Source organism: Ensifer sp. Root1252 (genome assembly GCF_001425885.1).
In the GTDB taxonomy this organism is placed as follows: domain Bacteria; phylum Pseudomonadota; class Alphaproteobacteria; order Rhizobiales; family Rhizobiaceae; genus Ensifer; species Ensifer canadensis.
Genome location: NZ_LMDT01000012.1, coordinates 783,643 through 874,066 on the forward strand (window position 1 = coordinate 783,643; position 90,424 = coordinate 874,066).

Genomic DNA, 90,424 nt, shown 5'->3' on the forward strand with positions numbered 1-90,424 from the left:
ATGGCCGCCTCTGCAGCTGCTGCCACAAGCGCCTTGGTCAGCGCTTCTGCACCGGCCGCGTCGCATGTTTCCGGGATGACGACGATTTCGCTGCCGCGATCGCCGGCCTGGAAAGAGGCGCCATCGATGATCTGTTTGCCGAGAAGGGCAAATGGCCCTTCAACGGGGGCAACGACCGCGACCTTGACGCCGGCAGCGGCGGCAGGTGCGGCTTGCGCCATTCCCGCTACGATGAGGCTCAAAACGATCGATCGAAGCATGCAATTCCCCGCTACTGCATAATTCCCAAGCTCGGATTGGTTTCAAGGAAAGATTATGCAGCGAGTCCAAAAATGCTACCGCAATCCTTGGCATGAACTCAATCACCCGCAGCGCTGTAGTGGCCGCATGTTTTAAGGATGTGGCCACCGGCGTCAAAGGAAAAGATGCGAGTGGAAACAACGGGCATCCGATCCGCGCCATGGCCATGTCGCGGATCTGAAAGAATCTCCAGCCGGCGGGTTTCATAATTTACGCCAGCGTCTATATGTGCCTGACCTCGCCCGGAGAGAGATGTGTTGGAGAGAACCCGACTGGACCCGATAAGTTATCGCGACGCCATGAGCCGCCTGGCCGGCCACGTGCAGCTCATCACCGCTGCCAATGGCGGCGAGCGCCGCGGCGTCACGGTCACTGCTTCCTGCTCGGTTTCCGACAGTCCGCCGACCGTTCTCGTTTGCCTGAACGGCGCCAACCCGCGCAACGACATCTTCGTGCGCGGCGACAGCTTTGCGCTGAACCTGCTCGGTGACGAACACCGTGCGCTCGCCCACGCCTTTTCCGGCCGTGACCAGCTCGACATGGATCGTCGCTTTGCGCTTGGCCAATGGAGGCAGCTGGCAACCGGTTCGCCGATCCTCGTCAATGCGACGGCCGCGTTCGATTGCCGGCTGATCGAGGTCAAGACCATTGCGACGCATCTGGTGCTGTTCGGCGAGGTCGTGGACGTCGCGCTTGGCCCGCCGCGCCCGCCGCTCATTTATGTAGACCGCGGATATCACTCGCTGTAGGTTTTCACGAGGCGTAATTCACTCTCTGCGCTTGATTGAGAAAACGCCTGCAACTTACTGATATAAAGGCATTACTTCAACCGAAATAGCTTACAACTGAAACTGGCCGTGGCGGAGGATGCATGACGGCACCGGCGACAGGCGTATTGCCCCAATCCATCGATGAAACGATGGCGATGCTGGAGGCACAGGATTATCTCGCCGGCACGGCGCTTGCGACCGTGCTGTTTCTCGCGTTGCGGATGAAACGCCCGCTCTTTCTCGAGGGCGAGGCCGGTGTCGGCAAGACCGAGATTGCCAAGGTGCTGGCTCGTGCCCTCGATCGGCCCTTGATCCGCCTGCAGTGCTACGAGGGGCTCGACGTCGCCTCTGCCGTCTATGAGTGGAACTACCCTGCGCAGATGCTGGAGATCCGGTTGTCGGAAGCGGCCGGAGCGGTCGACCGACGCAGGGTCGAAAGCGACATCTTCTCCGAACGATTTCTCATTCGACGCCCGGTACTTCAGGCGATTTCCGCTGAGAACGGGCGGGCGCCGGTGTTCCTGATCGACGAACTCGATCGCACGGATGAAGCCTTCGAAGCGTTCCTGCTCGAAGTCCTCTCGGATTTCCAGGTCACGATTCCTGAACTCGGCACCATCCGTGCCATTGAGCCGCCTATCGTCATCATCACCACCAATCGCACGCGCGAGATCCACGACGCCTTGAAGCGGCGCTGCCTCTATCATTGGGTCGACTATCCGAAGGCAACACAGGAACTCGAAATCATCCGCCGCAAGGTTCCGGGCTGCAACGCCGCCCTGTCGCGCGAAATCATCGCCTATGTGCAGCGGCTTCGCACCATCGATCTCTTCAAGAACCCGGGTGTCGCCGAAACGATCGACTGGGCAACGGCCCTGACCGAGCTCGACCGGCTCGCGCTCGACCCCGAAACGATCGCCGATACGCTCGGCACCTTGCTCAAATACCAGGACGACATCGCCAGGATCGACGGAGCCGAGGGGCGCAGGCTGCTCGCCGAGGTCAAGGCCGAACTGCTGGCGGCTGGTTGACGATGGAGCCGGGAGAACATCCGCCTGATGGTGCCATTCTCCCGCCGATCCTGCCCGGCGATGGAAGGCTGGCTGACAACATCGTGTACTTTGCCCGCGCCCTGCGACGCGCCGGGATAAAGATCGGACCCGGGGCGGTGGCCGACGCCATCGGCGCGGTGGCCCTGATCGGCATCGGCGCCCGCGAGGAGTTCTACGCCGCCCTTCAGTGCATCTTCGTCAAGCGCCACGAGGATCAGCCCGTGTTCGACGAGGCTTTTCGCCTGTTCTGGCGCTCGCGCGGCCTCGTCGAGAAAATGATTGCGATGATGTCTCCGCTCGCGCCGCAACGCGAGAGCGAGCGCCAGCGCCGACGGGCCGGCGAGACGCGCGTTAGCGACGCACTGATGTCCGGCCACGATGACACCCGGCCGCCACGTGACGAACCCGAGATCGAGGTCGATGCGCGCTATACGGTCTCGGGCCAGGAGCTGTTCCGCAAAGCCGATTTCGCCCAGATGACGGCTGCCGAGATCACCGAAGCGAGGCGGGCGCTATCGGCTTTGGTGCTGCCACTCGATCGGGTGCGTACGCGTCGATACCGGCCTTCGGCGCGGCAGATCCGGATCGATCCGCGCGCGACGATGCGCGATGCGATGCGCTTCGGCGGCGAACTGATCTTGCCGCGCTTTCGCGAACGGCGTCTCGTTCATCCGCCGCTGGTCGTGCTTGCCGATATTTCCGGCTCGATGAGCCAATACACCCGCATCTTTCTACACTTTCTCCATGCCTTGAGCGAAAAGCGCCAGCGCGTTCACACCTTCCTCTTCGGCACGCGGCTGACCAATGTTTCTCGACCGATGCGAAACCGCGACCCGGATGTCGCGCTCGACGAATGCCTATCCGCGGTCAAGGACTGGTCGGGTGGCACGCGCATCGGCGAAACTTTGCATGAGTTCAACCGACGCTGGTCGCGGCGCGTCCTGGGGCAGGGCGCCATCGTGCTCTTGATTACTGACGGGCTCGAGCGGGACGATACGACAGAGCTTGAGCAGGAGATCGATCGTCTGCATCGATCCTGCCGTCGGTTGATCTGGCTTAATCCGCTGTTGCGGTTCGACGGCTTCGAGGCGCGGGCGCGCGGCGTCAAGGCGATGCTGCCGCATGTTGACGAATTCCGTGCCGTGCACAATCTTGAGTCCGTGGGCGAGCTAGTCAGATCGCTGTCGGGTCAAAGGTCCGGAGAGGCCGACCCTCGACGGTTCATGAGCGAGCATCGCGCCGTGCTGGGAGGCAAGTAAAATGCAGATATCAGCTGACGTCCTCGATCCGCTCGCAGTCGCCGAGGCCTGGGTCGGCGAGGGCCGCCGGGTGGCGATCGCAACGGTGATCGAAACCTGGGGGTCTGCGCCGCGGCCGGTCGGCAGTCATCTGGTGATTGACGGTGCCGGCAATTTCGAAGGTTCCGTTTCCGGCGGATGCGTCGAAGGTGCTGTCATCAGCGAAGCCGCTGATATTCTTGAGACGGGAAATCCGAGGATCCTGGAATTCGGCGTTGCCGACGAGACGGCATGGCGTGTCGGTCTTTCCTGTGGCGGCCGGATCCGGGTGCTTGTCGAGCGGGTTGACGGCTGAGCCATGGACCTCACAACCCTTCAGGCATTGAATGCAGCCCGGACGGGGCGGCAAGCGGCTGTCGTCTTCAGCGATCTCGAGACCGGCCAAAGCGTGCTCTGCGTCGAAGGCGAGCGCTGTCCGGCCGAATGGACCGAGGCGATGTCGGCAGCACTTCGCTCCGGCAAGCCCGGAATGATCGTCGTAGGTGAGCGGTCCTTTTTCCTCAATGTCTACCTGCCGCCACCGCGCATCCTGGTTGTCGGCGCCGTCCATATCTCCCAGGCGCTCGCGCGCATGGCGCCCATAGCAGGCTTCGACCTTACTATCATCGATCCACGCACGGCCTTTGCGACGGCCGAGCGCTTTGCTGGCGTAGAGCTGATAGCGGAGTGGCCCGAAGATGTTCTCAACGTCCGGCCGCTTGATCAGTTCACGGCCATGGTCGCCCTCACGCATGATCCGAAGATCGATGACGAACCGATCCGGGCGGCCCTTAGTGCCGGCTGTTTCTATGTCGGTGCGCTTGGCAGCAGAAAGACCCATGCAGGCCGCGCCGAACGCCTGCGTCGCCTGGGGCTCACCGACGATGCGATCGCGCGGATCAGGGCGCCAATCGGCCTTGACATCGGCGCGGCGAGCCCAGCGGAGATCGCCGTTGCTATCCTTGCCGAAATCATCGAAGCGCTCAGGCGCCGGGACATCATGTCCGGCAGCGAGGAACATCGATGAGATTTGGGAGCCTCAGTGTTTCAGCGGCCGAAGGCACCGTGCTTGCGCACGCGGTCAAGATTGGCAATCTTCGATTGCCGAAGGGGCACGTCCTGACCTCAGCCGATATTGCTGCATTGGTTCAGGCGGGCACCGACGAAGTTATCGTCGCCCAGCCGGATCGGGGTGATCTGCTGGAGGATGAAGCGGCGGCCCGGATCGCTGCGGCGATCGCGCCCGACCATCTGCGGTTCTCGGCAGCGGCAACCGGCCGCGTAAACATCTATTCCCGCGTACACGGACTGTTCGTCGCCACCCGCGGGACCGTCGACGAGTTGAACCGCATCGACCCGGCCATCACGCTCGCCTGCCTTGCGGACCATGTGCCGGTGCAGCCCGGCGACATGGTGGCGACGATCAAGATCATCCCGCTTGCAGTGGCAGGCTCGCTCGTGGCGAAGGCGGAAACGCTGCTACGCCAACACACAACCTTCGAGGTCAAACCCTTCGCCCCGCGCGACGCGGCACTAATAGCAACCGAGTTGCCATCGCTGAAACGCCAGGTCATGGATAAGACCCATGCCGTGCTGGCTGCGCGGCTGCGGCAATCCGCAAGCCGGCTAACGACCGAGCGGCGCGTCGCCCATACGGAAGACGCCGTGGCTGCAGCCATCGGCGATTTGAAGGCCGACCACGACCTCATCGTTGTCTTCGGCGCGTCGGCGGTTGCCGATTCGGATGATGTCATTCCGGCCGCCATCCGCCGTGCGGGCGGCACTGTCGACCATGTCGGGATGCCTGTTGATCCCGGCAATCTCATCGTGCTCGGCCGCGTCGGCACGGTGCCGGTGGTCGGAGCGCCCGGCTGTGCGCGGAGCCCGCGTGAAAACGGCTTCGATTGGGTGCTTGATCGCATCCTCGCCGGCGAATGGCCAAGCCCGCATGACATTACCGGGCTCGGCGTCGGCGGCCTGCTGAAGGAGATACCCACCCGCCCGCAGCCGCGAGAGCCCGTTGCCTCCAAAGCTCTGGGCCCGGTGGAAACCGTCGTGCTGGCAGCGGGTCGTGCAAGCCGCATGGGGCCGGAGGGCGGCCACAAGCTGCTCGCGACCTTCGATGGCGTCCCGCTCATCCGTCGCACCGTCGTCAGCGCGCTTGCAGCCGATATCGGCCGGGTGATCGTTGTCACCGGCCATCGGGAGGCCGAAATCCGCGCGGCACTCGGCGATTTGCCGGTGACGCTCGTTTCCAATCCCGATTACATGTCCGGTATGGCATCGTCGCTGACATCAGGGCTTTCGGCACTCGATCAAGGAGCGGGCGGCATGCTGGTGATGCTCGCCGACATGCCCGGGATAACGGCAGGCGATCTGCGCCGGCTCGTCGATACATTTACCGCTGAAGGCGGGCGGGCAGTGATTCGAGCAACGGCCGATGGCCAGCGCGGCAACCCGGTTATCCTGCCGCGCCAGACATTTGCTGCCATCAGCCAGCTGGTTGGCGATGTCGGCGCAAGGCATATCGTCGAGAGATGTGGACTGTCGGTGGTCGACGTCGAGCTTGGAGCAGCTGCGCGTCTCGACCTCGACACACCGGAGCAGATCATCGCTGCCGGCGGCATATTGGAGGAGTGACAGCATGGACAATGCGGCAATCGAAGAGATGTTCGAAACGCTTGGGGCCGTGACCATCAAACGCATGTTCGGCGGCAAGGGCGTCTATTTCGAAGGCATCATCTTCGCGCTTGAAGTCGATGGCGAAATATTGCTGAAGGGCGACGACAGGACAGGCCCGACCTTCGAAGCGGCCGGATCCAGACAATGGGCCTATGACGGCAAGGGGAAAACGGTGAAGATGCCCTATTGGAGCATCCCGGAAGAAGCGTACGACGATCCGGACGAAATGGCGCGGTGGGTCAGGCTTGCCTATGAGGCGTCGCTGCGGGCCAAAAAATAGAATCGACGACGGAGTTTAATTGGCGTCAACCAGCGCCTTCGTCTGCACGCGAATGGCACGGACGGCGTCGGCGGCAAACCGCGAAAGCGGCTGGGGCAGGGCATCGAGATCGTACCAGCCGATGTCGGAAAGCTTGTCCGGTTCGGTCAGTTGCGGTTCGCCCGAAAAGTCGTCGGTCACGTAGATCATCGAGATCCAGTGCTGACGATCTGCTTCGATCAGTTGTTCGCTGAGGCAGAGAAAGCGGGTCGAGCGGATAGACAGGCCGCTTTCCTCTTCCGCCTCACGGCGCGCAGCAAGCTCGCTGCGCTCCATGTGATCGACCTTGCCGCCCACGATATTCCAGTGGCCGGCCTCGGGCGCCTTCAAACGCTTGCACAACAACAGCTTGCCATCGCGCATGATCGCTAGTCCGCAACCGAAGCCCGGAAAGTCGATGCCTGGCCGACCCATTGATAGGATCAGGCCTTGCCGGCGATCAGCATGAATGCGGGGATTTCGTCGCCGAAACCGACAGGTGTCGGGCCGTCGTCGTGATCGCGACGGTGGCGGCTGCGGCGATCGCGGTTGTCGTCATTGGCAGGGTTTGCCGCGCGGACCGGACGTTCCGGACGGTGGCCGTTGCTCTGCTTCGTCTCTGCGTTGCGTGCCGGTTTCACCGATTCTACCCTTTCCACGACTGCTTCAATTTCGGCCTCACTATCGGCACGAACCGTATCGGTTTTGTGATCGGAACGGCCACGTGGCGCCCGGTCCCCATCTTTTTTATTACGGTCCCTGCGACCGTCACGACCGCGTTCACGGCGACCGGTGTCGTGGCTTTCCATCGGCTCGGGAAGGTTCGACAGATCACCGTTCAGCCACTCGACCTTCTGGCCGATCAGCTTCTCGATGGCGTCGGAGAACTTCGTGTCGCGCTTGGTCACCAGCGTGAAGGACGCGCCGGAGCGGCCAGCACGGCCGGTACGGCCGATGCGGTGAACATAGTCTTCCGCATGGATCGGCACGTCGAAATTGAAGACATGGCTGACATCGGGGATGTCGAGGCCGCGGGCAGCAACATCGGATGCGACCAGCAATGTGATGTTGTTGTCCTTGAAGCCGGCAAGCATGGCCATGCGCGAGCGCTGGTCCATGTCGCCATGCAGAGCACCAACCGAGAAGCCATGACGCTCGAGCGACCGGAAGAGGTCGGCGACATCCTTCTTGCGATTGCAAAAGATGATGGCGTTCTTCAGCTCGTCCTGGGCGCGGATCAGATCGCGCAGCACGGCGCGCTTCTCGTAATCCTTCGCGTGCGTCGCGACGAAGCGCTGCGTCACCGTCTGTGCCGTCGATGCCGGACGGGCAACTTCGACCCGTTCCGGGTTCTGCAGGAAGCGGTCGGCAAGCTTCTGGATCTCCGGCGGCATGGTTGCCGAGAAGAACAGCGTCTGGCGCGTGAACGGGATCATCTTGGCGATGCGCTCGATATCAGGAATGAAGCCCATGTCGAGCATGCGGTCAGCTTCGTCGATGACCAGGATTTCGACGCCGCTCATCAAAAGCTTGCCACGCTCGAAATGGTCGAGCAGGCGGCCGGGCGTGCAGATCAGCACATCGGCGCCGCGCTCCAGCTTGCGGTCCTGTTCGTCGAACGAGACGCCGCCGATCAGAAGTGCGATGTTGAGCTTGTGGTTCTTGCCGTACTTGTCGAAGTTCTCTGCAACCTGGGCCGCCAGTTCGCGCGTCGGCTCCAGAATCAGCGTGCGCGGCATGCGCGCACGTGCACGACCCTTTTCGAGCAGGGTCAGCATCGGCAACACGAAGGATGCTGTCTTGCCTGTTCCCGTCTGCGCGATGCCGAGGATATCACGGCGCTGCAGTGCCGGGGGAATGGCACCAGCCTGGATCGGGGTCGGGATTGTGTAGCCCGCATCGGTAACTGCGGAGAGAACTTTTTGGCTAAGGCCAAGGTCAGCAAAATTGGTCAAAGGGAAATCTGTTTCCGTTCCGGTTCGGGAAGAACACTGCTCGATCGGTGGAAAACACACCACCGCGTGGCCGGGCTCTTAAGCCGAATGCCGTCGAAAGTCAAGAAATCCAGCACGTTGAAGCTGGAAAAGGTTGATGGCAACGAATCTGTTGCGTTTCTTGTCAAGTAGCACGGGCCGAGCGGGTCGGCATGATGCTCATTTCATGTAGCTCGCGAGCTTGCTACTGGCGTTGAGAAACCGCATGGGGTCGACTGCCTGACCGTTCAGCCTGACCTCATAGTGCAGGTGCGGGCCTGTCGAACGACCGGTGTTGCCGGACTTGGCAACGACATCACCGGCCTTGATCCGGTCGCCGACCTTGACGAGCACCGTCGAGAGATGGGCATAGCGACTGGAAACGCCATTGCCATGATCGATCTCGACCATGTTTCCATAGCCACCCGTCAGCCCGGCAGTCGTCACGGTGCCCGGAGCCGTCGCGCGGATGCGGGTGCCGACGGTGGCGCGAAAGTCTATGCCCGCATGCAGCGCCAACCGCCCGAGAAAGGGATCGAGCCTGTTGCCGAAGTCGCTGGTGATATCACTTGCGGGCGACGGGTTGCCGAATGGCAACTCCCGGACCTGTGCGCGCGTCCGCTCGAGCTCGACAAGCGCCGAGTCAAGCGCGGCAAGCGATCGACCGAAGCCGTCGTCATTGACGGGCTCTACGAAAGGTCCGCCGATCGCGCTATCTATGGAACCGGTGGTTTCATCTGAGGGCGGCAATTCGGCGACGTCATTTTCTGGTAGGGCAACACCTGTGCGACCGACGATCTTGCGGATCGCCTCGGACGTTTTGGCGGCTCCGTCGGTCAGTTGCTCAAGCCGCAACATCTGGTCGCGCTCAACATCCTTCAGCGAGAGCGTCACTTTCGAAAAAAGCCGATCGGCGCGATCGGAGGTGCTTTCAACCGTGGCAGGCCGGGCATAGGCGAGGGCCGCAACTCGGGCGGGCGCGGCACCCTGTGTGCCGCTCAGCCCCATCAGTTTTTCGATTGCCTGCACACCGCCCGTGGCATCGGCACGTTCTTCGTAGGCGAGGGGTTCGACCGGTGCAGGTTGGGTGAAATCGGTCGACAGACCAGAATTTTCAGCCCGTTCGATCAGCGCGCCGAGTTTGCCGTTTCGAGAAGAAAGCGCCTGCTGCTGCTGAAGCAGCTTTTCGACTTTCTCTTCGACCACCTGTTGATCGAGTAACTGCCGGCTCGTAACGCGATCGACCTGCGCTCGCAACGCGGTGATTCGATCTTCGTATTCGTGCTGCATGCGCGCTTGGCGGGCGATCGTGCCACCGATGAGGTCGTCGCGAAGAACAAGGTAGGATGTGGCGGCGAGGTAACCGATGCTGAACACACCGGCTGCAGAAACGGCAAGGGCCGCCATCCAAGGACGCACGGTCATGTGACGAACCTTGTCGCCGCTCGCCAGGATCAGGACGTGATTCTGCGCGCGATTTCCGAAGGTGCGATTTGCCGAACGTTCAGACACTCCACCGCTCCCGCCATGTGCGAATTGTCTCGCATTGCTTGACGGGCATTACACTTCGTTAGGGTTAATATTTGGTTGAGTGCTCGCGCTACGAGAGGTTGGTGGAAGCCGTCATCGAGCGATAGAACGATGGCGTCAACCCGGCTTCGGCGCGGGCGATATCGTTGAATGGCGCCTTGAGGGGACCTCGAAAATTGGCGCGAACGAGCTGCTGGAAAGTCGCTGCCGGATCTTTCCGCTCCCGCGCGCACAGGAAACGAAACCATTTGGCACCGACGGCCACATGGCCTTTCTCGTCTTCGTAGATGACGTCGAGTACCGCGGCAGTCTCGAAGTCTCCGGTCTCGCGCATGCGCGCCTGCAGCGCCGGCGTCACGTCGAGCCCGCGCGCCTCGAGGATAAGCGGGACGACGGCCAGCCTGGCGGTCAGATCGTTGCGGGTGTCGTGCGCCGCCTGCCAGAGCCCGTCATGCGCGGGCAGGTCGCCATAGTCGGCGCCAAGGTCGTTCAGGCGCTGCCGAACCATGCGGAAATGCTTGGCCTCCTCGAATGCAACCTTCATCCAGCCGTCGAAAAACGAATTCGGCACCGATTCGGACGCAAAGCGGGCGACGATATCGAGCGCGAGATCGACGGCGTTGAGTTCGATATGGGCGATCGAATGCAAGAGCGCGATCCGGCCCTTGAGCGAGCCGAGCGAGCGCTTCTTCACCTGCGTGGGTGGCGTCAGAACAGGCCTTTCCGGCCGACCCGGACGCAGAGGAACGGGGCGATCCAGCGGCGAACGCAGCGACAGCGCACGGCGCTGCCAGCGCCGTGCCGTTTCCTGGGCCAGTTCCGTCTTGACGGTCAGGTCGGCAGCACTGATCGCCTCAACGGCAGCGCCGCGTAGACTGTGAAAGTTGGGAAGCGTCTTCATTGCGGCCTCGTCGTTTTGACTTAGAGCGCCTTGGCGGCCTCGAGCACTTCATTGGCGTGGCCATTGACCTTGACCTTCTCCCAAACGCGCGCAATCCGGCCGTCGGCGGCAATCAGGAAGGTGGTGCGTTCGACGCCCATATATTTGCGCCCGTAGAGGCTCTTTTCCACCCATAGACCATAGGCGTTGACGACGGATCTTTCCTCGTCGGCAGCAAGCGTGACTGCCAGATCATATTTCTTCGCAAAGCGATCGTGACGTTTCACCGAATCGGGCGAGAGCCCGATCAACTCAACGCCTGCAGCGGCAAACTCGGAGGCGAGTTCGGTGAAGGAAATCGCTTCCAAGGTGCAACTTTTCGTGTCGTCCTTGGGGTAGAAGAACAAGACGACCGGACGCCCGCGCAAGGCAGAAAGCGAAATCGTGCCGCCGCCGTCACGGGGAAGCGTGAAGTCGGGAGCGAGATCTCCGGGGGTGAGGCTTGCCATGAATAAACCTTCCTTGCGCCAAGTTTTGTGAACAATCGCCGGCTAGGGCATATCGAGAATCGGCGACCGCAGTCCAGCGGATTTGTGCTAGATTTGACAGGTTCCGGACGGGTTGCGTCGATAGGACCCTTTGCCCGGCATTCGCGCACACGAAACCCACGGATGTGTGAATGCTTTCCACAGCATGGTCGGCCAGACGTGATGACACCGTCCGGCCAGATGTGGTCTACGTGACGGCAATGATCCGTCGACCCGCTGCCGCATGATGCGTCGACGGGAGAGGCGGGCTTTCCCGTATGAACTGGAGGGCGTCCGCGCCGATGAGTGAGATCCGCGGCGAAAAAGTCGGCTTTCGCAAGAAAGACATCGTCGCGTTGCATGCGTTGCCCTCGGCGCAGGCACACGAACCCGTCATCGTGCATGCCCCGCACAAACGCGGGCTCTTGCGCTTTCTCAGCAAGATTGCCCTTTGCGGCTTACTGCTCGCCTTCATCACTGCGGCCAGCCTCATCGCCGTCGTCGAGAGCGGGGCGATCGACAGCACACTGAACGCGCGCGCCCGCACGGCGCTGAACGCGGCACTCGGCGGCGCCTATCGCGCTGAGGTCGGTAGCACCGTCGTTCGCATGACCTCGAACGGCGCGCTGGCGCTCAAGGCGCGGGAAGTGGCGCTGAGCGAAGCCACGTCCGGCCAACCTGTCGCAAAGTTGAGTTCGATATCCATTGCCCTCGACCCTCTGGCGCTGTTGACGGGCAGGATTTCGGTTTCACGTCTTGAAGCCGAAGGTGGCGACTTCGACACCGGCCTCCTGCCACGCGGCGAGCCGGTCGATCTGACGAAGATCAAGATCGCCGATGTCGGCGACGCACTGGAGCAGCTTTTTGCCCATGTCGACCGCATGTCGAAGATGGCGGCAGGGCGTGGCGACCAGACGGTGTTGCTTTCCAACTTTTCTTTCACAGTCGCCGGTGCACGTAACCGTGTCGTGCCGGTCGATGCCAAGGAGCTGGAGTTCAATCGTGATGCCGATGGCTCCATGCACGTCAAAGGCAGCGTGACCGTCGATGGAGTCGATGTCGATCTCAGCGCCAACGCTCTTGGTGCAAAGGGTCATATGTCCGGCTTCGAAGCGGCAATCTCGAACATTCCGCTGAAGCCCTTCTTCTATCACGGCCCCTTCGGCAAGGAGGCCGCCTTCGGCATCGATGCGACCGCGGGGCTGACCCTCACGGCGACACGCGCCGCCGAAGGCGCCAAGCCCGACCTTCGCGTGGCCGTCAGGACGTCGGAAGGTGCATTCCACGCCGGTGGGCTGGTTTCGACGATCAATCCCTCCCAGATGGATATCGCATATGACTTTGAGCGGGCTGCCGTCGAGGTGCTGCCGTCGACGGTCAATATCGGTCGCTCGATCTTCCCGTTTACTGGTGCAGTGAAAGATCTCGACAGAACAGCAGGCGCAACCGATCAGGGTTTTGCCATCGATCTTTTGTTCAGGAATGCAAGTTCCGCGCCGGAGGACATTACCGAACGTCCCTTGATCTTCGATGCGAAGGCAAGCGGCCGCTTCACCTCGGATGCGCGCCACCGCCTGATCTTCGATCAGCTCGCCGTTTCCAGCCCGCTCGGCTCGATGTTCGGTTCGCTTTCGGTCGCCTTCGGCAAGACTTCGCCGCAGGTCAGCTTTGCCGCCGTCAGCGACCAGATGCAACCGACGGCCGTCAAGCAGCTTTGGCCCTGGTGGATCGCCAAGGGCGCGCGCCGCTGGGCGATCCGCAATCTCTTCGGCGGCACGGTCACTGATGCGCGCATCGAGGTTTCGGTGGCAGAGGGGCGGATCGCCCAGAACGAAGGCGAGCTGAAGCTCGACGAGAAAGAACTGAACATCACGTTCAACATCGACGAAACGCGGATCAACATTGCTGGTGAGATACCGCCGTTGCGCGACACATCGGGCACGTTCAAGCTGAGCGGCCAGCGCATGGAAGTGGGCGTAAAGCAGGGGGCGGCCTTTTTTCCCTCCGGCCGGTCCGTCGCGCTCAATGGCGGCGATTTCATCATTCCCGATGTCTACACCAAGCCGTTGATCGCGGAAATGAAGATCGAAGTTGGCGGCGAGGCAGACGCGATCGCCGAGCTCGTCACCTACAAGCCGATCCAGGCGCTGCAAAAGACACCGTTTGTCCCAGGCGACTTTACCGGCCCGCTAACCGCACAGGTCGGAGCGCGGTTTGGCCTTGTCACCGACCAGCACCCGCCACCGCCGCTCTGGCAAGTGGAGATGCAGCTTGAGGACGTCACCGTCACGCGCCCGATTGCCGGACGTGGCGTCTCCAATCTTTCCGGGACTTTCCGGGTCGACAACGAGCAAGCGGTTCTCGATGCCGATGCGGTTGTTGAAGGCGCAAAGGTCAAGATCGCGCTCACCGAACCGGTCGACAGCAAATCGAAGGTCAAACGCAAACGCGAAATCAGCGGCACACTCGATGCGGCAGCCCGGGAGAAGCTGACCCCCGGCCTGTCGAAGATCATCTTCGGGCCGATGGACGTCGATCTGGTGATCGACGAGGCTGATGTTCAGCACGTTACCGTCGATCTGACCAAGGCCAGGCTCTCGCTTCCCTGGATCGGCTGGAACAAAGGTGCAGGCATACCAGCCGAGGTGCGCTTCACATCCGACATCAACGACAGCGTTACAACCATCAAGGACTTTGCAATCGCCGGTGACGGTTTCGGCGCACGCGGTAATCTGCAGGTCGATGGCGCCGGCATCGTTAATGCAAAGCTCAGCAATGTCCGTCTGGCGCAGGGCGACGATTTCAACGTTGCCATCGATCGCCGCAAAGGCATCCATGTCGTGACGCTGAGCGGTGCCGCGGCAGACATTCGTCCGATCCTTGCCCAGATGAAGAGCGGCTCGAACGGCGACGGTGGCGCCGGTGACGACATCACCATCCAGGGTCAGCTCGGTCGCGTCGCCGGCTTCAACGGCGAAGTGCTTTCGAATGTGAATCTGGTCTACTCGGAGCGTGGCCAACAGATCGACGACATCAATCTGTCGGCAGTCACCGGAAGCGGCCAGGCAGTAGTGGCGCGGCTCGCCAAATCCGGTGCAGACAACATTCTTGAACTGACCACCGGCGACGCCGGCTCGCTTGCTCGGTTCGCCGATATCTACAGCAACATGCGCGGTGGTCTGTTGAACATGAAGTTGCGTGATCGTGGCGGCCGGTCATGGCGCGGCTCGATCGACATCCGCAAGTTCCAGCTGGTCGGCGAGCAACGCCTGCAGTCGATGGTGTCGACGCCGGCTGGACAGGACGGACGGAGCCTCAACCAGGCGGTTAAGCGCGACATCGATGTCAGCACGGCGCGATTCGAGCGCGGTTTTGCCCAGCTTGCCCTCGACCGCAGCGCCATTCGGGTCGATGGCGGCGTTCTCAGGGGAACCGATGTCGGCGCGACTTTCCAGGGAACAGTGCGTGACGGCAACGGCATCATGGATATGACGGGTACCTTCATGCCCGCCTACGGTTTGAACCGAATTTTTGGCGAACTGCCGTTGATCGGCGTCTTGCTCGGCAATGGCCGCGACCGTGGCCTGCTCGGTATCACCTTCAAACTCAATGGCCCATTCAACCAGCCGAAGCTGACGATCAACCCGCTTTCGATCATCGCGCCCGGCGTCTTCCGCAGCATCTTCGAGTTTCAATAAAAAGGCCGGCACAATGGCCGGCCTTCGAGATTCTCTAGGAGTGCACCGGCTTATGCGGGGCGAACGAGGATATGCTTCTTCTTGCCGAGCGACAGCTTGACGATGCCATCCGAGGTCACATCGCCACTGCCGATCAGGCGGCGCTCATCGCTGACGGCCTCGTCATTGATGCGCACGGCGCCGCCCTGAACGTGACGGCGGGCTTCGCCGTTGGACGAGGCAAGCCCCGCACGCACGACAAGCGTCAGCAGACCGATGCCGGCTTCGAGTTCCGACGCAGGCACGTCGACCGACGGCAGGTTTTCGGAGACTGCCCCTTCCTCGAAGGTCTTGCGGGCAGTTTCGGCCGCCTGCTCGGCAGCGGACCGGCCGTGAAGCATTGCCGTGATTTCGGTCGCGAGGATCTTCTTGACCTCGTTGATCTCCGAACCGCCGAGCTTCGAGAGCCGCTCGATCTCCGCCATCGGCAGCGTCGTGTAGAGCTTCAGGAAGCGCGTTACGTCGGCGTCCTCGGTGTTGCGCCAGTACTGCCAGAAGTCGTAGGCCGACAGCATATCCGGATTGAGCCAGATGGCGCCGTTGACCGACTTGCCCATCTTCGCGCCAGACGACGTCGTCAACAGCGGCGAGGTGAGGGCGTAAAGCTGGGTCGTTCCCATGCGGTGGCCCAGGTCGATGCCGTTGACGATGTTGCCCCACTGATCCGAGCCACCCATCTGCAGCCGGCAGCCGGTGCGCTTGTGCAGTTCGACGAAGTCGAAGGCCTGCAGGATCATGTAGTTGAATTCGAGGAACGACAGCGACTGCTCGCGATCAAGCCGGGTCTTGACGCTGTCGAACGACAGCATGCGGTTGACCGAGAAGTGACGGCCGACATCGCGCAGAAATTCAAGGTAATTGATGCCAAGCAGCCAGTCGGCGTTGTTGATCATCAGCGCGTCCTTGGGGCCGTCGCCGTAGGTCAGGTAGTTCGAAAACACCGTCTTGATGCTGGCGATATTGGCGTCGATCGTCGCCGGCGTCATCAGTTGGCGCGCCTCGTCCTTGAAGGAGGGATCGCCGACCATGCCGGTGCCGCCGCCCATCAGCGAGATCGGCCGGTGGCCGGTCGCCTGCAGCCAGTGCAGCATCATGATCTGAATGAGACCGCCGGCGTGAAGGCTCGGCGCCGTCGGGTCGAAGCCGATATAGGCAGTCACGGTCTCCGTCCGGAACAGCTGGTCGAGGCCGGCATCATCCGAACTCTGATGAATGAAACCGCGCTCGCTGAGGGTGTGGAGGAAATCGGACTTGAACTCGGACATGACCTGTCTCTTTCGGCTGGGTAGAACGTCTGCGCGCGGCGTTTAGCACTGTTTGGGCAAAAGTGCACGTCTTTGCTTGGCCGATGTTTTTGCTATGTAGATGGGCAACGCCTTGGAGGAATGCATGGCCAAGATCATGACCGCGATCGGCTTGATGAGCGGAACGAGCATGGACGGGATCGACGTCGCGCTGCTGCGCACCGACGGCGATGCGATCGTCGAGCGGGGACCTTCGGCGGGATACGCCTATGAGGCACGCTTCCGCGACCGGCTGAAACAGGGTCTCGAAGACGCAAAGTCGATCGCCAGCCGCGAGCAACGGCCAGGGATTTTGGCCGATCTCGAGCGGGAACTGACGCTCAGGCATGTCGAAGCGGTTCAGGCATTTCTCCGGCAGAACAACATCTTGCGCGAAAATGTTGATGTTATCGGGTTTCACGGTCAGACCGTGCTTCACCGGCCAGACGATGCCCTGACCGTCCAGATCGGCGACGGGGCGCTGCTTGCCCGCGAAACGGGCATCGATGTCGTCTATGACATGCGCGCCAACGACATGGAGCATGGAGGCCAAGGCGCACCGCTCATTCCGGCCTATCATGCAGCACTCGCCCGGAACGCCGCAGCGAATGGCGAACTGGTTCAGCCGGTCGTTTTCGTCAACATCGGCGGCATCTCCAATCTGACATTCATCGGCGCCGACGTCGGACTGGTTGCCTACGACAGCGGGCCCGGCAACACGCTGATCGATCAATGGGTGGAGGCACATGCCGGCATTCCCTTCGACCAGGGCGGCATGATTGCCAGCGAAGGCAGCGTGCTGCCGGATCTTGCCGAACGCTATCTGCTCAATCCCTTCTTCTCCTCGGACAGGCGCCGTTCGCTCGATCGCAACGATTTCGCACCGCCAAGGGGAAAGGACGCCAATCTCGAAGACGGAGCGCGCACGCTCGCCTATGTGACGGCGGCCGCGATCATCAAATCGGCCAGTCATCTGCCAGCAGCGCCCCGAACCTACATCGTGTGCGGCGGCGGTCGGCTCAATCCGGTGATCATGCGGGATCTGGCATCGGAGGCGAAAGCCCATGGTGCAAACGTGCTTACGGCCGAAGCGGTCGGCTTCAACGGTGATTCGATGGAGGCAGAGGCCTGGGCCTATCTCGCGGTGCGTGCGCAGCGGGGGTTGCCGCTCAGCTATCCCGGCACAACCGGGGTGCGCCAACCGGTCACCGGCGGCAAATACGCATCCCGCACCGCAGGCTGACCGCAGGTACCGCCTGCCACCGATAGTATCGTCCGGTGCTGCCACATGAGGTGGCACAAAGCGGCCCTGCCGTAGCAACAGACAATTCGGGTTCCGTCGATGGGTGGTGCGATTTCTCTGCTGGCTGTGAACTTCGTTATCGCCCAGATATTCACTGCAGCATTTCTTGTCATTGCCGCCAAGAGCCGGTCCAGAAGGGCCGCGCTCTTTTGCGCCGGCGGCTTTGCCGTTGCCTCGCTCGCGGCGGTATTCGAAACCGTCGTGCCCTTCACATCCTTTCCCCGTTTTTTTTGCCATCGGTGCATTTGCGAGCGTGCTTGCCGGTTTCTGTCTGCTGCGCTTCGGCCTTGGTCTGTTCTATCGCGTGCCAGCCAACTGGCAGGTGCTTGTCGCCTTCTTCCTGGCCTCGGTGACGCTCGACCTCGCGATCTATGATCTTCCTAGGGGAACGCTGCAGCATGCCGCCCCCTACCAGTTGCCATTCTTTGTCATCCAGGCGTGGTCGGCCTCCGTCGTCATCCGCTCCAAACGGCGCTCGGCGGCGGACTGGATCCTGCTCTCGCTGCTGGTACTGACCTCTGGCTACTATCTCCTGAAAATCTACGCGGCCGTCGCGGCCGGTTCCGGGGCAACCGCGCAGGATTATGTATCGAGCCCGTTCGCGCTGATTTCCCAGGCGCTTGGCGCCGTGCTGATCGTCAGCACCGGTCTTGCGATGCTCGGCGTCATGGTCAAGGAGATCGTCGATGATGCCCGCGCACGCTCGGAAATAGACCTCTTGTCCGGGCTCTATAGCAGGCGTGGCTTCACCGAACGCGTCATCCCTATGCTCCAGCTGCGCGAGGGCCGTCAGCCGGGCACCTTGATTCTGGCCGACCTCGACCGTTTCAAACTGGTGAATGACAGCTACGGACACCACACAGGTGACGAGGTGATCCGCCAGTTTGCGCGCGTCCTGAAAGATGTCATGCCCAACCGCGCAGTTGCCGGTCGTCTTGGCGGCGAGGAGTTTGTGGTTTTCCTGCCCTCCACAGATCTGGAGGAGGCGCGGGTGGTGGCGCACGGAATGCGCGCTGCGATGATGTCGCAAAAGATCGACGGTCTTGCGGAGCAGGCGAGAGTGACGTCAAGCTTCGGCGTTGCGGCGATTGCCAAGGGTGAACCGCTCGAACAGGCGATGCAGCGGGCCGACAAGGCTCTCTATGCGGCAAAAGAAAACGGGCGCAATCGTGTGGAATGCGCCGAGGCGCTACAAAATGTGGTCAACCCATTGCCCCCACAATGGATCGGGCGGCCTTAAGAGCCGCCCGCATCGGTATCAGCGGATGCGCTTGGCAGCCGGCTCCGGCGTCAGTTCGCCGTTGAGGCGGCGGTCGAGATAATCCTCGCATTCCGCCATCAGGCCTTCGACCTGGCCGTTGAAGAAGTGGTTGGCTCCCGGCACGGTCTTGTGGGTGATGAGAATACCCTTCTGCGCCTTCAGCTTTTCGACAAGTCCGTTCACGTCCTTCTCGGGTGCCACCTTGTCCGAATCACCATTGATGATGAGGCCGGAGGACGGGCAGGGCGCCAGGAACGAGAAGTCATAGGTGTTCGGCTGCGGGGCGACGGCCATGAAGCCTTCGATTTCCGGACGGCGCATCAGGAGCTGCATGCCGATCCAGGCGCCGAAGGAATAACCGGCAACCCAACAGCTCTTCGAATCGGGATGCAGGCTCTGCACCCAGTCGAGCGCAGATGCGGCATCCGAAAGCTCGCCGGCGCCATGGTCGAACTCGCCCTGGCTACGGCCGATGCCCCGGAAGTTGAAACGCAGCGTCGTAAAGCCGCGCTTCTGGAACATGTAGAAAAGCTGGTAGACGATCTGGTTGTTCATCGTGCCGCCGAACTGTGGGTGCGGGTGCAGGATGATGGCGATCGGGGCGCTCTTCTGCTTCGAAGGCTGATAGCGGCCTTCGAGGCGGCCGGCAGGTCCGTTGAAGATAATTTCGGGCATTGGCTCTCCGGGGGTGTTCCTGGTTCGAATCTTGGTTTCGGATCGCGATGAGTCTTGACGAAAGCACTCAGCTTTTCTAAAACCTAGTTTAGAACCGTTCAAAACTTCTGTGCGGGCATTCCGCCGTGTGCTTCGTCTCATAAGGCAAGCGGTGCGGAAAATTCAAGGAAAATGCATCGTCGGTGGTTGTCGGCGGTGAGCCTATTGTTCTAGCGAAGGAAATTATGTCGACCTCGCGCATCTATATGGACTGGAACGCCACGGCGCCGCTTCTTGCCGAAGCGCGCGACGCGTGCCTGTCTGCGCTCGATCTGGTCGGCAATCCTTCCTCCGTCCATGGCGAGGGCCGGACGATCCGCACGCTGATCGAAAATGCCCGCCGCGACGTGGGCGCGCTTTGCGGCGCCAAGGCGGCAAGCGTGATCTTCACCAGCGGCGCGACCGAAGCGGCCAACATGGTGCTGACGCCCGATTTCCGCATGGGCCGCACGCCGCTGAAGATTGGCCGACTCTATGCCTCGGCGATCGAGCATCCTGCATTGCGCGAAGGCGGGCGGTTTGCGCGCGAGAACGTTTCGGAAATCCCGGTGACGACCGCCGGTGTCGTCGATCTCGAGGCCCTGCGTGCGCTTCTCGACACCCACGACCGCGAAAGCGGCTTGCCGATGGTCGCGGTGATGCTGGTCAACAACGAAACCGGCATCATTCAGCCGATCTCCGAGATTGCCGCGATCGTTCGCACCCATGGCGGTATTCTCCTCGTCGACGCCGTACAGGCGGCCGGTCGGCTGCCGCTATCTATCGAAGAACTGGGTGCGGATTTTCTCATCATCTCCTCGCACAAGATCGGCGGCCCCAAGGGCGCTGGCGCGCTTGTCGCCCGGGGTGAGATCATGATGCCGGCACCGTTGATCCGGGGCGGCGGCCAGGAAAAGGGCCATCGCTCAGGTACCGAGAACGCGGTTGCGATCGCAGGCTTTGCTGCAGCGGCGCGCAAGGCTGCCGACAACCTCGATGATCGCATGGCATCGGTCGCAGCGCTTCGCGATCGGCTGGAACAGGATATGCAGACCTCTGCGCCGGATGTGGTGATCCATGGCCGCGACGTTTCGCGCGTTGGCAACACCATCTTCTTCACGCTTCCTGGCATGAAAGCGGAAACCGGACAGATCGCCTTCGACCTCGAGGGTGTCGCACTTTCGGCGGGTTCCGCCTGCTCATCCGGCAAGGTCGGTCAGAGCCACGTGCTGACTGCAATGGGTTACGACCCCCGTCAGGGGGCACTGCGCATCTCGATCGGCCCGGCCACCACGGAGGCCGAGATCGAGCGTTGCGCGGCGGTGTTCGCCAAGGTCGCCGCAAGGCGCCGAACGACAGGTCAGGCCGCGTGAGAACGCGCGGTTGAACGAAATTGCGGAAAAGCAATTTTCCGCTTGGCAAACGGGGTGAAAAGCGCCTTTTAGCCATTACATAAGCGGTGCGCCAAGTTCGCATCGTGTTGACAAGCTACCGGACCTTGGATCCGGCAAGATTGGAGAACGACATGCCTGCCGTGCAGGAGACCATTGATCAGGTCCGTCAGATCGACGTGGACCAGTACAAATACGGGTTTGAAACCACCATCGAAGTCGAAAAGGCGCCGAAGGGCCTTTCCGAAGATATCATCCGTTTCATCTCTGCCAAGAAGAGCGAGCCGGAATGGATGCTGGAATGGCGTCTTGAGGCCTATCGCCGTTGGCTGACGATGGACGAGCCGACTTGGGCGCGCGTCAACTATCCGAAAATCGACTTCAACGACATCTATTACTACGCCGCGCCGAAGGGCACGACGGGTCCGAAGTCGCTCGACGAAGTCGACCCGGAAATTCTGAAGGTTTACGAAAAGCTCGGCATCCCGCTGAAGGAACAGGAAATCCTCGCCGGCGTGCAGAAGTCCAAGATCGCCGTCGACGCCGTCTTTGACAGCGTTTCGGTGGTGACGACCTTCAAGGAAGAGCTGAAGAAGGCCGGCGTGATCTTCATGTCGATCTCCGAGGCGATCCGCGAGCATCCCGATCTGATCAAGAAGTATCTCGGAACTGTCGTTCCGCCGACCGACAACTACTATGCGACGCTCAACTCCGCCGTCTTCACCGATGGTTCGTTCGTCTACGTGCCGAAGGGCGTTCGCTGCCCGATGGAGCTGTCGACCTACTTCCGCATCAACGAGAAGAACACCGGCCAGTTCGAGCGCACGCTGATCATCGCCGAAGAAAGCGCCTACGTTTCCTACCTCGAAGGCTGCACGGCGCCGCAGCGCGACGAAAACCAGCTGCACGCAGCTGTCGTCGAACTCGTGGCCCTCGATGAAGCCGAGATCAAGTATTCGACGGTCCAGAACTGGTACCCTGGCGACAAGCACGGCAAGGGCGGTATCTACAACTTCGTCACCAAGCGTGGCGATTGCCGCGGCAAGAACTCCAAGATCTCCTGGACCCAGGTGGAAACCGGCTCAGCGATCACCTGGAAGTATCCATCCTGCATCCTGCGCGGCGACGGTTCGCGCGGCGAGTTCTATTCGATCGCCGTATCGAACGGCCATCAGCAGATCGACAGTGGCACCAAGATGATCCACCTCGGCAAGAACACGTCGAGCCGCATCGTCTCCAAGGGCATCGCTGCCGGCGTTTCGGAAAACACCTATCGCGGCCAGGTTTCGGCCCACCGCAAGGCCGAGAACGCCCGCAACTTCACCCAGTGCGATTCGCTTTTGATCGGCGACAAATGCGGCGCGCACACCGTGCCCTACATCGAGGCAAAGAACTCGACGGCACAGTTCGAGCACGAAGCGACGACCTCGAAGATCTCCGAGGACCAGTTGTTCTACTGCCTGCAGCGCGGCATCCCGACTGAAGCGGCGATCGCGCTGATCGTCAACGGCTTCGTCAAGGAAGTGATCCAGGAACTGCCGATGGAGTTTGCCGTCGAAGCGCAGAAGCTGATCGGCATCTCGCTCGAAGGCTCGGTCGGCTGAGGCCTTGAACTGATTATTGAATGGCGCGCATCCGCTTTGCGCGCAAACAGACGTTCGTTTCCCAAGAGGACGATATAATGCTTGAAATCAAGAACCTGCACGCCCGCATCGCCGAAGACGGCACTGAAATCATCCGTGGCCTGAACCTGACGGTGAAGGCCGGCGAAGTCGCCGCCATCATGGGGCCGAACGGCTCCGGCAAGTCGACGCTGTCCTACATCCTGTCGGGCCGCGAAGACTACGAAGTGACCGAAGGCGAGATCCTTTACAACGGCGAGAACATCCTTGAGCTGGAGGCTTCCGAGCGCGCCGCCAAGGGCATCTTCCTTGCCTTCCAGTACCCGGTCGAAATCCCGGGTGTTGCCACCATGCAGTTCCTGAAGGTGGCGATGAACGAGCAGCGCAAGTATCGCGGCGAAGACGAGCTGACGACACCGGAATTCATGCGCCGTGTCAAGGAAGCCGCTGCCGAGCTCAAGATCGCTCCGGAAATGCTGCGTCGCCCGCTCAACGTCGGCTTCTCCGGCGGTGAGAAGAAGCGCGCCGAGATCCTGCAGATGGCGTTGCTCGAGCCGAAGCTGTGCGTGCTTGATGAAACCGACTCCGGCCTCGACATCGATGCGCTGAAGATCGTCGCCGACGGCGTCAACGCACTGCGTTCGCCCGACCGCGCCGTCATCGTCATCACCCACTACCAGCGCCTGCTCGACTACATCGTTCCGGACACGGTGCACGTGCTCTACAAGGGCCAGGTCATCAAGTCGGGCGACAAGGCGCTTGCACACGAACTCGAAGCCAACGGCTACGCTGATATCATCGAGGCTGCAGCCTAGGGCCTGTTGAAGGAGTGTTCGAATGAATATGCAACAGGCAATCAAGATGACGGCAGCCGAAACGGCGCTCGTCGATGCCTATACCGCGCAGATCGGCGATCTACCCGGCGACGGCTCGGTGCTGTCGGTTCGTGACACCTTGGTGCACGAACTGCGGACATCAGGCCTGCCGACGCGCCGCGTCGAGTCCTGGCACTATACCGATCTTCGCACGCTGCTGCGTGCGGTACCTGCCGCCGACCCGACGGCTTTTGCTGATCGCGTCGAGGCGCTTGTCGCCGGCTCGACAGTACTTGCGGTGCGCAACGGCCATGCCGACCTCAAGGGCAATGCGCCCGAGGGCGTGACGATGCGCTCCTACACCGACAGCCTGCTCGACGGGTCGGCTGCTGCCGGCCTTGCGGTGCTCGGCTCGGACGACGCAATCGGCCGCATCAACGGCGGCCTCGTGCGCGGTGGTATCGAGCTTGCGATCGCAGACGGAACCGAGCTGGAAGACCCGCTTGAAATTCAGTTGGTGCAGAGCATCGGCCAGTCGCACACGCGCTTCCCGGTTTCCTTCGGTGCGAACACCAAGGCGACTGTGATCGAACGTCACCTGTCAACCGATGCCGGCGAGAGCCTGGTCTCAACGGTCAGCGACGTTGCGGTTGGCGAGGGTGCCGACATCATCTGGATCATCCTGCAGCAGCAGGGAGCCGCAGACACCCATCTCGGGCAGATGCGCTTCGATCTCGCCAAGGACGCCAAGCTGTATCTTTTCGTCATCAATGCCGGCGGCAAGCTGGTGCGACAGGAGATCCACGGCAAGACGAGCGGCGAAGGCGCTGATTTCAAGCTACGCGGCATCAACCTGCTCGGCGGCGAAAGCCACACGGACGTCACCTTCATGCTTGGCCATAACGTGCCGCACACCACATCGACGGAAATCATCCGCAACGTGGTCTTCGATCGCGCCAAAGGCGTCTTCCAGGGCAAGATCCTGGTTGCCAAGGACGCGCAGAAGACTGACGCGCGGATGGCGTGCAACACGCTGCTTCTTTCGGACGATGCCGACCTTTCGTCCAAGCCCGAGTTGGAGATCTTTGCGGACGACGTGCAGTGCGGTCACGGCGCGACGGTTACTGACATCGACCACACGCAGCTCTTCTATCTGCTTGCGCGCGGTATTCCGGAAAACAAGGCGCGGGCGATGCTCGTCAACGCCTTCGTCGCCGAAATCGTCGAGGAACTCGACGACGAGCCGCTGGTCGAGGCGCTGGAAGGCGTAATCTCGGCCTGGCTCGTGAAGCATGCCTGACAGGCGCGACTGATTGGATTGAAAGACATGGAACACACTGTGCCGGTGCCAGCCTATGACGTCGAAGCGATCCGCAAGGATTTTCCGATCCTGTCCCGGACCGTCTATGGCAAACCGCTTGTCTATCTCGACAACGGCGCATCGGCGCAGAAGCCGCAGTCAGTCATCGACGCGGTGAGCCATGCCTACGCCAACGAATACGCCAACGTGCATCGGGGCCTGCATTTCCTCTCGAATGCCGCCACCGAGGCCTATGAAGCGTCGCGCGAGAAAGTGCGCCGCTTCCTGAACGCGCCATCGGCCGACAACATCATCTTCACAAAATCCTCCACCGAGGCGATCAATACAGTCGCCTATGGCTACGGTATGCCGAAGCTTAGCGAGGGCGACGAGATCGTGCTGTCGATCATGGAGCACCACTCTAACATCGTGCCTTGGCATTTCATCCGCGAACGCCAGGGCGCCAAGCTGGTCTGGGCGCCGATCGACGACGATGGCGTGTTCCACATCGAAGATTTCGTCAAGTGCCTGACGGAGCGCACCAAGCTCATCGCCATTACCCACATGTCGAATGCTCTGGGCACCGTTGTACCGGTCAAGGAGATCTGCCGGATTGCCCGCGAGCGCGGCATTCCGGTGCTGGTCGACGGCAGCCAGGGCGCAGTCCACATGCCTGTCGACGTGCAGGACATCGACTGCGACTGGTACGTGATGACCGGCCACAAGCTCTACGGTCCCTCGGGGATCGGCGTGCTTTACGGCAAGATGGACCACCTGAAGGAAATGCGCCCGTTCATGGGTGGCGGTGAAATGATCGAGGAAGTGACCGAAGACCGCGTCACCTACAACGATCCGCCGCATCGTTTCGAAGCCGGAACGCCGCCGATCGTCCAGGCGATCGGGCTTGGCTACGCGCTCGACTACATGGAAAAGATCGGCCGGGCGGCGATCACCAGGCACGAAGCCGACCTGACCGCCTATGCGCGCGAGCGCCTGTCGAGGATCAACTCGCTGAAAGTGTTCGGCAATGCGCCTGATAAGGGCAGCATCTTTTCCTTCGAGATCGCAGGCGTTCACGCCCATGACATCTCGACGGTGATCGACCGCGCCGGCGTCGCAGTTCGCGCGGGCACCCATTGTGCGCAGCCGCTCTTGAAACGCTTCGGCGTCACCTCCACATGCCGCGCATCCTTCGGCCTCTACAATACGCGGGCTGAAGTGGACGCATTGGCTGACGCGCTTGAGTACGCGCGCAAGTTCTTCGCCTGATCGGGTTTGGAAAATGGTTCAGAGTTTCAACTCAAGCATCTGAACTGAAAGAGAAAGTCTAGGAGGCCGACATGAGCCTGGATGCAACGGAAGACAAGATCGACGTGCGCGAGGGCATCGTGCATTCGGAAATCCCGTCCGAAGAACTGGCACGTCTGAGCGACGATATCATCAGCGCGCTGAAGACCGTCTACGACCCGGAAATCCCCGCCGACATCTTCGAGCTCGGCCTGATCTACAAGATCGACATCGAAGATGACCGCATGGTCAAGATCGACATGACGTTGACCGCGCCGGGCTGCCCCGTCGCCGGCGAGATGCCCGGCTGGGTCGAAAATGCGGTGGGCGCCGTCGAAGGCGTGTCGGGAGTCGAGGTCTCTATGACCTTCGATCCGCCGTGGACGCCTGACCGCATGTCGGAAGAGGCACAGGTGGCCATCGGTTGGTACTGACCGCAAGGCGCCATATTGATCCGTTAAGCTGCGGACACTACATTTGATTCTGGAAGGCGCCGGGCCTTTACCCCGGTGACGACAAGGAGAAAAGGCCGATGGGCTTTGCCGTGATGAGCTTGACCGATGCAGCCGCCGGGCGCGTCAAGTCGATCGTTGAAAATGCAGGTGGCGATGCCCTGGGCATCCGCGTCGGCATCAAGAAGGGCGGCTGTGCCGGCATGGAGTATGCCGTGGATCTCGTCACCGAGCCCAATCCAAAGGACGATCTGATCGAGCACGCTGGTGCCAAGGTCTGGGTTGCGCCGGAGGCGGTGCTTTACCTGCTCGGCACCCAGATGGATTTCGAGGTGACGACGCTTCGCTCCGGCTTCACCTTCCACAACCCCAACCAGACGTCAGCTTGCGGATGCGGCGAATCGGTCGAGCTGAAGCCGGCCGATCTGGCAGCGCTTGCGGAGCGCGGCGACGCCGTGGTGCGCGCGAACTGATACGCTCCTTGTGTTTCGAGAGATGGCAGGCCCGGGTTTTCGCCGGGCCTTTTTTCTGCTGATATGCGGTCGCGTAACTGGGGGAGATGGGCGTGACGGCGTTCGACGAGGAACTTGTCTTCAATGCGCTCTATGAGACCTTTCCGGATCCGGTGATCATCCTCGACGCTGAGCGCATCATTCGCTCCGCCAACCCAGCTGCACTCGCGCAATTCGGCTATGCGGCCGACGCGTTCATCGGCCAACCGGCGCGCCTTATCTATGCTGACGACGACGAATACTTGAGGCGGCTGCGCAATCGCGCGGCAAGGGTCGACGAGACGATCGCGCGCACCTCGACCTACAGCTATATCCGGCGCGACGGCTCGACATTCTCGGGCCATCTGCGCACCACGCCGCTGATCGATGCCGCCGGACGGGAACTGGCCCTGATCGGCATCATCCGCGACGTCTCAGATCTCGCCACGGCCGTGCTTGAGAGACAGCGGGCGTCCGACATGCTCGACGCAGCATTCGACGTTATGCCGGAAGGTTTCGCAATCTTCGATGCCGAGGAAAGGTTGCTGGTCTACAATCGCGCCTATGTGACGATCTGCGGCCCAGCCGGCCCCTTGCTTCACCCTGGCATGACCGCCGAAGAGATCCTTCTGCTTGCGCAGAAGGAGGGGCACTATCCCGAAGCCTTGCCCGGTAACCCGGATTGGCCCGCCTGGGTGGCGCATCGGCTGCAGGACTTTCGTCAACCGGACAACAGGGCGAAGATCTACCGCTACGCCGGCGACCGCTGGCTGAGGGTTGAAAATATCAAGACCAAGGACGGAAACACCGTCGTCCTGCGCGTCGATGTGACCGAACTGAAGCGCGCGGAACTGACGCTCGAGCGCCAGCGACAGGAGCTCGAGCACAAGAACGAGGCCCTCGATCAGTTCACGGCAACGGTCTCCCATGACCTGAAGGCACCCTTGCGGCACATTTCGATGTTCTCCGAGATGATCGAGGATGAATTGGCCGCCGGCAATCAGGATGAGGTTTCGGCCAGCGCCCGCCATCTGCGCGACAGCGCAAGGCGGATGAACCGGGTGATCGACAGCCTGCTCGATTATTCGCAGATTGCCTATCAGATCAGCACATGGTCCGATGTCGACCTCGGCGACATCGTCGCCGATACTCTGGGCGTTCTCGGCGGTCACGCGCGCGAGGCGAATGTGGCCTTCGAGATCGGTCCGCTGCCGAAGGTCCAGGGCGATCCGGAACTGTTGCGCCGGCTGGTGCAAAACCTTGTTGGCAATGCCATCAAGTATCGACATCCGGATCGCGGGCCTATCGTGCGCGTCAACGGCCGCGCCGTCGGCCAGCAGGTGGAGCTTGCGGTCGAGGACAATGGCATCGGCATCGACCCGCGATTCGCCACGCGCATCTTCGAAGTGTTCCAGCGCTTGCACCACGACGAAAGCACCTATGGCGGCACGGGCATCGGCCTTGCGCTTGCCAAGCGGATCGCCGAAAGCCACAACGGATCGATCCATCTTGACACGAGCTTCACCGAAGGCGCACGATTTGTGGTGACGCTTCCCAAGCGCATGCGGAAGACCAAGTAAGGCGACAAGATTGGCCAAGTCACCGAAGCGATTGCTTGTGGTGGAGGACAACGTGCACGACGCGCGTTTCGTCACGCGTGCCCTTTCACAGACCGACGACACGCTCGACATCGTCCATGTCACCCACGCCGACGAGGCCGTGGCGCGCCTCGGGCACGAGCACTTCGACTATGTGCTTCTGGATATCAAGATGCCCGGTGTCGACGGGATGGAACTCTTGGAGCGCATTCGCAGCAATGAGGGCACATCGGTGGTGCCGGTCATCGTGCTGACGTCGTCCACCAATCCGAGCGACGTTTTCCGGTCCTACAAGGCCGGTGCAAACGCCTATGCGGCCAAGCCGTCGTCGCTTTCGGGCTACAGGCAATTCGCCGAGGCCTTCGTCCGCTTCTGGATAGAAAACACCCTGCCGCCGCGCGGCGTCGTGCTTGATCAGTAGGGTAAGATCGGGGCGCACCATCGGGCGCGCCCCGCTTGTCATCGGTTTATTCCGCTGCTTCCGCGTAGCTTTCCAGCGGCGGGCAGGTGCAGACCAGGTTTCGGTCACCGAAGACGTTGTCGACCCGGTTGACCGGCGACCAGTACTTGTCGACCCGGAAAGCGCCTGGCGGGTAGCAGGCCTGTTCGCGCGAGTAGGGACGATCCCAATCGCCGACCAGGTCTTCGACCGTGTGCGGAGCGTTCTTCAGCGGGTTGTTGACCTTGTCCATCCGGCCTTCCTCGATGGCGCGGGCTTCCTCGCGGATTGCCAGCATTGCCTCGCAGAAGCGGTCGATCTCAGCCTTGGTCTCCGATTCCGTCGGCTCGATCATCAGCGTGCCGGCAACCGGCCAGCTCATGGTCGGAGCGTGGAAACCGCAGTCGATCAGGCGCTTGGCCACGTCGTCGACGGTCACGCCGGCGCTTTCGACCAGCGGGCGGGTGTCGATGATGCACTCATGCGCGACACGACCCTTGGACGACTTGTAGAGCACTTCGTAGGCGCCCTTCAGCCGAGCAGCGATGTAGTTGGCGCTGAGGATCGCCACCTTCGTCGCCTGGGTCAGGCCTTCTCCGCCCATCATCAGGCAGTAGCTCCAGGAGATCGGCAGGATCGAGGCCGAGCCGAAAGGAGCAGCCGAAACCGCACCGTCATTGCCATCCGTTTCCGGGTGACCCGGCAGGTAGGGTGCCAGATGCGCCTTGACGCCGATCGGGCCCATGCCAGGACCGCCGCCGCCATGCGGGATGCAGAAGGTCTTGTGCAGGTTCAGGTGGCTGACGTCGGAGCCGATGTCGCCGGGGCGGGCAAGGCCGACCATGGCGTTCATGTTTGCACCGTCCATGTAGACCTGGCCGCCGTGCTTGTGCACGATCTCGCAGACCTCACGGACGTTCTCTTCGAACACGCCGTGCGTCGAGGGATAGGTGATCATGCAGCACGAGAGGTTTTCCGCGTACTGCTCGGCTTTTGCACGGAAATCATCCATATCGATGTCGCCGTTGTCGCTCACCTTGATGACGACGACCTTCATGCCGGCCATCTGGGCGGACGCCGGGTTCGTGCCGTGCGCCGAAGTCGGGATCAGGCAGACGTCGCGATGGTCGTTGCCCTGTGCCAGGTGGTATGCGCGGATCGTCAACAGACCGGCATATTCGCCCTGTGCGCCGGAGTTCGGCTGCATGGAAATCGCGTCATAGCCAGTGACGGCGCAGAGCTTATCCGACAGGTCTTCGATCATGTGCTGGTAGCCGGCCGCCTGATCCTTCGGAACGAAAGGATGGATTTCGGCGAATTCGGGCCAGGTGATCGGCAGCATTTCCGCCGTAGCGTTGAGCTTCATCGTGCAGGAACCGAGCGGAATCATCGCCCGGTCGAGCGCCAGGTCGCGGTCCGAAAGACGGCGGATGTAACGCGTCATTTCGCTTTCGGCGCGGTTCATGTGGAAGATCGGATGCGTCAGGTATTCGCTGGTGCGCAGCAGCGGCTGCGGCAGGCGATAGCCCGGCTCGAACTCTTCTACCTTGAAGTCACCACCAAAGGCGCGCCAGACGGCTTCGAGCGTGACGGGGCGCGAGCGCTCGTCGAGGCTGATGCCGATCTTGGTTTCGCCGATCTTACGCAAGTTCACTTCCTCGGCGACGGCAGTCTTGAGGATGATGCCCTGCAGCTTGCCGACATCGACGGTGATCGTGTCGAAAAACACGTCCGGTTCGACAGTGTAGCCAAGCTTTTCGAGGCCCATGGCGAGGCGAACGGTCTTCTGGTGAACGCTCTGAGCGATCGCCTTGATGCCCTTCGGTCCATGGAAAACAGCGTACATCGAGGCCATGACGGCCAGCAGCACCTGCGCGGTGCAGATGTTCGACGTCGCCTTTTCGCGGCGGATATGCTGTTCGCGGGTCTGCAGCGAAAGGCGATAGGCGCGGTTGCCGCGTGCATCGACCGAGACGCCGACGAGACGGCCGGGCATCGAGCGCTTGTGCGCGTCCTTGACGGCCATGTAGGCAGCGTGCGGACCACCGTAGCCGACCGGAACGCCAAAGCGCTGGGTGCAGCCGATGGCGATATCGGCACCCATTTCGCCGGGCGACTTCAAGAGGGCAAGCGCCAGCGGGTCGGCCGCGACCGTCGCGATCGCGCCGGCCTGGTGCAGGCGGGCGATCAGGCCGGTAAAGTCATGCACGTGGCCGTAGGTGCCCGGATACTGGAAGATGGCGCCGAAGACGTCGACCGGATCGAGATCGGTGAACGGATTGCCGATGACGATCTGCCAGCCGAGCGGCTCGGCACGGGTCTTCAACAGAGCAATCGTCTGCGGGTGGCAGCTCTCGTCGACGAAGAAGGCCTTCGCCTTGGACTTCGACACACGTTCGGCCATCGCCATGGCTTCGGCGGCAGCCGTCGCTTCGTCAAGCAGCGAAGCGTTGGCAACGTCGAGGCCGGTCAGGTCGCAGACCATCGTCTGGTAGTTGAGCAGCGCCTCGAGACGACCCTGGCTGATTTCCGGCTGATAGGGCGTATAGGCCGTGTACCAGGCCGGATTTTCCAGGATGTTGCGCTGGATGACCGGCGGCGTGATCGTGCCGTAATAGCCCTGGCCGATCAGCGACACGAGCTTCTGGTTGCGGTTGGCCGTTTCGCGCATCTTGTCGAGCGCTTCACGCTCGGTCATCGGCGCGCCCCAGGCCAAAGGCGTCTTCTGACGGATCGACGGCGGCACGGTGTCATCGATGAGCGCGTCGAGCGACGGATAACCGACGACCTTCAGCATCTCATCCATTTCCGCCGGCGACGGGCCGATATGACGCCGGTTGGCAAAGTCATACGGCTTGTAGTCGGTAAAGGTGAAGTCCTTGGGCATGCTCATCAGGCGACGAGCTCCTTGTAGGCCGCTTCGTCGAGAAGGGCGTCGGCTGCGTTCGGATCGGCGAGTTTCAGCTTGAAGAACCAGGCAGCGCCCTGCGGATCGCTGTTGACCAGCGACGGGTCGTCGACGATCGCCTGGTTGACTTCGACGATTTCGCCATCAAGTGGACAATAGACGTCGGATGCCGCCTTGACGGATTCAACCGTTGCCGCCGTGTCGCCCTTGGCAAAGGTGGAGCCAGTTTCCGGCAGTTCTACAAAAACGAGGTCGCCGAGCTGGCCGGCCGCGTGTTCGGTGATGCCGACCGTTGCTACGCCAGCTTCGACCTTCAGCCACTCGTGTTCGTCGGTGAACTTCAACATTTGCGCTCTCTCCTGATCAGCGTTTGTAGGTTTGTTTGACAAAGGGCAGGGCGGCGACGACGACCGGCAGATATTTGCCGCGCACCTCCGCATAAACCGTCGTGCCGTTGTCGGTATGGGTGGCGTCGACATAGCCCATGGCAATCGGGCCATCGACGGTGGGGCCGAAGCCGCCCGAAGTCACCTTGCCGACGAGCGTCTTGCCCTCGGTGTCGGCAAAAAGATTGGCACCACCGCGCACGGGCGCGCGGCCCTCTGGCTTCAGGCCGACGCGACGGCGCTTGGCGCCGTCTGCGAACTGGCCAAGAATCCGGTCCGCACCGGGAAAGCCGCCCTCGCGGGCACCGCCGGCGCGCCGCGCCTTCTGCATCGCCCACTCGATCGCGCCCTCGACCGGTGTGGTCGAAGTATCGATATCGTTGCCATAGAGACAAAGTCCGGCTTCGAGACGCAGCGAATCGCGCGCGCCAAGGCCAATCGGCTTGACATCAGGGTGTTCGAGCAACCGCTGCGTGACGTCGGCGGCCGATACCGAGGGAATGGAAATCTCGAAACCGTCTTCGCCGGTATAGCCGGACCGGGAGATGATGCAGGCTACATCGTGCAGGTCGGCTTCGGCGACATCCATGAAGCGCATGGCCGAAACATCGGCCCACAATTCGCCAAGAACTGCTTCTGCGTGGGGGCCCTGCAGCGCGATCAACGCACGGTCGTCGAGCATCGTGACTTCACAGGTGTCGGCGAGGCCCTTCTTCAGGTGCTCGAAATCGGCATCCTTGCAAGCGGCGTTGACCACCAGGAAGAGGTGGTCGCCGCGGTTGGCGATCATCAGGTCGTCGAGAATGCCGCCTTCGGCATTGGTGAAGATCGCATAGCGCTGCCGGCCTTCACCAAGGCCGAGCACATCGACGGGCACCAGCTTTTCCAGCGCCAGCGCTGCGTCCTCAATCTTGCCGGACTTTGGCCGAACGATGACCTGGCCCATGTGAGAAACGTCGAACAGACCTGCCGCGGTGCGCGTATGCAGGTGCTCCTTCATCACGCCGTCAGGGTACTGGACCGGCATGTCGTAGCCGGCAAAGGGCACCATGCGGGCACCCAGCGACAGATGCAACGCATGCAGCGGCGTATGTTTCAAATGGGAAATCTCTTCCAACTCCGGCCTCCAGGTCTGGCGCGCACGCGCGCCGGCTCACACTTCCGGCGTCAAACGCCGTCAAATTCGAGCCCCCTCTGTCCCTTTGCCTGAGATTGTTATCCCTTCGGCGAGCGCAAAAAAACGCTTCTCTCCAGAGTCCTACCGGCACCTTGCTGGTCCTTTGGCCTGAGAGTTTCCGGGGCGGTTGCTCCTTCGGCACCGGAACGAACCGGTTTCTCCCAACAAGATCGCCTCCAAATAACGGCGAACCTGTGAACTTGGCAAGGGGGCGGTGTCGCGGTCAAACACATTTTTGTCGCAGCACTTCCCATCGCCGGACTGGGGGTGCGTCAATTCTGTCTTTGCATTCTCCTCCGCTTGAGGATAACTCAGGATCGATACCGGGGACGACAATGACTAGGTGTAAGGGACATTTGCGGATCGCTGTGCGCATCGTCGCCGCTTTCGCGCTTGTTTTCCTGTCCTTCGCCCACAAGCCGGCGATGGCAAAAAGCTTGACGCCTGCAGAGATCGCAGCCTATCAGCTACCCGATGGCACCATCGCCGATATCTGCTTCGGCATGGATGGCATCGACCACGACAACGGCAAATCGCCATCGATGGCGCCGGTCTGCGAGGCCTGCCGGCTTGCGGTGGCTGCCCTGCTGCCGACGCCGCCGCAACATAGCGAACGCGCCGAGACCGGCAACTGGCTTGCCGATTTGCACCGCGCGCAAGACGAAATTACCGTCCGGCATCTGCGCCTTCTGCCGCCGCCGCGCGGACCTCCCCACCAGTCGTAACGCTTCCCCACGCATTCAATTTCAATGCGCCGCGATGGCGGCATCGACCACGACAGAACCGGGCTCTGACCGGCACGTGGTCAGGAGTGTACGACATGAACAAGACCGCACTGACTATATTTTCCCTCGGCCTGGCGCTTTCAACCGCTGGCGTCGCCCACGCCCATGCGACGTTCGAAACCGACAGCGCGCAATCCGAAAAGAGCTTCAAGGCGGTGCTGCAGGTTCCGCACGGTTGCGATGGCAAGGCAACGACCGAGGTGCAGATGAAGCTGCCGGAAGGCTTCGTCTTCGCCAAGCCGCAGCCGAAACCGGGTTGGGAGCTGGAGATCATCAAGGGCGACTACCAGAAGACCTATGACAATCACGGCGAGAAGGTCTCTTCCGGCCCAATCGAGATCCGCTGGAAGGGCGGCAATCTGCCCGAAGAGTTCTACGATACCTTCGTCGTCAAAGGTAAGATCTCGGGCTTCGACAAGGAAACCGTGCTTGCCTTCCCGACGGTTCAGCTGTGCGGCACGGACGGCAAGGTGGTGTGGGACGAGGTAGCAGCCGAGGGGCAGAGCGCCCATGACCTGAAGAGCCCGGCGCCCACGGTGACGGTGACGCTTGCCGCCGGTGGCGACGAGCATGCCGGACACGGCGGGCAGATGGCCACGGACGGCCCGGTCAAGCTGGGCGACCTTGAAATCTTTGGCGGCGCGGCCAAGGCGATGCTGCCGGGCGCCAAGGTTGGCGGCGGCTTCCTGACGATCAAGAACGGCGGCAGCGCCGACGATCGCCTGGTCGCAGTCGAGAGCCCGGTCGCGGGTCGCGTCGAGATCCACGAAATGGCGATGCAAAACGACGTGATGAAGATGCGCAAGCTCGATGACGGCGTTGCCATCCCGGCCGGCGAGACCGTCGAGCTCAAGTCCGGCGGCCTGCATCTGATGTTCATGCAGGTGTCGAAGCCGTTTGCCGAGGGTGAAACCGTGCCGGTTACGCTGGTCTTCGAGAAGGCTGGCAAGGTCGATGCCACGCTTGCCGTGGGAACGGCGGCCGGCGGCGCTGCGGCAACCGGCGGGCACAAGCACCACTGAAGGACCTGATGAGACGAAGGGCTTTGCCTCAGGCGGCGCCGTTCTCATCCTCTTGGCCGGCGGGATCTTCCTGCCGGCTTTCGTTTTCGCGCCATTCTGGCATGTCCCCGTCGTCGCGCATGTATTCGAGATATCGGCGTAGCGTTTCCGCCTCGCTCTGCTGCGGCAGGCGGCCATCGGCGCTCATCAGCATCAACGACAGGGGCAGGGCGCCCTTCATCTTGGGAATAGATGCCTGGGTGATCGTCGGCTCGCTGGAACGGCGGGTCGAAAGCAAGGTGATCGCCTCATCGGCCGGGCCATCGCCGGACACGCGCGCCTTCGGCTTGACGGCTTCCGCCGCGTAAGCCGCTGTGGTCGCGGATACCGTGACGACCTGTACCACCTTGTTCCCCTGCCTTCCTTGCTATTAATCCTTTCCTTTTTGCGCTGTTTCGCTTGAAGCTGGGTGAAAATTGGCGGTCGCCTTTTAGTCGAATCCTAACGATTGCTTCTAAGGGCGGTGCGGATCGGTTTTCGAAGAGTCTATGTCGGGATGCGCCCATGCGATCCATCCCTCGGGCATGAAGGCCGGACACTTCGGGCATCCCCGACGGGGGAACGCACAGGTTGAAGACCACCCTGATTGCTCTCTTTGCCTCGACGCTTGGGTCAGTCGCCCGGGCGACGGCAGGCGTTGCCACCACAGGCCAGCAAAGACGAACGCCAGGCTGAGGTTGTACTGCAGCCTTCGCATATACTTGCGACATGCCTTAAATACGCGCACACTCACCCCGGATACAAAAGGCGTGCCCAGATTTCACAAGGGAGCAATTTGATGCCAGATCGCACCGCGCTCGAGCAAACCGTGCACTCGCTCTATGCAGCGCGCGATGCCAACGACCTTGAGGCCATGCTGGCCTGTCTGCATCCAACCTTCAGCTTCCGTATCGTCGGTAGCGGCCGTCTTGGGGCCATGACCCAGAAGGTCAGCAATCCGGAAGCAGTGCGCTCCGCTTTTCGCGGCCTGGTCGACGCCTGGGATTTGAGCCAGATGAAGACGGTTCAGCTCGACGTCGACGGTAACACGGTTTACGCCCATCGGGTTGGGCCCATCCGCTTCGTTCCTTCCGACACATGGTTCGATACGGAAATCCTGGACAGGCTCAGCTTCAGCGACGACCGGATGGCTGACCTGACGGAATTCGTCGACACCTTGCTTGTTGCCGAAACCGTCGGTCTTGTCGCGATGCCGGCGATCGCGGTGGATTATTCGTCGTCCACACGAGACAGTATCAGCCTCTGAATATCCGGATCCTGGCTGCGGATTGCCGTCATCAACGCACTCAACCGGCCGCGTAGGCCGTAAATCTGATCGAGCAGTTGCATGGCGACGTCGACGCCGTCGTCGTTGACGCCCATGGGGCCAGTCAGGTCCTGGATCAGGCGGGCGCGGGCAAGATCATCGTCTTCGAATATCCAACCTCTGTCGGCCTGGCGCGGCACAAGCCAGCGCTGCTCGACCCAGACCCGTAGCACCGTGACCTCGATTTCGAGGTGTTCGCAAAACTCGCTGTCGTTCATGCGTTGCCTCCCAGGTTCTTGCGTGGATCCTCCGCCTTTCCGGCTGCCCAGCCCTCGACGAAGGCGGCGAGCGCCGGATCGGCCTGCGGCGCAAGCGTGATCTTCAGCGTCACATAGGCATCGCCGTGGCCACCGCCCGGCTTGCGCATGCCCTTACCCTTCAACCGCAAGACCTTGCCGGTGTTGGAGTTCGGCGGGATCGTGACGTTGACGGCGCCATCCATGGTCGGAACGCGGATCTTGCCGCCAAGCACGGCTTCGCTCAGCGAAATCGGGATCTCATAGCGCACATCCTCACCATCCACCTGGAACAGCGGATGCGGCCGCACACGGATGTCGATCAGCGCGTCACCGGCAGCCGCGCCGTTGGAGCCGGGCTCTCCCTTGCCGCGCAGGCGCAACGTCTGGCCGTCGCGTGTGCCCGGCGGAATCGTCAGATCAAGGGCCGGCCCGCCCCCCGGCAGGCTGATCTGCTTCTTGGCACCATTGACCGCCTCGAGCAGACTGATCTCCATCGAGAAATGTGCATCGCGCCCGCGCATCGATTGTTGGCCCCGACCACGACGAGAAAAGAAGTTGGAGAAAATATCGTCCGAATCGCCGAAATCCGAAAAGCCGTGAGCGCTTTCGTAGCGACCGGCGGTGTCGTTGGCGCCGGCATAATCGCGGTAGAAGTTCCGAGGCGCCGTTTCCGCGCCGGTTTCGTCGATCTCGCCGCGATCGTATTTGCCGCGCTTCTCCTCGTCGCTTAAGAGCGCATAAGCGGCCGAAACTGACTTGAAGCGATCCTCGGCTCCCTTGTCCCCGGGGTTGAGATCGGGATGTAGTTTCTTGGCAAGCTTGCGGTAGGCGCTCTGAATATCTTTCTGCTTGGCGTCCCGGCTGACGCCCAGGGTTTCGTATGGACTGCTCGGCATGGGTCTCCCTCAAACTGAAGCGATCGGCAGTGGATCGGGCTGTGCGGTACAGCTCACATATCCCAATCCAATCGGGTGATCGGTCGCTTGACTACAAGCATAGGGCACCCGTGCGGAAACGACAGGGAGAAAACGAACCGCGGCCGGTTTGTGCTCTCATTTCGCGAGTAGGCCGTTTCTGCTACAATCGGGATTTCGGAACCATTCGAAAAAGGCAGCGTTCCCATTGGGTGGTTTTTCAACGGAGGCCGACATGTCCGTGCGCCTGCAACTTGCCATCATGGTTGGACTGATGATCAACGCCGTGCTCTTCGGCATCGGTGCGGTGATCGTGCTTTCCATCCCGGTGCTCGCCGACAACGCCAAGTATTCTCTGCCAGTCGTGGTCGTCACATGTTTCATCCTCACGCCTTTCATCGCCTGGCTGATGGCTCCACGCCTCAGGCTGCGTTACTGGCGGGAGCGCGAGCAGCCGGGCAAACACCTGTCGACGTGAACCTTCGCCTCGGCTTTTCCCAGGGGCAGGCGGCTGAGTTCTACTGCATGTTTCCTTAAATCCTATTCGTTTTAAGGATAAAAACCTGCAGCAATTCAAAGTGCTACAGCGACCTTTGCGCGTCTAAGACGCGCGGCGCTGTAGAAGCTGAAAGAAGCGTGCTGCTGTTTGCCCCGCTCACCCTTGTGAGTGCAAAAGCGCCAACGATTTGCCGCGCCCAATATGCGCGCAGACGTTGAACACATCACAGGCAAGCACAAATTAGCTTTAAACAATCAATGCCCTTGATAGATGCCCGGTTGAGTATCATAGAATTGGCGGGTCAAATCGTCATGCGTCGCTTCGGCGTAGCGCACGGCCGAAGATCAAACGACGCTGAAGGAGCAAATGCCTATGAAAACTGCGATGTTGCTACTCGTTCTCTCCACCTTGGCGGCCTGTGCGCAAACCACGGGCGGCGGTGGTGTGAATTATGTCAGCGGCGACGGCGACTATTACCAGGGCATCGTTACACCGAAATAATCCGGTGAAGGCAGCCTGAAATCCCATGGAAGTGGGCTTTTCACCAAAAAGGCTTCGGTTGCACGGTTGCGCTCTCCCACGCACCGATCAACCGAAGCAACACTCGCACCAAGAACGGCAGAACTCTTGTCGACGCGCCACAACTCTGCGGCGCTCTCCGTAACTGATCCATCCCGCATTGATCATACGCAGCGAAGCTGCATGCCACCTGTCTTTGGCTGTCGGCTAATTCTCAAACCGCTTCTTCAGGAAGTAACGCGCTATTGCGCCCGGCGCGCCCTCCAGCTGGCCGAAAACCACAAAACCCAGCTTTTCGTAAAAAGGCCGCGCCTGGAATTCGAACGTATCGAGCCATAGGCCGATGTAGCCGCGATCCCGCGCGATCTTCTCCGCCTCGGCGATCAGTCGCTGTCCCAGACCTTGGCCGCGAAGGTTTTCCGGTATGGCGAGATAGCGGATGAAAGCCCAGCCATAGCCATCGGTCGCATAGAGCCCGCCGATTGCCGCCTTCGTTTCGGGATCCCGAATGAAGACGGCAAAACCGGGCTGATCGACCATGCCGCTATGCGCATCGTTATAGGCGTCAAGCGTCGTGACGATCGCACGCAGATCATCCTTGCTCGGATCTTCGAGGGTGATGTCGATGATGGGGGCTGTCATTTGGAACGAGCCAGATAAGCGGGGCGAATGGGTAAAGACTGCGGATGCACAATTGCGACGGTCGGCGGTGCCTCTCTAGCCGCAACAGATACATAATCTGTGCTAGCTGCCAAGTGTTTCATCCCGACGGCTCTGGCGCCTTACACGGTTGCGATACGCCTTCTCGTAGGACGATCGGCGATTTGGTGCTGAGCCACTCATCGTAACTGAGATGGCGCGTCTCGTAGCCGGGTTTGGCGACACACCACCGCCAAGAGAACACGTCGTAGCCATGCACGACCAGCGCCTCAACACGCCATTCACCTTCTTATGAAAGCGTGCGATTCCTGATGCGTCCGTCTCCGTCACCTCGGCAAGTCCGCGGCGATTATGAGGATGAACAATTGTCCAAAGATGCACCTTCGCGCCCGCAATCGGGACCTCGCTGGTGTCGTGGACGGAGACACGAGCTGCCGGCTTCAGTTGCTTGCAAATCGGGTAGGCGCAGCTAGCCGGCAAGACAAGCGGCAGCAGTAGCAATAGACGGAATGCACTCATTACACCTGCCTCTCCTGTCAGAGAGAAACCAAATCCGTAACGTTTCAAATGCGGGAAGCAAGGTCAGGCAGAAATCCGGAGCCTGCCCCAACACAAAAGGCGCTCTAAGGAGCGCCTTTTGTTTCTTCAATGTCTCACTGCACGCAGTCGTAGCTGGTCAGCTGCAGCCGCTGGTGGCGCCGCAGGTGTCGCACTTCTCGCAGGTGCCGTTGCGCACCATTGTGAAGTTCTGGCACTCGGAGCACATGTTGCCGGTGTAACCCTGCATGATCGAGCGGGCGCGGCGTTCGGCTTCGAGCTTCTTGGCGTCCGACTTGGCCGATGCCGCTTCTGCGGCCGCCTTGTCGGAGAACAGAGCCGTCACTTCCGTTACCGTCTCGACTGTTTCCTCGGCGATCTCTTCGGCAAGTTCGGCGGCGCGCTCTTCGTAGTCGCGCTTGAAGGCAACGATTTCAGAAGTTGCGATCGACGTTGTCTGTTCGATCTTGCGGACGGTGTTGCCGGCAATCGAGGTTACCGTTGCACTGGAGGAGGCGCGGGCAGGGGCTGCTGTCGCCGAACCCTTCGGCTCACTGGTGCGATCAGCCGTGCCGCCGACGATGGTCGGCTTGTAGCCGCGGGTCCAGCCGGTGGAGATCAGGTTCGTCTTGCCTTCCTGGATACCCTTGCCGAGCGCCGTGTTGCTGAAGTCGGACGTGTCGACATGGGCCAGATCGTGACGGCCGAGGTAGGACACGGCCAGTTCGCGGAAGACGTAGTCTAGGATCGACGTCGCGTTCTTGATCGCGTCGTTGCCCTGCACCATGCCGGCCGGCTCGAACTTGGTGAAGGTGAAGGCCTCCACATATTCTTCGAGCGGCACGCCATATTGTAGGCCGAGCGAGATGGCGATGGCGAAGTTGTTCATCATCGCCCGGAAGGCAGCGCCTTCCTTGTGCATGTCGATGAAGATCTCGCCGATGCGGCCATCGCCGAATTCGCCGGTGCGCAGGTAGACCTTGTGACCGCCGACGACAGCCTTCTGGGTGTAACCCTGGCGGCGGTTCGGCAGCTTTTCGCGGGCGCGGATCACCTTCTCGATGACGCGCTCGACGATCTTCTCCGTGATGGTCACGGCCTGGGCAGCGGCCGGCGCCTGGATCAGATCCTCCAGCGCATCCTCGTCATTCTCGTCTTCGATCAGCGAGGCATTGAGCGGCTGCGACAGCTTGGAACCATCGCGATAGAGCGCATTGGCCTTCAGCGCCAGCTTCCACGACAGCATGTAGGCGTTCTTGCAATCCTCGACGGTCGCCTCGTTCGGCATGTTGATCGTCTTGGAGATGGCGCCCGAGATGAACGGCTGGGCGGCAGCCATCATGCGGATGTGGCTTTCGACCGAGAGGTAACGCTTGCCGATCTTGCCGCAGGGGTTGGCGCAATCGAAGACAGGCAGGTGTTCGTTCTTGAGGAACGGCGCACCTTCGAGCGTCATCGCACCGCAGACGTGGATGTTGGCCGCTTCTATGTCCTTCTTCGAGAAGCCCATGTGCTCCAGGAGGTTGAAGTCCATCTGGGCGAGCTGCTCGTCGGTAACCTTCAGCGCACCCTTGAGGAAGTCCGCACCGAGCGTCCACTGGTTGAAGACGAACTTGATATCGAAGGCCGACTTCAGGGCAGCGTTGACGGCCTCGACCTTCTCATCGGTGAAGCCCTTGGCCTTCAGCGTCGAGGGGTTGATGGCAGGCGCCTGGTTGAGGTTGCCATGGCCGACGGCATAGGCCTCCATCTCGGCAAGCTGGCTCTCGGAGTAACCGAGCGAACGCAGAGCCTCGGGAACGGCGCGGTTGATGATCTTGAAGTAGCCGCCACCGGCGAGCTTCTTGAACTTCACCAGCGCGAAATCGGGCTCGATTCCAGTCGTGTCGCAGTCCATGACAAGACCGATCGTGCCGGTCGGCGCGATGACGGTTGCCTGGGCATTGCGGTAGCCGTGCTTCTCGCCGAGTTCCAGCGCCTTGTCCCAGGCGCTCATGGCGTGAATGACGAGGTCCTGGTCGGGGTTTTCGCCATGGATCAGCGCGACCGGGTTGACCGAGAGGCCTTCATAGCCCGTCGTCTCGCCGTAAGCGGCGCGGCGGTGGTTGCGGATGACGCGCAGCATGTTGTCGCGGTTCGGCGCGAAGCCCGGGAACGGACCGAGCTTGGCCGCCATTTCCGCCGACGTGGCGTAGGAAACGCCGGTCATGATCGCCGTCAACGCACCGGCAATGGCGCGGCCCTCGGTCGAGTCATAGGGAATGCCCGACGACATCAGAAGGCCGCCGATATTGGCATAGCCAAGGCCGAGCGTGCGGTATTCGTAGGACAGTTCGGCAATCTCGCGGGACGGGAACTGCGCCATCATCACCGAAACTTCGAGAACGACGGTCCACAGACGCACGGCGTGCTCGTAATCGGCGATGTTGATGCGCTTCGTCGCCGCGTCCTTGAACATCATCAGGTTCAGCGAGGCGAGGTTGCAGGCGGTGTCGTCGAGGAACATGTATTCCGAGCACGGGTTCGACGCGCGGATCGGACCGGCGGCGGGGCTGGTGTGCCAGTCGTTCATCGTCGTGTTGAAGTGCAGGCCCGGATCGGCCGACGCCCATGCGGCGTAGGAAATCGACTCCCAGAGGTCGCGTGCCTTCAGCGTCTTCATCACCCGGCCGTCCTTGCGGGCGGTCAGGTGCCAGTCGCCATCAGCTTCGACGGCGCGCAGGAAGTCGTCCTTGATCGAGACGGAGTTGTTCGAGTTCTGGCCCGAAACCGTGAGATAGGCTTCCGAATCCCAGTCGGTGTCGTAGGTCTTGAACTCAAGGTCCTTGTAACCCTGCTTGGCGAACTGGATGACGCGCTGGACGTAGTTTTCAGGCACCAGCGACTGCTTGGCAGCGCGGATCTCGCGCTTGAGCGCCGGGTTCTGCTTCGGGTCGTAGCAGGCGTCGTCCGTGCCGTCGCAGTTGACGCAGGCCTTCATGATCGCCTTCAGATGCTTGGCGACGACCTTCGAGCCGGTGACGAGCGCTGCAACCTTCTGCTCTTCCTTGACCTTCCAGTTGATGTATTCCTCGATATCCGGGTGATCGATATCGACAACGACCATCTTGGCGGCGCGACGGGTGGTGCCGCCCGACTTGATGGCGCCGGCTGCGCGGTCGCCGATCTTCAGGAAGGACATCAGGCCCGAGGACTTGCCGCCGCCCGAGAGCTTTTCGCCTTCGCTGCGCAGATGCGAGAAGTTGGAGCCGGTGCCGGAGCCATACTTGAACAGGCGCGCTTCACGCACCCACAGGTCCATGATGCCGCCCTCGTTGACGAGGTCGTCGGCAACCGACTGGATGAAGCAGGCGTGCGGCTGCGGGTGTTCGTAAGCCGACTTGGACTTGGTCAGCTTGCCGGTAAAGGGATCGACATAGAAGTGGCCCTGGCCGGGGCCGTCGATGCCATAGGCCCAATGCAGGCCGGTGTTGAACCATTGCGGGGAGTTCGGCGCAACGCGCTGGGTGGCGAGCATATAAGCAAGTTCGTCACGGAAGGCGGAGGCGTCTTCTTCGCTGGCGAAATAGCCGCCCTTCCAGCCCCAGTAGGCCCAGGTACCGGCCAGGCGATCGAAAACCTGACGGGCATCGGTTTCGGAACCGTACTGTTCGTCCTTCGGCAGCGCCTTCAGCGCATCCGTGTCGGGAGCCGAGCGCCAGAGGAAGGAGGGGACATCATTCTCCTCGACGCGCTTCAGCTTCGCCGGCACGCCGGCCTTGCGGAAATACTTCTGGGCAAGGATATCGGCGGCAACCTGGCTGAACTGTGCCGGCACGTCGATATCGGCCAGACGGAACACGATCGAGCCGTCGGGATTCTTGATTTCACTCGTAGCCTTGCGGAATTCGATCTCCGCATAGGCGGATTGCCCAGCCTTGGTGAAACGACGTTCGATCAGCATTATCCCGTGTCCTTCGTGTTGCGAGCGCCCGCCACAGGCGCAAGTGTCCCCGCCCGACCGCGGAGGCATTCCGCAGCCAGTCTCAGCTTCCATCCATGAAGGGAAACCCAGATCTGGGTGACCCTGTATCTTGTGAGATAGGCTGCCTGCAAACACTAAATATAGTATCAACAGCTTCTTTATGCCAGCCAAAAGTTGCTCAAGCGGGCCCGAAAAAGCGCACAGGATTCCTCACTGCGGCTCAAGCGGGGAACCCGCGCTTGCCGCATGTCAGAACCGACGATTTCGTGAAATGAACCGGGCTCAAAACAATCCGGTCCGCCGCCGTCGCAACGTGAAATCCATTAACCGTGAATCGTCCCAAGGCGTCAAGGGGTGGTTTGTGACGGAAGTTTGAGCGCTAGATGTTGTGTGGATCGGCTGTGGAAAACGGGGACAGCGGCCAATGCCTTGTAAATCAGGCACTTCGGCAGGTTGCCTGTGACACTGCCGCAGCGGCAGGCGAAAAATCAAATTTTTGAAGGGTAAAAAAGCACATAAATAGCATCCCCAGGGGCAACCGCGATTGCACAACCAACGCCGATGTGAGGGGCACTACAAATTGATTCGTTTTCAGGTTTTGGGGGTGAACAATTAGGGTCGCGTGGAGAGGCGCGGGAAGGTCCCCCGCGCCTGAACTTGACATCAATCAACGCGCTTTTGCAGCTCACGCGCGCCATTCGGCGCGTTCACCTTGCCCTCGGTGATGAAGAAGGCAAAGACATCGCGCGGCTCCTTCTTTGCCTTGCGATCGGGCGCGTTCTTGGCGAGATCACCCGGCTCCCCGCCGGCGGCAAAGGTTTTCGCGCGATCCGCCCAGAGATCAAGCTTGTCGGCGGCATAGCAGGTCTTGATATCGTCGCTGCCCTTCTGCAGGCGCAGATAGACGAAATCGGCAGTGACATCGGCGATCATCGGATAGTCCGCATGTTCTGCCAGAACGATGGCCACCTTGTATTTTTCCAGCAGGTCGACGAACTCGGGCGCCTGGAACGTTGGATTGCGCACTTCGACGACGTGGCGCAGCGGCAGACCGTCCTGCTTTTCCGGCAAAAGTTTGAGGAAGCCTTCGAAATCTTCCGGCTCGAACTTCTTCGTCGGCGCGAACTGCCACAGGATCGGCCCGAGATGGGGTCCTAATTCTGTCAGCCCCTGCGTCAGGAATTTCTGCATGGATTCACCAGCTTCGGCCAGAACCTTGCGATTGGTGACGAAGCGGCTGGCCTTCAGCGAGAAGATGAAATCATCAGGGACTTCGGCTGCCCACCTGGCGAAAGTTTCCGGCTTCTGCGATGAATAATAGGTGCCGTTGACCTCGATCGCTCGCAACTCCTTGCCGGCAAATTCGAGCTGGCGCTTCTTCGACAGGCTGTCGGGATAAAACGTGCCCTCCCAAGGCTCGAAGGTCCAACCGCCGATACCAACGCGGATCTTTCCGGATTTCGTCATCCCATCCTCCTCATGGCGGCGAATTCAAGCCGCAACTAGTTTCGTTCGGACGCCATCTGCCTCGCGGGCTTGGCCATATCCACCAGCGTCCACCCTGGCCGATAGGGGTTCGGGCGGCGACCCGTTTCTTGAAAACCATAGGCACGATAAAGCGCGATGTTTCGCTCCATCCGCGCATTGGTATAGAGCCGCACGTCTGCCACGCCGCATTCCTCCGCCTGTGCATCAACAAACCGCAACAGCTCGCTCCCTAGCCCCTGACGCTGGAAGGAGGGCGCAACGGCAATGCTGAAGATCAAAAGATGATCCGCATGCCGTTCGAAAACGGCAATCGCAGAAACCGCATCGCCATCGTCACGGATCCAGACCTCTTCGCGGGCGATGCGAGGCACGTAATCTTCGGTAACCGGCAAAGGCAGTCCACCGAGCAGGTCGGTATAAGGCGCGTAGGCGGCAACGGTGATATCCCGCACGGCGGGCAGGTCATCTAGCGTCGCCGGCCGCATCATCGCGAAGCCGGCGACGGTGTCGCTCCGCCTATTGCCCGAGACGCTCACTCGGCCGCCTCAACCTTTTTCATCGGACGACGCTCCAAAAGCTCCTTCAGGAACTGGCCGGTATAGGAACGCGGCTCCTTGACGACATCCTCCGGCGTGCCCTTCGCGATGACTTCGCCGCCGCCGTCGCCACCTTCGGGACCGAAGTCGATGACCCAATCGGCCGTCTTGATCACCTCGAGATTGTGCTCGATGACCACGACCGAATTGCCCTGGTTGACGAGTTCATGCAGAACTTCAAGAAGCTTTGCCACATCGTGGAAATGCAAGCCGGTTGTCGGTTCGTCGAGAATATAGAGCGTGCGTCCGGTGGAGCGCTTCGACAGTTCCTTGGCGAGCTTGACGCGCTGGGCTTCGCCGCCCGAGAGCGTGTTTGCCTGCTGACCGACCTTGATATAGCCAAGCCCCACCTGGTTCAGCGTCACCAGCTTGTCGCGCACTGCGGGAACGGCAGCAAAGAACTCCACGCCTTCCTCGACGGTCATGTCGAGCACATCGGCGATCGACTTGCCCTTGAAATGCACGTCCAGCGTTTCGCGGTTGTAGCGCTTGCCGTGGCAGACGTCGCAGGTGACGTAGACATCCGGCAGGAAGTGCATCTCGATCTTGATGACGCCGTCGCCCTGGCAGGCTTCGCAGCGCCCACCCTTGACGTTGAACGAGAAGCGACCGGGCTGGTAACCGCGGGCCTTGGCTTCCGGCAAACCGGCAAACCAGTCGCGGATCGGGGTGAAGGCACCGGTGTAGGTCGCCGGGTTTGAGCGCGGCGTGCGGCCAATCGGCGACTGGTCGATGTCGATCACCTTGTCGATGTGCTCGAAGCCGTCGATGCGATCGTGTTCGGCCGGGTTTTCGCGCGCGCCCATGATACGGCGGGCGGCGGCCTTGTAGAGCGTCTCGATCAGGAAGGTGGACTTGCCGCCACCGGACACGCCCGTAACCGCGGTGAAAATGCCGAGCGGAATGGACGCCGTGACGTTCTTCAGGTTGTTGGCGCGTGCACCGACGACGGTGATTTCCTTTTTCTTTTTCGCCTTGCGGCGTTCGCTCGGGACGGCAACCGACAGTTCACCGGAGAGATACTTGCCGGTCAGCGACTTCGGATTGGACATCACGTCGGCAGGCGAACCCTGGGCGATGACCTCGCCGCCATGGATGCCGGCGGCCGGGCCGATGTCGACGACATAGTCGGCCGTCAGGATAGCGTCCTCGTCATGCTCGACGACGATGACCGTGTTGCCGATGTCGCGCAAATGGCGCAGCGTCTCGAGCAGGCGGGCGTTGTCGCGCTGGTGCAGGCCGATCGACGGTTCGTCGAGCACGTAGAGCACGCCCGTCAGACCAGAGCCGATCTGCGATGCCAAGCGAATACGCTGGCTTTCACCACCCGACAGCGTGCCGGAGTTGCGCGACAGGCTGAGATATTCGAGACCGACATCGTTGAGGAACCGCAGGCGGTCGCGGATCTCCTTGAGGATGCGAACGGCGATCTCGTTCTGCTTGGTGTTGAGATGTCCCGGCAATGCCTCGAACCAGTCCCGTGCGATGCGGATCGACATCTCGGTGACCTGGCCGATATGCAGCGTGTCGATCTTGACGGCGAGCGCCTCCGGCTTCAGGCGGAAGCCAGCGCAGGCCGGGCAGGGGGCAGCCGACATATAGCGCTCGATCTCCTCGCGCGCCCAGGCGCTGTCGGTTTCCTTCCAGCGGCGTTCGAGGTTGGGCACGATGCCTTCGAAATTCTTGGTGGTGTTGTAGGAGCGAGCGCCGTCTTCATAATGAAAGACGATCTTCTCTTCGGTGCCGTGCAGGATGGCTTTCTGCGCGTCGACGGACAGTTCGCTCCAGCGATTGCCGAGCTTGAATCCGAAAACCTTGCCGAGCGCTTCCAGCGTCTGGTTGTAATAGGGCGACGACGATTTGGCCCAAGGCGCGATCGCGCCATCACGCAGCGTCCTGTTATGCTCTGGTACGATCAGCGCCTCGTCGATCTTCTGCTGGCTGCCGAGGCCATCGCAGGTCGGGCAGGCACCGAAGGGATTGTTGAATGAGAACAGGCGCGGCTCGATCTCGGAAATCGTAAAGCCGGAGACCGGGCAGGCGAACTTTTCCGAAAACAGCACGCGCTCATGGGTTTCGTTGAGCGACTTGTTGGCCGAGCCACCGGCCGCGGTTTCTTCCGGCGGCAGCGGCTTGTCGGCGAATTCGGCAACGGCGAGACCGTCGGCCAGCGTCAGGCATGTTTCCAAGCTGTCAGCAAGCCGCGAGGCGAGATCGGGCCGCACGACGACACGGTCGACGACGACGTCGATGTCATGCTTGTACTTCTTGTCGAGGGCAGGAACCTCGGCGATCTCGTAGAAGGTGCCGTCGACCTTAACGCGCTGAAAGCCCTTCTTCATCAGTTCGGCGAGTTCCTTCTTGTACTCGCCCTTACGGCCGCGCACGAGCGGCGCAAGAATATAAAGACGCGTGCCTTCGCCGAAGGCGAGCACACGGTCGACCATCTGGCTGACTGTCTGGCTTTCGATCGGCAGGCCGGTCGCCGGCGAATAGGGCACACCGACGCGCGCAAACAGCAGGCGCATGTAGTCGTAGATCTCGGTCACGGTGCCGACCGTCGAGCGCGGGTTGCGCGAGGTCGTCTTCTGCTCGATCGAGATTGCCGGCGACAGGCCGTCGATCTGGTCGACATCCGGCTTCTGCATCATCTCGAGGAACTGGCGCGCATAGGCAGACAGGCTCTCAACGTAGCGACGCTGGCCTTCGGCATAGATCGTATCGAAGGCGAGCGACGACTTGCCGGAGCCGGAAAGCCCTGTCATCACGATCAGCTTGTTGCGCGGCAGATCGAGATCGATGCCCTTGAGATTGTGCTCGCGCGCGCCACGAATGGAGATGGTCTTGAGTTCGCTCATCGGAAGCCAGCTTTTGCATGTCGGTTGAAAGCCCCCTATGTAATGACGCTAACGCCCATGTCGAGGCGCAATCGGCAAAACTGGTGGCCATTTCGATTCGGTTGACAGGATCATAGGGAAATATTAGAACAAAGAAAGAACAAACAACACGCAAATCGACTAAATCTGTTGTGGATTATGTATGATGCGGGGCGTATCCGCGGCAGCGGACCGCTAAGATACGCGTTCTTGAAATTCGAAAGCCGTGCCGGCGGCGCGGCAAAACCACGGGAAAAGCAATATGGCTGGTAGCGTCAACAAGGTGATCTTGGTCGGAAACGTCGGGGCGGACCCGGAAATCCGGCGCACGCAGGACGGCCGGCCGATCGCCAACCTGCGCATTGCCACATCGGAAACCTGGCGTGACCGCAACAGCGGCGAGCGCAAGGAAAAGACCGAATGGCACACCGTCGTCGTCTTCAACGAAGGCCTGTGCAAGGTCGTCGAGCAATACGTCAAGAAGGGCGCGAAGCTCTATATCGAAGGCGCGCTGCAGACCCGCAAATGGCAGGACCAGACGGGCAATGATCGTTACTCGACCGAAATCGTGCTGCAGGGCTTCAACTCGACGCTGACCATGCTTGATGGTCGCGGCGAGGGCGGCGGCTCCGGCGCCGGCCGTGGCGGCTCCAGCGATTTCGGTGGCGGCGCTGGCGGCGGCTACGACGACTACGATCAGCAGCCGCGCCAGTCCTCCGGCGGCGGTCGCTCCGGCGGCGGCCAGGGTGGTCAGGGCAGCCAGAGTGGCGGCAACTTCTCGCGCGATCTCGACGACGACATCCCGTTCTGAGCCACGCGAACACGGCGATTTTCAGTTGCGGACGCCCTTTGGTGAGCAGACTGGAACGGCACGGGCCTTTAATGGCAATATCGTGACATTGAAAAAGGGCCGGGAAACCGGCCCTTTTTGCGTTCGAATGAACGTTTCTGTCGGTTGGAGCATTTCCAGGAAAAGTGCGAAGCGGTTTTCCGTCCGGAAGTGCGTATGACCAGGAGACGGGACGCTTCCGCAACTCTATCCAAAGCGGAAGCGCTCAAACGTCCCGATGGCCCCTCAGACCGCCATTGCCGATTTCACGCCGTCGACGACGAACTGGACTGCAAGTGCCGCCAGGATGACCCCAAGCAGGCGCGTGAGGATTGCCCGGCCGGTGACGCCGAGAAAACGGTCGATGCGTTCGGCGATGACAAGCGCCAGGAAAAGACTGACCATCGACAGCGCGATGACGATCAACAGCTGCGTGCGCTCGACCGCCGTCGGGAACGAGCCGGCAAGCAGGATCGTCGCGGAGATCGCGCCCGGCCCGGCAATCAGCGGCAGGGCAAGCGGGAACACCGCGATATTGTGGATGTGGTCCTTGGTGGTGGCGTTTTCGCCGGTCTTTTCCTTTCGCTCCTGACGCTTCTCGAAGATCATCTCGAAGGAAATCCAGAACAGCAGCAGACCGCCGGCGATGCGGAAGGCACCGATGGATATGCCGAGCAGGCCGAGAATGCCGTTACCGAAGACGGCGAAGGCGGCAAGGATGAAGAAGGCGATCAGCGAGCCGCGTGTGGCGACCTGAAAGCGTTCCTGCCGGCTGAGGCCGACGGTGAGGCTCAGGAAGATCGGGGCGAGCCCCGGCGGATCGAGCGTGACGAGCAGGGTGGTGAGTGCGTTGACCAGGAGGTCGACATTGAACATCCGTTTCCCCTTCCGGATTGTCGCGTGCGTGCGCGCGCGCCCCGAGTTTTCCCGGTGGCAGATCGGCATTGTTAGGCAAGCGGAGGGGGCTTGGGAAGGGGTCGGTGGCCAAAGCTTGAGCAATAGCTTAATGAGGATGTGACGGAACCTTCTCACAGCCGTTCAGGCCGGGCAGCCGACTTTGTCGCCAGCACTTCCGATTTCCGCTGCAATGCCCTAGAAAAGCCTGTTCCGACGGCAAAAGACTGTTCACAACCACGGGCCAAAATTGGCGCTTCCAGGCGCATTCGGCTATAAATATCCGACTGATTCTGAACAAAGATCGTGATCACAATTGACTGAGCAAAGCACTCCCGGCGGCGGAAAGACTCCGCCAGGCATCGAGCCGATTTCCATCATCGAGGAAATGCAGCGGTCCTATCTCGATTACGCCATGAGCGTCATCGTCAGCCGCGCGCTTCCAGACGTGCGTGACGGCCTGAAACCCGTTCATCGCCGCATCCTCTACGGGATGAGCGAACTCGGCATCGACTGGAATAAGAAGTACGTCAAATGCGCCCGTGTCACCGGGGACGTGATGGGCAAATACCACCCGCACGGCAATTCGGCGATCTACGATGCGCTGGCACGTATGGCCCAGGATTGGTCGCTGCGGCTGCCGCTGATCGACGGCCAGGGCAACTTCGGCTCGGTCGACGGCGACCCGCCGGCGGCAGAACGCTACACCGAGTGCCGCCTGCAGAAGGCAGCGCACTCGCTGCTCGACGACCTCGACAAGGAAACGGTCGATTTCCGCGACAACTACGACGGCACGATGAGCGAGCCGGTGGTGGTGCCCGCGAAGTTCCCGAACCTGCTCGTCAACGGCGCCGGCGGCATCGCGGTCGGCATGGCGACCAACATTCCGCCGCACAACCTCGTCGAAGTCATCAACGGCTGTATGGCGCTGATCGACAACCCGGCGATCGAATTGCCGGAGCTGATGGAAATCATCCCGGGGCCGGACTTCCCGACCGGTGCGCTCATCCTCGGCCGCTCGGGTATCCGCTCGGCCTACGAGACCGGCCGCGGTTCGGTCATCATGCGCGGTCGTGCCCATATCGAACCGATGCGCGGTGACCGCGAGCAGATCATCATCACCGAGATTCCCTTCCAGGTGAACAAGGCGACGATGATCGAGAAGATGGCCGAACTGGTGCGCGATAAGCGCATCGAAGGCATCTCGGATCTGCGCGACGAATCGGACCGTCAGGGCTACCGCGTCGTCGTCGAACTCAAGCGCGACGCCAATGCCGACGTCATCCTGAACCAGCTTTACCGTTACACGCCGCTGCAGTCGTCTTTCGGCTGCAACATGGTGGCGCTCAACGGCGGCAAGCCGGAGCAGATGACGCTGCTCGACATGCTGCGCGCCTTCGTCTCGTTCCGCGAGGAAGTCGTTAGCCGGAGAACGAAGTACCTGCTGCGCAAGGCGCGCGACCGTGCGCATGTCCTGGTCGGTCTCGCCATCGCGGTTGCCAACATCGACGAAGTGATCAAGCTGATCCGGCATGCGCCCGATCCGCAGACCGCGCGCGAACAGTTGATGGAGCGCCGTTGGCCGGCGCATGACGTCGACAGCCTCATCCGGCTGATCGACGACCCGCGTCACCGGATCAACGAAGACAATACCTACAACCTGTCGGAAGAGCAGGCGCGCGCCATTCTCGACCTGCGCCTGCAGCGCCTGACTGCGCTTGGTCGTGACGAAATCGGCGACGAACTCAACAAGATCGGCGAGGAAATCAAGGATTACCTCGATATCCTGTCGTCGCGTCTCCGCATCATGACCATCGTCAAGGACGAACTCACCGCCGTTCGCGAGGAGTTCGGCACGCCGCGTCGCAGCGAGATCGCCGAAGGCGGTCCCGACATGGACGACGAGGACCTGATCGCCCGCGAAGACATGGTCGTGACCGTCTCGCATCTCGGCTACATCAAGCGCGTGCCGCTGACCACCTATCGCGCGCAGCGCCGCGGCGGCAAGGGCCGCTCCGGCATGGCAACCAGGGACGAGGATTTCGTTACCCGGCTATTTGTTGCCAACACTCATACGCCGGTTCTGTTCTTCTCCTCCCGTGGCATCGTCTACAAGGAGAAGGTCTGGCGCCTGCCTATCGGCACGCCGCAATCGCGCGGCAAGGCACTGATCAACATGCTGCCGCTTGAACCCGGCGAACGCATCACGACGATCATGCCGCTGCCCGAGGACGAAACGACGTGGGAAAACCTCGACGTCATGTTCTCGACGACGCGCGGCACGGTGCGCCGTAACAAACTGTCCGACTTCGTCCAGGTCAACCGCAACGGCAAGATCGCGATGAAACTGGAGGAGGATGGCGACGAGATCCTCTCGGTCGACACCTGCACCGAGCATGACGACGTCATGCTGACGACGGCGCTCGGCCAGTGCATTCGCTTCCCGGTCGACGACGTGCGCGTTTTTGCCGGCCGCAACTCGATCGGCGTCCGCGGCATCAACCTTGGTGACGGCGACCGCATCATCTCGATGGCGATCCTCGGCCATGTGGATGCTGAGCCATGGGAACGGGCGGCCTACCTGAAGCGCGCAGCCGCCGAGCGGCGCACGAACGGCGAGGAAGAAGAAATCGCTCTGGTCGGCGAGGAAGTCACCGAAGGTGGCGAACTCACCAACGAGCGCTACGAAGAGCTGAAGGCGCGCGAACAGTTCGTTCTGACGGTTTCGGAGAAGGGCTTTGGCAAACGTTCGTCGTCCTACGATTTCCGCACCTCGGGTCGTGGCGGCAAGGGCATCCGCGCCACCGACACCTCGAAGACGACGGAGATCGGCGTACTCGTCGCGGCCTTCCCAATCGAAGACAACGATCAGATCATGCTCGTTTCCGATGGCGGCCAGTTGATCCGCGTGCCGATCAATGGCGTCCGGCTTGCCAGCCGCGCCACCAAGGGCGTGACGATCTTCTCGACGGCCAAGGACGAAAAGGTCGTCTCGGTCGAGCGCATCAGCGAACCGGAAGGTGACGAAGAAGGCGAGGACCTGGTGGCAGCCGAAAACGGCGCACCGGAAACGCCGGAAGCCGAAGCCTGATAGGCGGCTCCAACCGACTGAAAAGCCCGCCGATCGGCGGGCTTTTTTATTGGGCAGCCATGATTTCCGGCGGGCGAATGTAGGTTCTCAGGCCCTTGGCCAGCGCATCGAAGACCACCCGGCAACGCGGCGCCGCCTTCAGGTTTTCGTGCATGACGAGCCATGTCTCGAGCTTCATTACGAACCCGTCCGCCAGTACCGGGAGAATATCGGGGTCGCGGGCAGCAAGCGCATTCTGACAGATACCGATGCCGAAACCGGCGCGAATGGCGGCAAGCTGCGCGAGGTTGCTGTCTGCCTTCAGCGCAAAGCGCACGTCCGGCAGGCCGGGTGTGCGGGCGATGATTGCCCGGATCGCCGCCGTCTCGCGGTCATAGCCGATCAGGCTGTGGCGGCTCAGATCGGCAATCGTGGCCGGGGTGCCGCGCCGGTCGAGGTATCGCCGGTGGGCGTGAAAACCGAGCGGCACCGCGCCGATATGAAGCGCCACCAGCGCATCCTGACTGGGCACCGCCATGCGCACGGCGATGTCCGCCTCCTGCCGCAGGATGTCCTCGATCGCATCGGAAGCCGACAGCTCGATGGTCAGATCCGGATATTGCACATGCAGCTCGGCAAGGATCGGCGGCAACACCTCGATACCGATCACTTCGCTGGCACTGATGCGCACCGTTCCGCTGACCGTATCCTGCTGGCCGGAGGCAGCGCGAAGCAGGGCCGCTGATGTTGCTGCGAGCGCTTCGGCATAGGGTTGAAGCGCGCGGGCGGCATCGGTCGGCAACAGTCCCTGCGGCGAGCGAGTGAAGAGCGGAAAGCCGAGCATCTCCTCCATTGCATCGACATGGCGCCCGACCGTCGGTTGCGTCAGGCCGAGCTCGCGCGCCGCCGCCGACAGCGAGCCTTCTTTCAGCACCTTCAGGAAAGTCCGGTAGTAGTCCCAGCTCGGCTCGATCTTGCTCATACATAAAAGTATAGCAATGAAACAGAAAACGACAATTCCGTTTATCCCGGAATTGCACGACATTTCCTCCATCAGAACCGATGGAGCAGACGCAATGACCGACAATCTGGAAAAGGCAAGAACAGTCCTGGTATTGGGCGCGACCGGCGGCATCGGTGGTGCCGTCGCCCGCGGCCTCAGCCAGCGGGGATGGAAAGTGCGCGCACTCAATCGCAATATCGCCAAGGCCGCGCAGAAGGCGCCCGCGTACGAATGGGTGGAGGGCGATGCGATGAAGCGGCTGGACGTTCGCGCCGCCGCAGAAGGCGTCGAACTGATCGTTCATGCCGTCAATCCGCCCGGTTACCGCAACTGGGGCAAGCTGGTACTGCCGATGCTCGACAACACCATTGCCGCCGCGAAAGCGGAAGGCGCGCGCATTTTGCTGCCGGGCACGATCTACAATTTCGGTCAGGATGCCTTCCCGCTTCTGACCGAAGACAGCCCGCAGAACCCGCATACGGACAAGGGCATGATCCGCAAGGAGATGGAACTTCGATTGAAAGCTGCGTCAGACGCCGGTGTCGGCGTGATCATCCTGCGGGCTGGAGATTTCTTCGGCCCCGATGCCGCCAACAACTGGTTTTCGCAAGGGCTGGTCAAGCCGGGCAAGCCGCTGACCGCGATCAGCTATCCCGGAAAGAAGGGCGTCGCCCACCAATGGGCCTATCTGCCCGATGTGGCCGAGACGATGATCCGTCTGGTCGAGCGTGCCGAGGATCTGCCGGCCTTTGCCGTCTACCATATGGGCGGTTTCGTCGATGATGACGGCACGAAGATGATCGCCGCCATCCGGCGCGCAGCGGGACAGCAAAGGCTTCCGGCACGTGCCTTTCCATGGTGGCTGGTGACGCTGGCTTCCCCCTTCGTCCCGCTCTTTCGGGAGTTGCGCAAGATGCGCTACCTCTGGCGCCAACCGCTACGGATGCCGAACAATCGATTGCTGGACTTGCTCGGCGAGGAGCCGCGTACACCGATCGATGAAGCGGTGGCCAAAACCCTCAAGGCGCTCGGCTGCTTGCCGCAGAGTGCCGGACAAATCGGCGCCGGCGAGGGACTCACCCCAGCCAAAATGGCGATCAGTTCCTGAAGACCAAGCAAGCGCCACCATTTTTCCGAATGGTGGCGCAAAGCGCATTGGCTTCCACCTGGCTATCGCGGCCGATTCGGGCGGCATAACGAATGCGGCGGCCGAAGCTGGCATTGCGTTCGCGCAGGAGCAGGGCCTTCTCGCTACGGATCGGGGCCGGCAGACGTTTGACAGCGTTGACGAAGAGCCGCTGCGCCACCGATTTCTGAAAATGCGCCGCAAGCTGTACGCCCCAGGGCGCCCACTCCGCCTCATCGATCACGTCGATCTCGCGCAGTTGGCGGGTGCTGGCCAGCGCCACGCAGCCGTCGAGAAAATTCTTGCTCTTGTCGAGCGTCAGATCGAGTGTCTTTGGCGGATTGTCCCGCCAGTCCTCGACGCTGTAGGCGGTGATCGCCAGCACATAGTTGCGTGTCTCCGTCGGCAGCCAGTCCACTTCGAGGAAACGCTCCAGCCCATTTTCACCGGCATTGTAGGCGGCGGCGGCAAAACCGAGATTGCCGTAGCGCGACTTCAGCTCACCAAGATATTCGGCTGATTTTCCCAGAGCGGCAACGACATCGAAACTGTTGGAAAGGCCACGCATTTTCGCCGTTCCCGGCATGAACTGCGCGATGCCTTCCGCCCCTTTCGGGCTGACCGCATTCGGCCGAAACAGGCTTTCGCGCCAGATAAGGCGCGCAAAGAAGGCTGAAGGCAAGTCATTGGCGGCGGCATAATGATCGATGACGCCGCAAACATCGCGCTCGAAGCTTTCCTTGCTGATGCACAGCGATTTAACCGGGTCCGTCACCGACCGGCCGACATAGATGCACTTGGCGCGCACCGGCAGCTCGTCGATGCGAGCCTGAGCGATATCCGGCGACCCCATGCTCACGGCCATCAAAAGCGCCAGCAGCCCTCTGGCGGCAAACGCAAGACCTTTTGAGCTGCCGTTCCCCATGCCGTACCGCCCGCAATGCCTCATCGAAACAGACCGGCTTTATACATAGCATCTCGCGAGGTCAGGAAAAACAGGTCCTTCAGGCGGGTGAGCCGGTGGAGAGCACCAGTTGCATGAAGGTCAAGTCGAGCCAACGGCCGAACTTCGTTCCAACTTCGCGCATTCGACCGGTCTCTGTGAAACCCAGCCGTTGGTGAAGCCGGATCGAGGCGGCATTCTCCGACTCGATCCCCGCCACCATCACATGCTTGTTGAGACGTTCGGCCTCGGCGATCAAGGCAACCATCAGCTCGCGGCCGATGCCGCCGCCACGGCTTTTGCGGTGGACATACACGGAATGCTCGACCGTGTGCCGGTAACCGTCAAACGCACGCCAGTCGCCGAAGGAGGCATAGCCGACGATATCGCCGCTGTCTGCCACCGCGACCAGGACCGGGTATCCGGCATCGCTTCGCGCCCTGAGCCAGGCAGCTCGATTGGCGACATCGACGATCGTGTCGTTCCAGATGGCGGTCGTATTGGCCACCGCGTCGTTGTAGATGTCGCAGATGACCGGCAGGTCATCTTTCGTTGCTTGCCTGGTCAGCATGTTGCCCCGCATGTTCGTACACTATATGACTACGTCATGGATACTAAAGTGTACAGCCTTGATCAACGCATCAGTGATCGCATTCGTCTCGAGCGGGAAATCCGCGGCTGGTCACTGAGCGAGCTTGCGGAACGCTCCGGCGTCTCCCGCACGATGATCCACAAGATCGAGCGCGCAGATAGCAGTCCGACGGCAACATTGCTTGCGCGGCTTTCCGGTGCCTTCGGCCTGACCATGTCGACGCTGATCGCCCGCGCGGAAATTCAGGAGGGTCGCCTGTCGCGGCGCGAGCACCAGCCGGTCTGGCGCGATCCGCAAAGCGGATATCTCAGGCGGCATGTCTCACCGAACTCCGAGCTGCCGCTGGAACTGATCGAGGTCGAACTGCCAGCGGGTGCGGACGTGCCTATGCCGGCGGCCGCCTATGCAATGTTTCGCCAGTTGATCTGGGTGAAGCAGGGCGCCTTGACCTTCACGGAAGGCGAGGAGACGCATGCGCTGGCAGCAGGCGATTGCCTTGAGCTCGGACCACCCACGGACTGCATCTTCCGCAATGGCAACGATACGTTATGTGTCTATGCGGTGATCCTCTTAAGCAGCCGCTGACGCTACCTGTCGATTTCGGCTGCAGCGATCCGCGCGACCAGCATTTCGCCCTCGACATCGAAGTCGTCATCATCCTCCAGAAACCATGCGGCAGAGAGACCCGCATAGGCCAGAATCCAGGAAAGGATACGGCGCGGCGCCAGTCGAGTCGCCTCTGCGACAATAGCGAGATGGCGTTGCAGGCGACCGGGCTCGCTCACCACAGCCAGTTCCGGATTGCAGAAGAGATTGGCATAGTCGTAACCCGGATCGCCATAGACCGGCTTCGGGTCGATCGCCAACCAGCCACGGGCACTGAAGTCGAGAATGTTGCCGTGGTGAACATCGCCATGCAGCACGACCGGCGGATGCGGATCGGAAAACAAGGCCTCGGCCGCCGCAAGCGAACGCGCCAGCACGCCGCCATGGGTTCGTGCTGCCGGCGCCAGTGCCGCAAACCATCTCTCAAGCGGGACGAGATCGGGAATGGCCGCATCGCGGGGCGCATGGAGCGCCGCCACCGTCCCGCAGATGATCCGTGTCGCCACCTCGTCGCTTCCCGTCATCGCCATATGAAACAGCGATCGCCGGCTGTCGGTACGTTCCATCACAAGCGCATCCTCGTCGTCGGCATAGACTTCGGCAGCACCCTGGCCGGCCCACCAGAGCATCGGCAACCGGCCGAGCTTCTCTTCCACCTCGTGAGCGACCTTCAGCATTGCCGGCAGGCCGCGCCAGCGCACCGGCAGCAGTTGGCTCGATCGCGTTGAGACCCGGTCACCGTCCGGCTGCAGCGACCATTTTTCGAGGTAGGGAGCAAACATACAAGGAGGGATGGTCCGTTGACGATCAAGCCCCGCCGACCGGCGGGGCTTGAGGGATGTGGTGGTATCAGGCGACCTGTTCAAGAGACGGGTAGTCGGTATAGCCCTTTGCGCCGCCGCCATAGAACGTCGCTTGATCCGGCGCATTCAACGGAGCGTTCTCCTGCAGGCGCTCGACAAGGTCAGGATTGGCAATGAACGGCTTACCGAAGGCGACCAGATCGGCCTCGCGACTTTCAACTGTCTTTGCCGCCAGATCGCGATCATATCCGTTGTTGGTCATCCAGGCAGCCTTGCCGCCGGCAGCGGCATAGACGGCGCGTAGAGCGTGGTAGTCGAACGGACGCTCGCCCTGTTGGTGATCGCGCGGACCGCCGGTCGCACCCTCGATGATGTGGAGATAGGCGAGGGGATAACGGGCCAGGTTCTTGACGACATAGCTGAACAGCGCCTGCGGCTCCGGATCGAAGGCGTCGTTGGCGGGCGTCACCGGCGAGAGACGGATGCCGACACGGCCGGCGCCGATCTCCGAGGTGATGGCATCAACTACCTGGAACAGGAAGCGGGCGCGGTTCTCGATCGAACCGCCATAGGCGTCGGTGCGCTGGTTCGAACCGGAGCGCAGGAACTGATCGATGAGATAGCCATTGGCGGCGTGGATCTCGACACCGTCGAAGCCGGCATCGATCGCGGCGCGGGCAGCCTTGCGATAGTCCTCAACGATCCCGTCGAGTTCGCTGATGTCGAGCGCACGCGGTTCGGAGGTTTCGGCAAACGAACCCGTGCCATCGGGATTGATCAGATAGGTCTTGGACTTTGCCCTTATCGCTGAAGGTGCAACCGGCTTGCCACCGTCCGGCTGCAGCGAATCATGTGAGATCCGGCCGACATGCCACATCTGTACGACAATCCGGCCACCCCTGGCATGCACGGCATCGGTGACCTTGCGCCAGCCCTCGAGGGCTTCGGATGTGTAGAGCCCGGGCACATCGGCATAACCCTGGCCCTGCTGGGTGATCGCAGTTGCCTCGGTGATCAGCAGGCCAGCCGATGCGCGCTGTTCGTAATAGGTGGCGTTGAGTGTGTTCGGCACGGCCTTCGGCGAACGATTGCGCGTCAACGGCGCCATGACGATGCGGTTCTTCAGGGTGATGTCACCAATGGTGATGGGATCGAATAGGGTAGCCATTGCAGGTCCTTTCGGTTTCAGTTTGGTCTTGGGGGGGGGTGTCAGAGACTGCCGATGTCCTTCAGGAACGCGGCAATCGTCTCTTCGTTGCGCCTGTAGAAAACCCATTGGCCGAGACGGCGGGTTGTCACCAGGCCAGCGCGCTGGAGAATGGCGAGATGGGAGGATACGGTCGATTGCGACAGGCCGCAGCGCTCGAACTGCCCCGCGCAAACGCCCATCTCAAACGGATGCTCCTGGGTCGGAAAGTGCACCTCGGGCTCCTTCAACCAAGCAAGGATGCTCACTCTTGCCGGGTGTGCCAGGGCCTTGAAGATTTCGTCTCGATCCATCGTCTATCGCCATATCGTGTTTTATCGATAGATGTATCGGCTACACTCGATATTCAAATCACAAGAGCGTGAGGAGGAAATGAGCAAAAAAAGAGGGCCGCAAGAAAACTTGGGCCCTTGTAGTTGTGAAGGTAATTAGAACCTCCAGAGGGGAACAGCTGCTGCGGTGGCGGGGAGGAGAAAGCCACCAAGAATGCATCAGCTACATTTTGATATGGGAAGCGAAGTACCAGCTTTCAATAGCCGGCTGTGAATTTCGTCACGGCTCGCCCGTGTCCACACAGTAGACAAAAAAAGAGGGCCACAAGATGACTTGGGCCCTTATAGTTGTGAAGGTAATTAAACCTCCAGAGGGGAACAGCTGCTGCGGTGGCACTGGGAGGAGAAGCCACCAAAGATGCATCAGCTGAGGGTGGTATGCTGCTTTTTTGGGCGAGCAGCAATCATTTAATATGCATGTCAGCCATGCCATGTGCGCATCACTGCTCATTTTTGCACCGCACAAACAAAATGCGGCGCACCAAATGCGCCGCACGATCTAAATTACGATTATAAAACAACGAGCTAATCAGCCATCCGGTAAATGCTCACAAATCGAGCAATGGCGCCTTTGGCGTCAGAAGCTCCAGTTCCTGGCCTTGGCGACGATGTAATCGCGGAAGACCTTGAGCTTGGCAGCATTCTTCATCTCGTCGGGATAGCAGAAGTAGGTGTCGAACGACGGAATGTCGGCACTGATCGGAAGTTGTATCAGGCCTGGATCGCGGCCGACGATATAGTCAGGCAGCATCGCTATGCCGATGCCGAGCAGGCAGGCGCGCTTGATCGAGGTCTGGCTGTTGATCTGCAGATGCGAGGTCCGCGGGTTGTCGGAATCGCGGCCGGCGATTTCGAGCCAGTTGACGTCGAGCAGGTAGTTTGGCGCAGGTTCGCCGAAGGTAATGATGCGGTGGTTGTCGAGATCGTCGAGCGACTGCGGTTCGCCGTGCTTGTTGATGTAGGAGGGCGCCGCATAGACGTGCATATGCACGGTGAAGAGCTTGCGCTGGATCAGGTCGGATTGCTGCGGCTGGCGCAGGCGAATGGCGCAGTCGGCATGGCGCATGTTCACGTCGAGCTCCTCGTTATCGAGGATCAACTGTACCTGGACATCAGGGTGCAGCGACATGAACTCCTGGATCTTGTCGGTCAGCCAGCCCTGGCCAAGGCCTACGGTCGTCGTGATGCGCAGCTTGCCGCTCGGCTTGTCGGTCGTCTCGCTCAGCTGAACCTTGACGCTTTCGAGCTTCATCAGCACTTCGTGCGCAGTCCGGTAGAGGATCTCGCCCTGCTCGGTCAGGATCAGGCCGCGCGCGTGGCGGTGGAACAGCTTGATGCCGACATCCTGCTCAAGCGAGCTCACCTGACGGCTGATCGCCGACTGAGAGAGATGGAGCTTGTCTGCCGCATGCGTGAACGACCCAGCCTCGGCCGCCGCGTGAAAAATGCGCAGTTTGTCCCAATCCAGCGACATGAAGTCCCCCATATGAAACCACCCCGGGGGACGGGATCATGTCCTCCGCGTGCGGCTGATGCATCTGTTCCCATACGGGAAGGCTCCTTGCCTGGAGCTTCCCGATTCGCAGCTTCTATTCGGCTGCAATTGCGACGGGCATATGACCCGCCAGGTATTTCTCGGCCTCGAGCGCCGCCATGCATCCCATGCCTGCAGCCGTCACGGCCTGGCGGTAGATGTCGTCGGTGACGTCACCTGCGGCAAAAACGCCGGGTATATCGGTCGCCGTCGAATCAGCGGCCGTCCAGAGATAGCCATTGGACTTCTGCCGGAGCTTGCCCTTGAACAGTTCGACAGCCGGCGCATGACCGATTGCGACGAAGACGCCGTCGGTCACCATGTCGCTCGTTTCGCCCGTCTTGGTGTTGCGCAGCTTCACGCCATTGACCGATGCAGGCATCGGCGGCTTGGGGGCGGCACCAAGATATTCGACGACCTCGTGGTCCCAGATGATCTTGACGTTGGGCTTGGCGAACAGGCGCTCCTGCAGGATCTTTTCGGCGCGGAACGAATCGCGGCGATGAACGACGGTGACGGTCTTTGCGAGATTGGAGAGGTAAAGAGCCTCTTCAACGGCCGAATTGCCGCCGCCGACGACGATGACGTCCTTGTTGCGATAGAAGAACCCGTCGCAGGTGGCGCAGGCCGAAACGCCGAAGCCCATGAAAGTCGGCTCGGTTTCGATGCCGAGCCACTTTGCCTTGGCGCCGGTGGCAATGATCAAGGCGTCAGCCGTCCAATCGTTGCCGCTGTCGGTCTTGACGCGGAAGGGGCGAACGGAAAGGTCAACATCCGTGACCAGATCATTGACGATCTCGGCGCCAACATGCGTCGCCTGCTTCAGCATCTGCTCCATCATCCACGGACCCTGAACCGGATCGGCATAGCCCGGATAGTTCTCCACATCGGTGGTGATCATCAACTGGCCGCCTTGTTCCATGCCGGCGATCAGGACCGGTTCCAGCATCGCGCGCGCCGTGTAGATGGCGGCGGTATAACCGGCCGGGCCGGAGCCGATGATCAGCGCTTTTACGTGGCGGGCAGTCATGGTCTTGTCCTTCGCTCACCGAATGGCCGAAGGGCCCTGTCCGGTTCCGTTACATCACAGGCAAATAGTGCCATACTTTAGGTATTCCCCCCCGGGACTTTCAAGGGCGGTCGCGGTGATACACACAAGTGCTTGAGCCCAAGGCGCCGATTTGACACCAGATCAGGCATTTTTGCACCGCTTGCGTCCCCCTTCTTCACGTCACAAGCCCGTGATGACATCGCATGAGAACCGGATCCAGCGAACGGAACATGAGATACAGGGATCGAGGGCAACACGACATTGCCCCCTTACACGCCTGACGGAAGACCTAGGACGGGCGCGAAGGCGTGGATCGCCACAGGTTTTTCGACGAACGCCCCCAAAAGAATCGATGTCAACCGGGCGCGACCGCCTCTGAACGCCGGTTTTCCCGCGAATAGTCGGCGCAGATGCTTGTTGTCGGATCGGTTTGGCGATATTTCACGCGGATTCACTTTGCTGGAGAGGCATATGGGGTTGAATGCAAGCCGCGTTTGGCTCGACCGCGAACTCGCCGCGTTCGGCAATTCACGACCGGAGAGTAGCCTCGCCTTCAGTGCGGGAACCGGATCGCAAACATACGCCTCCACGCCTCCAAGATCGCCCGCCGATAACACAAGGCTCACGCGCTACGAGCGAGAACTGCACACGCAGGGTCCGTCACTACGTGCAGGTCGAACGGACGGTCGACTGTCGATCAATTCTCTATGGCCAACCTGATAAAATCGGCTCGGTGACGACAACCTACCGGGCAATCCAAGCAAAGATACTCCTCTTCGGCTTTGCCCCATGCATCAAAGTCGCTTTGTGAAAAGGACGAACCTTCATGACGAAACAAGTCGAGCTCGACGCAATCGATCTCAAGATCCTTCGCGAGCTCCAGCGTGACGGCAGGATGACCAATGTGGATCTCGCCCAGCGTGTTGGCATTTCGGCGCCCCCCTGTCTGCGACGGGTGCGCAAACTCGAGGAAACCGGCGTTATCAAGGGCTACCACGCGCTGCTGAACGCACCGGCGCTCGGCTTCGATCTGGTGGGTTTCTGCATGGTGGGTCTCAAGCGGCAGTCGGAGGCGGATCTCAAGGCATTCGCCGCGGCAACCGCGGAATGGCAGATCGTGCGCCAGGCATGGACAGTCTCGGGCGAAAGCGACTTTCTGCTTCATTGCGTCGCCGAGAACCTGACCGCGTTCCAGGATTTCGTCATCGAGGTTTTGACCGCCAACGAGCGCGTCGATACGGTTCGCACGATGTTGACCATTCGTCAGGTCAAGGATATCGGGCTGGTCCAGATCTAGGATCCGGAACACTTGCGGATCCGCAACGGCAGCGAGGCTCCCTTGGAGAACGCAGACACGACCGAAGTTGAGTGGCGTCATCCATGAGCAAACTTCCGCTTTCCGCCTTCATCATTTGCCAGAATGAAGAGGCCTACCTCGGCAACTGCATCGAGAGCCTCGAGCAGTGCGCCGAGATCGTCATCGTCGATTCGGGATCGGCGGATGGCACTGCCGCGCTCGTGCAATCCTTCATCGATAATGGATGGCCGATCCGCTTCATGCACGAGCCCTGGCGGGGCTATGCGGGCCAGAAACAGTTCGCGCTGGACCAGTGCACGCAACCCTGGTGCTTCAACATCGACTCCGACGAACGCCTTGATGAACCGCTGAAGGCGCTTCTGCCGTCGCTGCTTGACGGGCCGGCCGAGACGGTCGGCTGGCGCGTGGCGCGCCGCCCCTATTTGATCGGTTACGGTTATACGCCGGTGCGCGTGCATGAGAGGCGAAATCTGCGCCTGATCCGCAAGGGCAGGGGACGCTACGACCTCAGTCAGAAAGTGCACGAGGGTATCGTACCCGATGGTCATGTTGGCGCCGCCAGCAAAGGCAGCCTGCTTCATTATCGTCCGCTTGTTATCGACGAACAGATCCTGAAGGAAAACAAGTACTCCACGCTGAAGGCGGATCAGCAGGCAGCGGCCGGAAAACCACCGCGGCCATACAAGATGCTGTTCAGCCCACCGCTTTACTTTTATCGTCTCTATTTCCGAAACGGGCTTTGGCGCTGTGGCTTTCCGGGCTTCATCGAAGCCATGACGGGCGCCGTATACGCATTCTTGACCGCCGCAAAAATCTATCAGAGGCACGCACTCAGTAAGCGTCCCAACAACGATGATGCCGCTCTGCATTGAAAGCATCCAGGTGATTTTATGAAAGTGATGCATATCCATTTTGGCAAGGACGGTGGAGCGGAACGGTTCTTCGTCAATCTCGTCAACGCATTGCATGATCGTGGTGTCGAGCAGCGCATGCTGATCAGGCCCGACAGAAGCTGGCGTCAAGAGCTGGAGCATTGCGGCAAGATCTACGAAGGCGTCTTTCGCCGAATTTCGCTCTCGCGCTTTGTCCTTCAGGCACGCATGCAGCGGATATTGCGGGAGTTCCAACCCGACGTGATCATGGCCTGGCAGCTTCGCGCAAGCCGTTTCATGCCTGTCTACAACAAGGCCTTCCGCATTTCCCGACTTGGCGATTATCCGGAGCACCTCGGTTACTACACGAATGTCGAGACGCTCGTCTGCATAACACCCGATATCGCCGATCGCGTCAGAAAGCTCGGCTGGAAGCGTGGGGTCGAAGTGATCGCCAACTTCACACGGGCAACGCCGGCGGCCGCGATAGAGCGCCGAGACCTCGAAACGCCGGAGGATGCCTTTGTCGTCGTCGGCATGGGGCGGTTCGTGCCGCGAAAGGGCTTCGATCATCTGCTGCGCGCCGTCGCCAAGGTCAATGGCGCCTATCTTTGGCTGCTGGGCGATGGTCCCGAACGCGCCAACCTCGAACGGCTTGCAGAAGAACTCGGCATAAGGGACCGTGTGCGCTTTCCTGGCTGGAAGACGAACGCCTATGGCTACCTGTCGGCGGGCGATGCCTTCGCGATCACATCATTGCATGAGCCTTTGGGCAACGTCTGCTTTGAGGGGTGGGGTGCGGGAGTAGCCACTATTGCGTCTCGCGCCGAGGGGCCGTCCTGGGTCATGACGGATGGCCAGGACGCACTGATGGTTGATTGTGCCGATGCGGAGGGTCTGGCAATCGCTATCGAACGGCTGCGCGACGACCCGGCGCTTCGCACGCGCCTCTGCGAAGGTGGGCGCGATACGCTTGCCAAGCGTTTTTCGGAGCAGGTGATCTCAGAGACCTACCTCGAGCTGTTTGCCCGGGGTTCGAAGCAAACATGAAACTCGTCCATTTTCACTTCGGCAAGGATGGTGGCGCCGAGCGTTTCTTCGTCCATCTCGTCAATGCCTTTGCCGAGCGCGGCGTTGAACAGAAGGCGATCATTCGACCGGATCGGATCTGGCGCAAGGACATCAGCCCTTCCGTCGGAATCAAAGAGAGCCATTTCCGGAACCTGTCGGTCGACCGCATCCTTCTTCCATGGAAGACAGCACGGCTCGCCAAGACGTGGAAGCCGGATGCTCTTATGGCATGGGCGCCCCGTGCCAGCGAATTGATGCCGAACTACAAGGGTTGCATCAAGATCTCGCGGCTCGGCGACTACCCGCCGCGGCTCGACTACTTCCGCAACACCGACTGCCTCGTCTGCAACACTCCTGGCATCGCCGCGCATGTGCGCGAAATCGGTTGGAAGCGCGACGTCGAGGTTATCTCCAATTTCACCAATACCGAACGCGTCGCTGCCGTCAGCCGCGCCACGCTGGATACGCCGAACGACGCGCCGGTCGTCATGTCGATGGGCCGCTTCGTTGAGCGCAAGGGCTTCCATACGCTGATCGAAGCGATCGCCAAGGTGCCGGGTGCGTATCTCTGGCTTGTCGGAGATGGGGAAGAGCGCGAAAACCTCGAAAAGCTTGCCATCGATCTCGGTGTTTCGGGCCGGGTGCGATTTGCCGGCTGGCAAAAGGACACGCGTGCGTTCCTGGCCGCCGCAGACATCTTCGTCATGGCGTCAAGCCATGAACCACTCGGCAACGTTATTCTCGAATCCTGGGCGCAGGGCACGCCAGTCGTTTCAAGCCGCTCTGAAGGACCGCAATGGTTCATGCGCGACGGTGAAAACGGCCTGATGGTCGATATCGGCGATGCCGAGGGTTTCGGCCACGCCATCGAGCGCATAGCAAACGACCGACAGATCGGGTCGCGTTTGGCAGAACGCGGCTACGAAACGCTGATGAACCAGTTTTCCAAACAGGCCATCACCAACGCCTATTTGAAGCTGTTCGCCTCGAAGAAATAGGCGGCAGTCGGCCACTAGGCCGGTCAGCGCATCAGCCGTTCGTACACTGAATTGATGGCGGCCGCTTCGCCTTCGATCGCAAACGAAGTGGCGGTGCGGACAAGGCCATTCGCACCCGCTGCTGTGCGCCGCCGGTCACCATCCATGAACGCGGCCGTCGCCTCGACCATGGCTTGAAGGTTATCGGCCGGGACGATCGTCCCGGTTTCGCCTGCACCGCTCACAACCAGTTCGGAAAATGCGCCGACATCGGTCGCCACGACGGGAACGCCCGTTGCCATGGCTTCGAGCGGTGTCAGACCGAATCCTTCCCAGCGCTGCGGCGCGACGAAAAGATCGAGCGCCCGGTACCAGTCGGGAATGTTGGTGTGTTCACCGACAAACAGGATACGCTCGGCAAGCCCGGCTTTGGCGACGCGCTCCTTGAGCTCGTTTTCAAATGCCACATGCGGACCCGTCGCCCGACCGGCAACGATCGCGCTCCAGCTTGGACGGCAGGGCAGGAGGGCGATCATGCTATCAACGAAGAGATCGGTGCCCTTCTGACGGCGGACCCGCCCGAAGCAGCCGACGAATTTCTGGGCCGGATCGACGCCAAGTGCGGCCTTCGCCTGATGCTGATCGACGGGCGGCTGGAACCGTATGGTATCGATCCCGTGCAGGATGACGTCGTTCGGCACTTCGAGATAGGCGGCTGTCTTGCCGCTTGTCGCGATCACCGCATCCATACGGCCGATCAGAAATTTACTCCAGCCCGTATGGCGGCGCTGGGATGCCGAGGTGAAGGCAATCTTCAACTTCATGCGCAGGAGATCGCGCAGGATGATCGCCGGCAACATCTCGACGTTGCGCCGAGCGTGCCAGACGCGGCAGCGCCGGCCGTCGGGCGCTTTCCAGAGATGCAGGAGATCGAGAAACCTGATCGAAGGCAGACTGTCGGGAAGACCCGGACCGAGCACCGCGATCTTCTGACCCAGCGCGCGCTGGATCGGGATGAGTTGGATGATTGTCGAGGTAACGCCCGAGAGGCGCCGCTTGAAATTGGGAGCGATCACCTCGACGTCCCGGATGTCAGCCACGGAATCGCTCTCCTTGCGCATGCGACAGTCAATGTCTTGGAGGCAGGGGGATCGGGGCGAAGCGGAACCGTCGCCCCAAAGGGGCGATCAGCCCCAGTTTACCGCGAGGATTTCGTAGGCCTTGGAACCGCCGGGTGCGTTCACTTCGATGGAATCGCCGACTTCCTTGCCGATCAGCGCGCGGGCGATCGGCGACGAGATGGAGATGCGTCCAGCCTTAACGTCCGCTTCCTGATCGCCAACGATCTGGTAGGTTTTTTCTTCCTCGGTGTCCTCGTCGACGAGCTTCACCTTGGCACCGAACTTGATCTTGGAGCCGGACATCTTCGACAGGTCGATGACTTCGGCGCGCGCGATCAGGTCTTCGAGTTCGCCGACGCGACCCTCGTTGTGGCTCTGAGCCTCTTTGGCGGCATGGTACTCGGCATTTTCCGACAAGTCGCCATGCGCGCGTGCTTCGGCGATGGCCTCGATGATTCGTGGTCGCTCTTCCTGCTGGCGCCAGCGCAGCTCCTCCTGCAGGTTGACGAATCCACCCTGTGTCATCGGCACTTTGTCGACCATTTCAATGTCCTTCATCAAGCACGAGGCGCCGCTTGGGGGCGGCGCCAACGCAAAAGAAAACGGTCTCCGGCGCGCAAGCACCGGAACCGTCCGAAATATCCGAACCGTTCTTATAGCAGAAAGGAAACTGCCAATGCCAGATTTTTCGCCATGATCCACCGCGTCCTTCACTTGGGGGGCGCAACTTGCAGACGCTCCTACCAATTTGACATCCTCGATAATGGGCTTTACCTCAACCGCGGTTGAGGTCGTAACAGTTCTGTTTCCGAAACGACGAACACACGGAAATGACAGGATGAGCACGACAAAAGACGACCGCGACGCAGGGAAAGCCGAGGGCCATTCAGAAGCGGAAGGGCGTTGGGCCGAGTTGTTGCAACCCAACCATCTGGCGGCGACCGTGACGCTTTGCCTCGGTGTCGCGCTCTTTGCCTTCAACGAGTTCTTCATCTCGACCGCGCTCCCGACGGCAGTCGAGGAATTTGGCGGTGCGGCACTGCTCTCCTGGGCCTTCACCCTCTATCTCGTCTTTGCAATCATCGGCGGGGCATTGGCTGCCAATCTCAAGGCGCGCTTCGGCGCCCGCAATGCGTTGATCGCAGCAGCGCTTGTCTTCGTCACCGGCACAGTGATTGCGACGCTGGCGACGAGCATGCCGCAGGTCCTGGTCGGAAGGCTGTTTCAAGGGCTGGGCGAGGGCATCATTGCCGCTATTTGCTATGCACTGATCCCGGAGCTTTTCCCGCCTCGGCTCGTGCCGAAGGTCTTCGGTGCAGAGGCCATCGTCTGGGCAAGTGCTGCCTTTGCCGGTCCGCTCATTTCAGGATTTCTCACCGAACACTGGTCATGGCGTGCGGCCTTCTTCGTCAACATTCCCGCCGCCGCCATCTTTATTGCGCTGGTCCTTGCCATCGTACCCAGACGGTCGGCTTCGGCGCAGATCGTGCAACCCATTCCGCTTTTTCGCCTGATCGCATTTGGCCTGGGCATACTGCTGATCTCGGTTTCGAATATGCTCCAGAACGGATTTGCCATGGCGGCGCTCGTGGTCGTAGCGATCGCCGTTCTCGTCAACACTGTGCATCTCGACCGTCGCTCCAGGCACTCAATTCTCCCGCTTGGCGCATTTTCGATCGGGCGCCCGCTCGGCACCGGCCTCTGGATCATTCTGCTGATGCCGTTGGCGCAGGCTTCCGGCTCCGTCTATCTCGTCTACGGCTTGCAACACCTCTGGAATTTCGGCCCGACGGCCGCCGGATTCTCGAGCGCGCTGATGGCGATGTCGTGGAGCTTGACCGCCATTCTGGTGGCGAGCCTGCGCTCGCATGATCTGCGTGTACGATTGATCTGGGTCGGGCCACTGCTGCTTTGCCTCGGGCTCATCGGCCTGACGGTCGCGATCGCGACAGCGGAGTTTCGGTTGGTTTTCGCAGGTCAAATTGCCATTGGTGCCGGCTTCGGCGTCTGCTGGGGCACGCTCAGCCAATTGCTGATGGATGTGTCGCCGCCCCCTGAGCGAGACAAGACTTCGGCACTGCTGCCGACGCTGCAATCCGCAGGTTACGCAGTCGGCGCAGCCGTCTTCGGGCTGACCGCCAACATACGCGGCTTCGATGAAGGCGCACGGTTGGCCGTCATGCGCGACGCGCTGTTAGCGGTGTTTGCCTTGAGTTGCGTGATCTCGGTTGCGTCGTTGTTCTTCGGCATCAGGACTGTCCGGCTTGCGCGCAGCCGAAGGCCAACACGCAGCGAGGCTCGGGCACAGCGGCCCGTGACGGTCGATTGATCACCAGGCCGTGGGCAGGGCGGCGGCGGTTTCGGTGGGGCGGCGGAATACGCCAAGGCTGCCTCGACCGATCAAAGCGTCCTGTTCACGGCCACGACCGTCTGACGGCGCAATCGTCGCCAGAATCTCGCCGCTGCCCGAGCGCACATGGACCCTCAGCGATCCATAGTCGGCATCGCGGCCAATCTTGTCGGCAATTCGCTGGCCGTAATACAGGGCGGAACCTTCGTCGAAGTGACTGATGCCGTCCTCGTCGACAAAGCGCTCGTCGCCCCAATACAAATCGAAGAAATAGACCTGCACGATGTTGCCCCATCCCATGCGCAGTGCCGGATCTTTCCGACTTGGGAGCGCATGTGGGCATGTAAGCACCCGGCGACCGAACCTAGGCTGAACCCGGCGTTCAGGTGGCGTTCACAACAATGAGGGGGAGATTGCGCACTCGTAGAGCGATTTCGGCTGAGCATCGAGCCGCCGCTCGTCAGCGGCCCAACTGCGCGCACCCAAAGATGCGCGCAGCCGTCGTTCGATCAGGCCTTGAAGTAGCTCTGGAGCGGGCGAACCTCGAGGTTGCCGGCCTTGAGCGCCTTGATCGCGCGCGCTGCCGCCTCTGCACCTGCCATGGTGGTGTAGTAGGGCACCTTCTGCATCAATGTCGCGCGGCGAAGCGACTTGGAATCCGAGATCGCTTTGTTGCCATCCGTCGTGTTGATGACAAGCTGGACCTGCCGGTTGCGGATCGCGTCCTCGACATGCGGACGACCTTCCTGGACCTTGTTGACCTTGACGGCGGCAATGCCGTTTTCACCGAGGAAGCGGGCGGTGCCGCCGGTCGCCATCACCTTGAAGCCGATGTCGACGAGAATGCGGATCGCCGGTAGGACGCGGGTTTTGTCTTCGTCGCGGACGGATACGAACACCGTTCCGTCGCGCGGCAGATCGACGCCGGCACCGAGCTGCGACTTGGCAAAAGCAAGCGCGTAGTCGGTATCAAGGCCGATGACTTCGCCAGTCGAGCGCATTTCCGGGCCGAGCAGCGTGTCGACACCGGGGAAGCGGGCGAACGGGAACACGGCTTCCTTGACGGCGATGTGCTTCAGGTTGCGCGGGTCGGGCTTTTCGCCGTAGGCGGCGATCGCCACATCCAGCGCTTCACCGGCCATCACGCGGGCAGCGATCTTGGCGATCGGCGCACCGATGGTCTTGGCGACGAAGGGCACGGTGCGCGAGGCGCGCGGGTTGACTTCGAGCACGTAGATCGTGCCGTCCTTGATTGCGAACTGGACGTTCATCAGACCACCGACATTGAGTGCTTTGGCCAGCGCCGTCGTCTGGCGTTCCAGCTCGTCGACCATCGCGTTGTCGAGCGTGTGAACCGGCAGCGAGCAGGCACTGTCGCCGGAGTGAATGCCGGCCTCCTCGATGTGCTCCATGATACCCGAGACGAACACATCCTTGCCGTCACAGAGGCAGTCGACGTCGACTTCCGTGGCGTTGCTCAGGTAGCTGTCGAACAGCAGCGGGTTCTTGCCGAGAAGCGTGTTGATCTGGCCGGTCTTGTCGTTCGGGTAACGCTGCTTGATGTCTTCCGGAACGAGGCCCGGAACTGTATCGAGCAGATATGTCTGCAGCATGCTTTCCGAATGGATGATCTGCATGGCCCGGCCACCGAGAACGTAGGACGGACGCACGACCAGCGGGAAGCCGATTTCGGCGGCAACGAGGCGTGCCTGTTCGACCGAATAGGCGATGCCGTTGTTCGGCTGGTTGAGATCGAGCTTCATCAGCAGCTTCTGGAAGCGGTCGCGGTCTTCGGCAAGGTCGATCATGTCGGGTGCGGTGCCGAGGATCGGGATGCCGTTCTTTTCCAGTGCTTCCGCCAGCTTCAGCGGCGTCTGGCCGCCGAACTGCACGATGACGCCGACCAGTTCGCCCTTTTCCTGCTCGGCGCGCATGATCTCGATCACGTCTTCAGCGGTCAGCGACTCGAAGTAGAGCCGGTCCGACGTGTCGTAGTCGGTCGAAACGGTCTCGGGGTTGCAGTTGATCATGATCGCTTCATAGCCAGCGTCCTTCAAAGCGAAGGCGGCATGGCAGCAGCAATAGTCGAACTCGATGCCCTGGCCGATCCGGTTCGGACCACCGCCGAGGATGACGACCTTCTTGCGGTCGGAGACATCAGCCTCAGAGCGGGCCGCACCAACGAAAGGCGTCTCGTAGGTCGAGTACATGTAGGCGGTCGGCGAGGCGAATTCGGCGGCGCAGGTGTCGATGCGCTTATAGACCGGGCGGACGTTGAGCGCGTTTCGAAGTTCTGCCACTTCCTTCGGGCGCTTGCCGCCGAGCGTTGCCAGCCGGGCATCGGAGAAGCCCATGGCCTTCAGCATGCGCAGGTTCTCAGCATCCTGAGGCAGGCCGTGCTCGCGGACGCGCGCTTCCATGTCGACGATCGCCTTGAACTGGGCGATGAACCACGGGTCGATCTTGCTTGCCTCGTGAACTTCGGCCTCGCTCATGCCGAGACGCAGCGCCTGGGCAACCATGCGCAGACGGTCCGGCGTCGGCGTACCGATCGCGGCACGGATAGCGTTACGGCCATCGCCGTTCTCGTCCATGTCAGGGATTTCGATTTCATCGAGACCGGTGAGCCCGGTCTCAAGGCCACGCAGCGCTTTCTGCAGCGATTCGGCAAAGGTACGGCCGATCGCCATGACTTCACCGACCGACTTCATCGCAGTGGTCAGGACCGGCGAGGCGCCTGGGAATTTCTCGAAGGCAAAGCGCGGGATCTTGGTGACGACGTAGTCGATCGACGGCTCGAAGGATGCCGGCGTCGCGCCGCCGGTGATGTCGTTCTCGAGTTCGTCGAGCGTGTAGCCGATGGCGAGCTTGGCCGCGATCTTGGCGATCGGGAAGCCGGTTGCCTTGGAAGCGAGAGCCGAGGAGCGCGAAACGCGCGGGTTCATCTCGATGACGACGAGACGACCATCCTTGGGGTTGACGGCGAACTGCACATTCGAGCCCCCGGTCTCGACGCCGATCTCGCGCAGCACCGCGATCGAGGCGTTGCGCATGATCTGGTATTCCTTGTCCGTCAGCGTCAGCGCCGGAGCAACGGTGATCGAATCGCCGGTGTGCACGCCCATCGGGTCGATGTTTTCGATCGAGCAGATGATGATGCAGTTGTCCGCCGTGTCGCGGACGACTTCCATCTCGTATTCCTTCCAGCCGAGAACCGATTCTTCGATCAGCACTTCGGTGGTCGGCGATGCGTCGAGGCCGCTGCCGACGATGTCGAAGAATTCGGTGCGGTTATAGGCGATGCCGCCGCCGGTGCCGCCGAGTGTGAACGACGGGCGGATGATCGCCGGCAGGCCGACATCGTCGAGCGCCTGCGCGGCGATGGCCATCGCATGGTTCATGTAGCGCTGCTTGCGATCGCCTTCGCCGAGGTTCCACTGGTTTTCCAGTTCGTCGAGCGCCGTGTCGAGTTCCGGCCCGGAAAGGCGGCCCTTCAGTTCGGCGCGTTCGGCCTCATGCACCTTGCGGTCGTGGTCCTTGATGTCGGTGGCGTTCGCCAGGCGCGACTTCGGCGTCTCCAGGCCGATCTTGGCCATCGCCTCGCGGAAGAGCGCGCGGTCTTCTGCCTTGTCGATCGCGTCCGGCTTGGCGCCGATCATCTCGACATTGTAGCGGTCGAGAACGCCCATGCGGCGCAGCGACAGCGCGGTGTTGAGCGCGGTCTGGCCGCCCATGGTCGGCAGCAGTGCGTCTGGGCGCTCCTTGGCAATGATCTTGGCAACGACTTCCGGGGTGATCGGCTCGACGTATGTTGCGTCCGCCAGACCCGGGTCGGTCATGATCGTTGCCGGGTTGGAGTTGACGAGGATGACGCGGTAGCCTTCCTCCTTCAGCGCCTTGCAGGCCTGGGTGCCGGAATAGTCGAATTCGCATGCCTGACCGATGACGATCGGCCCCGCGCCGATGATGAGGATCGATTTGATATCTTGGCGCTTCGGCATGGTCGGTCATCCGTTTCTAGCTGCGCGAAAAACCGGCCAAAGTGGGAGGTCACCGGCCGGGCACGCATTGATGGTCTTTTCAGGCTAGAAGCGGCTTATAGGCAAATGTATCTGCAAGCGAAACCCCGAAAATTCCGGAATCGACAGGAAAGCCGACATATTTCGGCATGGGCTTTTGCAACGTGTCGGACGGCGGTCCCAAAGCCGCATGCGGGCCGTCAAATCACGCCCGGTACCACCAGAACCTCGACCTCGCCGGCAGCAGGCGGATGGGCAATCACGCTGGCGGCTTCATCGAGCGAAACGTGCCGCGCGATCCTCCGTGCAAGAGGTGCCTGTCGGTGCCACACGCCTCGACGCGCACCAGCAGGTCACCAGGGCCGGGAGCAGACGTCCACCTTACGCAGGAAGTTCACTTCACCCAGGAACAGGTCGTCAATCGCCTCGAGCCGCAACGCCTTCATGACCATACCTCCCTCCACAATTTCCCTGGTGCCAATAGGATTGTCAAAGCGGGACGGTCAAGGACGCGATCGAGGAAGGCGATAACCCCAGCGCTGCCGCACGGCCGCAGCATAGGTGCGGCTCACCGGCACTTCGGTTCCATCGCAAAGCAGGATCGTCATGCGACCGTTATCACGGACGAGGCGTGCAACATGCGCGTCCGCCACCCAATGGGAACGATGGACCTGCAGGCCCGCCACCGGGCCGAGTTCACCGAGCGCATCGGCGAAGCGCAACAGGACGAGTTCACGGCCGAGAGTGGTCGTCACTTCCGTGTAGTGATCGCTAACCGTCACGTGCAGCGGCAGGCCGCGATTGGCGGGTTTCAGGCGCAGAAGCAGCGGTACCCGGCCCGTCTCCTTGAGAAGAGCCGGGTTGCGGGACGTCTGTTGCCCGGCCTCGTCGGACGCGATTGCGGTGGTGCCGGCGTCATTCAGCTCCAAGGCGAATTCAGTGTTCATCGTCATCCAGGTCAAGGTGCAGAACAAGAGCGACAGGAACAGGCCGGTCGCGATGTCCGTCATGACGTCAGCGACTGTTGGAATGGCCGAAAAGGTCGCCGAGCCGATCGCGGTGGTCACGAGGCCGATCGGTATGCTGGCAACGGCTGCACCGATCATCATGCGAACGAAACCGGAGGCAACCTTTTCGCGCAGCAGGCCATTGGCAAGCACGGCCGAAACGATTGCGATCGCCCAGGTGACGGCGTGCAGCACGAGCCAGAACCCGAGCCGCGGCACGACAGCCAGGCGTTCGGCAGTGCCATAGGGCCCCGTGACCCAAAAGATCAGCACGACTGCAGCAAAGGTTGCCCAGAGGCGTGGCGCCTTGACGACAAGATGCAGCTCACGAAGCGTGGATTGCAGAAATGGGCGTTTCACGAAGTTTTCCGTCCGTTCCAGTCAAAGCGTTTGAGCGCAGCCCGGAGCCTGCCGCAAGTTCGGGGAAAATCAACAGCATAGAAATTTTTCATGACATTTTCACCTCTTCTCCATGCATCGTTCGCAGTGCAGCTGCACGTCGCGACCGTCATCCCGGCTGCCATCCTTGGTGCTTTCCTGCTTGCCCGTCCGAAGGGCACACGCCTGCATAGGCTGCTCGGCAAAATCTGGCTCGCACTCATGGTCGTGACCGCATTCTCCACGTTCTTCATCCATGAAATCAAGCTGGTCGGCGGTTTCAGCCCCATTCACCTGTTGTCGATCTATGTGCTCTTCGGCAGCTGGCAGACGATTGCGGCCGCCCGGCGGCACGACATCCCCGCGCATCGCGGGCATGTGGCTGGCATGTATCTCGGCGGCATTGTCGTTGCCGGCCTCTTCACACTGCTGCCCGGAAGGCTGCTGCATGCGAGCCTGTTCTCCGAGCTTTCGATCTGGCAGTCAGCGGTGATGGCGGCTCTGCTGGCTGCGCTGCTCATTTCCGCAGCCGTCCTGTCGATCCGACAGGGTCGTCTCTTCGGTCGCCGCAAGTCCTCGAAAAGATTAGCTTGATCGCAACCTTACGGGCCTGATTGCGTTTTACAACGGCATTCGGCCCGGCATATAAAAGGTCTGACCGATATTGCGTATCGATCCATGCCGGGAGGACAGATCATGGAATGGAAAGGCCGCCGCCAATCCGGAAACGTTGAGGACCAGCGCGGGGCGAGCCCCGGCGGCGGTCTGGGCGGTAATCCATTCGGCCGCGGTGGTGGCTTCCGCATGCCCGGCGGTGGCGGAGGCATGCGTGGCGCCGGCGGCGGCATGAGCTTCGGCACCATCATCTTTCTGGTCGTGCTCTATTTCATCCTGAAGGCCTTGGGCATCGACATGCTGCAGGTGCTGAACGGCGGCGGCGGTCCGGTCGCGCAGCCGGGCTTCGAGCAGAGCGATGGCTCGCCGGTACCCCGCGGATCGGCGCAGGAAGAAGAGATGAAAGCCTTCATGTCGACGGTGCTGGCCGAAACCGAAGACACCTGGAACGGCATCTTCCAGGCGAGCGGCGAACAATATCAAGAGCCGAAGATGGTGCTGTTCAGCGGCTCCGTGCGCTCCGCCTGCGGCTTTGCCTCGGCAGCGTCCGGCCCGTTCTACTGCCCTGGTGACCGCAAGGTCTATCTCGACATGGGTTTCTTCGACGAGCTTGAGCAGAAGTTCGGCGCATCTGGCGACTTCGCGCAGGCCTATGTCGTTGCGCATGAAGTTGGCCACCATGTTCAGAACCTGATCGGCGTGCTGCCGAAGTTCAACCAGATGCGCCAGTCGATGGGTGAAGCCGAAGCCAACCAGATGTCGGTTCGCGTCGAACTGCAGGCTGATTGCTTCGCCGGCGTCTGGGGCAAGTATACCCAGCAGAAGGGCCTGTTGGAGCAGGGCGATCTGGAAGAGGCGCTGAACGCCGCCACCCAGATCGGCGACGACACGCTGCAGAAACGCATGCAGGGCTACGTCGTCCCGGAAAGCTTCAACCACGGCACATCGGAGCAGCGCATGCGCTGGTTCAAGCGCGGCTTCGACAGCGGCAAGATGGCGGCCTGCGACACCTTCTCCGGCCAGGTCTGATTCCAGACCGTCCAGGGAAAAAGCAAAGGGGCCGGCGAGAACTGTCGGCCCCTTTCGTTACCCGGGATTAGAGCGCTCTGGGTTAGACAAAGTTGCAGAGAACACTCTACAGCGCTGCGCGTCTTATTCGACGCGCAAAGATCGCTGTAGCACTTTGAATTGCTGCATGTTTTCACGCATTTCCTGACGGAAAACCGCTTCGCACTTTTCCTGGAAATGCTCTAATGGCGCTCGCTGTCCATATGGGCGAGCTGCGCCTCGGGATAGCGCGCGCCTGCGGCCGCATCCCTCGGCACCGCCCGCTCGATCGCGGCCAGATCTTCCGGTGTCAGATGTACCGCTTGCGATGCCAGCGCTTCGGCCAGCCGGTCGCGACGACGTGCACCGATGAGCGGCACGATATCCTTGCCTTGGGCTGCGACCCAGGCGATCGCAATCTGTGCCACGGTGGCGCCCTTCGCATCCGCCACGCGCTTCAGCGCGTCGACAAGGGCCAGATTTGTGTCGACATTGCCCGCCTGAAAACGTGGGCTGGCCGCGCGGAAGTCGCCACGTGCGACCGCATCCTTCTGCCAATGGCCGCTGATCAGGCCGCGCGACAGCACGCCATAGGCGGTAATGCCGATACCGAGCGCACGGCACGTGGGCAGGATATCGTCCTCGATGCCGCGCGAGATCAGCGAATATTCGATCTGCAGATCCGCGATGGGATGGACGGCCGCTGCCCTTCGGATGGTCTCGGATCCGACTTCCGAAAGCCCGATATGCCTGACATAACCTGCCTGCACCAGATCAGCGATTGCGCCCACTGTTTCTTCGATCGGCACGTCCGGGTCGAGACGGGCAGGGCGGTAGATGTCGATATGGTCGACGCCCAACCGCTGCAGGGTATAGGCGAGAAAGTTGCGCACCGCCTTCGGTCGGCAATCATAGCCCACCCAACTGCCACCAGCGTCTCTCAAGGCACCGAACTTCACGCTGAGAACGACCCGATCGCGGTCCTGGCCCTTGAGCGCTTCGCCAATCAGCATCTCGTTGTGGCCCATGCCATAGAAGTCGCCGGTATCGATGAGCGTAATTCCCGCATCGAGCGCCGCATGGAACGTGGCGATGCTTTCCGTACGATCCGACGGGCCATACATGCCCGACATGCCCATGCAGCCAAGGCCGATGTTGGAAACCATAGGGCCGACTTTTCCGAGCGAAACCTGATCCATTCTCGTTCTCCTTCGGCGGCGCGCCTTTGCGCCCTTCTTCGTCCCCATTGTTACGCCCGGTCCTATCGTGCGATAATCCCGTACAGTCAGAACAAGCCGTACGGCATTTCGCACAATGAACGATCTTCCTCTCGCCGACCTCGATGCCTTCACCGCCGTTGCGCGCGAGCGCAGCTTTCGCGCTGCCGCCGAGAAGCGGGGCGTTTCCGCTTCGTCGCTGAGCGAAGCGCTGCGGCGGCTCGAAGCCAAACTCGATGTGCGGCTCCTCAACCGCACGACCCGCAGTGTAACACCGACGGAAGCCGGCATGCGGCTACTCGAGCGCCTGCAGCCGGCACTCGGGGAGATTGCCGGCGCGCTCGACCAGGTGAGCGAATTGCGCGACAGTCCCGCAGGAACCCTGAAACTGAACGTGCCCACGGTCGTCGCGCGCGTGATCCTGCCCTCGATCATTGGGCGCTTTCTGAAGGTAAATCCTGCCATTTCGCTGGAGGTGACGGCAGACGACGGCTTCATCGACGTCCTTGCCGCCGGCTTCGACGCCGGCATCCGCTACGAAGAGCGGGTCGAGCGCGACATGATCGCCATTCCGATCGGACCGCGGCAGCAACGCTACATCACTGCCGCGTCGCCGGACTATCTCGCGCGACACGGCCTTGCCGCAACACCCGCACGATCTTCTGGAGCATGCCTGCATCCGGCATCGCTTCGCAAGCGGCGTCAGCCTAGCCTGGGAGTTCGGTGACGGAGACGCAGCAATCTCGATCGCCCCTCCGACTGTCGTCATCGCGAACTCGGTCGATCTTGAAATTGCCGCTGTAGTCGAAGGTCTCGGCGTCATCCGGACGTTCGAGGAGTTCCTGGCGCCGCATCTCAAATCCGGCGCCGTCGTGACGATCCTCGACGAATGGGTGACGCCCTTTCCAGGGCCGTTTCTCTACTATGCCAGCCGCCGCCACATGCCGGCGCCGCTTCGAGCCTTCGTCGACTTTCTCAAGGCCGAGCAACGGTCAGGGGTGCGCTGAATGGCGGCCATTTTGGGGAGCAATGGATCAACAAACGCGATTGTTCTCATAAAAAACTTTGAGATGTTCACGTATTGTTTCGACTAAAATCATGCGTTACACCTAAATTGGTAACGTCGTTCACGTTCTGTCTCCGCGCTGGCGACGGATGGCGCAGGGAGAGTTTCATGCTCGACGAAAAGTTCGTGCGGCGCGGCCTGTTCCTCGTCTTTCTCATCCTGCTTCTCGACATCATCGGCATCGCCATCATCGTGCCGGTGCTGCCCACCTATCTGGAGGAGCTGACCGGCGCCAATGTCAGCGACGCGGCGATCGACGGCGGCTGGCTGCTGCTCGTCTATGCCGCGATGCAGTTCCTGTTCGCGCCCCTCATCGGCAACCTGAGCGACCGTTTCGGACGCCGGCCGATCCTGCTTGCCTCCGTGCTCACCTTCGCCATCGACAATCTGATCTGCGCTCTCGCGACCAGCTACTGGATGCTCTTCGTCGGCCGTGTGCTCGCCGGCATCAGCGGCGCCAGCTTCGGCACCGCTTCGGCCTATATCGCCGACATCAGCCATGACGGAAACCGGGCGAAGAATTTCGGCCTGATCGGAATCGCGTTCGGATCCGGCTTTGCACTGGGGCCGGTCATTGGCGGGCTGCTTGGCGAACTGGGTCCGCGTGTGCCGTTCTATGGTGCCGCGGCACTTTCCTTCATCAACTTCCTGCTCGGCGTTTTTCTGCTGCCGGAGACATTGGACAAGGCGCATCGTCGCCGCTTCGAATGGCGGCGCGCCAATCCACTCGGCGCGCTCAGGCAGATGCGCAACTATCCCGGCATCGGCTGGGTCGGGCTGGTGTTCTTCCTGTTCTGGATGGCGCATTCGGTTTATCCGTCCGTCTGGTCGTTCGTATCGTCTTACCGGTACGGCTGGAGCGAGGGGGAAATCGGCCTGTCGCTCGGCATCTTCGGCATCGGCGGTGCCATGGTGATGGCGTTCGTACTGCCGCGCGTCGTGCCGCGGCTTGGCGAGTGGCGGACGGCCGTCCTCGGCCTGATTTTCACGGCACTCGGTGCCGCGGGCTACGCTGCTGCCTGGCAGGGCTGGATGATCTATGCCGTGATTATCGCCACCGCGCTCGAAAGCCTCGCCGATCCGCCGCTGCGCAGCATCGCCGCCGGCCATGTGCCGCCGTCGGCGCAGGGAGAGTTGCAAGGGGCGCTCACCAGTATCGGCAGCATCACGACGATCATCGGCCCGCTGATCTTCACCCAGATCTTCGGCTACTTCACGAGCCCGACGACCACGGTCTCCTTCTCAGGCGCCCCCTATGCACTCGCCAGTTGCTTCGTCGTCGGTGCGCTCGCGGTGTTCTGGCTCAAGGCACCAAAACGGCTCGCGGTCGCGGCTGAACATATCGAGCCCGCAGTGTCCATGGCCGAACCGCGCTACTCCGATCGCAGTGCCATGCACTGAAATTGATCAATATTCGTGATCTTTGGATGAAAAATTGAGCAGTCGGAGCTTTGTTACTGGTTCTTTTGCCGGCCGTGATCTATTTCGGTCATCCTTGCCTTCGTTCTGACCTGCCGCATTTCGGCCGCGTCGACATCCAGGAATCCGTCATGCTGACCGCCACTGCGAGCCCGACCCCGGTGCAAACCGACAATTCATGGCGCACTCATTATCGTGCAAGCCTCTATCTCGGGGTGCCCTTCATCGGCGCACAGCTGGCGCAGCTTGCGATCAACACAACCGACGTCTTGATGGTGGGCAAGCTTGGCGCAACGCAGCTTGCGGCAATCATCCTGGCGACGCAGATGTACTTTACCATCTACATCTTCGGCAGCGGCTTCGCCAACGCGGTCGTACCGATGGCCGCGCAAGCCCAGGGCAGGGGCGACAAGGTCTCCGTGCGTCGCTCCGTGCGCATGGGTCTCTGGGTGGTGCTGTGCTATGGCGTGCTGACGGCGCCGGTGCTCTGGCTGGCGGAACCGATCCTGCTGCTTGCCGGCCAGCAGCCGGAGGTCGCGGCACTCGCGGCCGAGTATCTGCACATTGCGCAATGGGCGATCTTTCCCGGCCTCATCTTCATGGTGCTGCGGGCGTTCCTGAGCGGTCTGGAGCGGGCGGGGATCATTCTCTATGTCACACTGGCAACGCTGGTTCTCAATGCAGCGCTTTGCTACGTGCTGATCTACGGCCACTACGGCTTTCCGCAGCTGGGCATCTTCGGCGCGGCCGTCGCCGCCCTTGGCGTGGCCGTGCTCGGCACGGTGCTGACCATCGCCTATATCAAGAGCAAACCGGAACTGAACCAGTATGAGCTGTTCGTGCGTTTCTGGCGCCCGGATTGGCCCGCCTTCAGGGAAGTCGTCTATCTCGGCATACCGATCTCGCTGACCATTCTTGCCGAAGTCAGCCTGTTCACCGTCGCCTCGTTGCTGATGGGAACCATCGGCACGATCGAGCTTGCCGCACACGGCATCGCGCTGCAGTTCGCCTCGCTCGCCTTCATGATCCCGCTCGGAATTGCGCAGGCGGCAACCGTGCGCGTCGGCCTTGCCAACGGCCGTGGCGACATGCTCGGCGTCCGGCGTGCCGCGATCTCGGCACTGGTGCTCGGAGCCATCTTTGCGATCATTGGCAGCGCCATCTTCGCTCTCTTCCCGAGCCAGCTCGCCGCCCTTTATCTTGACACCAACCGGCCGGATGCCGCGCAAGTGCTCGCCTTTGCCGCTCCGCTCATCGTGATCGCCGGCGCGTTCCAGCTGGTGGACGGATTGCAGGCAATCGCCGCCGGCATGCTTCGCGGGCTCAAGGACACAAAGGTGCCGATGATCCTGGCGATGATCTCCTATTGGCCGATCGGGTTCCTTTGCGCCTGGGCCTTCGCGTTCCCGCTCAAGTTCGGCGGCATCGGCGTGTGGTTCGGCTTCGTGCTGGGACTTGCCGCTGCAGCATTGTTCCTGAACTGGCGGTTCTTCCGGATGATCCGCGACCACAAGGTGACGGCGGCTTAAGCATCGACCAAAGAAAAAGCCGGACGGGCAGGGGATGCCGTCCGGCTTACAAAAGGCGACCACATCAGGGGAGAATGTCGGTCGCTTATTCCGAAACTCCTGGAGGAAGTTTCTCAAGGTCTCTAAACGTTGAACCCGCCGGTCTCACTGGAGCCCAGTCGATCGCGCTGGAGGTCGCGTATCGTGCGGGCAAAATCGACGAGAAAGACGAAACTGATTACCGCCGCGGCGGTCATGAAGACTGTCGCCATGACATGATACCTTTAGCCGAAGATCTTACGGTTGCTTGAACGGTCACGTTGCTCACGGGACTCGTCGCGGAGTGCATGTATCGTCGCAAATATCATTGCGAAAAACATCGTCATCGAAAACAGAGCAAGTCCCATAGCCGTCATCCTTTCAGGTTCCTAAACGGCAGTATCTTCAAAAAGGTTCCGTTCTTTCTTGCTTCACATTACCGATTGCAACGTGAAACACTCTTGAACATGGCATTCATCTAGCATTCATTTCTTTGGTGCCACTGTTTCCCAGGGAACAGGCCCGCGCTCCTGCACAACTCTTGCGATCTGTCGCCGTCCATGACAAAAGGCTTCACCAAACGGAAACAGGTGCGATGACGACGGCATTCTACCCCGGCTCCTTCGATCCGATGACGAACGGGCATCTCGACGTACTTGTTCAGGCGCTGAACGTGGCGCGCAAAGTCATCGTGGCAATTGGCATCCATCCGGGCAAGGCGCCGCTTTTCTCGTTCGACGAGCGCTCGGACCTCATTCGCCAGTCGCTGCTCGAGTTTCTGCCCGAGCGTGCCGCCGACATCGACGTCGTCTCCTTCGACAATCTCGTGGTCGACGCTGCGCGGCAAAGCGGCGCAAAGCTGCTTGTGCGCGGCTTGCGCGATGGCACTGACCTCGATTACGAGATGCAGATGGCTGGCATGAACCGGCAGATGGCGCCGGATGTCCAGACCTTGTTTTTGCCGGCTGGCACGGCATCGCGGCCCATTACAGCCACATTGGTCCGCCAGATCGCGGCCATGGGCGGCGACGTCAGTGCCTTCGTGCCCAAGGCTGTTCACGCGGCGCTGCAGGCCAAACGCAAGGCCTGAGCCGCCACACTCCATTCACCACTCAGGGAGAAACCATGAAAATCCTCCACCTCGCTTTCGCCGGTGCCGTCACGCTTGCGTCCTGGACGGGAACGGCGCTTGCGCAGTCGGCCGACAACTTCCTCACAATCACGCTGAAGGATGGCCCTGTTGTCGTCGAGCTTCGCCCTGATATCGCGCCGAAGCACGTCGAGCAGATCAAGGCGCTTGCAACAGCCGGCGAATACGACAACGTCGCCTTCCACCGCGTCATCAAGGGCTTCATGGCCCAGACAGGCGACGTCCAGTACGGCGACATGGAAAACGGCTTCCAGCCCCAGGCTGCGGGCACGGGCGGTTCGTCCAAGCCGGACCTGCCGGCCGAATTTTCCGACGTACCGTTCGAGCGCGGCACGGTCGGCATGGCCCGTTCGCAGGATCCCAACAGCGCCAATTCGCAGTTCTTCATCATGTTTGCCCCGGGCGACTTCCTCAACGGCCAGTACACGGTCGTCGGCAAGGTCGTCTCCGGCATGGAGAACGTCGATAAGATCAAACTCGGTGACGACGCCAACAACGGCTCCGTCGCCGATCCCGACCGCATGATCAGCGTCAAGGTCGGCAAGTAAAGTCAACAGAAGGAGAAAACCCATGGCCGAGATCAAAGATCCGGAAAACACGATCATCATGGAGACCACCAAGGGCAAGGTCGTCATCGAGCTTATGCCGAACGTGGCTCCGGGTCATGTCGCCCGAATCAAGGAACTGGCACGCGAAGGCGCCTATGACGGCGTGGTGTTTCACCGCGTGATCGAGGACTTCATGGCACAGACCGGCGACGTCCAGTACGGCAAGACCGGCGGCGAGCACTTCAACCCGTCGCGTGCCGGCATGGGCGGCTCATCCAAGCCGGACCTGAACGCTGAATTCTCGAACGTCAGCCACATTCGTGGCACGTGCTCGATGGCGCGCAGCCAGATGCCGAACTCGGCCAATTCGCAGTTCTTCATCTGCTTCACCGATGCTCCGTGGCTGAACAAGCAGTACTCGGTCTGGGGCCAGGTCATCGAAGGCATGGACAACATCGACAAGATCAAGCGCGGCGAACCGGTGCGTGATCCCGACACCATCGTGTCCATGCGGGTTGCCGCCGACGCCTGATTTGCGCTAATGCACAAACCCGCCCCGGTCGCGCCGAAAGGCCCTGGGGCGGGTTTGCTTTTTTTTCAGAAACGATCCATGCGCGTAGACCTGTTCGACTTCGACCTTCCGGAAACCTCGATTGCGTTGCGGCCCGTAAATCCGCGCGACAGCGCCCGCATGCTCGTCGTCGACCCGCAGGCGCCGGAACTCCTGACGGATCACGGCGTGCTCGACCTGCCGTCCTTCCTGCGTCCCGGCGACGCACTGGTGTTCAACGACACCAAGGTCATTCCGGCGCAGCTCGAAGGCATTCGTCGACGCGGCGAAGAGATTACCACGCCCGTCTCGCTGACCCTGCATATGCGGGTCGCGCCGGATCGCTGGAAGGCGTTTGCCCGGCCGGCACGCCGCCTCAAGGTCGGCGACCGCATTGCCTTTGGCCACGGCGGCAACAGCTGCATGCTCGGCACACTCGACGCAACTGTCGAGGAAAAGGGCGACGCCGGTGAGGTGACGCTGCGCTTCGATCTCGCCGGACCGCTGCTCGACGAAGCGATCATGGCCGTCGGGCACATTCCATTGCCGCCATATATCGCCTCCAAACGCGCAGAGGATGCTCAGGACCGCGTCGACTACCAAACGGTCTACGCCCGTGAGGAGGGCGCCGTAGCCGCCCCTACCGCTGGCCTGCATTTCACCGAGCGGCTGTTTTCCAGGCTGAACGAACTCGGCATCGAACGTCATTTCGTCACCCTGCATGTCGGCGCCGGGACATTCCTGCCGGTCAAGGCCGATGATACCGACGACCACGTGATGCACCTGGAGATTGGCCAGGTCGATGCCGCAACCGCCGAACGCCTCAATGCCGTCAAGGCGAGGGGCGGCCGGATGGTCTGCGTCGGTACGACGTCGCTACGGCTGATCGAAAGTGCGGCGGACGAACACGGTATCATCCATCCCTGGTCAGGCCCGACCGGCATCTTCATCACGCCCGGCTACCGCTTCCGCGCCGTCGACATGCTGATGACCAATTTTCACTTGCCGAAATCGACGCTGTTCATGCTGGTTTCGGCCTTCTGTGGCCTCGAGACGATGCGCGCGGCGTATACCTACGCGATCGAGAGCGGCTACCGCTTCTATTCCTATGGCGATTCCAGCCTGCTTTTTCGGAAAGACTAGATGACCGAAACCTTCCAGTTCAAGCTGCACGCAACCGACGGCAAGGCGCGCCTCGGTGAGGTTTCCATGCCGCGCGGCACCATCCGTACGCCTGCCTTCATGCCAGTCGGAACCGTCGGCACGGTCAAGGCGATGTATCTCGATCAGGTCAAGGATCTCGGCGCCGACATCATCCTCGGCAACACCTACCATCTGATGCTGCGCCCTGGTGCTGAACGCGTGGCGCGGCTTGGCGGTCTGCACAACCTCATCCGCTGGCAGGGTCCGATCCTCACCGACAGCGGCGGCTTCCAGGTGATGTCGCTTGCCGGGCTGCGCAAGCTCGACGAGCAGGGCGTCACCTTCAAGAGCCATGTCGACGGCGCGCTGTTCCACATGTCGCCGGAACGGTCGATCGAAATTCAAGGCTTGCTCGGCAGCGATATCCAGATGCAGCTGGACGAGTGCGTGGCTTTGCCGGCCGAGCCCAAGGAGATCGAGCGGGCAATGGAAATGTCATTGCGCTGGGCGGAACGCTGCAAGGTGGCGTTTGGTGACCAACCGGGCAAGGCGATGTTCGGCATCGTCCAGGGCGGCGACATTCCGGCACTGCGCGTGCGCTCGGCGGAAGCCCTGAAGGGGCTGGATCTCAAGGGCTACGCCGTCGGTGGACTTGCGGTCGGCGAGCCGCAGGAGGTGATGCTCAGAATGCTCGACATCACATGCCCCGAGCTACCTGCCGAAAAGCCGCGCTATCTCATGGGCGTCGGCACGCCCGACGATATCCTAAGGTCGGTCGCACACGGCATCGACATGTTCGACTGCGTCATGCCGACCCGCTCCGGACGACATGGTTTGGCCTTCACCCGCCATGGCCGCATCAACCTGCGCAATGCGCGCCATGCCGAAGACCTGCGGCCGCTAGACGAACAATCCTCGTGTCCGGCGACGCGCGACTATTCGCGCGCCTATTTGCACCACCTGATCCGCTCGAATGAGTCACTCGGGGGCATGCTGCTCAGTTGGAACAACCTTGCCTATTACCAGGAACTGATGGCGGGCATTCGCCTGGCAATCGAAGAGGGCCGCTTTGCCGACTTCATGGCCGAAACCCAGGAAACCTGGCGGCGAGGGGATCTGGCGCCACTCTGAGGACCAGACCTGCTCAGATCTCCGGACCTGGGGCCGACTGGAGCATCATGACGCCGTTGATCTTGTAGCTGCCGTCGGGCTGCTTCATCAGCTGGTAGACCGCCGTCCAGTCCTTACCATCGGGAGCCGAGATCAGCACCTCCTGAATGACCTGATCGCCCACCACCTTGGAGCGGCCAAAGGCAAAATTTCCGGGCCGATAGACCGGCTGGTAGCCGCGCCTGACCATGTCGAAGAAGGCCGTCTTGTCGGGAAACTTGCCGCGTATCGCCGGCGAAGCGAAGGAGTAGGCGGCGTCCGCATCGTCATTGAGGAAAGCCGCGATCTGATCCTGGATGATCGAGCGTGCCGTATCGACCGGTTCTTCCGCCCGACAAAGGCCCGCGCCTGCGAGTTGCGCTGCGATACCGAAGGCAATGGCAAATGTCCTGATCATCACCGATCTCCACCAGACGTTTCTGCCTGCTCCTGAAAGCATAGGTCGTTTGCACGTTCTGGAAATGGCGCGGACAGCGCCGTGCGCTTCTTCACACCAAGCACATATATACAATATCGTTCATATTCAATGCCTTAAACGGAACTTCTAAATTAATCTTTCAAACATCATAACTTAGTGATATTCGCAATTGTCACCTGAGCGCACCCAATCGCATTCCCAATGGCCGAACTGTTTGCGCTCGGCGACGGTGTCGGGACGGTAGAGAATGTTGACATCCGGGCTGAACCGCCTGCCATGACGACGCCTGGCATGCCGCGGCCGACGTCTGGCGCGGTGCTCCGGCAGATGCCGCCAGAGCTTGATCGCGTGCCCATCCGCGGAATAGGCGTACTTGTAGATCGTCTCATGGCTGACAGAAACTGGATCGCGCTCCAGCCGCATGCGGCCGGCGTTCTGCTGCGGCGACCAGCCATGCATGATGCGCTCCATCACCGATTGGCGGCAGATGCGAGAAACGAGCAAGCTTGCGTAGCTTGGCTCTGCGCTCACGCGCCATGTCGTTGGCGGTGACGCAATAGTAGCCGCTAAGGTCTGGCATCTGCGGATCAACAAAAGTATTGCGCCTGAGTTCGCGGAAAATCGTCGAACGATGTCCGTGCAGTTTCTCAGCGATTACGTCAACGCTGATGCCAGCCGATCGCCAGCGGGCAATCTTGCGGCGTTCATCCATATCGATCTGGGAGTAGGTGCGTCTCATGAGCCATTCCTTGCGCGTGACAACCCATTGGTATCTATCGCAAGTCGCACTTCGAATTAGAATGTACCCGGCTACACGAGATGTGGCGGCCAGGTTGAACTGTCCGCGGTTGTGCAAAGTTGGAATGTCACTTTGGATACGTCTTCAGCCATTTAGACATGCGACACTCGACATCTCCACTGGCGCTGAGGCAAGCCCCCGACCGGACCGGCTGGRCCGGGTTGCAAGGGAAGGGAGGGGGCGGATGAGACGCTCCCCTTCGGCTTTAGCTTGGACAGTTGAAGCAGCCGGTCATTCCGCCGCATCGAGGTCNTGAGACGCTCCCCTTCGGCTTTAGCTTGGACAGTTGAAGCAGCCGGTCATTCCGCCGCATCGAGGTCAGAGAGCGCCTGTCGCCGCCGGGCAATGACCGCAGGATCGTTCATGAAATCCTTCCGACGTCCCGGGCCGCGCGCGCGTCGAACGTAGCCGTTCTTCTCGCTGTTCGTCTTCACGGCSGGCTTCGTCTGCTGCTCCTGACGTTCCTTGATGTAGGTCAGGAGTTCACCGAGCCGCTTGTTCTCGGTGATCGCCGCATGCGTCACCCGCTGGTCCTTGTCGAACACCCGGTAGGGTAGGGAATGCCCCTTCCAACGCACATCCAGCCTGCCGTCGGCAAGCGCGTAGGTCTCGACATAGCGACCGACCAGCCCGCGCGTCACCTCGTTCTCTTCCAGCATGATCCGCTGGCGCTCGAACGAAAACGTCAACTGGGCACCGACATAACGCTGCTCACGTTTGCATAGCACGTCGCGCAGCCGATCCGGGGCAAGGTTCAGCGGCCGATGCAGATCATCAGATCTGGCAGGGGTAATGGCAAACTGGCGGTTATAGCGCTCCATGAACCGAGGCAGGAAAGCGTTGCCGTCGTCCATGCCGCAGACGCCCTCCAGGCGCAGATCCTTAATCAACCGGTCCTGTAGCGTCCGGTTCATCCGCTCGACSCGGCCCTTGGCCTGGCTCGAGTTTGCGCAAAGAATCTCGATGTTTAACTCGCAAAGTGCACGCCCGAACTGGGTCATGCCCTGGCCGCCCTTGGCATCCTTCTTCGCAACCCGGAACACCGAATGCTTGTCGGAATAGAAGGCGACTGGAGCACCATGCGCCTTCAGATAGAGTTCCAGCGCCTCGAARTAGCTGAACGCACTTTCCGATCGTACAAACCGCAACTGCATCAGCTTGCCGGTCGCATCATCGATGAACACCAGTAATGAACATGGATCACCGCGATCTTCGAACCAGCGATGCTCGGAACCGTCGATCTGAACCAGCTCGCCGTAGGCCTCGCGCCGCAGCCGCGGCTGATGGAACGTCCGTCGCTGCTTGCGCGACAGCCACAGGCCGGCCTCCGACATCCATTGGCGCAAGGTCTCGCGCGACACCGTCAGACCATCACGCYCCGCAAGCTTCTCGGCCGCCAGCGTCGGACCAAAGTCCGCATAGCGCTCGCGCACGATCGCCATGGCGTAATCGCGTACGCCGTCGCAGATCCGGTTGTTCGATGGCCGGCCGATCGCCTGGTGCCGGATCGACGCCGCACCGCCAGCGCCGATCCGGTCCAACAGACGACGCACCTGGCGGGTACTYAAGCCMAGSACATGSGCYGCCGACACCARCGTCATSCGCCCGGCRRTCACTTTCGACAARAYCTCRATCCGCTGCAGGTCACGCTCGCTCATCGCAATCAATCCCATCCGCAATCTCCCAGGTCATCAAAACCCGGGGAGAGTGACATTCTTACTTTGCAGGATCAGGACACTTTAACTTTGCGGCTACA

General features: G+C 61.2%; 79 protein-coding genes, 3 pseudogenes and 1 riboswitch (1 of these 83 cut by a window edge). Of the genes and pseudogenes, 44 read left to right on the forward strand and 38 right to left on the reverse strand.

Annotated features, from left to right (window positions below):
- Nucleotides 1-260, reverse strand: the 5' portion of a protein-coding gene (locus ASD02_RS16320; protein ID WP_025427140.1) for a branched-chain amino acid ABC transporter substrate-binding protein. 829 nt of this gene lie to the left of the window's left edge; only the first 260 of its 1,089 coding nucleotides appear in the window; the start codon lies at nucleotides 258-260; its stop codon lies off the left edge, out of view.
- 92 nt (nucleotides 261-352) lie between these two features.
- On the opposite strand from ASD02_RS16320, the gene ASD02_RS40405 reads away from it, so the two are divergent.
- The 8 genes from ASD02_RS40405 to ASD02_RS16355 all read left to right on the forward strand — a co-directional run bounded on the left by ASD02_RS40405 (nucleotide 353) and on the right by ASD02_RS16355 (nucleotide 6,361).
- On the forward strand, nucleotides 353-481 hold the full coding sequence (locus ASD02_RS40405) for a hypothetical protein (RefSeq protein ID WP_277996355.1): 129 nt from the start codon (nucleotides 353-355) through the stop codon (nucleotides 479-481).
- 118 nt (nucleotides 482-599) lie between these two features.
- Nucleotides 600-1,049, forward strand: coding sequence for a flavin reductase family protein (locus ASD02_RS16325; RefSeq protein ID WP_081788855.1), 450 nt, complete (start codon nucleotides 600-602; stop codon nucleotides 1,047-1,049).
- A 122-nt stretch (nucleotides 1,050-1,171) separates the two neighbouring features.
- A complete protein-coding gene (locus ASD02_RS16330) occupies nucleotides 1,172-2,101 on the forward strand; it encodes a MoxR family ATPase (RefSeq protein WP_025427138.1) in 930 nt (309 codons plus the stop codon).
- 2 nt (nucleotides 2,102-2,103) lie between these two features.
- Entirely contained in the window at nucleotides 2,104-3,381 is a 1,278-nt protein-coding gene (locus tag ASD02_RS16335) for a VWA domain-containing protein (protein WP_025427137.1), read from the forward strand.
- A gap of 1 nt (nucleotide 3,382) precedes the next feature.
- Nucleotides 3,383-3,715, forward strand: a complete 333-nt coding sequence (locus ASD02_RS16340) for an XdhC family protein (protein WP_025427136.1) — start codon at nucleotides 3,383-3,385, stop codon at nucleotides 3,713-3,715.
- A 3-nt stretch (nucleotides 3,716-3,718) separates the two neighbouring features.
- Entirely contained in the window at nucleotides 3,719-4,426 is a 708-nt protein-coding gene (locus ASD02_RS16345) for an XdhC family protein (protein ID WP_025427135.1), read from the forward strand.
- A complete protein-coding gene (locus ASD02_RS16350) occupies nucleotides 4,423-6,039 on the forward strand; it encodes an NTP transferase domain-containing protein (protein WP_025427134.1) in 1,617 nt (538 codons plus the stop codon). Before ASD02_RS16345 ends, ASD02_RS16350 begins: the two co-directional genes overlap by 4 nt.
- A gap of 4 nt (nucleotides 6,040-6,043) precedes the next feature.
- Entirely contained in the window at nucleotides 6,044-6,361 is a 318-nt protein-coding gene (locus ASD02_RS16355) for a TfoX/Sxy family protein (RefSeq protein ID WP_025427133.1), read from the forward strand.
- Between the two features lie 15 nt (nucleotides 6,362-6,376).
- Here ASD02_RS16355 and ASD02_RS16360 read toward each other — a convergent pair whose 3' ends face one another.
- The 5 genes from ASD02_RS16360 to ASD02_RS16380 all read right to left on the reverse strand — a co-directional run bounded on the left by ASD02_RS16360 (nucleotide 6,377) and on the right by ASD02_RS16380 (nucleotide 11,271).
- Complete coding sequence (locus tag ASD02_RS16360) at nucleotides 6,377-6,814, reverse strand: NUDIX domain-containing protein (protein ID WP_025427132.1); 438 nt, start codon at nucleotides 6,812-6,814, stop codon at nucleotides 6,377-6,379.
- A gap of 8 nt (nucleotides 6,815-6,822) precedes the next feature.
- A complete protein-coding gene (locus tag ASD02_RS16365) occupies nucleotides 6,823-8,334 on the reverse strand; it encodes a DEAD/DEAH box helicase (RefSeq protein WP_025427131.1) in 1,512 nt (503 codons plus the stop codon).
- A 198-nt stretch (nucleotides 8,335-8,532) separates the two neighbouring features.
- Nucleotides 8,533-9,864, reverse strand: a complete 1,332-nt coding sequence (locus tag ASD02_RS16370) for a M23 family metallopeptidase (RefSeq protein WP_025427130.1) — start codon at nucleotides 9,862-9,864, stop codon at nucleotides 8,533-8,535.
- Nucleotides 9,865-9,952: 88 nt separating this feature from the next.
- A complete protein-coding gene (locus tag ASD02_RS16375; protein ID WP_025427129.1) occupies nucleotides 9,953-10,783 on the reverse strand; it encodes a ferritin-like domain-containing protein in 831 nt (276 codons plus the stop codon).
- A gap of 20 nt (nucleotides 10,784-10,803) precedes the next feature.
- Nucleotides 10,804-11,271, reverse strand: coding sequence for a peroxiredoxin (locus ASD02_RS16380; protein ID WP_025427128.1), 468 nt, complete (start codon nucleotides 11,269-11,271; stop codon nucleotides 10,804-10,806).
- 320 nt (nucleotides 11,272-11,591) lie between these two features.
- On the opposite strand from ASD02_RS16380, the gene ASD02_RS16385 reads away from it, so the two are divergent.
- Complete coding sequence (locus ASD02_RS16385; RefSeq protein WP_025427127.1) at nucleotides 11,592-14,987, forward strand: DUF3971 domain-containing protein; 3,396 nt, start codon at nucleotides 11,592-11,594, stop codon at nucleotides 14,985-14,987.
- Nucleotides 14,988-15,037: 50 nt separating this feature from the next.
- Here the strand turns inward: ASD02_RS16385 and tyrS are convergent, their stop codons facing one another.
- A complete protein-coding gene (gene tyrS, locus ASD02_RS16390) occupies nucleotides 15,038-16,291 on the reverse strand; it encodes a tyrosine--tRNA ligase (protein ID WP_025427126.1) in 1,254 nt (417 codons plus the stop codon).
- Nucleotides 16,292-16,415: 124 nt separating this feature from the next.
- On the opposite strand from tyrS, the gene ASD02_RS16395 reads away from it, so the two are divergent.
- Together ASD02_RS16395 and ASD02_RS16400 are read left to right on the forward strand one after the other, a co-directional pair.
- Complete coding sequence (locus ASD02_RS16395) at nucleotides 16,416-17,552, forward strand: anhydro-N-acetylmuramic acid kinase (RefSeq protein ID WP_025427125.1); 1,137 nt, start codon at nucleotides 16,416-16,418, stop codon at nucleotides 17,550-17,552.
- Between the two features lie 99 nt (nucleotides 17,553-17,651).
- Nucleotides 17,652-18,852, forward strand: a pseudogene (locus tag ASD02_RS16400) (GGDEF domain-containing protein).
- Between the two features lie 18 nt (nucleotides 18,853-18,870).
- On the opposite strand, the gene ASD02_RS16405 reads toward ASD02_RS16400, so the two are convergent.
- On the reverse strand, nucleotides 18,871-19,548 hold the full coding sequence (locus tag ASD02_RS16405) for an alpha/beta hydrolase (protein ID WP_025427123.1): 678 nt from the start codon (nucleotides 19,546-19,548) through the stop codon (nucleotides 18,871-18,873).
- Nucleotides 19,549-19,772: 224 nt separating this feature from the next.
- Here ASD02_RS16405 and ASD02_RS16410 point away from each other — a divergent pair, with 224 nt between their 5' ends.
- From ASD02_RS16410 to ASD02_RS16450, 9 genes are all read left to right on the forward strand, one after another.
- Nucleotides 19,773-20,939 (forward strand): cysteine desulfurase family protein, encoded by a 1,167-nt coding sequence (locus ASD02_RS16410; protein WP_025427122.1) that lies wholly within the window; start codon nucleotides 19,773-19,775, stop codon nucleotides 20,937-20,939.
- A gap of 152 nt (nucleotides 20,940-21,091) precedes the next feature.
- Nucleotides 21,092-22,561 carry a Fe-S cluster assembly protein SufB gene (gene sufB / locus ASD02_RS16415; RefSeq protein WP_025427121.1) on the forward strand — a complete coding sequence of 490 codons (1,470 nt, stop codon included), beginning with the start codon at nucleotides 21,092-21,094 and terminating at the stop codon, nucleotides 22,559-22,561.
- A gap of 77 nt (nucleotides 22,562-22,638) precedes the next feature.
- Entirely contained in the window at nucleotides 22,639-23,394 is a 756-nt protein-coding gene (sufC, locus tag ASD02_RS16420) for a Fe-S cluster assembly ATPase SufC (RefSeq protein WP_025427120.1), read from the forward strand.
- Nucleotides 23,395-23,416: 22 nt separating this feature from the next.
- The gene (gene sufD, locus ASD02_RS16425) at nucleotides 23,417-24,694 is read left to right on the forward strand and encodes a Fe-S cluster assembly protein SufD (RefSeq protein ID WP_057220826.1); all 1,278 of its coding nucleotides are present in this window, start codon (nucleotides 23,417-23,419) and stop codon (nucleotides 24,692-24,694) included.
- A gap of 27 nt (nucleotides 24,695-24,721) precedes the next feature.
- Nucleotides 24,722-25,963 carry a cysteine desulfurase gene (locus ASD02_RS16430; RefSeq protein ID WP_025427118.1) on the forward strand — a complete coding sequence of 414 codons (1,242 nt, stop codon included), beginning with the start codon at nucleotides 24,722-24,724 and terminating at the stop codon, nucleotides 25,961-25,963.
- Nucleotides 25,964-26,034: 71 nt separating this feature from the next.
- Nucleotides 26,035-26,415 carry an SUF system Fe-S cluster assembly protein gene (locus tag ASD02_RS16435; protein ID WP_025427117.1) on the forward strand — a complete coding sequence of 127 codons (381 nt, stop codon included), beginning with the start codon at nucleotides 26,035-26,037 and terminating at the stop codon, nucleotides 26,413-26,415.
- A gap of 98 nt (nucleotides 26,416-26,513) precedes the next feature.
- Nucleotides 26,514-26,906, forward strand: coding sequence for a Fe-S cluster assembly scaffold SufA (sufA, locus tag ASD02_RS16440; protein WP_025427116.1), 393 nt, complete (start codon nucleotides 26,514-26,516; stop codon nucleotides 26,904-26,906).
- A gap of 92 nt (nucleotides 26,907-26,998) precedes the next feature.
- Nucleotides 26,999-28,504, forward strand: coding sequence for an ATP-binding protein (locus ASD02_RS16445; RefSeq protein WP_158407847.1), 1,506 nt, complete (start codon nucleotides 26,999-27,001; stop codon nucleotides 28,502-28,504).
- Between the two features lie 10 nt (nucleotides 28,505-28,514).
- A complete protein-coding gene (locus tag ASD02_RS16450; RefSeq protein WP_025427114.1) occupies nucleotides 28,515-28,943 on the forward strand; it encodes a response regulator in 429 nt (142 codons plus the stop codon).
- A gap of 46 nt (nucleotides 28,944-28,989) precedes the next feature.
- On the opposite strand, the gene gcvP is transcribed toward ASD02_RS16450, so the two are convergent.
- From gcvP to gcvT, 3 genes are read right to left on the reverse strand one after another with little or no spacing between them, the layout of a single operon-like run.
- On the reverse strand, nucleotides 28,990-31,854 hold the full coding sequence (gene gcvP, locus ASD02_RS16455; RefSeq protein WP_025427113.1) for an aminomethyl-transferring glycine dehydrogenase: 2,865 nt from the start codon (nucleotides 31,852-31,854) through the stop codon (nucleotides 28,990-28,992).
- The gene (gcvH, locus tag ASD02_RS16460; protein ID WP_025427112.1) at nucleotides 31,854-32,216 is read right to left on the reverse strand and encodes a glycine cleavage system protein GcvH; all 363 of its coding nucleotides are present in this window, start codon (nucleotides 32,214-32,216) and stop codon (nucleotides 31,854-31,856) included. The genes gcvP and gcvH overlap by 1 nt, the downstream gene beginning before the upstream one ends.
- A 16-nt stretch (nucleotides 32,217-32,232) precedes the next feature.
- Nucleotides 32,233-33,372: a glycine cleavage system aminomethyltransferase GcvT gene (gene gcvT / locus ASD02_RS16465; RefSeq protein WP_025427111.1), complete on the reverse strand. Its 1,140-nt coding sequence runs from the start codon at nucleotides 33,370-33,372 to the stop codon at nucleotides 32,233-32,235.
- 146 nt (nucleotides 33,373-33,518) lie between these two features.
- A riboswitch (glycine riboswitch) is annotated at nucleotides 33,519-33,606 on the reverse strand.
- A gap of 161 nt (nucleotides 33,607-33,767) precedes the next feature.
- On the opposite strand from gcvT, the gene ASD02_RS16470 reads away from it, so the two are divergent.
- Both ASD02_RS16470 and ASD02_RS16475 read left to right on the forward strand, forming a co-directional pair.
- Nucleotides 33,768-34,157, forward strand: a complete 390-nt coding sequence (locus ASD02_RS16470; RefSeq protein ID WP_025427110.1) for a hypothetical protein — start codon at nucleotides 33,768-33,770, stop codon at nucleotides 34,155-34,157.
- Between the two features lie 95 nt (nucleotides 34,158-34,252).
- On the forward strand, nucleotides 34,253-35,239 hold the full coding sequence (locus tag ASD02_RS16475; RefSeq protein ID WP_025427109.1) for a copper chaperone PCu(A)C: 987 nt from the start codon (nucleotides 34,253-34,255) through the stop codon (nucleotides 35,237-35,239).
- Between the two features lie 28 nt (nucleotides 35,240-35,267).
- Here the strand turns inward: ASD02_RS16475 and ASD02_RS16480 are convergent, their stop codons facing one another.
- Entirely contained in the window at nucleotides 35,268-35,624 is a 357-nt protein-coding gene (locus ASD02_RS16480; protein WP_025427108.1) for a hypothetical protein, read from the reverse strand.
- Between the two features lie 432 nt (nucleotides 35,625-36,056).
- Between ASD02_RS16480 and ASD02_RS16485 the strand changes: the two genes are divergently transcribed.
- Complete coding sequence (locus ASD02_RS16485) at nucleotides 36,057-36,524, forward strand: nuclear transport factor 2 family protein (RefSeq protein ID WP_057220827.1); 468 nt, start codon at nucleotides 36,057-36,059, stop codon at nucleotides 36,522-36,524.
- On the opposite strand, the gene ASD02_RS16490 is transcribed toward ASD02_RS16485, so the two are convergent.
- Both ASD02_RS16490 and ASD02_RS16495 read right to left on the reverse strand, forming a co-directional pair.
- Nucleotides 36,488-36,802: a chaperone modulator CbpM gene (locus ASD02_RS16490; protein WP_038576109.1), complete on the reverse strand. Its 315-nt coding sequence runs from the start codon at nucleotides 36,800-36,802 to the stop codon at nucleotides 36,488-36,490. The two genes, ASD02_RS16485 and ASD02_RS16490, sit on opposite strands and share 37 nt — an antisense overlap.
- On the reverse strand, nucleotides 36,799-37,719 hold the full coding sequence (locus ASD02_RS16495; protein WP_025427106.1) for a J domain-containing protein: 921 nt from the start codon (nucleotides 37,717-37,719) through the stop codon (nucleotides 36,799-36,801). Before ASD02_RS16495 ends, ASD02_RS16490 begins: the two co-directional genes overlap by 4 nt.
- Before the next feature lie 253 nt (nucleotides 37,720-37,972).
- On the opposite strand from ASD02_RS16495, the gene ASD02_RS16500 reads away from it, so the two are divergent.
- Both ASD02_RS16500 and ASD02_RS40410 read left to right on the forward strand, forming a co-directional pair.
- Nucleotides 37,973-38,215: a hypothetical protein gene (locus tag ASD02_RS16500; protein WP_025427105.1), complete on the forward strand. Its 243-nt coding sequence runs from the start codon at nucleotides 37,973-37,975 to the stop codon at nucleotides 38,213-38,215.
- A gap of 393 nt (nucleotides 38,216-38,608) precedes the next feature.
- The gene (locus ASD02_RS40410) at nucleotides 38,609-38,737 is read left to right on the forward strand and encodes a hypothetical protein (protein WP_255569869.1); all 129 of its coding nucleotides are present in this window, start codon (nucleotides 38,609-38,611) and stop codon (nucleotides 38,735-38,737) included.
- Nucleotides 38,738-38,962: 225 nt separating this feature from the next.
- Here the strand turns inward: ASD02_RS40410 and ASD02_RS16505 are convergent, their stop codons facing one another.
- The 5 genes from ASD02_RS16505 to uvrA form a co-directional block, all read right to left on the reverse strand.
- On the reverse strand, nucleotides 38,963-39,397 hold the full coding sequence (locus ASD02_RS16505) for a GNAT family N-acetyltransferase (protein WP_025427104.1): 435 nt from the start codon (nucleotides 39,395-39,397) through the stop codon (nucleotides 38,963-38,965).
- 694 nt (nucleotides 39,398-40,091) lie between these two features.
- The gene (locus ASD02_RS16510) at nucleotides 40,092-43,895 is read right to left on the reverse strand and encodes a vitamin B12-dependent ribonucleotide reductase (RefSeq protein WP_025427103.1); all 3,804 of its coding nucleotides are present in this window, start codon (nucleotides 43,893-43,895) and stop codon (nucleotides 40,092-40,094) included.
- A gap of 684 nt (nucleotides 43,896-44,579) precedes the next feature.
- Nucleotides 44,580-45,383: a DUF72 domain-containing protein gene (locus ASD02_RS16515; protein WP_025427102.1), complete on the reverse strand. Its 804-nt coding sequence runs from the start codon at nucleotides 45,381-45,383 to the stop codon at nucleotides 44,580-44,582.
- 35 nt (nucleotides 45,384-45,418) lie between these two features.
- Complete coding sequence (locus ASD02_RS16520; RefSeq protein ID WP_057220840.1) at nucleotides 45,419-45,892, reverse strand: GNAT family N-acetyltransferase; 474 nt, start codon at nucleotides 45,890-45,892, stop codon at nucleotides 45,419-45,421.
- 44 nt (nucleotides 45,893-45,936) lie between these two features.
- Nucleotides 45,937-48,858, reverse strand: coding sequence for an excinuclease ABC subunit UvrA (uvrA, locus tag ASD02_RS16525; RefSeq protein WP_025427100.1), 2,922 nt, complete (start codon nucleotides 48,856-48,858; stop codon nucleotides 45,937-45,939).
- A gap of 280 nt (nucleotides 48,859-49,138) precedes the next feature.
- Between uvrA and ASD02_RS16530 the strand changes: the two genes are divergently transcribed.
- Nucleotides 49,139-49,687: a single-stranded DNA-binding protein gene (locus ASD02_RS16530; RefSeq protein WP_025427099.1), complete on the forward strand. Its 549-nt coding sequence runs from the start codon at nucleotides 49,139-49,141 to the stop codon at nucleotides 49,685-49,687.
- A gap of 264 nt (nucleotides 49,688-49,951) precedes the next feature.
- Here ASD02_RS16530 and ASD02_RS16535 read toward each other — a convergent pair whose 3' ends face one another.
- Nucleotides 49,952-50,581, reverse strand: a complete 630-nt coding sequence (locus ASD02_RS16535) for a MarC family protein (RefSeq protein ID WP_025427098.1) — start codon at nucleotides 50,579-50,581, stop codon at nucleotides 49,952-49,954.
- 334 nt (nucleotides 50,582-50,915) lie between these two features.
- Between ASD02_RS16535 and gyrA the strand changes: the two genes are divergently transcribed.
- Nucleotides 50,916-53,690: a DNA gyrase subunit A gene (gene gyrA / locus ASD02_RS16540; protein WP_025427097.1), complete on the forward strand. Its 2,775-nt coding sequence runs from the start codon at nucleotides 50,916-50,918 to the stop codon at nucleotides 53,688-53,690.
- 46 nt (nucleotides 53,691-53,736) lie between these two features.
- On the opposite strand, the gene ASD02_RS16545 is transcribed toward gyrA, so the two are convergent.
- Entirely contained in the window at nucleotides 53,737-54,651 is a 915-nt protein-coding gene (locus tag ASD02_RS16545) for a LysR family transcriptional regulator (RefSeq protein WP_057220828.1), read from the reverse strand.
- A gap of 94 nt (nucleotides 54,652-54,745) precedes the next feature.
- On the opposite strand from ASD02_RS16545, the gene ASD02_RS16550 reads away from it, so the two are divergent.
- On the forward strand, nucleotides 54,746-55,780 hold the full coding sequence (locus ASD02_RS16550; RefSeq protein ID WP_025427095.1) for an NAD(P)H-binding protein: 1,035 nt from the start codon (nucleotides 54,746-54,748) through the stop codon (nucleotides 55,778-55,780).
- Here the strand turns inward: ASD02_RS16550 and ASD02_RS16555 are convergent.
- Both ASD02_RS16555 and ASD02_RS16560 read right to left on the reverse strand, forming a co-directional pair.
- Nucleotides 55,770-56,651 (reverse strand): lytic transglycosylase domain-containing protein, encoded by an 882-nt coding sequence (locus tag ASD02_RS16555; protein ID WP_234907880.1) that lies wholly within the window; start codon nucleotides 56,649-56,651, stop codon nucleotides 55,770-55,772. The two genes, ASD02_RS16550 and ASD02_RS16555, sit on opposite strands and share 11 nt — an antisense overlap.
- Nucleotides 56,652-56,802: 151 nt before the next feature.
- Nucleotides 56,803-57,312, reverse strand: coding sequence for a GNAT family N-acetyltransferase (locus ASD02_RS16560; protein WP_025427093.1), 510 nt, complete (start codon nucleotides 57,310-57,312; stop codon nucleotides 56,803-56,805).
- A gap of 36 nt (nucleotides 57,313-57,348) precedes the next feature.
- Between ASD02_RS16560 and ASD02_RS16565 the strand changes: the two genes are divergently transcribed.
- Nucleotides 57,349-57,918, forward strand: a complete 570-nt coding sequence (locus tag ASD02_RS16565; protein ID WP_025427092.1) for an XRE family transcriptional regulator — start codon at nucleotides 57,349-57,351, stop codon at nucleotides 57,916-57,918.
- Between the two features lie 2 nt (nucleotides 57,919-57,920).
- Here ASD02_RS16565 and ASD02_RS16570 read toward each other — a convergent pair whose 3' ends face one another.
- The 5 genes from ASD02_RS16570 to trxB form a co-directional block, all read right to left on the reverse strand.
- On the reverse strand, nucleotides 57,921-58,721 hold the full coding sequence (locus tag ASD02_RS16570; protein ID WP_025427091.1) for an aminoglycoside phosphotransferase family protein: 801 nt from the start codon (nucleotides 58,719-58,721) through the stop codon (nucleotides 57,921-57,923).
- A gap of 67 nt (nucleotides 58,722-58,788) precedes the next feature.
- Entirely contained in the window at nucleotides 58,789-59,910 is a 1,122-nt protein-coding gene (locus tag ASD02_RS16575; RefSeq protein ID WP_025427090.1) for an alkene reductase, read from the reverse strand.
- Nucleotides 59,911-59,951: 41 nt separating this feature from the next.
- The gene (locus ASD02_RS16580; RefSeq protein ID WP_025427089.1) at nucleotides 59,952-60,242 is read right to left on the reverse strand and encodes a metalloregulator ArsR/SmtB family transcription factor; all 291 of its coding nucleotides are present in this window, start codon (nucleotides 60,240-60,242) and stop codon (nucleotides 59,952-59,954) included.
- Nucleotides 60,243-60,858: 616 nt separating this feature from the next.
- Entirely contained in the window at nucleotides 60,859-61,755 is an 897-nt protein-coding gene (locus tag ASD02_RS16585; protein WP_038577011.1) for a LysR family transcriptional regulator VtlR, read from the reverse strand.
- Nucleotides 61,756-61,870: 115 nt separating this feature from the next.
- Complete coding sequence (gene trxB / locus ASD02_RS16590; RefSeq protein WP_025427087.1) at nucleotides 61,871-62,845, reverse strand: thioredoxin-disulfide reductase; 975 nt, start codon at nucleotides 62,843-62,845, stop codon at nucleotides 61,871-61,873.
- Between the two features lie 847 nt (nucleotides 62,846-63,692).
- Here trxB and ASD02_RS16595 point away from each other — a divergent pair.
- The 4 genes from ASD02_RS16595 to ASD02_RS16610 all read left to right on the forward strand — a co-directional run bounded on the left by ASD02_RS16595 (nucleotide 63,693) and on the right by ASD02_RS16610 (nucleotide 67,125).
- On the forward strand, nucleotides 63,693-64,163 hold the full coding sequence (locus tag ASD02_RS16595) for an Lrp/AsnC family transcriptional regulator (RefSeq protein ID WP_025427086.1): 471 nt from the start codon (nucleotides 63,693-63,695) through the stop codon (nucleotides 64,161-64,163).
- Between the two features lie 83 nt (nucleotides 64,164-64,246).
- Nucleotides 64,247-65,056: a glycosyltransferase family 2 protein gene (locus tag ASD02_RS16600; protein ID WP_057220829.1), complete on the forward strand. Its 810-nt coding sequence runs from the start codon at nucleotides 64,247-64,249 to the stop codon at nucleotides 65,054-65,056.
- Nucleotides 65,057-65,074: 18 nt separating this feature from the next.
- Entirely contained in the window at nucleotides 65,075-66,106 is a 1,032-nt protein-coding gene (locus tag ASD02_RS16605) for a glycosyltransferase (RefSeq protein WP_025427084.1), read from the forward strand.
- Nucleotides 66,103-67,125, forward strand: coding sequence for a glycosyltransferase (locus ASD02_RS16610; protein WP_057214353.1), 1,023 nt, complete (start codon nucleotides 66,103-66,105; stop codon nucleotides 67,123-67,125). The genes ASD02_RS16605 and ASD02_RS16610 overlap by 4 nt, the downstream gene beginning before the upstream one ends.
- Before the next feature lie 23 nt (nucleotides 67,126-67,148).
- On the opposite strand, the gene ASD02_RS16615 is transcribed toward ASD02_RS16610, so the two are convergent.
- Both ASD02_RS16615 and greA read right to left on the reverse strand, forming a co-directional pair.
- Nucleotides 67,149-68,204 (reverse strand): glycosyltransferase family 4 protein, encoded by a 1,056-nt coding sequence (locus ASD02_RS16615; RefSeq protein WP_025427082.1) that lies wholly within the window; start codon nucleotides 68,202-68,204, stop codon nucleotides 67,149-67,151.
- Between the two features lie 87 nt (nucleotides 68,205-68,291).
- On the reverse strand, nucleotides 68,292-68,768 hold the full coding sequence (gene greA, locus ASD02_RS16620) for a transcription elongation factor GreA (RefSeq protein ID WP_025427081.1): 477 nt from the start codon (nucleotides 68,766-68,768) through the stop codon (nucleotides 68,292-68,294).
- A gap of 295 nt (nucleotides 68,769-69,063) precedes the next feature.
- Between greA and ASD02_RS16625 the strand changes: the two genes are divergently transcribed.
- The gene (locus ASD02_RS16625; RefSeq protein ID WP_025427080.1) at nucleotides 69,064-70,554 is read left to right on the forward strand and encodes an MFS transporter; all 1,491 of its coding nucleotides are present in this window, start codon (nucleotides 69,064-69,066) and stop codon (nucleotides 70,552-70,554) included.
- On the opposite strand, the gene ASD02_RS16630 is transcribed toward ASD02_RS16625, so the two are convergent.
- The 3 genes from ASD02_RS16630 to ASD02_RS16640 all read right to left on the reverse strand — a co-directional run bounded on the left by ASD02_RS16630 (nucleotide 70,555) and on the right by ASD02_RS16640 (nucleotide 75,961).
- Nucleotides 70,555-70,875 (reverse strand): hypothetical protein, encoded by a 321-nt coding sequence (locus tag ASD02_RS16630; RefSeq protein WP_038576103.1) that lies wholly within the window; start codon nucleotides 70,873-70,875, stop codon nucleotides 70,555-70,557.
- Nucleotides 70,876-71,084: 209 nt separating this feature from the next.
- Nucleotides 71,085-74,576, reverse strand: a complete 3,492-nt coding sequence (gene carB, locus ASD02_RS16635; RefSeq protein ID WP_025427078.1) for a carbamoyl-phosphate synthase large subunit — start codon at nucleotides 74,574-74,576, stop codon at nucleotides 71,085-71,087.
- Between the two features lie 521 nt (nucleotides 74,577-75,097).
- Entirely contained in the window at nucleotides 75,098-75,961 is an 864-nt protein-coding gene (locus ASD02_RS16640; RefSeq protein WP_025427077.1) for a LytTR family DNA-binding domain-containing protein, read from the reverse strand.
- A gap of 90 nt (nucleotides 75,962-76,051) precedes the next feature.
- On the opposite strand from ASD02_RS16640, the gene ASD02_RS16645 reads away from it, so the two are divergent.
- Nucleotides 76,052-76,573 (forward strand): DUF2306 domain-containing protein, encoded by a 522-nt coding sequence (locus ASD02_RS16645; protein WP_057208611.1) that lies wholly within the window; start codon nucleotides 76,052-76,054, stop codon nucleotides 76,571-76,573.
- Nucleotides 76,574-76,675: 102 nt separating this feature from the next.
- Nucleotides 76,676-77,623, forward strand: coding sequence for a neutral zinc metallopeptidase (locus tag ASD02_RS16650; RefSeq protein ID WP_025427075.1), 948 nt, complete (start codon nucleotides 76,676-76,678; stop codon nucleotides 77,621-77,623).
- A 221-nt stretch (nucleotides 77,624-77,844) separates the two neighbouring features.
- Here ASD02_RS16650 and ASD02_RS16655 read toward each other — a convergent pair whose 3' ends face one another.
- Nucleotides 77,845-78,840, reverse strand: a complete 996-nt coding sequence (locus ASD02_RS16655) for an aldo/keto reductase (protein WP_025427074.1) — start codon at nucleotides 78,838-78,840, stop codon at nucleotides 77,845-77,847.
- Nucleotides 78,841-78,955: 115 nt separating this feature from the next.
- Between ASD02_RS16655 and ASD02_RS16660 the strand changes: the two are divergent.
- The 3 genes and pseudogenes from ASD02_RS16660 (at nucleotide 78,956) to ASD02_RS16670 (ending at nucleotide 82,872) form a co-directional block, all read left to right on the forward strand.
- Nucleotides 78,956-79,865 (forward strand): annotated as a pseudogene (locus ASD02_RS16660) (LysR family transcriptional regulator).
- A 167-nt stretch (nucleotides 79,866-80,032) separates the two neighbouring features.
- A complete protein-coding gene (locus ASD02_RS16665; protein WP_025427073.1) occupies nucleotides 80,033-81,325 on the forward strand; it encodes a tetracycline resistance MFS efflux pump in 1,293 nt (430 codons plus the stop codon).
- Between the two features lie 149 nt (nucleotides 81,326-81,474).
- Nucleotides 81,475-82,872, forward strand: a complete 1,398-nt coding sequence (locus ASD02_RS16670; protein ID WP_057220841.1) for an MATE family efflux transporter — start codon at nucleotides 81,475-81,477, stop codon at nucleotides 82,870-82,872.
- Between the two features lie 122 nt (nucleotides 82,873-82,994).
- On the opposite strand, the gene ASD02_RS40415 is transcribed toward ASD02_RS16670, so the two are convergent.
- Nucleotides 82,995-83,123 carry a hypothetical protein gene (locus ASD02_RS40415; RefSeq protein ID WP_277996356.1) on the reverse strand — a complete coding sequence of 43 codons (129 nt, stop codon included), beginning with the start codon at nucleotides 83,121-83,123 and terminating at the stop codon, nucleotides 82,995-82,997.
- 362 nt (nucleotides 83,124-83,485) lie between these two features.
- Here ASD02_RS40415 and coaD point away from each other — a divergent pair, with 362 nt between their 5' ends.
- From coaD to tgt, 5 genes are all read left to right on the forward strand, one after another.
- On the forward strand, nucleotides 83,486-83,980 hold the full coding sequence (coaD, locus tag ASD02_RS16675; RefSeq protein ID WP_025427070.1) for a pantetheine-phosphate adenylyltransferase: 495 nt from the start codon (nucleotides 83,486-83,488) through the stop codon (nucleotides 83,978-83,980).
- 35 nt (nucleotides 83,981-84,015) lie between these two features.
- Nucleotides 84,016-84,588, forward strand: coding sequence for a peptidylprolyl isomerase (locus tag ASD02_RS16680; RefSeq protein ID WP_025427069.1), 573 nt, complete (start codon nucleotides 84,016-84,018; stop codon nucleotides 84,586-84,588).
- Nucleotides 84,589-84,610: 22 nt separating this feature from the next.
- Nucleotides 84,611-85,120, forward strand: a complete 510-nt coding sequence (locus ASD02_RS16685) for a peptidylprolyl isomerase (protein WP_025427068.1) — start codon at nucleotides 84,611-84,613, stop codon at nucleotides 85,118-85,120.
- Between the two features lie 78 nt (nucleotides 85,121-85,198).
- The gene (queA, locus tag ASD02_RS16690; protein WP_025427067.1) at nucleotides 85,199-86,281 is read left to right on the forward strand and encodes a tRNA preQ1(34) S-adenosylmethionine ribosyltransferase-isomerase QueA; all 1,083 of its coding nucleotides are present in this window, start codon (nucleotides 85,199-85,201) and stop codon (nucleotides 86,279-86,281) included.
- Nucleotides 86,282-87,412 (forward strand): tRNA guanosine(34) transglycosylase Tgt, encoded by a 1,131-nt coding sequence (gene tgt, locus ASD02_RS16695; RefSeq protein ID WP_025427066.1) that lies wholly within the window; start codon nucleotides 86,282-86,284, stop codon nucleotides 87,410-87,412.
- Between the two features lie 13 nt (nucleotides 87,413-87,425).
- Here tgt and ASD02_RS16700 read toward each other — a convergent pair whose 3' ends face one another.
- The 3 genes and pseudogenes from ASD02_RS16700 to ASD02_RS16710 form a co-directional block, all read right to left on the reverse strand.
- Nucleotides 87,426-87,848: a DUF4864 domain-containing protein gene (locus ASD02_RS16700; RefSeq protein ID WP_057208602.1), complete on the reverse strand. Its 423-nt coding sequence runs from the start codon at nucleotides 87,846-87,848 to the stop codon at nucleotides 87,426-87,428.
- A 210-nt stretch (nucleotides 87,849-88,058) separates the two neighbouring features.
- A pseudogene (locus ASD02_RS16705) lies at nucleotides 88,059-88,608 on the reverse strand (IS30 family transposase); the annotation flags it as partial.
- Between the two features lie 359 nt (nucleotides 88,609-88,967).
- Nucleotides 88,968-90,341, reverse strand: coding sequence for an ISNCY family transposase (locus ASD02_RS16710; protein WP_057258469.1), 1,374 nt, complete (start codon nucleotides 90,339-90,341; stop codon nucleotides 88,968-88,970).
- Between the last annotated feature and the right edge of the window lie 83 nt (nucleotides 90,342-90,424).

What these genes read in the sequence shown, in the direction of transcription:
- trxB (WP_025427087.1), bottom strand. Translation starts at nt 62,845, where the DNA reads ATGACTGCCCGCCACGTAAAAGCGCTGATCATCGGCTCCGGCCCGGCC.
- ASD02_RS16630 (WP_038576103.1), bottom strand. Translation starts at nt 70,875, where the DNA reads ATGGGATGGGGCAACATCGTGCAGGTCTATTTCTTCGATTTGTATTGG.
- ASD02_RS16565 (WP_025427092.1), top strand. Translation starts at nt 57,349, where the DNA reads ATGGATACTAAAGTGTACAGCCTTGATCAACGCATCAGTGATCGCATT.
- sufB (WP_025427121.1), top strand. Translation starts at nt 21,092, where the DNA reads ATGCCTGCCGTGCAGGAGACCATTGATCAGGTCCGTCAGATCGACGTG.
- ASD02_RS16600 (WP_057220829.1), top strand. Translation starts at nt 64,247, where the DNA reads ATGAGCAAACTTCCGCTTTCCGCCTTCATCATTTGCCAGAATGAAGAG.
- gcvP (WP_025427113.1), bottom strand. Translation starts at nt 31,854, where the DNA reads ATGAGCATGCCCAAGGACTTCACCTTTACCGACTACAAGCCGTATGAC.
- tyrS (WP_025427126.1), bottom strand. Translation starts at nt 16,291, where the DNA reads ATGTCCGAGTTCAAGTCCGATTTCCTCCACACCCTCAGCGAGCGCGGT.
- carB (WP_025427078.1), bottom strand. Translation starts at nt 74,576, where the DNA reads ATGCCGAAGCGCCAAGATATCAAATCGATCCTCATCATCGGCGCGGGG.
- ASD02_RS16560 (WP_025427093.1), bottom strand. Translation starts at nt 57,312, where the DNA reads ATGCTGACCAGGCAAGCAACGAAAGATGACCTGCCGGTCATCTGCGAC.
- ASD02_RS16510 (WP_025427103.1), bottom strand. Translation starts at nt 43,895, where the DNA reads ATGCTGATCGAACGTCGTTTCACCAAGGCTGGGCAATCCGCCTATGCG.
- ASD02_RS16520 (WP_057220840.1), bottom strand. Translation starts at nt 45,892, where the DNA reads ATGATGCGGCCGGCGACGCTAGATGACCTGCCCGCCGTGCGGGATATC.
- greA (WP_025427081.1), bottom strand. Translation starts at nt 68,768, where the DNA reads ATGGTCGACAAAGTGCCGATGACACAGGGTGGATTCGTCAACCTGCAG.
- ASD02_RS16475 (WP_025427109.1), top strand. Translation starts at nt 34,253, where the DNA reads ATGAACAAGACCGCACTGACTATATTTTCCCTCGGCCTGGCGCTTTCA.
- coaD (WP_025427070.1), top strand. Translation starts at nt 83,486, where the DNA reads ATGACGACGGCATTCTACCCCGGCTCCTTCGATCCGATGACGAACGGG.
- ASD02_RS16505 (WP_025427104.1), bottom strand. Translation starts at nt 39,397, where the DNA reads ATGACAGCCCCCATCATCGACATCACCCTCGAAGATCCGAGCAAGGAT.
- tgt (WP_025427066.1), top strand. Translation starts at nt 86,282, where the DNA reads ATGACCGAAACCTTCCAGTTCAAGCTGCACGCAACCGACGGCAAGGCG.
- ASD02_RS16340 (WP_025427136.1), top strand. Translation starts at nt 3,383, where the DNA reads ATGCAGATATCAGCTGACGTCCTCGATCCGCTCGCAGTCGCCGAGGCC.
- ASD02_RS16605 (WP_025427084.1), top strand. Translation starts at nt 65,075, where the DNA reads ATGAAAGTGATGCATATCCATTTTGGCAAGGACGGTGGAGCGGAACGG.
- ASD02_RS40410 (WP_255569869.1), top strand. Translation starts at nt 38,609, where the DNA reads ATGAAAACTGCGATGTTGCTACTCGTTCTCTCCACCTTGGCGGCCTGT.
- ASD02_RS16655 (WP_025427074.1), bottom strand. Translation starts at nt 78,840, where the DNA reads ATGGATCAGGTTTCGCTCGGAAAAGTCGGCCCTATGGTTTCCAACATC.
- ASD02_RS16700 (WP_057208602.1), bottom strand. Translation starts at nt 87,848, where the DNA reads ATGATCAGGACATTTGCCATTGCCTTCGGTATCGCAGCGCAACTCGCA.
- ASD02_RS16545 (WP_057220828.1), bottom strand. Translation starts at nt 54,651, where the DNA reads ATGAGCAAGATCGAGCCGAGCTGGGACTACTACCGGACTTTCCTGAAG.
- ASD02_RS16515 (WP_025427102.1), bottom strand. Translation starts at nt 45,383, where the DNA reads ATGACGAAATCCGGAAAGATCCGCGTTGGTATCGGCGGTTGGACCTTC.
- ASD02_RS16535 (WP_025427098.1), bottom strand. Translation starts at nt 50,581, where the DNA reads ATGTTCAATGTCGACCTCCTGGTCAACGCACTCACCACCCTGCTCGTC.
- ASD02_RS16680 (WP_025427069.1), top strand. Translation starts at nt 84,016, where the DNA reads ATGAAAATCCTCCACCTCGCTTTCGCCGGTGCCGTCACGCTTGCGTCC.
- sufA (WP_025427116.1), top strand. Translation starts at nt 26,514, where the DNA reads ATGGGCTTTGCCGTGATGAGCTTGACCGATGCAGCCGCCGGGCGCGTC.
- ASD02_RS16670 (WP_057220841.1), top strand. Translation starts at nt 81,475, where the DNA reads ATGCTGACCGCCACTGCGAGCCCGACCCCGGTGCAAACCGACAATTCA.
- ASD02_RS16345 (WP_025427135.1), top strand. Translation starts at nt 3,719, where the DNA reads ATGGACCTCACAACCCTTCAGGCATTGAATGCAGCCCGGACGGGGCGG.
- ASD02_RS16335 (WP_025427137.1), top strand. Translation starts at nt 2,104, where the DNA reads ATGGAGCCGGGAGAACATCCGCCTGATGGTGCCATTCTCCCGCCGATC.
- ASD02_RS16360 (WP_025427132.1), bottom strand. Translation starts at nt 6,814, where the DNA reads ATGGGTCGGCCAGGCATCGACTTTCCGGGCTTCGGTTGCGGACTAGCG.
- ASD02_RS16385 (WP_025427127.1), top strand. Translation starts at nt 11,592, where the DNA reads ATGAGTGAGATCCGCGGCGAAAAAGTCGGCTTTCGCAAGAAAGACATC.
- ASD02_RS16580 (WP_025427089.1), bottom strand. Translation starts at nt 60,242, where the DNA reads ATGGATCGAGACGAAATCTTCAAGGCCCTGGCACACCCGGCAAGAGTG.
- ASD02_RS16645 (WP_057208611.1), top strand. Translation starts at nt 76,052, where the DNA reads ATGACATTTTCACCTCTTCTCCATGCATCGTTCGCAGTGCAGCTGCAC.
- uvrA (WP_025427100.1), bottom strand. Translation starts at nt 48,858, where the DNA reads ATGAGCGAACTCAAGACCATCTCCATTCGTGGCGCGCGCGAGCACAAT.
- sufC (WP_025427120.1), top strand. Translation starts at nt 22,639, where the DNA reads ATGCTTGAAATCAAGAACCTGCACGCCCGCATCGCCGAAGACGGCACT.
- ASD02_RS16530 (WP_025427099.1), top strand. Translation starts at nt 49,139, where the DNA reads ATGGCTGGTAGCGTCAACAAGGTGATCTTGGTCGGAAACGTCGGGGCG.
- ASD02_RS16685 (WP_025427068.1), top strand. Translation starts at nt 84,611, where the DNA reads ATGGCCGAGATCAAAGATCCGGAAAACACGATCATCATGGAGACCACC.
- ASD02_RS40405 (WP_277996355.1), top strand. Translation starts at nt 353, where the DNA reads ATGAACTCAATCACCCGCAGCGCTGTAGTGGCCGCATGTTTTAAGGAT.
- ASD02_RS16595 (WP_025427086.1), top strand. Translation starts at nt 63,693, where the DNA reads ATGACGAAACAAGTCGAGCTCGACGCAATCGATCTCAAGATCCTTCGC.
- ASD02_RS16570 (WP_025427091.1), bottom strand. Translation starts at nt 58,721, where the DNA reads ATGTTTGCTCCCTACCTCGAAAAATGGTCGCTGCAGCCGGACGGTGAC.
- ASD02_RS16350 (WP_025427134.1), top strand. Translation starts at nt 4,423, where the DNA reads ATGAGATTTGGGAGCCTCAGTGTTTCAGCGGCCGAAGGCACCGTGCTT.
- ASD02_RS16375 (WP_025427129.1), bottom strand. Translation starts at nt 10,783, where the DNA reads ATGAAGACGCTTCCCAACTTTCACAGTCTACGCGGCGCTGCCGTTGAG.
- queA (WP_025427067.1), top strand. Translation starts at nt 85,199, where the DNA reads ATGCGCGTAGACCTGTTCGACTTCGACCTTCCGGAAACCTCGATTGCG.
- ASD02_RS16325 (WP_081788855.1), top strand. Translation starts at nt 600, where the DNA reads ATGAGCCGCCTGGCCGGCCACGTGCAGCTCATCACCGCTGCCAATGGC.
- ASD02_RS16405 (WP_025427123.1), bottom strand. Translation starts at nt 19,548, where the DNA reads ATGCCCGAAATTATCTTCAACGGACCTGCCGGCCGCCTCGAAGGCCGC.
- ASD02_RS16585 (WP_038577011.1), bottom strand. Translation starts at nt 61,755, where the DNA reads ATGTCGCTGGATTGGGACAAACTGCGCATTTTTCACGCGGCGGCCGAG.
- ASD02_RS16665 (WP_025427073.1), top strand. Translation starts at nt 80,033, where the DNA reads ATGCTCGACGAAAAGTTCGTGCGGCGCGGCCTGTTCCTCGTCTTTCTC.
- ASD02_RS16575 (WP_025427090.1), bottom strand. Translation starts at nt 59,910, where the DNA reads ATGGCTACCCTATTCGATCCCATCACCATTGGTGACATCACCCTGAAG.
- ASD02_RS16330 (WP_025427138.1), top strand. Translation starts at nt 1,172, where the DNA reads ATGACGGCACCGGCGACAGGCGTATTGCCCCAATCCATCGATGAAACG.
- ASD02_RS16650 (WP_025427075.1), top strand. Translation starts at nt 76,676, where the DNA reads ATGGAATGGAAAGGCCGCCGCCAATCCGGAAACGTTGAGGACCAGCGC.
- ASD02_RS16430 (WP_025427118.1), top strand. Translation starts at nt 24,722, where the DNA reads ATGGAACACACTGTGCCGGTGCCAGCCTATGACGTCGAAGCGATCCGC.
- ASD02_RS16490 (WP_038576109.1), bottom strand. Translation starts at nt 36,802, where the DNA reads ATGAACGACAGCGAGTTTTGCGAACACCTCGAAATCGAGGTCACGGTG.
- ASD02_RS16495 (WP_025427106.1), bottom strand. Translation starts at nt 37,719, where the DNA reads ATGCCGAGCAGTCCATACGAAACCCTGGGCGTCAGCCGGGACGCCAAG.
- sufD (WP_057220826.1), top strand. Translation starts at nt 23,417, where the DNA reads ATGAATATGCAACAGGCAATCAAGATGACGGCAGCCGAAACGGCGCTC.
- ASD02_RS16380 (WP_025427128.1), bottom strand. Translation starts at nt 11,271, where the DNA reads ATGGCAAGCCTCACCCCCGGAGATCTCGCTCCCGACTTCACGCTTCCC.
- ASD02_RS16500 (WP_025427105.1), top strand. Translation starts at nt 37,973, where the DNA reads ATGTCCGTGCGCCTGCAACTTGCCATCATGGTTGGACTGATGATCAAC.
- ASD02_RS16625 (WP_025427080.1), top strand. Translation starts at nt 69,064, where the DNA reads ATGAGCACGACAAAAGACGACCGCGACGCAGGGAAAGCCGAGGGCCAT.
- ASD02_RS16395 (WP_025427125.1), top strand. Translation starts at nt 16,416, where the DNA reads ATGGCCAAGATCATGACCGCGATCGGCTTGATGAGCGGAACGAGCATG.
- ASD02_RS16470 (WP_025427110.1), top strand. Translation starts at nt 33,768, where the DNA reads ATGACTAGGTGTAAGGGACATTTGCGGATCGCTGTGCGCATCGTCGCC.
- ASD02_RS40415 (WP_277996356.1), bottom strand. Translation starts at nt 83,123, where the DNA reads ATGGCGACAGTCTTCATGACCGCCGCGGCGGTAATCAGTTTCGTCTTT.
- ASD02_RS16355 (WP_025427133.1), top strand. Translation starts at nt 6,044, where the DNA reads ATGGACAATGCGGCAATCGAAGAGATGTTCGAAACGCTTGGGGCCGTG.
- gcvH (WP_025427112.1), bottom strand. Translation starts at nt 32,216, where the DNA reads ATGTTGAAGTTCACCGACGAACACGAGTGGCTGAAGGTCGAAGCTGGC.
- ASD02_RS16550 (WP_025427095.1), top strand. Translation starts at nt 54,746, where the DNA reads ATGACCGACAATCTGGAAAAGGCAAGAACAGTCCTGGTATTGGGCGCG.
- ASD02_RS16410 (WP_025427122.1), top strand. Translation starts at nt 19,773, where the DNA reads ATGTCGACCTCGCGCATCTATATGGACTGGAACGCCACGGCGCCGCTT.
- ASD02_RS16435 (WP_025427117.1), top strand. Translation starts at nt 26,035, where the DNA reads ATGAGCCTGGATGCAACGGAAGACAAGATCGACGTGCGCGAGGGCATC.
- ASD02_RS16610 (WP_057214353.1), top strand. Translation starts at nt 66,103, where the DNA reads ATGAAACTCGTCCATTTTCACTTCGGCAAGGATGGTGGCGCCGAGCGT.
- ASD02_RS16485 (WP_057220827.1), top strand. Translation starts at nt 36,057, where the DNA reads ATGCCAGATCGCACCGCGCTCGAGCAAACCGTGCACTCGCTCTATGCA.
- ASD02_RS16555 (WP_234907880.1), bottom strand. Translation starts at nt 56,651, where the DNA reads ATGGGGTCGCCGGATATCGCTCAGGCTCGCATCGACGAGCTGCCGGTG.